The 115343-nt window shown below is 63.5% G+C and carries 102 protein-coding genes, 3 tRNA genes and 1 pseudogene (2 of these 106 cut by a window edge); 45 read left to right on the top strand and 61 right to left on the bottom strand.

Annotated features, from left to right (window positions below):
• From M2336_RS13065 to M2336_RS13050, 4 genes are all read left to right on the top strand, one after another.
• A protein-coding gene (locus tag M2336_RS13065) for a hypothetical protein (protein ID WP_264572872.1) crosses the window boundary here: on the top strand, nt 1-1456 show its 3' portion. The gene continues 350 nt to the left of window position 1, outside the view; 1456 of the gene's 1806 nt are visible here — the last part of the coding sequence; the start codon falls outside the window, past its left edge; its stop codon occupies nt 1454-1456.
• Nucleotides 1456-2385 carry a tyrosine recombinase gene (locus M2336_RS13060; RefSeq protein ID WP_264570345.1) on the top strand — a complete coding sequence of 310 codons (930 nt, stop codon included), beginning with the start codon at nt 1456-1458 and terminating at the stop codon, nt 2383-2385. The genes M2336_RS13065 and M2336_RS13060 overlap by 1 nt, the downstream gene beginning before the upstream one ends.
• Before the next feature lie 9 nt (nt 2386-2394).
• Entirely contained in the window at nt 2395-3339 is a 945-nt protein-coding gene (locus M2336_RS13055) for an acetyl-CoA carboxylase carboxyltransferase subunit alpha (RefSeq protein ID WP_264572871.1), read from the top strand.
• Nucleotides 3340-3430: 91 nt separating this feature from the next.
• Nucleotides 3431-4912: a M48 family metalloprotease gene (locus tag M2336_RS13050; RefSeq protein WP_264572870.1), complete on the top strand. Its 1482-nt coding sequence runs from the start codon at nt 3431-3433 to the stop codon at nt 4910-4912.
• Nucleotides 4913-5010: 98 nt separating this feature from the next.
• Here M2336_RS13050 and M2336_RS13045 read toward each other — a convergent pair whose 3' ends face one another.
• Together M2336_RS13045 and M2336_RS13040 are read right to left on the bottom strand one after the other, a co-directional pair.
• Nucleotides 5011-5187 (bottom strand): Flp family type IVb pilin, encoded by a 177-nt coding sequence (locus M2336_RS13045; protein ID WP_181559709.1) that lies wholly within the window; start codon nt 5185-5187, stop codon nt 5011-5013.
• A gap of 128 nt (nt 5188-5315) precedes the next feature.
• Nucleotides 5316-5486: a Flp family type IVb pilin gene (locus M2336_RS13040; RefSeq protein WP_264572869.1), complete on the bottom strand. Its 171-nt coding sequence runs from the start codon at nt 5484-5486 to the stop codon at nt 5316-5318.
• Nucleotides 5487-5577: 91 nt separating this feature from the next.
• Here M2336_RS13040 and M2336_RS13035 point away from each other — a divergent pair, with 91 nt between their 5' ends.
• A complete protein-coding gene (locus tag M2336_RS13035; RefSeq protein ID WP_264572868.1) occupies nt 5578-5988 on the top strand; it encodes a (deoxy)nucleoside triphosphate pyrophosphohydrolase in 411 nt (136 codons plus the stop codon).
• A 3-nt stretch (nt 5989-5991) separates the two neighbouring features.
• Here M2336_RS13035 and M2336_RS13030 read toward each other — a convergent pair whose 3' ends face one another.
• Nucleotides 5992-6852, bottom strand: coding sequence for a class I SAM-dependent methyltransferase (locus tag M2336_RS13030; RefSeq protein WP_264572867.1), 861 nt, complete (start codon nt 6850-6852; stop codon nt 5992-5994).
• 42 nt (nt 6853-6894) lie between these two features.
• Here M2336_RS13030 and M2336_RS13025 point away from each other — a divergent pair, with 42 nt between their 5' ends.
• From M2336_RS13025 to M2336_RS13010, 4 genes are all read left to right on the top strand, one after another.
• Complete coding sequence (locus M2336_RS13025) at nt 6895-7653, top strand: ComF family protein (protein ID WP_264572866.1); 759 nt, start codon at nt 6895-6897, stop codon at nt 7651-7653.
• A gap of 61 nt (nt 7654-7714) precedes the next feature.
• The gene (grxC, locus tag M2336_RS13020; protein ID WP_181559704.1) at nt 7715-7972 is read left to right on the top strand and encodes a glutaredoxin 3; all 258 of its coding nucleotides are present in this window, start codon (nt 7715-7717) and stop codon (nt 7970-7972) included.
• A 14-nt stretch (nt 7973-7986) separates the two neighbouring features.
• On the top strand, nt 7987-8811 hold the full coding sequence (locus M2336_RS13015; protein WP_264593048.1) for a carbon-nitrogen hydrolase family protein: 825 nt from the start codon (nt 7987-7989) through the stop codon (nt 8809-8811).
• Nucleotides 8808-9293 carry a DUF1178 family protein gene (locus tag M2336_RS13010; RefSeq protein WP_264572864.1) on the top strand — a complete coding sequence of 162 codons (486 nt, stop codon included), beginning with the start codon at nt 8808-8810 and terminating at the stop codon, nt 9291-9293. The genes M2336_RS13015 and M2336_RS13010 overlap by 4 nt, the downstream gene beginning before the upstream one ends.
• A 14-nt stretch (nt 9294-9307) precedes the next feature.
• Here M2336_RS13010 and M2336_RS13005 read toward each other — a convergent pair.
• A tRNA-Arg gene (locus M2336_RS13005) sits at nt 9308-9384 on the bottom strand.
• 177 nt (nt 9385-9561) lie between these two features.
• Between M2336_RS13005 and M2336_RS13000 the strand changes: the two genes are divergently transcribed.
• Nucleotides 9562-10380 carry a WecB/TagA/CpsF family glycosyltransferase gene (locus M2336_RS13000; RefSeq protein ID WP_264593047.1) on the top strand — a complete coding sequence of 273 codons (819 nt, stop codon included), beginning with the start codon at nt 9562-9564 and terminating at the stop codon, nt 10378-10380.
• A 225-nt stretch (nt 10381-10605) separates the two neighbouring features.
• Here M2336_RS13000 and M2336_RS12995 read toward each other — a convergent pair whose 3' ends face one another.
• The 4 genes from M2336_RS12995 to M2336_RS12980 all read right to left on the bottom strand — a co-directional run bounded on the left by M2336_RS12995 (nt 10606) and on the right by M2336_RS12980 (nt 19403).
• Entirely contained in the window at nt 10606-12186 is a 1581-nt protein-coding gene (locus M2336_RS12995) for a sulfatase (RefSeq protein ID WP_264572862.1), read from the bottom strand.
• Between the two features lie 69 nt (nt 12187-12255).
• Nucleotides 12256-14556 carry an arylsulfatase gene (locus M2336_RS12990; protein ID WP_264572861.1) on the bottom strand — a complete coding sequence of 767 codons (2301 nt, stop codon included), beginning with the start codon at nt 14554-14556 and terminating at the stop codon, nt 12256-12258.
• A 16-nt stretch (nt 14557-14572) separates the two neighbouring features.
• Nucleotides 14573-16858 (bottom strand): arylsulfatase, encoded by a 2286-nt coding sequence (locus tag M2336_RS12985; protein WP_264572860.1) that lies wholly within the window; start codon nt 16856-16858, stop codon nt 14573-14575.
• A gap of 184 nt (nt 16859-17042) precedes the next feature.
• Nucleotides 17043-19403, bottom strand: coding sequence for a TonB-dependent receptor (locus tag M2336_RS12980; RefSeq protein WP_264572859.1), 2361 nt, complete (start codon nt 19401-19403; stop codon nt 17043-17045).
• A gap of 138 nt (nt 19404-19541) precedes the next feature.
• Here M2336_RS12980 and M2336_RS12975 point away from each other — a divergent pair, with 138 nt between their 5' ends.
• Nucleotides 19542-20429 carry a LysR family transcriptional regulator gene (locus tag M2336_RS12975; RefSeq protein ID WP_264574874.1) on the top strand — a complete coding sequence of 296 codons (888 nt, stop codon included), beginning with the start codon at nt 19542-19544 and terminating at the stop codon, nt 20427-20429.
• A gap of 22 nt (nt 20430-20451) precedes the next feature.
• Here M2336_RS12975 and M2336_RS12970 read toward each other — a convergent pair whose 3' ends face one another.
• The 5 genes from M2336_RS12970 to M2336_RS12950 all read right to left on the bottom strand — a co-directional run bounded on the left by M2336_RS12970 (nt 20452) and on the right by M2336_RS12950 (nt 27373).
• On the bottom strand, nt 20452-21366 hold the full coding sequence (locus M2336_RS12970; protein WP_264572858.1) for a cation diffusion facilitator family transporter: 915 nt from the start codon (nt 21364-21366) through the stop codon (nt 20452-20454).
• Between the two features lie 205 nt (nt 21367-21571).
• On the bottom strand, nt 21572-22651 hold the full coding sequence (locus tag M2336_RS12965) for an amidohydrolase family protein (protein ID WP_264572857.1): 1080 nt from the start codon (nt 22649-22651) through the stop codon (nt 21572-21574).
• A 14-nt stretch (nt 22652-22665) separates the two neighbouring features.
• Nucleotides 22666-25791, bottom strand: a complete 3126-nt coding sequence (locus tag M2336_RS12960; RefSeq protein ID WP_264572856.1) for a TonB-dependent receptor domain-containing protein — start codon at nt 25789-25791, stop codon at nt 22666-22668.
• A gap of 56 nt (nt 25792-25847) precedes the next feature.
• Nucleotides 25848-26891, bottom strand: a complete 1044-nt coding sequence (locus M2336_RS12955; protein WP_264572855.1) for a FecR family protein — start codon at nt 26889-26891, stop codon at nt 25848-25850.
• On the bottom strand, nt 26888-27373 hold the full coding sequence (locus M2336_RS12950; RefSeq protein ID WP_264572854.1) for an RNA polymerase sigma factor: 486 nt from the start codon (nt 27371-27373) through the stop codon (nt 26888-26890). The genes M2336_RS12955 and M2336_RS12950 overlap by 4 nt, the downstream gene beginning before the upstream one ends.
• 224 nt (nt 27374-27597) lie before the next feature.
• Between M2336_RS12950 and mazG the strand changes: the two genes are divergently transcribed.
• A complete protein-coding gene (mazG, locus tag M2336_RS12945) occupies nt 27598-28362 on the top strand; it encodes a nucleoside triphosphate pyrophosphohydrolase (RefSeq protein ID WP_264572853.1) in 765 nt (254 codons plus the stop codon).
• A gap of 9 nt (nt 28363-28371) precedes the next feature.
• On the opposite strand, the gene hflX is transcribed toward mazG, so the two are convergent.
• The 7 genes from hflX to dusB all read right to left on the bottom strand — a co-directional run bounded on the left by hflX (nt 28372) and on the right by dusB (nt 37714).
• On the bottom strand, nt 28372-29700 hold the full coding sequence (hflX, locus tag M2336_RS12940; RefSeq protein WP_264572852.1) for a GTPase HflX: 1329 nt from the start codon (nt 29698-29700) through the stop codon (nt 28372-28374).
• 44 nt (nt 29701-29744) lie between these two features.
• Nucleotides 29745-30233: an RNA chaperone Hfq gene (hfq, locus tag M2336_RS12935; RefSeq protein ID WP_264570320.1), complete on the bottom strand. Its 489-nt coding sequence runs from the start codon at nt 30231-30233 to the stop codon at nt 29745-29747.
• Between the two features lie 150 nt (nt 30234-30383).
• Nucleotides 30384-31754, bottom strand: a complete 1371-nt coding sequence (locus M2336_RS12930; protein WP_264572851.1) for a sigma-54-dependent transcriptional regulator — start codon at nt 31752-31754, stop codon at nt 30384-30386.
• Between the two features lie 12 nt (nt 31755-31766).
• Nucleotides 31767-34019, bottom strand: coding sequence for an ATP-binding protein (locus M2336_RS12925; RefSeq protein WP_264572850.1), 2253 nt, complete (start codon nt 34017-34019; stop codon nt 31767-31769).
• A 98-nt stretch (nt 34020-34117) separates the two neighbouring features.
• Entirely contained in the window at nt 34118-35572 is a 1455-nt protein-coding gene (ntrC, locus tag M2336_RS12920; RefSeq protein ID WP_264572849.1) for a nitrogen regulation protein NR(I), read from the bottom strand.
• A complete protein-coding gene (locus M2336_RS12915; RefSeq protein ID WP_264572848.1) occupies nt 35569-36690 on the bottom strand; it encodes a two-component system sensor histidine kinase NtrB in 1122 nt (373 codons plus the stop codon). The genes ntrC and M2336_RS12915 overlap by 4 nt, the downstream gene beginning before the upstream one ends.
• Entirely contained in the window at nt 36680-37714 is a 1035-nt protein-coding gene (gene dusB / locus M2336_RS12910; protein WP_264572847.1) for a tRNA dihydrouridine synthase DusB, read from the bottom strand. The genes M2336_RS12915 and dusB overlap by 11 nt, the downstream gene beginning before the upstream one ends.
• An 83-nt stretch (nt 37715-37797) precedes the next feature.
• Between dusB and M2336_RS12905 the strand changes: the two genes are divergently transcribed.
• Both M2336_RS12905 and M2336_RS12900 read left to right on the top strand, forming a co-directional pair.
• A complete protein-coding gene (locus M2336_RS12905) occupies nt 37798-39006 on the top strand; it encodes a bifunctional 2-C-methyl-D-erythritol 4-phosphate cytidylyltransferase/2-C-methyl-D-erythritol 2,4-cyclodiphosphate synthase (protein ID WP_264572846.1) in 1209 nt (402 codons plus the stop codon).
• A gap of 105 nt (nt 39007-39111) precedes the next feature.
• Nucleotides 39112-39651: a CinA family protein gene (locus M2336_RS12900; protein ID WP_264572845.1), complete on the top strand. Its 540-nt coding sequence runs from the start codon at nt 39112-39114 to the stop codon at nt 39649-39651.
• Here the strand turns inward: M2336_RS12900 and M2336_RS12895 are convergent.
• Nucleotides 39597-40073, bottom strand: a complete 477-nt coding sequence (locus M2336_RS12895; RefSeq protein WP_181559680.1) for a type II toxin-antitoxin system RatA family toxin — start codon at nt 40071-40073, stop codon at nt 39597-39599. The genes M2336_RS12900 and M2336_RS12895 overlap by 55 nt on opposite strands.
• Nucleotides 40074-40079: 6 nt before the next feature.
• Complete coding sequence (gene lipA, locus M2336_RS12890) at nt 40080-41018, bottom strand: lipoyl synthase (protein ID WP_264572844.1); 939 nt, start codon at nt 41016-41018, stop codon at nt 40080-40082.
• Nucleotides 41019-41083: 65 nt separating this feature from the next.
• Here lipA and M2336_RS12885 point away from each other — a divergent pair, with 65 nt between their 5' ends.
• Together M2336_RS12885 and M2336_RS12880 are read left to right on the top strand one after the other, a co-directional pair.
• Nucleotides 41084-41725, top strand: a complete 642-nt coding sequence (locus M2336_RS12885) for a carbonic anhydrase (protein ID WP_181559678.1) — start codon at nt 41084-41086, stop codon at nt 41723-41725.
• A gap of 3 nt (nt 41726-41728) precedes the next feature.
• Entirely contained in the window at nt 41729-42112 is a 384-nt protein-coding gene (locus M2336_RS12880; protein ID WP_264572843.1) for a gamma-glutamylcyclotransferase, read from the top strand.
• Between the two features lie 244 nt (nt 42113-42356).
• On the opposite strand, the gene ettA is transcribed toward M2336_RS12880, so the two are convergent.
• Nucleotides 42357-44036 (bottom strand): energy-dependent translational throttle protein EttA, encoded by a 1680-nt coding sequence (gene ettA / locus M2336_RS12875; RefSeq protein ID WP_264593046.1) that lies wholly within the window; start codon nt 44034-44036, stop codon nt 42357-42359.
• Between the two features lie 262 nt (nt 44037-44298).
• Here ettA and M2336_RS12870 point away from each other — a divergent pair, with 262 nt between their 5' ends.
• Together M2336_RS12870 and M2336_RS12865 are read left to right on the top strand one after the other, a co-directional pair.
• Nucleotides 44299-44505: a hypothetical protein gene (locus M2336_RS12870; RefSeq protein ID WP_181559675.1), complete on the top strand. Its 207-nt coding sequence runs from the start codon at nt 44299-44301 to the stop codon at nt 44503-44505.
• Between the two features lie 228 nt (nt 44506-44733).
• A tRNA-Pro gene (locus tag M2336_RS12865) sits at nt 44734-44810 on the top strand.
• A 111-nt stretch (nt 44811-44921) separates the two neighbouring features.
• On the opposite strand, the gene M2336_RS12860 is transcribed toward M2336_RS12865, so the two are convergent.
• Together M2336_RS12860 and M2336_RS12855 are read right to left on the bottom strand one after the other, a co-directional pair.
• A tRNA-Ile gene (locus M2336_RS12860) sits at nt 44922-44997 on the bottom strand.
• Between the two features lie 107 nt (nt 44998-45104).
• A complete protein-coding gene (locus tag M2336_RS12855; protein WP_264572841.1) occupies nt 45105-46838 on the bottom strand; it encodes a histidine kinase dimerization/phospho-acceptor domain-containing protein in 1734 nt (577 codons plus the stop codon).
• A gap of 148 nt (nt 46839-46986) precedes the next feature.
• Here M2336_RS12855 and M2336_RS12850 point away from each other — a divergent pair, with 148 nt between their 5' ends.
• Nucleotides 46987-47460 carry an Lrp/AsnC family transcriptional regulator gene (locus M2336_RS12850; protein ID WP_181559673.1) on the top strand — a complete coding sequence of 158 codons (474 nt, stop codon included), beginning with the start codon at nt 46987-46989 and terminating at the stop codon, nt 47458-47460.
• Between the two features lie 103 nt (nt 47461-47563).
• On the opposite strand, the gene M2336_RS12845 is transcribed toward M2336_RS12850, so the two are convergent.
• Nucleotides 47564-48868, bottom strand: a complete 1305-nt coding sequence (locus M2336_RS12845) for a hypothetical protein (protein WP_181559672.1) — start codon at nt 48866-48868, stop codon at nt 47564-47566.
• 306 nt (nt 48869-49174) lie between these two features.
• Between M2336_RS12845 and gyrA the strand changes: the two genes are divergently transcribed.
• Nucleotides 49175-51886 (top strand): DNA gyrase subunit A, encoded by a 2712-nt coding sequence (gene gyrA, locus M2336_RS12840; protein WP_264572840.1) that lies wholly within the window; start codon nt 49175-49177, stop codon nt 51884-51886.
• A gap of 50 nt (nt 51887-51936) precedes the next feature.
• Here the strand turns inward: gyrA and alr are convergent, their stop codons facing one another.
• The 15 genes from alr to M2336_RS12765 all read right to left on the bottom strand — a co-directional run bounded on the left by alr (nt 51937) and on the right by M2336_RS12765 (nt 70457).
• Nucleotides 51937-52983: an alanine racemase gene (gene alr, locus M2336_RS12835; protein WP_264572839.1), complete on the bottom strand. Its 1047-nt coding sequence runs from the start codon at nt 52981-52983 to the stop codon at nt 51937-51939.
• A gap of 84 nt (nt 52984-53067) precedes the next feature.
• Nucleotides 53068-55755, bottom strand: coding sequence for a TonB-dependent receptor plug domain-containing protein (locus M2336_RS12830; protein WP_264572838.1), 2688 nt, complete (start codon nt 55753-55755; stop codon nt 53068-53070).
• A 375-nt stretch (nt 55756-56130) separates the two neighbouring features.
• A complete protein-coding gene (wecB, locus tag M2336_RS12825) occupies nt 56131-57321 on the bottom strand; it encodes a non-hydrolyzing UDP-N-acetylglucosamine 2-epimerase (protein WP_264572837.1) in 1191 nt (396 codons plus the stop codon).
• Between the two features lie 153 nt (nt 57322-57474).
• Complete coding sequence (locus M2336_RS12820; RefSeq protein WP_181559667.1) at nt 57475-59151, bottom strand: formate--tetrahydrofolate ligase; 1677 nt, start codon at nt 59149-59151, stop codon at nt 57475-57477.
• Nucleotides 59152-59238: 87 nt separating this feature from the next.
• Nucleotides 59239-60105 carry a methylenetetrahydrofolate reductase gene (locus M2336_RS12815; RefSeq protein ID WP_264572836.1) on the bottom strand — a complete coding sequence of 289 codons (867 nt, stop codon included), beginning with the start codon at nt 60103-60105 and terminating at the stop codon, nt 59239-59241.
• Between the two features lie 92 nt (nt 60106-60197).
• Entirely contained in the window at nt 60198-61613 is a 1416-nt protein-coding gene (gene ligM, locus M2336_RS12810) for a vanillate/3-O-methylgallate O-demethylase (RefSeq protein WP_181559665.1), read from the bottom strand.
• A gap of 345 nt (nt 61614-61958) precedes the next feature.
• Nucleotides 61959-62501: a VOC family protein gene (locus tag M2336_RS12805; RefSeq protein ID WP_264572835.1), complete on the bottom strand. Its 543-nt coding sequence runs from the start codon at nt 62499-62501 to the stop codon at nt 61959-61961.
• A 13-nt stretch (nt 62502-62514) separates the two neighbouring features.
• Nucleotides 62515-63231, bottom strand: a complete 717-nt coding sequence (locus tag M2336_RS12800) for an alpha/beta fold hydrolase (RefSeq protein WP_264572834.1) — start codon at nt 63229-63231, stop codon at nt 62515-62517.
• 18 nt (nt 63232-63249) lie between these two features.
• Entirely contained in the window at nt 63250-64263 is a 1014-nt protein-coding gene (locus tag M2336_RS12795; protein ID WP_264572833.1) for a zinc-dependent alcohol dehydrogenase family protein, read from the bottom strand.
• A 50-nt stretch (nt 64264-64313) separates the two neighbouring features.
• Nucleotides 64314-65072 carry a glutathione S-transferase family protein gene (locus M2336_RS12790; protein WP_264572832.1) on the bottom strand — a complete coding sequence of 253 codons (759 nt, stop codon included), beginning with the start codon at nt 65070-65072 and terminating at the stop codon, nt 64314-64316.
• 12 nt (nt 65073-65084) lie between these two features.
• Nucleotides 65085-65834 (bottom strand): SDR family NAD(P)-dependent oxidoreductase, encoded by a 750-nt coding sequence (locus M2336_RS12785; protein ID WP_264572831.1) that lies wholly within the window; start codon nt 65832-65834, stop codon nt 65085-65087.
• A 27-nt stretch (nt 65835-65861) separates the two neighbouring features.
• Nucleotides 65862-66329, bottom strand: a complete 468-nt coding sequence (locus M2336_RS12780; RefSeq protein ID WP_264572830.1) for a protein tyrosine phosphatase family protein — start codon at nt 66327-66329, stop codon at nt 65862-65864.
• Between the two features lie 56 nt (nt 66330-66385).
• Nucleotides 66386-67900 carry an aldehyde dehydrogenase family protein gene (locus M2336_RS12775; RefSeq protein WP_264572829.1) on the bottom strand — a complete coding sequence of 505 codons (1515 nt, stop codon included), beginning with the start codon at nt 67898-67900 and terminating at the stop codon, nt 66386-66388.
• A 268-nt stretch (nt 67901-68168) separates the two neighbouring features.
• On the bottom strand, nt 68169-69815 hold the full coding sequence (locus M2336_RS12770; RefSeq protein ID WP_264572828.1) for a GMC family oxidoreductase: 1647 nt from the start codon (nt 69813-69815) through the stop codon (nt 68169-68171).
• A 12-nt stretch (nt 69816-69827) separates the two neighbouring features.
• The gene (locus tag M2336_RS12765) at nt 69828-70457 is read right to left on the bottom strand and encodes a gluconate 2-dehydrogenase subunit 3 family protein (protein WP_264572827.1); all 630 of its coding nucleotides are present in this window, start codon (nt 70455-70457) and stop codon (nt 69828-69830) included.
• Nucleotides 70458-70640: 183 nt separating this feature from the next.
• On the opposite strand from M2336_RS12765, the gene M2336_RS12760 reads away from it, so the two are divergent.
• Nucleotides 70641-70982: a YdeI/OmpD-associated family protein gene (locus M2336_RS12760; protein WP_264572826.1), complete on the top strand. Its 342-nt coding sequence runs from the start codon at nt 70641-70643 to the stop codon at nt 70980-70982.
• Between the two features lie 54 nt (nt 70983-71036).
• On the opposite strand, the gene M2336_RS12755 is transcribed toward M2336_RS12760, so the two are convergent.
• From M2336_RS12755 to M2336_RS12720, 8 genes are all read right to left on the bottom strand, one after another.
• Nucleotides 71037-71513: a DUF892 family protein gene (locus tag M2336_RS12755; protein WP_264572825.1), complete on the bottom strand. Its 477-nt coding sequence runs from the start codon at nt 71511-71513 to the stop codon at nt 71037-71039.
• A 78-nt stretch (nt 71514-71591) separates the two neighbouring features.
• Nucleotides 71592-72371: a glutathione S-transferase family protein gene (locus M2336_RS12750; protein WP_264572824.1), complete on the bottom strand. Its 780-nt coding sequence runs from the start codon at nt 72369-72371 to the stop codon at nt 71592-71594.
• Entirely contained in the window at nt 72371-73150 is a 780-nt protein-coding gene (locus M2336_RS12745) for a glutathione S-transferase family protein (protein ID WP_264572823.1), read from the bottom strand. Before M2336_RS12745 ends, M2336_RS12750 begins: the two co-directional genes overlap by 1 nt.
• 37 nt (nt 73151-73187) lie before the next feature.
• Nucleotides 73188-73565, bottom strand: a complete 378-nt coding sequence (locus tag M2336_RS12740) for a twin-arginine translocation signal domain-containing protein (RefSeq protein ID WP_264572822.1) — start codon at nt 73563-73565, stop codon at nt 73188-73190.
• Nucleotides 73562-74014: a c-type cytochrome gene (locus M2336_RS12735; RefSeq protein WP_264570291.1), complete on the bottom strand. Its 453-nt coding sequence runs from the start codon at nt 74012-74014 to the stop codon at nt 73562-73564. Before M2336_RS12735 ends, M2336_RS12740 begins: the two co-directional genes overlap by 4 nt.
• The gene (locus M2336_RS12730; RefSeq protein WP_264572821.1) at nt 74011-75588 is read right to left on the bottom strand and encodes an FAD-binding oxidoreductase; all 1578 of its coding nucleotides are present in this window, start codon (nt 75586-75588) and stop codon (nt 74011-74013) included. The genes M2336_RS12735 and M2336_RS12730 overlap by 4 nt, the downstream gene beginning before the upstream one ends.
• Before the next feature lie 134 nt (nt 75589-75722).
• Nucleotides 75723-78047: a TonB-dependent receptor gene (locus M2336_RS12725; RefSeq protein WP_264572820.1), complete on the bottom strand. Its 2325-nt coding sequence runs from the start codon at nt 78045-78047 to the stop codon at nt 75723-75725.
• Nucleotides 78048-78422: 375 nt separating this feature from the next.
• Entirely contained in the window at nt 78423-78836 is a 414-nt protein-coding gene (locus tag M2336_RS12720; RefSeq protein ID WP_264593045.1) for a winged helix-turn-helix transcriptional regulator, read from the bottom strand.
• Between the two features lie 106 nt (nt 78837-78942).
• Here M2336_RS12720 and M2336_RS12715 point away from each other — a divergent pair, with 106 nt between their 5' ends.
• Entirely contained in the window at nt 78943-79686 is a 744-nt protein-coding gene (locus tag M2336_RS12715; protein WP_264572818.1) for an SDR family oxidoreductase, read from the top strand.
• An 81-nt stretch (nt 79687-79767) separates the two neighbouring features.
• On the opposite strand, the gene M2336_RS12710 is transcribed toward M2336_RS12715, so the two are convergent.
• From M2336_RS12710 to ligK, 4 genes are all read right to left on the bottom strand, one after another.
• Complete coding sequence (locus M2336_RS12710; protein ID WP_264572817.1) at nt 79768-81243, bottom strand: carotenoid oxygenase family protein; 1476 nt, start codon at nt 81241-81243, stop codon at nt 79768-79770.
• A gap of 58 nt (nt 81244-81301) precedes the next feature.
• Nucleotides 81302-82189, bottom strand: coding sequence for an amidohydrolase family protein (locus M2336_RS12705; RefSeq protein WP_264572816.1), 888 nt, complete (start codon nt 82187-82189; stop codon nt 81302-81304).
• A gap of 146 nt (nt 82190-82335) precedes the next feature.
• Nucleotides 82336-83388, bottom strand: coding sequence for a 4-oxalomesaconate tautomerase (locus tag M2336_RS12700; protein ID WP_264572815.1), 1053 nt, complete (start codon nt 83386-83388; stop codon nt 82336-82338).
• A 51-nt stretch (nt 83389-83439) separates the two neighbouring features.
• Nucleotides 83440-84114 carry a 4-carboxy-4-hydroxy-2-oxoadipate aldolase/oxaloacetate decarboxylase gene (ligK, locus tag M2336_RS12695; RefSeq protein WP_319801494.1) on the bottom strand — a complete coding sequence of 225 codons (675 nt, stop codon included), beginning with the start codon at nt 84112-84114 and terminating at the stop codon, nt 83440-83442.
• A 122-nt stretch (nt 84115-84236) separates the two neighbouring features.
• Between ligK and M2336_RS12690 the strand changes: the two genes are divergently transcribed.
• The 11 genes from M2336_RS12690 to M2336_RS12640 all read left to right on the top strand — a co-directional run bounded on the left by M2336_RS12690 (nt 84237) and on the right by M2336_RS12640 (nt 93766).
• On the top strand, nt 84237-85454 hold the full coding sequence (locus tag M2336_RS12690) for a LysR family transcriptional regulator (RefSeq protein ID WP_264572813.1): 1218 nt from the start codon (nt 84237-84239) through the stop codon (nt 85452-85454).
• A 17-nt stretch (nt 85455-85471) separates the two neighbouring features.
• The gene (locus tag M2336_RS12685) at nt 85472-86395 is read left to right on the top strand and encodes an NAD(P)-dependent oxidoreductase (RefSeq protein WP_264572812.1); all 924 of its coding nucleotides are present in this window, start codon (nt 85472-85474) and stop codon (nt 86393-86395) included.
• A 4-nt stretch (nt 86396-86399) separates the two neighbouring features.
• Nucleotides 86400-87425 (top strand): amidohydrolase family protein, encoded by a 1026-nt coding sequence (locus M2336_RS12680; protein WP_181559641.1) that lies wholly within the window; start codon nt 86400-86402, stop codon nt 87423-87425.
• Between the two features lie 11 nt (nt 87426-87436).
• Nucleotides 87437-87856 carry a protocatechuate 4,5-dioxygenase subunit alpha gene (ligA, locus tag M2336_RS12675; protein ID WP_181559640.1) on the top strand — a complete coding sequence of 140 codons (420 nt, stop codon included), beginning with the start codon at nt 87437-87439 and terminating at the stop codon, nt 87854-87856.
• A 2-nt stretch (nt 87857-87858) separates the two neighbouring features.
• On the top strand, nt 87859-88767 hold the full coding sequence (locus M2336_RS12670) for a class III extradiol dioxygenase subunit beta (protein ID WP_264572811.1): 909 nt from the start codon (nt 87859-87861) through the stop codon (nt 88765-88767).
• 159 nt (nt 88768-88926) lie between these two features.
• On the top strand, nt 88927-89874 hold the full coding sequence (locus M2336_RS12665; protein WP_264572810.1) for a Gfo/Idh/MocA family oxidoreductase: 948 nt from the start codon (nt 88927-88929) through the stop codon (nt 89872-89874).
• A gap of 151 nt (nt 89875-90025) precedes the next feature.
• The gene (locus tag M2336_RS12660; RefSeq protein ID WP_264572809.1) at nt 90026-90418 is read left to right on the top strand and encodes a hypothetical protein; all 393 of its coding nucleotides are present in this window, start codon (nt 90026-90028) and stop codon (nt 90416-90418) included.
• Between the two features lie 68 nt (nt 90419-90486).
• Nucleotides 90487-91512, top strand: coding sequence for an aldo/keto reductase (locus M2336_RS12655; RefSeq protein WP_264572808.1), 1026 nt, complete (start codon nt 90487-90489; stop codon nt 91510-91512).
• Entirely contained in the window at nt 91509-91952 is a 444-nt protein-coding gene (locus M2336_RS12650) for a nuclear transport factor 2 family protein (protein WP_264572807.1), read from the top strand. Before M2336_RS12655 ends, M2336_RS12650 begins: the two co-directional genes overlap by 4 nt.
• Complete coding sequence (locus M2336_RS12645; protein ID WP_264593044.1) at nt 91949-92413, top strand: acyl-CoA thioesterase; 465 nt, start codon at nt 91949-91951, stop codon at nt 92411-92413. Before M2336_RS12650 ends, M2336_RS12645 begins: the two co-directional genes overlap by 4 nt.
• A 93-nt stretch (nt 92414-92506) precedes the next feature.
• Complete coding sequence (locus M2336_RS12640) at nt 92507-93766, top strand: MFS transporter (RefSeq protein ID WP_264593043.1); 1260 nt, start codon at nt 92507-92509, stop codon at nt 93764-93766.
• A 58-nt stretch (nt 93767-93824) separates the two neighbouring features.
• Here the strand turns inward: M2336_RS12640 and M2336_RS12635 are convergent, their stop codons facing one another.
• Nucleotides 93825-94964, bottom strand: a complete 1140-nt coding sequence (locus M2336_RS12635; protein WP_264572804.1) for a cobalamin-independent methionine synthase II family protein — start codon at nt 94962-94964, stop codon at nt 93825-93827.
• 303 nt (nt 94965-95267) lie between these two features.
• Between M2336_RS12635 and M2336_RS12630 the strand changes: the two genes are divergently transcribed.
• The 8 genes from M2336_RS12630 to M2336_RS12595 all read left to right on the top strand — a co-directional run bounded on the left by M2336_RS12630 (nt 95268) and on the right by M2336_RS12595 (nt 104392).
• Entirely contained in the window at nt 95268-97844 is a 2577-nt protein-coding gene (locus M2336_RS12630; protein ID WP_264593042.1) for a TonB-dependent receptor, read from the top strand.
• Nucleotides 97845-98007: 163 nt separating this feature from the next.
• Nucleotides 98008-98418, top strand: a complete 411-nt coding sequence (locus tag M2336_RS12625) for a VOC family protein (RefSeq protein WP_264572802.1) — start codon at nt 98008-98010, stop codon at nt 98416-98418.
• A gap of 29 nt (nt 98419-98447) precedes the next feature.
• Entirely contained in the window at nt 98448-99296 is an 849-nt protein-coding gene (locus tag M2336_RS12620) for an SDR family NAD(P)-dependent oxidoreductase (protein WP_264593041.1), read from the top strand.
• 47 nt (nt 99297-99343) lie between these two features.
• Nucleotides 99344-100462, top strand: a complete 1119-nt coding sequence (locus M2336_RS12615) for an NAD(P)-dependent alcohol dehydrogenase (RefSeq protein WP_264572800.1) — start codon at nt 99344-99346, stop codon at nt 100460-100462.
• Nucleotides 100463-100695: 233 nt separating this feature from the next.
• Nucleotides 100696-102309, top strand: coding sequence for a benzoylformate decarboxylase (gene mdlC, locus M2336_RS12610; protein ID WP_264570269.1), 1614 nt, complete (start codon nt 100696-100698; stop codon nt 102307-102309).
• A gap of 56 nt (nt 102310-102365) precedes the next feature.
• Nucleotides 102366-103244 (top strand): 3-keto-5-aminohexanoate cleavage protein, encoded by an 879-nt coding sequence (locus M2336_RS12605; protein ID WP_264572799.1) that lies wholly within the window; start codon nt 102366-102368, stop codon nt 103242-103244.
• Between the two features lie 49 nt (nt 103245-103293).
• The gene (locus tag M2336_RS12600; RefSeq protein ID WP_264572798.1) at nt 103294-104043 is read left to right on the top strand and encodes an IclR family transcriptional regulator; all 750 of its coding nucleotides are present in this window, start codon (nt 103294-103296) and stop codon (nt 104041-104043) included.
• On the top strand, nt 104030-104392 hold the full coding sequence (locus tag M2336_RS12595; protein ID WP_264572797.1) for a cupin domain-containing protein: 363 nt from the start codon (nt 104030-104032) through the stop codon (nt 104390-104392). Before M2336_RS12600 ends, M2336_RS12595 begins: the two co-directional genes overlap by 14 nt.
• Nucleotides 104393-104416: 24 nt before the next feature.
• Here M2336_RS12595 and M2336_RS12590 read toward each other — a convergent pair whose 3' ends face one another.
• Entirely contained in the window at nt 104417-105145 is a 729-nt protein-coding gene (locus M2336_RS12590) for a nuclear transport factor 2 family protein (RefSeq protein ID WP_264572796.1), read from the bottom strand.
• A 73-nt stretch (nt 105146-105218) separates the two neighbouring features.
• Here M2336_RS12590 and M2336_RS12585 point away from each other — a divergent pair, with 73 nt between their 5' ends.
• The 4 genes and pseudogenes from M2336_RS12585 (at nt 105219) to M2336_RS12575 (ending at nt 108309) form a co-directional block, all read left to right on the top strand.
• Complete coding sequence (locus M2336_RS12585; RefSeq protein WP_264572795.1) at nt 105219-106142, top strand: SDR family oxidoreductase; 924 nt, start codon at nt 105219-105221, stop codon at nt 106140-106142.
• A gap of 71 nt (nt 106143-106213) precedes the next feature.
• A pseudogene (locus M2336_RS12580) lies at nt 106214-107266 on the top strand (tannase/feruloyl esterase family alpha/beta hydrolase); the annotation flags it as partial.
• A gap of 3 nt (nt 107267-107269) precedes the next feature.
• On the top strand, nt 107270-107800 hold the full coding sequence (locus M2336_RS18065) for a tannase/feruloyl esterase family alpha/beta hydrolase (RefSeq protein ID WP_413715974.1): 531 nt from the start codon (nt 107270-107272) through the stop codon (nt 107798-107800).
• Nucleotides 107797-108309 (top strand): DUF3237 domain-containing protein, encoded by a 513-nt coding sequence (locus M2336_RS12575; protein ID WP_264572793.1) that lies wholly within the window; start codon nt 107797-107799, stop codon nt 108307-108309. The genes M2336_RS18065 and M2336_RS12575 overlap by 4 nt, the downstream gene beginning before the upstream one ends.
• Nucleotides 108310-108328: 19 nt before the next feature.
• Here the strand turns inward: M2336_RS12575 and M2336_RS12570 are convergent, their stop codons facing one another.
• The 6 genes from M2336_RS12570 to M2336_RS12545 form a co-directional block, all read right to left on the bottom strand.
• On the bottom strand, nt 108329-108826 hold the full coding sequence (locus M2336_RS12570; RefSeq protein ID WP_264572792.1) for an aromatic-ring-hydroxylating dioxygenase subunit beta: 498 nt from the start codon (nt 108824-108826) through the stop codon (nt 108329-108331).
• The gene (locus M2336_RS12565) at nt 108823-110166 is read right to left on the bottom strand and encodes an aromatic ring-hydroxylating oxygenase subunit alpha (protein ID WP_264572791.1); all 1344 of its coding nucleotides are present in this window, start codon (nt 110164-110166) and stop codon (nt 108823-108825) included. Before M2336_RS12565 ends, M2336_RS12570 begins: the two co-directional genes overlap by 4 nt.
• A gap of 129 nt (nt 110167-110295) precedes the next feature.
• Nucleotides 110296-110742, bottom strand: a complete 447-nt coding sequence (locus tag M2336_RS12560) for a MarR family winged helix-turn-helix transcriptional regulator (RefSeq protein ID WP_264572790.1) — start codon at nt 110740-110742, stop codon at nt 110296-110298.
• 153 nt (nt 110743-110895) lie between these two features.
• On the bottom strand, nt 110896-112284 hold the full coding sequence (gene desA / locus M2336_RS12555) for a syringate O-demethylase (RefSeq protein ID WP_264570260.1): 1389 nt from the start codon (nt 112282-112284) through the stop codon (nt 110896-110898).
• A gap of 44 nt (nt 112285-112328) precedes the next feature.
• Nucleotides 112329-113081: an alpha/beta fold hydrolase gene (locus M2336_RS12550; protein ID WP_264572789.1), complete on the bottom strand. Its 753-nt coding sequence runs from the start codon at nt 113079-113081 to the stop codon at nt 112329-112331.
• A 194-nt stretch (nt 113082-113275) separates the two neighbouring features.
• A protein-coding gene (locus M2336_RS12545) for an acetate--CoA ligase family protein (protein ID WP_264572788.1) crosses the window boundary here: on the bottom strand, nt 113276-115343 show its 3' portion. Its footprint extends 62 nt past the window's final position; 2068 of the gene's 2130 nt are visible here — the last part of the coding sequence; its start codon lies beyond the right edge, outside the window; it ends in the stop codon at nt 113276-113278.

The raw sequence follows: 115343 nt of genomic DNA, 5'->3' as shown, positions 1-115343 counted from the left end.
CAATGGGCAGGCCCTTGCAGGCGTTATGCGCACGATGCGCGCGCCGGTCATGTCTCGCTGGGCGAGCATTTTGATGCGCCGGGCGTTGCTTTCTCAGGTCTCCACGCCGTCGGACATCGGTGGTGCGGACTGGGCCGCCGAGCGCGCATGGCTGCTGCTGCGCATGGGCGAGGCGGATAATGCGCGCCTGCTGATCCAGCAGGTCGATGCCGATCAGTATAGCCGCCGGCTCTATTCCGTGGCGATGCAGGTGCAACTTGCTACCGCTGATCCCGCCGGCTTCTGCCCGCTGCTACCGCGCGCGCGGGATATGAGCGACGAGCCGGGCTGGTTCATGGCACAGGCCATCTGCGCGTCGTTCTCGGCAGATCAGGGCACGGCGAGCGCATTGCTCAGCCAGGCGCAGCGGCGCGGCATCGCCCGCGGCATCGATTACCGGCTTGCCGAAAAGGTGGTCGGCGCCGGGCCGAACAGCCGCCGCTCGGTAAAGATTGAGTGGGATGGCGTGAGCCAACTTACGACATGGCGTTATGGCCTGGCGACCGCGACCAATGTCGCCATTCCGCCCGCGCTGTTCCAGACGGCCGGGCCGCAGGTGCTCGCCTGGCAGGCTCGCGCGGCCAATCTGTCGCCGATGGATCGTCTGGCGGGTGTCGGAGTCGCCTCACAGCTGGGCGTTTTCTCGGGCGCCGCAACATTGGGCTTCTTTGCTGCCTTGGCCGAGGACGAGTCCGCCGAGGCTGCCGCGAATGATCGCGTCGACTGGTTGCGGACGGCCTATGGCTCGGGCGATACCGGCGCGCGAATTTCCGCGATGCGCGATTTCTGGCAGGCCCAGCCGGCAGGTGGCTGGAGTGCGGGGCCGGGCGGCGTTTACTATGGCGCTTTGCCCGCTGTCGCGCGCGCGGCTGCGGCGCTGCCGGTCTACGCCGAAGCAGGCGAGGATACGCCCTGGCTGATCGCTGCCATGCTTGCGGGCGGCTATGATCGGAGCGCCGCGCGCTGGCGCAGCGTGCTCGAGGGACTGGACGGTGACGCACAGCAGCGCAGCTGGGCCCTACTGGCGACCGGCCTGCCCGATGCGGCGGTGGACCTCTCGGCAAATCGTATCGCCGCGTTTGTCGACGCCGATGAGGCAGAAGACAAGTTGCTTGGGCATAGCCTTGTCGCCGTGCTGGGTGGGCTCAATCGCCTGCCTGCTGGCGAGCGGTCGCAGCTTTTGCAGGATGCCGGGATCAACCTGTCTTCGCGGCGTCCATGGGTCCGGGCAATCGTTGCGGCGGCGGCACGCCGGGAACAGGGCACAGTAGCGCTACTGGCGGGCGTCGGGATGCAGAGCCTCAACTGGCGCAACATGACGCCCGAGCAGCTCTATTACATCATATCGAGCCTGAACGCTGTCGGTCTTGAGGCCTATGCGCGGATGATCGGCGCCGAGGCGATGGCCCGGCTCTGATGGCCGGTGCGGACGAGCGCGAGTCGATCGTCGGTTCGCGCGATGCCACGCTGATCAGCCGCTATCTCACCATGATGGCGGCCGAGCGCGGTGCCTCGCGCAACACATTGCTTGCCTATCGAACCGATCTCGAAGACGCTGCGGCGCTCTGCCAGGGGCTGGCAGATGCGGACGCGGCCCGGCTCGCTACGCTGGCTGCATCGTGGCGGGACCTCGCGACATCGACGGTCGCGCGCAAACTTTCGGCGCTACGAGGTTTCTTCGCTTTTCTGGAGGCGGAGGCGGTCCGGGCTGACAATCCCACCGCGACTCTGGCAAGGCCGAGCCTGCAGCGTCCGCTCCCCAAAATACTGTCTCATCAGGATGTCGATGCGATTTTTGCGGTGATCGCCGAACGGGTGGCGCGCGTGCCGGTCAATCCGCTCGACCTGCGGCTCGCGGCGCTGATCGAGTTGCTCTACGGATCGGGACTGCGCGCGACCGAACTGGTCTCGTTGCCCGCCAAGGCCATGGCGACCGATCGCCCCTTTCTCATCCTGCGGGGTAAGGGCGGGCGCGAGCGGCTTGTGCCGATCTCCGACCGTGCGCGCGCGGCCGTGGCCGCGTGGCGAGCGCATGTGCCGGAGGACAGTGCCTGGCTCTTCCCGTCAGGCAAATCCTATTTGAGCCGCGTGCGCCTCTTCCAGCTGGTGCGCGCTTTGGCCGCCGAGGCCGGGATCGATCCGGCGCGGGTCAGCCCGCATGTCCTGCGTCACGCCTTCGCGACCCATCTGTTGGAAGGGGGCGCAGACCTGCGCGCACTGCAGGCGATGCTGGGCCATGCCGACATCGCGACCACCCAGATTTATACCCATGTCGACGCCGCGCGACTGGTTGCGCTCGTTAATGCACGCCATCCGCTCGTTGACCTCAAGCGACGCGGCGTATAGCGCGCGAGCATGATCAGTTATCTCGACTTTGAGAAGCCGGTAGCGGCACTCCAGGCCCGGATCGACGAATTGCGCGAGACGGCGGACAATGATTCCATCGATATCGATGCGGAGGTCGAAAAGCTGCAGCAGCGCTCGACGGCGATGCTCGGGGATCTCTACGCGCGGTTGACGCCCTGGCAGAAGACGCAGGTCGCGCGCCATGCGCAGCGGCCGCACTTCCGCGATTTCGTCGAGGGCATGTGCAGCGACTTTATGCCGCTCGCCGGCGACCGCGCCTTTGCTGACGATCAGGCGATCCAGGGCGGCTTTGCGACCATCGAGGGCCGCAAGGTGATGCTGATCGGCCATGAGAAGGGCAATGATACCGCCAGCCGGGTGAAGCATAATTTCGGCATGGGCATGCCGGATGGTTATCGCAAGGCGATCCGGCTGATGCAGCTGGCCGATCGTTTTGGCCTGCCCGTGGTAACGCTGGTCGACACCTCAGGCGCCTTCCCCGGCGTGCAGGCCGAAGAGCGGGGCCAGGCGGAGGCGATCGCGCGTGCGACCGAGGCTTGCCTCACCCTCGGCGTGCCGCTGGTCGCGGCCGTGGTGGGCGAGGGCGGATCGGGCGGCGCCGTGGCGCTGGCGTCTGCCAATCGCGTGCTGATGTTCGAACATGCGATCTATTCTGTGATCTCGCCTGAGGGTTGTGCCTCCATCCTCTGGCGGACTGCCGACAAGGCGGCGGACGCGGCGCAGGCGATGCAGGTCACCGCGCAGCAGCTCGCCAGCCTGGGGGTGATCGACCGGATCGTTCCGGAGCCGATGGGCGGTGCTCATCGCGCACCCGACTCGGCCATCGGAAGCCTCAAGGGCGCAATTCTGGAAGAGCTTGGTGCCCTCGCCAGCGAAGATTCGAATGCGCTGCGCACGCAGCGAGCGCAGAAGTTTCTGGCCATGGGCGCCTGACAACGGGAACAGCCCAAGGCGATTTGCATTCCCTCAACGTCTGTCTATTTTCGGTTCGTCGCAAAATAGACCTGAATGAGAAGGGGAGGCCATGGGCCGCAAATATCTGATGCTGTGGTTGAGCGGCGCCCTCGTGGCAGGCTGCGCAACCACGCAATCGAGTGAGGCACAGCAGGGCGGTATCCGCACGGCGACCTCGATGAGCCAGTCCGAGCGCCAGCAAGGCGCCAAGGCACATCCGGAGCTTCTGGCGGAATTCGGCGGCATTTATAACGGTCCGCAGGCCACCTATGTGACCAGCGTCGGCAAGCGCATCGCCGTCCAATCGAGCCTGTCGAACCAGCAGAATGATTTCACGATCAGCCTGCTCAATTCATCGGTGAACAACGCGTTCGCGATCCCCGGCGGCTATGTCTATGTGACTCGCCAGTTGCTGGCACTCATGAATGACGAAGCCGAGCTGGCGGGCGTCCTTGGCCATGAAGTCGGCCACGTGGCAGCCCAGCACGGCCAGCGCCGCCAGAGCGCAGCCACGCGCAACTCGATCCTCGGCGTGCTGGGGCAGGTGCTGGTTGGCGCTGTCGCGGGCGATTCAGGGCTGGGCCAGCTCCTGCAACGCGGCATCGGCACGGGCACGCAATTGCTGACCCTCAAATTCTCCCGGTCGCAGGAATATGAGGCGGACGATCTTGGCATCCGCTATCTCGCGAGCGCGGGCTACGATCCCAGGGCGCTGTCATCCATGCTCGCCTCGCTGGCGGCACAGAACACGCTGGACGGGCAGGTGCGCGGTCAGGGTACGGCGGTGCCCGAATGGGCCAGCACACACCCCGATCCCGCCTCCCGCGTCCGCCGCGCGCTCACCAATGCGCAGGCGACACGCTCGACGAACACGCTGCGCAACCGCGACGTGTTCCTCAATCAGCTGGGCGGCATGATCTACGGCGACGATCCCAAGGACGGGATCGTGCAGGGCAACCAGTTCCTGCATCCGGTGATGAAGCTCAAGTTCACGGCACCCCAGGGCTTCTCGATCCAGAACGGCGCCAGCGCCGTGGCCGTGGTCGGCCAATCCGGCCAGGCGCAATTCTCGATGGCGCAGTTCAATGGCAATCTCGACGGCTACGTTCAGTCAGTCTTCAATCAGCTGGCTGGGCAAGGGCAGGCGCCGGACATTCGCGTCCAGCGCACCACCATCAACGGCCTGCCGGTCGCGTCGGGCTCGGCCAGCATGGCCAACAGCCAGGGGACACGGCTCGACGTGACGGTGGTTGCCTATCAGTTCGGCCCGTCCACGGCCTATCATTTCATCACGGTCACGCCGGCCGGCCGCGGCCTTGGATCGCTCTCCACGCTGATCAACTCCGTGACGCGCATGACGGACAAGGAGGCGGCGGCGATCAAACCGCGTCGCTTGCAACTGGTGACGGTGCGTCAGGGCGATACCGTCCAGGCACTCTCCAGCCGCATGGAGTTCGACGATTACAGGGTCGAGCGGTTCCTGGTGCTGAACGGATTGTCGTCCAACACCGCTTTGGCCGCAGGCAGTCGGGTCAAGATCGTGACCTACTGAGCGCTCGTTTGAATAAACAAAAACGGGTGGCAACCGCGAGGTCGCCACCCGTTCTTATGAGGGAGTCGTCGAAACAGCCTCAGTAAACTGATAACTCGTCAGGATGCGGCTGGCGTCTCAAGCTCGTCCGACACGTTGTTGAACGTGTTGCCGAGGCTTCCGCCAATGGCGCTCATGCCGGCGATGGCGGCGACGGCGATCAGGGCTGCGATCAGGCCATATTCGATGGCGGTCGCGCCCTTGTCGTTCTTGAACAACTTGCGAAGGGTCTTCATAGGAGGTCTCCTCAAATCCTTGGTATCAATCACACCCGGCTACTGAATGGGGTCAGCAAGCAGGCTATCGATACGGCCGATTGATTTCCAAATTCCTAACCTAGGGCCCAGTTGTAAAAAAATGGTGGTTAATGGCTGGTCACTTCGTTCGATACTTCATTCCAGGTACGGGTCGTCGATGAACCCAGGTGCGATGCGCCTGTGACGAGCGCCAGCACGATCAGCGAGAGGATCAACCCATATTCGACGGCGGTGGCGCCTTTTTGGGATACGAGAAGGCTGTGGATGAAGGCCCGCACGAGGGTTTTCCTGAAAGCAGATGTCGGTCCAACGCGGTGTAAAGCGCAAGCCGTTAACAATTTGTAGGATGATCGCCCGAGCATGACCGGAATGAACCAAAGCAAACCGCCACTGGTCGTCGTCGCCGCGGCGCTGGTGGATGCGCAAGGCCGGGTGTTCGTGCAGCAGCGCCCGCATGAAAAGGCGATGGGCGGCTTGTGGGAGTTTCCCGGCGGCAAGGTCGAGCCCGATGAAACCCCCGAAGCAGCGCTGATCCGCGAGCTGCGCGAAGAACTCACGATCGAGACCGAAACCGCCTGCCTCGCGCCAGCGAGCTTTGCGACCGGCATGATCGGCGAGCGACCACTACTCCTCTTGCTGTACGTCTGCCGCAAATGGCAGGGCATCGTTCAGCCGACAGAAGCGCCGGACAGCCGCTGGCTACACACCCACCAGCTGTTCGCGCTCGACATGCCCCCCGCCGACGCACCGCTCGCGGCAATGCTGGACGCGCTGCTCTAGCGACTAGGTCTCGGTGGCGCGGGAGGGGCGCAGAGCCTCCGCCAGCGACACCGTCGCGCTGCCGCGCCTTGCAGGGGGGGGCTGATCCGGATCGGGCGCCCAACCGCTGCCATGCAGGACCACGAAGCGTTCCCGCGTCCGCCCATCCGGGTCAGCGGCCTGCGCGAAGTGCGCAGCCGCTTGCAACAGCCCTGCGCGCGTCAGCGGCGGCGGCGGCGAGGCGAGGCACTGCGCCGCGCCCATGCCGCGGAGATCTGCCATCAGGCTGAAGATCGAGCCATAGCGCACGTCCAGACTGTCGCTATCTGCCACCGGCATGGTGAAGCCGGCACGGGCGAGCAGATCGCCGAGCGCGCGGACGTCGATCTGCGGATGAATGCGCTGGGCGGGCCGCTCCCCGTCGGCCGCCAGCAGGGACGCCTTGAGCCGCGCCAGCGACCCCGCGCCGATCATCGTCAGGAGGAGCAAACCGTCGGGCCGCAACGCGCGGCGCAGGGCAATCAGGGCGCCCGGCAGGTCGTTGATCGTATCGAGCGTGCCGCAGCACAGGATGAGGTCGAAGCGTTCCGACGGGTAGGGGAGGGCATCCTCTCGAATAATGTCGCCGCCGCAGGCCTGCGCGAACCGCGCGCCCGGATCGGCCGCCGTTACCGAGCAACCCCGGGCGGCGAGGGCATCGATCAGGCGGCGGTCCGGGCAGCCGATGACGAGTGCGTACTCGAAGGCACGCGTCACGTCATCCAGTCGTTCCAGCATGGCGTCGGCCATCGCGGCGTACAAAAAGTCATGCGCTGCGAAATTGCCAGCGGCGCGGTCGCGGCGCTGGGCCCGCAAAGCCTCGTTGAAGATCACCGGGACAGTCATGCCGGGCTTGTGCCGACTCCCGATGCATGGAACAAGCTGCTTATGGCCGTTCGGACGATTTTGCAGGCCGCACTCGCGCCCCTGCTCGATTATGCGCTGCCGCCGCGATGCCCCGGCTGCGGTGTCGTGGTCGGCGCGGTGGGGACGTTCTGCGCGGACTGTTGGCTGTCCATCGATTTTATCGGCGAGCCGATCTGCGCGACATGCGGGGTCGACCTGCCGGGTCCGCTCGGCGGGGACATGACGTGCGGGGCCTGCCTCTCCGAGCCACCGCCCTATGATCGCGCGCGCGCCGTCATGACCTATGGCGAGATCGCACGGACCGTGGCCCATCGCCTGAAATACGGGCGGCGGCTCAGCCTCGCGCGGGTCATGGCCGAGCATATGACGCGACTGGTTGCGCTGGACCAAGCCGCAGGATCAGCCGATCCACCCCTCTTCCTGCCAGTCCCGCTGCATCGCTGGCGACTCTGGTCTCGGGGGTTCAATCAGTCCGCGCTGATTGGCCGCCATATCGCCCGCCGGACCGGCGGCGTGCTGGAGCCGGAGCTTCTGCGTCGCGTGAAGGCGACGCCGCCGCTGCATATGCTGAGCCGGCGGGAGCGGCGGAAGATCGTGAAGGGCGCCTTCGCGCTTGCCCCCGGAGCAGCCGCGCGTCTGGCACACCGCCATGTGATCCTGATCGACGATATCTGGACGACCGGCGCCACCGCGAGCGCCTGCGCGCGCGTGCTGCGGGCTGCGGGCGCGCGGCGGATTGAGGTGCTGTGCTGGACGCGGGTGGGCATGGGCGAACATTGACATTCGTTTCCATGCGCACGACATCCGGTCTTGAGACTTATCACAAGGGAAACACCCACGCATGGCGCATGTCGAAATCTACACGCGAGCCTTTTGCGGATATTGCGCGCGGGCAACGGCGCTGCTGCGAGAGAAGGGCGTCGACTTTGAGGAATATGATCTGACCATGGGCGGCGAGAAGCGCGCCGAGATGATCGAGCGCGCCAATGGCCGCGCCACGTTCCCGCAAATCTTCATTGATGGCCAGCATATTGGCGGCAGCGACGATCTTATGGCGCTCGAACGGAGCGGCAAGCTCGACCCGTTGCTGAACGCCTGACCGGGGCCAACGCCGTGCGCGTCGCCATTTTGCAGATGAATGCCGGCATCGATCCGGCCCGCAATCGCGAGACACTGGTCACGGCGGTGCACGATGCAGCGGCCGGCGGCGCAGCCATGCTGTTCACGCCGGAAATGAGCGGCCTGCTCGATCAGGATCGCACCCGATCAGAAGCCGCGCTTGCGACCGAGGATGAGGATGAGACGCTCCGCGCCGTCCGTGAGGCCGCGCAGGCTTCGGGCTTGTGGGTGCATCTCGGATCGCTGGCTCTGCGCGATCCGGAAACCGGCAAACGTTTCAACCGCGGCTTTGTCATCGACGCCGCCGGCGAGATCCGCGCGCGCTATGACAAGATCCACCTGTTCGACGTTGATCTGCCGAGCGGCGAGCGCTGGCGCGAGTCCAGCGTGTACCAGAGCGGCCACGAGGCGGTTCTGGTGCAAACGCCGTGGGGCGGGATCGGCCTCACGATCTGTTACGACCTGCGCTTTCCTGACCTTTTCCGTGCGCTGAGCAATGCCGGGGCGGACATCATCTCGGTGCCCGCCGCCTTCACCGTGCCGACGGGCGAGGCGCACTGGCATGTGCTGCTGCGTGCCCGCGCCATAGAATCCGCCGCCTTCGTCATTGCGAGCGCCCAATGCGGGCTGCATGAGGATGGTCGGCGGACCTACGGGCACAGTCTGGTCATCGACCCTTGGGGCACAGTACTGCTCGATGCGGGGGAGGCGCCGGGACTGTATTTCGCGGATCTTGACCTTGATCGCATTACCGAGGTCCGCTCGAAAATCCCGGTACTGGCTCATAGAAAGTCTATTCAGGACGTTGTTTTCTCGTGATTTCCTTCGATCTTAAATGCGGCCACGATCATGTCTTCGAAGTGTGGTTCCGGTCATCCGCAGACTATGAAACCCAGCGGGGAGGGGGGCTGTTGCAGTGCCCCACCTGCGGGGATGACAGGATCGAGAAAGCGGTGATGGCCCCCGCCGTGGCGGCCAAGGGCAACCAGAAAGCATCGCCTGGCACCGATCTCGCCATGCCGGAGGGCGCGGGTGCCATTCCAGTCATGTCCGAGGCGGATGCCGAGCGGATCGGTGCGTTGATGACAGCGCTGGCCCAAGCTCAATCAGAAATGATCGGGCAATCTGAATGGGTTGGCGAACGTTTTGCGGACAAGGCCCGCGCGATGCATTATGGCGAAACGGAGAGCCGGTTGATCCATGGGACGGCCAACGCCAGGGAAACCCGCGAGATGCTGGAAGAGGGGCTGCCCGTCGCCCCCTTGCTGATCCCCATCGCCCCGCCCGATCAGGTCAACTGATCGGCGCTGGAGGGTGGTGCGCCCGACAGGATTCGAACCTGTGGCCCCCAGATTAGGAATCTGATGCTCTATCCTGCTGAGCTACGGGCGCCCACTGCCCGAGTATGACCGTGAAGCGCGCCCGTCAATGCGGGAAGCTGTCAGGACCGCGCATGAGCGCCCAACGAAGGCGGCCCTCGCAAAACCGTTATGCTCTGCGATTAACCATTTCAAACCCAATATCCATCTATAAGAGGAAACTCCCTCAGATCCCCGAATGCGGAACAGAATGACGGATATCCGGACAATCCAGCGCTCCAATGGCCAAACGTGGCGCAAAGTCAGGCTGCTGAACATCTGGCTCGATGACCTGTCAGTCGAAGAAATTGTCGCCAATCTGGATGACGATGTTCTCTTCACCGCCAATGTCGATCACCTGTATCAGCTCCAGCGCAATGCCGCCTTCCGCGAAGCCTATTCGGCCGCGACCGTCATCTCTTGCGACAGCAAATATGTGAAGGCTGGCGTGGTCTTCACTGGTCGAGGCCCGATGAAGAAAGCATGCGGCTCGGACATCGTGCCGGCATACTGGCGCCACCATGCCGACAATCCCGAGGTCACGATGTTCCTGCTCGGCGCGAAGCCGGGCGTCGCTCAGGCGGCCCAGGAGCGGATCAATCGCTTGGCCGGGCGCCAAATCGTCGTGGGCGCGCATGGTCCGTCCATGAATTTCGTCGACGACCCAGCCGAGTGCGACGCAGCGATCGACATGATCAACCGCTCAGGCGCGACATGCCTGGTGGTGGGCTTGGGGGCCCCGAAGCAGGAAATCTGGATCAGTCGCCACAAGCACCGCATGCCAGGTGTCAAGCTTTTCATGGGCGTAGGCGCCACAATTGACTACGAAGCGCAAGTCGTGAAGCGCGCGCCGGTATGGATGCGCAAGCTCGGTCTCGAATGGTTTCACCGCGTCGTATCCGACCCACGACGCTACGCCATGCGCTACGCCCGCAATCTGGAATTTTTCTGGCTGATCACGAGGGACAGGTTAGGGCGATATAACGGGGCGGGTATCGGTGGTCGTAATGATCAACCCACTGCTGGCTGACGGCATGGATTTAACATAATATATATTATCGAACTTGTGCCAAGGCAGTGGGGTTCGCTTCACGAGTCGGTACGCTCTGCCCCCACGCGCGCCGGGACGATCTGAACCGATCCGTTCCATTCCGTCATGCCCGCGTGTCGGGCGTCCGCTCGCTCCAAGCGGTTTCGGACAAGTGCGGTAACGTGCAGGACGAAATTCTGTCATCCTGCACGCCTGCCAAAATTATCAGGATCCGCCCTGACAGGATATGTTCAGTCCCTTCATGCTCCCGTCGAACAGGCTGCCGACCTCGGCTTTGGATATCGGAAACTCTTCCAGCGGGTCGTTCGCGAGGTCGTAATAAGCGCAGGAGGGATTGCCCGTTTCTGACTTGATATACAGCAGCTTATAGCGCTTGTTGCGGATGGCGACCTGCCGCTCCCTGTCTTTCAAAGGGATTGCGGTTTCGGATATGATGAAGTCTTTCTCCTCGTCACGGACGCTGTCCTTTCCGTCGAAGAGGACAGGCGCGAGAGACACCGAGTCCAGCGGAATCATGTCCCCGGCGCGATTGGGAACCTGCTCCGGCTGGGCCACATGCGCCAGATCGAGGACGGTCGAGTAGATATCGACGACGTGTGACAGCGCATCGCTGTAGCCCGGCTTGATGTCCGGCCCCAGCATCACCAGTGGCACCCGCATGCCACTTTCATAACCGGTGCCCTTGGCCCTGCCCTTCGCCGTCAGGTACATATTGTCGATGAAATCGACCGCCGGGCGGCCATACATAGGCGTGCCATTATCGCCCAGAATGATCACATAGGTGTCCGGGCTGAGCTTCTTGAGCTCTTTGAGGAATATCCCGAGGACCGTATCGGTCGAATTGACCCAGGACCGGTTCAGGGCCGGCGGGGAGCAGTTGCCGAGCTCCGTGGTGCCGAACTTTCCGCCACAAGCCTCGATCTCGGCGCGGGACTTGGCATCGAGCGTATCCGCATTCGGTACGAACGACGGCTGCGGCCCTGCCGTGATATGGACCATGTTGAACGCGAGCCAGGCGAACCACGGCTTGTCCGGCGTTTCAGCCTGGTTGCGCCTGATCCAGTTAAGCGTATCGGCGGCCCGCACGACCGGCTCGAAACTGGTCGGAGCGATGCCCGGCAGCGAGCGGACCGGCGCCGGCTCGGTTCGCCATTCCGAGTCAGGGCTGGTAGAATCCTGCACTTGATAATCATGATGCCAGTAATCGGTGATCGCTCCGTTCAGATTCCCTTCGAACAGCGCGAAACCGGCTTCCTTGGGCTTCATGCCGGGATATTGGTTAAGGCCAGCCATGTGCCATTTGCCGAACACCGCGGATGTGTAGCCGGCGGCCTGCAGATCCTCCACGAAGGAATGCTGCGTTTGCGACAGCCAATCCTCATAATCGCGCAGTCCCGTATTGTGGGCATAGAGGCCCGTGAGCATGGATGCGCGGGTCGGTGAGCAGAAAGGCTGCGCCCAGGCGTTGGTGAAAGTGCGCCCCTCCCCCGCCAGACGATCCAGCACGGGGGTGGAGGCCGGACGCCCCTTGATCGCGCGGTAATTCGGATGATTGAGCCCCGAGGGTCCGTACTGCTCCACGAGACGATCGATCATGCCAGGATACATGTCGGACACTGCGTCAACGCCCACATCGTCCAGTATGACGAGGACGATGTTCGGCGGAGCCTTGGGTGCATCATAGGTTCGCGCGACGCCCGGTTGTGCCCACAGCATCAGCGAGAGGCCCAGCACGCTTGTGGTGGCCTTGAAGGCGGCGGCGGAAGCTTTGATGAATTTTTTCACGCACTTGTTACCCTAACTTCTGCCAGGACAAGGGAGGCCGCAGCTGGCTGCCGTCTCCTCCCTCTCAGTTCACTTGGCTGATTTCTCGAAGGTGACGCGGTCGATCGCGAGTTCGGACATGGCCGGCTCGGCCATGTTCTCCAGCAGGGTGCGGACATTGTACCGGCCGATCACACCGCTGCCCCGCAGCGGGTAATAGACTGCGACGGCCTGCGACTGCACCACCTTGCCATCCACGATCATGGCGATCGTCGCGGCGCGCGGGCCGACCTTGGGTGCCGCCGTGACCGAGATGCTGACATCATGCCGCCCGACGGAGACTGGCTCGCCTTCCAGCCGCACGCGTTCGGCTTCCCGCCCGCTCGGGTTGTAGAGATAGGTGGGGCGACCATCCTGCATGATCAGGCCCCCGCCCCCGGCCTCATCGCCGATGATCACGATCGGCCCTTTCGCGTTCCGGCTCGCGGTGGTGATCGCGGCGCGCATGGTCCAGTCCATGCCGAGGGCCGGGAACGTCCCCTGCGGATAACGGGTTGGCCCCGGATAATAAGTGAACTGGTTGCGACCATCGACGAGCGAGGGCCGCTTCCCCGCCCCCACACGCCCGATCAGGTCAGCCTGGATCGGATTGACCTGATAGCGCCGTGCTGCCTCCTCAAAATCCTTCTGCAATTCGGCCAGTTTCTGGGGATGCTGAGCGGCCAGATCGCGCGACTGCGAATAGTCCTGCGTGAGGTTGTAGAGCTCCCACTTGAACGTCGACGGGTCCAGCGGGGTGGTCGAGCGGTCGAAGGGCGCGCGGGGCGGCGTAGTCGAGGCCAGCCAGCCATCCTTGTAATAGGAGCGGTTGCCCAGCATCTCGAAATATTGCGCGCGGCGTGTGGAGGGCGCGGCCGCATTGCCAAAGCTATAGACCATGCTGACGCCGTCGATCGGCTGCTGCGCGACGCCATCGACCTTCGTCGGCGGCACGACGCCGGCTGCCTCATAGATCGTCGGCGCGATATCGATCACATGGTGGAACTGGCTACGGACCTGCCCGGTCGCCTTGATGCGCTGAGGCCAGCTGATGACCAGCCCATCGCGTAGCCCGCCGAGATGCGAGGCGATCTGCTTGCCCCAGGGAAAGGGTGCGTTCTGCGCCCATGCCCAGCCGGCATTGTAGTTCGAGTAGCTATGCGGGGTTCCGTTCTGGTCCGATGTTTCGATCAGTTCCGCTTCGGTGGGCTCAATCCCGATCAGGCTCTGCAACTCCTGCACCGCGCCGCGCCGGCTATCCATGCTGGCGCCATTGTCGCCCTGCAGATAAATGATCATGGTGTTGTCGAGCTGGCCATTGGCCTCGATCTCGCGGATCACCCGGCCCAGCTGGTCATCGAAATAGGCAAGCTGCGCGGCCGCCACCTCCATCTGATGGGCATAGGTCCGCTTGGCCTCCGGACTGAGGCTGTCCCAGGCCGGCACCGCATCGGGCCGGGGCGTCAGAACCGCATTGGCCGGGATCGTGCCTGACTGCTTCTGCCGGTCGAAGATCTGCTGGCGCATGACATCCCAGCCCATGTCGAAACGCCCCTTGAAACGCGCGATCCATTCTGCCGGCGCCTGATGCGGCGAGTGCATGGTGCCGGGGGAGAGATAGACAAAGAAGGGATTGTCGGGCTTCTGGCTCCACTTCACCCGCAACCAGTCCACCAGATGGTTGGTCATGTCCTTGTCGAAAATGTAATCGCCATCCTTGGGAGGCTCGATGGCGTTGCGGTTCTCGATCAGCTCGGGGCGAAACTGGTCGCTGGCGGCAGCGTTGAAGCCGTAGAAATAGTCGAAGCCCATCCCGCTGGGCCAGCGATCGAAGGGGCCCATCGGCCCGGTTTCCCAGACCGGCGTGTTGTGGTTCTTGCCGAAGAACGCCGTGTCATAGCCATTGTCGCGCAGCACGCGCGCGATGGTCGCCGCGCTTTTGGGCATGACAGAGGTATAGCCCGGCTCATCGATGGCGACATTGGTGATCGAGCCCGACGCGACGGCATGGGCATTCCGGCCGGTGAGGAGAGCCGCGCGGGTGGGCGAGCACATCGCGGTCGTATGGAACTCATTGTACCGCAGGCCCCGCTTGGCAAGGGCGTCGAAGGTCGGCGTCGGGATCAGGCCGCCGAAGGTGCTTGCCGACCCGAAGCCTACATCGTCGGTCATGATCAGCAGCACATTCGGCGCGCCCTTGGGGGCGCTCGGTGCCTTGGGATAATAGCGCCATTCCGGCGCTTGCGTGCGATCTGCGGGCTCTTTCGCCATCGCTGTGCCGGCGTGGGCCAGGACCAGGAGCGAGAGCGCCGTCGATCCTGCGATGCGGGCGATACGGGATTTCATGGGCATGATCGGTCTTTCCTGGTTACCGGGCGTTCTTGCTGATCGTGACGGATGCGATGTCGCAGGTGCAGCGGCTTGCGACTGGCGCCACGGACGGGGTGTAGGAGAGCGGCGCCGTCCCGGCGCGCCCGATATAGGCATCGCCACGGCCGCGGAGAGCCTGGCTTACCGCCGTGGACGCGACCTCGGCGCCGTCGACCCTGAGGCGTACGGTAGTACCGCCTGCAGGGACGGGTTCGAAATCTACCGCAATCTTGTAACGCCCCGCTGGCAGCGCATCTTGGAGAGAAATCTCCACCGGCGTCCCGGCACTCCCGGGATTCACGATGAAGGTGGGGCGTCCTGCGTTCAGCACCAGCGCCATGCCGCCAAAATGGTCCCCCTGCACGTAGATCGGCCCACTGGAGCTTGGGCCCGCAGTCGATACGTCGGCGGTCACGGTCCAGCCGGCGGCGACCATTGGGAAAGCGTAGTTCGTATACCGCGTATCGCCGGGGTAGTAAGTGAAGCTGGTCCTCTGCCCGAGCAAAGACGGCCGGAACTGCGGCGCCATCCGCGTATGAAGGTCGGCATTCAGGGGGTAGACGGCGTATCGACGCGCGGCGGCGTCGAAATCCGCTTTGAGCTCTTCCAGTTTCGCGGGATGTTGGGAGGAGACATCCTCCGTCTGAGACCAGTCGCTCCGAAGGTTGTAGAGCGCCCATTTGAAATCGGCCGGCTGCGTCTTGGCTGCCCCATCCCAGGGGGCCCGTCCCGGCAGGGTCGATGCCATCCAGCCATCCTTGTAATAGGCCCGGTTGCCCAGCATCTCGAAATATTGTTCGCGATGCCGCTCTGGCGCCGCCGCATCCTTGAACGTGTAGAGAAAGCTCGTCCCATCGATCGGCTGCTGCTGGACGCCGTTCACGACGTCGGGCGCGGAAACGCCTGCGGCCTCGAAAATGGTCGGCGCGACGTCGATGACGTGGGTGAATTGCTGGCGGATCGCCCCGCCCTTCTTGATCCCCGCCGGCCAGCTCACCACCATCCCATCGCGCAGGCCGCCCAGATGCGACGCGACGCGCTTGCCCCACTGGAACGGCGCGTTGGTCGCCCAGGCCCAGCCGGCCGGATAAGTGCCGAAGGATTTGGGGCCACCATAGTCGCCCATCGCGGCAATCAGGTCTTGGTCGGTCGTCGGATTTCCCGCAATGACCCGGAGCAGGTCCGCACTGCCGCGCAGGTCTTCCTCGCTCGCGCCATTGTCGCCCTGGATGTAGACGACCATGGTATTGTCGAGCTGGCCGTTCTGCCGCAGCGTATCGAGCACGCGCCCGATCTGGAAATCGAAGAAAGCGAGCTGCGCTGCGGCCACTTCCATCTGCTTCGCGTAAGCGCGCTGAACTTCGGGGCTGACCTGATCCCACGCCGGAATCTGCTCCGGGCGCGGAGAGAGCTGAGCGTTGGCCGGAATGATGCCCTGCCGTTTCTGCCGCTCGAAGGTCTGCTGGCGCAGCACGTCCCATCCCTGATCGAACTGGCCTCTGAAGCGCGCGATCCACTCGGGCGGTGCCTGATGCGGCGCATGCGTCGAGCCAGAGGCGAAATAGGCGAAGAAGGGATGCTCCGGCCGCAGGTTATGCTGCACGTCAATCCAGTGGATCAGCTTGTCGGCAAGATCCCGATCCAGAATGTAATCGGGGTCCTCTGGCGCCCGCACCGTGTTGCGGTTCTCGATCAAGGCGGGATTGAATTGATCGGCATAGGGCGCGTTGAACCCGTAGAAATAATCGAAGCCCATGCCGTTGGGCCAATTGTCGAACGGCCCGACCGGGGTGTTCTCCCACACGGGAGTATTGTGATTTTTGCCCACGAAGCTGGTGTCATACCCGTTCATCTTGAGCACCTGGGCGATGGTCGCCGCGCTCTTCGGAATGACGGACGTATAACCGGGCGCATCGAGCGACACATCGGCAATCGATCCGCTCCCCACCGCATGATGATTGCGCCCGGTCAGCAGTGCGGCGCGGGTCGGGGAACACATCGCCGTCGTGTGGAAGGCATTGTAGCGCAGTCCGCTCTGCGCCAGGGCATCGAAGGCCGGCGTGGGGACAGGTCCGCCAAAGGTCGAGGCTGCGCCGAAGCCGACATCGTCGGTCATGATTAGCAGCACATTGGGTGCGTCCTTGGGAGCGACCGGCTCCTTGGGATAGGCCTGCCATGTTTGCGCCGGCTCATCGGCCGCGACGGCCGGCACCGGTTGCATGGTCAGGACCGGCAATGAGGCGACAAGGAGAGAGAGGCGGAGCTTGGCAGAGCGGGGCGACATTGGGGTAGTCCTCTTATTCTGGCTCACGCATTCCGCGCGCAGCGAACGCTCACTTTCCGGGCCGGCGCTTCTTCCGGATCGTGATCGTCAGACCCCATCGTGAATGTTGTTCCGCCGATCAGTTGCATCAGGAAAACCCTCATATTCCCTGCCGCCCGGCGCGTGTCCGGGCGGCAGGAACGGATCAGAACGCCCGCCTGACGGTGAGCGACCATTCACGCGGCGCGCCGGGCGTCCCGATGACGAGGCCGATCGGCAGGCGTGTCTTGTTCTGGTAGTAGAACTTGTCGGTGAGGTTGGTCACGGCGAGCGAGACCTTCCAATCCTCATCGGCGGACTGCCAGGTCAGTCGACCATTCAGCATCGTATAGGCCGGCACCAGGGAGGCCGGGTTATTGTCCGAATTGGTGTAGAAGGACGACTGATAGGCGAGATCGAGGCGCGGGGTCAGCGTGCCCGCGTTCCCGACGAGGATCTCATATTGCGCACCAGCGCTGACCTTCCACTCGGTCACGAAAGGCGCGATCGAATTGAGCGTGATTCCGGCAATCGTGGCGCCCGCCGCGCCCAGCTTCGTGAGCTGGAAATCGAGGTAGCTGACACTGCCGTCGAACGACAGGCCACGGAGCGGATTGACGGTCAGTTCCGCCTCGAACCCCTTGAACCGGGCGTCGCCGGCATTGGTGGGGGTCGCGTTTTGCGGTGTCAGGACAACCCCGTTCACAACGGTTGGCGCCGTGTTCGAGAAGATGATGTCCTTGTAATTGTTGATGAAGGCAGACGCATTCAACCGGACAGCGCGATTCAGCATATCGCTCTTGAAGCCGATTTCATAGGCTTCCAGCGATTCAGGATTGAACGGCACCACCTGCTGGATGACGAACGGCCGCGGATTGACGCCACCACCGCGGAAGCCCGTGGAATATTGCGCGAACACCATCAGATCGTCGGTCAGGCGATAATCGATATTGGCGCGATAATCCCAGCGTTTGCCGCTGTAACTGCCCACCGCACCGTCGATCAGGCGCTGTGCGGTATAGCTCACCTGGCTCGTGTTGAACGGGTTGAAGCGACGGAAGTTATAGTCCTTCTTGTCGTCGGTGTAGCGAATACCGCCGGTCAGGTTGAGGCGATCCGTGAGATGCGCCGTGACATGGGCAAAGCCGGAAACGCTGCGTGCCGGAATGGTGTCATCCGAATAGAAAACGGAAGAGGTTGCCGCCCCGGGCGCAATGATGCTGCCGCCCTCAATATAGCTGGTGGCCTTATAATAATAGCCGCCCAGCGTCCAATCCAGCAGCCCCGAAATGCTCGTGCCATTGAGGCGCAGTTCCTGGGTGAACTGGTGATGGGTATTGGTGATGTTGTTGGTGTTGATGCCATAGGGCGTCGTGTCAAAATCCGTGCCATAACGGCCGGATATGCTTTGATACGAGGTGATCGACTTCAGAGCCAGATCAGGGCCGAGCTTCCAGTCGATCGAGCCAGAGACTTCCCAAGTGCGAAGACGCGTATTAGGCTGCCACACGACCGTATTGTGGCTGCCGCCGGCATCGGTGAATGCGGGCGTCGTGTAATTCGCGTAGTTTGTGTACGATTCCGGTCCGGTGATGAAGACGTTGCGGTTGGTGATGCCGGGCGTCAGCGTCGGCGCAACCGTAATCGCGAGCAGCTTGGTTGCGCTCGGTTCTGAGTCGTCCACCAAACGGCTGGCCGCCACATTGACCTCGATGTCGTCACTGGCGACCCAGCGCAAAGCAACACGCCCGGCGGTGTACTTCGTGCCGCCTTCCTGTCCGATCACGCAATCTTTGCCCACCGCGGCAGAGGCCGTGAATACCCCGTTATTCGGGTAGACGCATCCGAAATCCAGCCGGTCGAGATACCCCTTCTTGCTGCGCGTGGCGCCCGATACACGCACGAAGAGCCGATCCGGCACGAGCGCGAAATCGCCTGCACCGCGCAAGTCGAGGCGGTCGAAGCTCCCCGTCGTGGCCTCGATGAAGCCGCCTTCGCCCGAGGGTTTCTTGGTGAAGAGCTTGACTGCCCCGCCGATGGAGTTCTTGCCCGCCAGCGTTCCCTGTGGCCCGCGCAGGATCTCCACCCGCTCGAGATCGAGCAGGTCCAGTTGAGAACCGAAGACCGTGCCATGATAGACATCGTCGACATACAGGCCCACGCCCGGCTCATAAGCGAAGTTGGTATCCGCCTGTCCGACACCGCGCACATAGATCGCCGCGCCAGGGCCGAAGGCCGAGGTCGTCGGCTTCAAGACGACGTTGGGCGCGCTGTTCGTAAGATCAGTGACGGTGTTATAGCTGCGCGACTCCATCATCGCGCTATCCATCGCGGTAATGGCGATCGGCGTGTCCTGAAGACGCTGCGAGCGGAACTGGGCGGTCACCACAATATCGCCGACGCCCCCATCGGCCTCCTGCGCGCTATTGTCGATTGTGGCTTGTCCCTGTGCCATAACAGGCGTGACGGCAGATAATGCGACAGCCACGACGCTGGCCCGTACGAGTAAAGTGCGAATCTTGGACACGATTCCTCCCCCTTATAAACATTGATCCGTCCCCTCTCGCGGGCCGGTTGATCGTCAGTTCGGAGGAAAGCGCTTGAGAAGCAATGTACCGGCGGGCTATCACCGTGATAACCAATTGGTTATCGGTGTGGTGTGGGTATGGCGACGACGAGACAGCTCGAGATTTTTCTGGCGGTGGTGGAGGCCGGCGGATTCCGCCGGGCTGCGGATAAGCTCGACATCAGCGAAGCCTCCGTCAGCAAGCAGATAAAAGCTCTGGAACGCGCGTGCGGGGCGGCCCTCTTCGACCGCGCGGCTGGAAAATCGCCGGAGCTAACCAGCGGCGGTCAGCGCACGCTGAAACTCGCGAACGAAACCCTTCAGCTTAAAAAGCAAATCCAGTCGCCGAAATTGAACGCAGGTATCGAAGAGGATCTGGAATTTATAACGAGGCCTTATTTCTTCGAAACATTCGTGAAGCCTAAAATAAAAATTATCAATGAAGCCGTTTATCCGAGCAAATTGCGGTTGACGATTCTGGAATCGACAACGGAGATCGTTAATCGTATCTCCACCAATCACAGTGCATTCTGCATCGCGAGATTATATGTGCAGCAGAATGATCAGGTGAATTTTCATTATCTCAAAAAATCTCTAGCCTCGGTCTATGTTCCTACGAACATTTATAAAATGTGCGTGGATGGAAAAATAAACATCGAAGATTTGCCTTATGTCACTCCGAGCTCCAATCACGGAGTTAACGAGATTTGCATCAAGGAAATTCAATCCCGCGAATTTAATCACAACATAATCCAGTCTCAGGTTTTTTCAGACCAGATTATTGCGGAAGCCATTGAGAGGGGCGCCAAGACGTTCCTGCTCGATCATCACGCCCGCTCTGCCGTTGAGAGTGGTGACATCGTGAAATTATCTCGTGACCAAACGACGTTCTGGATTACGTTCGTCTGCAGCAAGAAAAGCTCAGATGATATTCAAAAGAGAGTTTTGAGCTCGATCAGGAAAGTCTTTGATCAGGAGATGTTCTAAGTCGGTCGGGGGCCTCGCGTTCTCATCCGTGCCGATGCTCTTCCGCGCAGGCGAGATCGGGCGCTTCGGTCTGCACCGTCACATGGTGAATGGCGAAGCGCGATGCGATGGCCTTGGTCACGGCCATGCGGATGGCATCCGCGCGCCCCTCCCCGCTCAGGGTGACATGACAGGTACAGCTGATATCGTCGTTCGACATCGACCAGACATGGAGATCGTGGACATCGGCGACACCCGGCACGGCAGCGATAACGCGGCGGACCTCGCCCAGATCGAGCCCCTGGGGCGTGCCTTCCAGTAGGATGTTGGTGGTATCGCGCAGGAGGACCCAGGTCCGCGGCAGGACCCACAGGCCGATCGCGATCGCCACGGCCGGGTCAATCCATGTCGCCCCGGTGAGGCGAATGGCAATGGCACCCGCGATCACCCCGATTGAGCCGATCATGTCGGCCCATACCTCCAGATAAGCCCCTTTCACGTTGAGGCTCTTGTCCTTGCCGGCCGAGAGGAGTCGCATCGAGACAAGGTTCACGACCAGCCCGATCGCCGCCACGATCATCATGCCCAGGGACTGCGTCTCCTGCGGCGCGTTGAAGCGCGAGATCGCTTCGGTGAAGACGTAGATCGCGATCATGAAGAGCAGAACCGCGTTGAACGCGGCCGCCAGAATCTCGAACCTTCGATAGCCGAACGTCCGCTTGTCATCGGCGGGCCTGCGACCGATGCGGATGGCTAGCAGCGCGATCGCCAGCGCTGCCACGTCCGTCAACATGTGCGCTGCGTCGGACAGCAGGGCGAGGCTGTTGAAGACAAACGCGCCCACCACCTCCGCGACGAGATAGATCGAGGTGAGGATGAGAGCCAGGACCAGCATCCGGGCGCTGGCCCCGGCGGTATGATCATGGGCGTGCCCACCACCGTGATGATCATGCGCCATGTGGGACTCCTTCCATCGCCAGCTTGTAGGCATTCTCTGCCTACGCCATCCGTGCGCCGTAGCGCGCGTATAATGTCGACAGAACGAACAAGCTCAGCAAGGTTGCCGATATGGCGCCGCCAGGCCGGCCCGCCTCAACCCAAAAGAAACAGGCCGCACCAACCCAATGGTGCGGCCTGCGCTGTTTTGCTTTCGCCGCGGTGGCTCAGATCTTGAAAAGCTGCTGCGCGTTGGTGCCCAGGATCTTGTCCCGCTGCACGGGCGGCAGCGCGCTGACCCTTGCCTTCACGCCGACCATGTCCTGGATGGAGAAGGGATAGTCCGAGCCGTAGAGCACCCGGTCCTCGCCGACTTGCTTCACAAGAAATTCGAGCGTGGGCTGGTCGTAGACGATCGCGTCATACCAGAATTTGCGGAAGTAGGCGCTCGGCGGCTTGTTGACGAGCCGGCGGCTGGTGGTGTTCTCCCACATCTTGTCCATCCGTGCGATGAGGTAGGGCAGCGTGCCGCCGCCGTGGCAGGCGATCAGCTTCAACCCTTCGAACTTGTCCATGAAGCCTGTGAGGATGAAGCGCGCATACACCAGCGCAGTGTCGCTGGTGAAGCCGATGGTGTTGGCGAGGCCGAAAGATTCCACGCCCCACTTCTTGATGTCGACCATCGGCACCGTCGGGTGAATGAACGCCGGCAGGCCGGATTCCTCCACCGCCTTCCAGACCGGATGGAAATGCTCATTGTCCGGCAGCATGCCGACCATGTTGGTGATCAGGCAGAGGCCAGCGGCTCCCATGCCGCGCACGCGCGCGAGTTCCTCGATGGCGGCATCGGGATATTGCCAGGGTAGCGAGGCCATCCATTTGATGCGGCCGGGATATTTCTTCTCCGCCGCCGCGAAGTCGTCATTCACCTCGCGCGCGGTCTGGATCGCAACCTCGCGCGTGCTCCAGAACACATTCGGCGCCGTAAGGCTGATGATCGCGATATCGACCCCGGCCTTGTCCATGGCGGCGATGCGCATGTCGAGGTCGGTCATATCCGGCGCCAGCCGCACGATCGGCGCGCCACGATAGGAGATTGTTTCGTCCGGCGTCGTGGCGAGGAGACGAGTGTCTTCATCCGGGTGCTTGCGCAGCATTTCCACCCAGCGCGGGGTGAAATTGTGGGTGTGAACGTCGATGACAGGCACTTTCGCGCCGCCGCGTCGCTGTGCGCCGGCGCTGCTGGCCATAGCAGCAAGGCCGAGGCCCGCCGCGCCGGTCAGAATATCTCTGCGTTCCAGGGTCATCTCTTTCTCTCCTCTTAAAATTTCAGACGCACGCCGGCGCGGTAGCTGCGGCCGGTCTGGTCAAAGAAAACAGGGTTGGTCACCGAGTTGCCCGGCGCGATGGGCGGGTCCGTATCAAACAGATTATTGATCGCGGCATAGATCTGCATCGTGGAATCCCCTGCCCCACCGATGGTGTAGCGCAGCGAGAGATTGAAGGTCAGCATGTCGTCCACGACATTATTGTCGATGCTGTTGGCCAAGGTGTTGCTGTAATTGGGATCATCCGGCCCGATCAGGCTGGCATCATAGCTGCCCTTGGGAATGTAGTGCCCCTGCACCGTGGCACCGAACGGTCCCTTCTCGAAGGTGAAGGTCCCATCCAGCGTATATTTAGGCACGCCGATCGGGCCGCCGACCTGACGCCCGGTCTGCCCGGCGCGGTCCAGAGAGCCCGTCGCATCCACCTGGATCAGATCGAACACGCGGGTCGCCAGCAGGTTGATGGCGATGCGGTTATCGGCCCCGAAGCGCTTCGAGAAATCCAGCTCGAAGTCGATGCCGCGCGTCTTGATCTGGTTGACGTTGAGATACTGGTCCACCACGTCCGTGATCAGGCCGCTGGGGCCGGTGTCGCGCGTGATCAGCGCGCAGTAGCTGGCCCCGCCCGCGTTACAGCGATCCGTGATCACCTGCGCGCCGACGAGGTCGATCGCGTCGCGGATCTTGATATCGTAATAATCCGCGGAGAAGCGCAGCCCCGGGATCATCCGCGGCTGAAGCACGACGCCGGCGGTGGTGGTATCCGCAATTTCCGGCCGCAGCGACTGGTTGCCGCCGCGGAACACGCGTGCAAGCACCTGACTGCTGTTCGAGATGTCGAAGATGGAGCCCTGCGAGGCCACCAGCGGCGTATAGAGTTCGGCGGCATTGGGCGCGCGGATGTCGCGCGACCGTGTGCCACGGAAGCGCACGCCCTCGACCGGCTCATATATGCCACCGAGCTTCCACGTCGTCACAGAGCCGCTGGTGCTGTAATTCGTGCGGCGGATCGCCCCGTTGAACTCGAGCAGTTCTATGCCGGGCATGTCGCGGAGCAGCGGAACGACGGTTTCCGCATAGCCTTCCACGATGTTGATCGTTTCCGGCCCGAAGGACGAGGCGTTTGCGATGTAAAAGCCGTTAGTCAGCGAGATCGGGTCTGCCGTGCCGCTCACACGCTCGCTGCGATACTCGCCGCCCACCGCGATGGAGACGGGGCCGGAGCCGAAGTCGAACAGATCGCCCCGCAGGTTGGCGGCGACCACATGTTGCTGAAAGCGCGTGCGCTGCTCGGAGGTGCCGAAGCTGTAGGCGCGCGCCGCCTCCGAGAAGCGATACTGCCCGAACAGATTGAGCGGCTGACAGCCCGTCGCGGCGGCGCGGACCGCAGCATTGGGGCTGAGGGTCGCACGGCATACGATATTGCCATTGTCCACCCCGGTGCGGAACCGGCCTTCGTCCACGGCATCCAGCGCCCGCGTGAAGTTGGCGGTGATGCGGTTGTTCTCGACGATCTGGCTCGCGTCAGTCTGGCCGAATTGATAATAGGCGTCCGCCTTCCACCCATTGCCAAGATCGGCATCGAAACCGCCGACGATGCGAAAGGTCTTGGTGACATTGTCGCCAACGGCCACGCCAAGATCCTGCCCGACGCGCCCGAAGGTGAGCGTCTGCGCGCCAAGCGTGGTCATCTGGTTGACGATCGAGCGCGGCAGATAGGGGTTGTCGCGATTGATGGTCAGATTGGTGTCGCGGGTCTGCGCGCCCGGCGTGATGACGCGCACCCGGCCATAGGACACATCGATGAACGGCGTCACCGCGCCCAGCTCATATTCGGTGCGTCCGTAGAGGGCATAGCGCTCCACAGGCACTTTCAGAACGCCAGCGGACCGGAAGGCGTTCTGCCCTTCCCCGCTCCCGCCCTGCATGAACAGCGTCGCATACTGGCCGCGCACGAATGGAACGGGGTTGCCTGCATCGTCGAACTGGATCGTCGCGAGCGCGGTCGGGGCGTTGATCTTGCCCGCATAGGTCTGCGTCGCCGTATGGACGTTCGGGCTGATGATCCGCGCTGCTTGACCGTTGGTCCGGTAGGCGGTGTTGGTCAGAACCTGCCATTCCTGCGCACACAGATCGTAGCTGTAGCAGCCGCCCATGCCGCGATTATTGTTGTACTCGCCGCCGATGATGACGTGGCCGCGTCCACCGGCAAAGCTGGTGCCTGCTGCGGCGGCGATCAGCTGATCGCTATCCTCGCCTCGCTCGGAGATGCCAGCCTGCACATTGACCCGGAAGCCCTGCATCTTCTTGTCGAGAATGAAGTTCACGACGCCGGCGACGGCATCCGAGCCATAGGCCGCCGAGGCGCCGCCCGTCACCAGCTCGACGCGATTGATGAGGATGCCGGGAATTAGATTGGTGTCGACAGCGCCGGCAATCGTGCTGGGCACGAACCGGCGCCCGTCGACCAGAACCAGCGAGCGCTGCGCGCCCAAGCCGCGAAGATCGACTGTGCGGGCGCCACCGGCGCCAATGGTCACGCCGGACGTGGTTGGCGAAGTGGTGGCGCGAAAGGCGGGAAGCTGGGCAAGCGCCTCGCCAACGCTGGCCGCCGAGGTATTCGCCAGACGCTCGCTACCGAGCTGCGTGACAGGCGTCGGCGCGGTGAAGCCGGATCGGGCGATCCGTGAGCCGGTGACCACAATCGCATCGCCCTCTTCGGCCTCCGGCGCCGGCTCAGCCTGAGCCATGGCTTGCGGCGCAGGCGCGGCGGGCGCTGGTGCGGCCATAGCGGCGGCAGGTCGCGGCTCCATGCGCACGACGGTGAAGCCGCTGCCGCGCTCCAGCGGCTGCAGCGGTGCGCTTCCCAACAGCCGGGCGAGCGCTTCCTTGGGTTCATACTGCCCCTTGATGGGGACCGACGGGCCATAGCCTGTGGACGAGGCCGAGAAGACGATCGACGTGCCGCTTTGCAGCCCGAACGTCCGCAGGGCTGATGGCAGAGGCTGCGATGGAATATCGAAATCGACCGGCTTGGCCTGCGCCGCCGAAGCGACCAGCGCGGTCGCCGCCGCGCCGAGCATCAAGGCGCCGCGCGTGTTGAAACCAGACATGAACATGAAAATCCCCTCACCTGTTTTTAGACTTCTCTACCTGATGAGGCGGTTCGCGCGATTTACCTCAGTCGTGCGTTCAGATTTCTTTCACGGGCGATGTCCAGCAACCGATATTCCCCGTCGGAAACCCGCGTCCATCGGGCCACGCCCATGGCATCGATGGCAGAAAGAAATGTCGATACGTCTCCGGCGCGGAGCACGGCGCTCATCCGCCGCTCGGCAATGGCGGGCGTGCCGATGAGGATTTTGGCCGGGAGATAGCGATTCATCTCGGCCACGATGTCGCCGAGCCGGGCTTCGTCGAAAATCAGGACACCCTCCCGCCAGCGCGAAACATTGCGCAGATCGACCGGGGCGAGTGTCCAATTGCCGTCCCCTGCGACGAGGCGGTAGCCGGGGCGCATGAAGACGGTCGACGCCGTGTCCGACTTTGTCTTGAGGCCCTGCACGACGACATGGCCCTCCATGAGCGTCAGCTCGACGGTCCGCTCGACGAGATTGACGTCGAACTGGGTGCCGAGCGCCTTGATCCGCTGACCACCGGCCATCACGACGAAGGGCCGCTCGCGATCTTTCGCCACCGCAAAGTTGGCGCGGCCGCTCAGCAACTCGATGCGCCGGGTCGTCTCGCCCATGCTCGCCTTGAGCGCGCTGCTCGCATCGAGGAAGACCTTGCTGCCATCGGGCAGGACGATCGCCGACGTCTTGCCCTCCGGCGTTTCGTAATAGGCTGTGACGACGGACGCTCGCTGCTCGCTGCTGGTGGGCAGCAGATCGAGCGCAACGACGGCCGTCACGGCACCAGTGAGCAGCAGGCCGAGAGCCGCCGCGATGGCGAGCCGGCGTTTGCCCCGCGGCGCCTGGCGCGCCTCCTCGCGCAAAGCCATGATTTCGGGATGGGAGCGGAGGCGGTCTAGTTCGAGAAACTGGGCAACCAACGCGTCATAGTCGCGCCGGTTCTCGTCACGTTCGGCAAGCCAGCGCTCGAACTGGCGAACCTCTTGCGGAGGCAATGTGCCTGAGCGCACACGGGCGACCCATCCGGGGGCATCCACGGGCGTCGGCCGGTCGGCGGGTCGCACGAGGCGAGGCAGAAACTTCATTCCGTCCCCCTGGCATTGTCGTGCAATGCTTTCAAAGCCTGCATGATGTGCTTTTCGACGGCGCTTGCCGAGATGCCCAGATGCGCCGCGATCCGGGCGTAGGTCATCTCCTCGAAGCGATGAAGAACGAACACCTGCTGAGTGCGCGGAGGCAGCGTGCGGATCACCTCCAGAGCAGCGGTGAGGCTTTGCTGCCCGATCAGGATGCGTTCTGGCGAGAAGGGATCGATCTGATCCGGCACCTCTTCGTCAGCATAGCGCAACTGGGCATTTTTGTGGTGCCGCCGCGCCAGCACATGGGAGGCGATGGTGAAGAGATAGCCCTGCACATTCTCGATTTCCGCGCTTTTCTGGCGGCTGTGCAGATTGGCCAGGACTTCCTGCACGAGATCCTCGACCTCGCCGATGGGCACCCGTTTGCTGAAATAGCGATGCAAAGCGCGCCGGTGCAGCGACACGCGTTCGTCATCCAAAACAGGCACGGATTTATCCTGCACCTATGCCATCTCCGTGAGAGGTCCGTTTGTTCTGTTTTCTATGAGCGTCGTTACCCGGAATTCCTCAGCGCATTCATAAAAAAAGAAAATTCAGTTTCTCTTTTTGGGTGACTCCGAGCCCGATGGGGAGCTTAGTCCGGTCGGTGCTGGAGTTTGGACATCGACCTGTCTACCGTCTTGCGAGCTTTCCTATCGTGACGGAACCTTCATTGAGCAACACACCCGCAGACATCGCACCGCTTCAGGACATCATGGCGCGGCTTCGCAATCCGGATGATGGCTGCCCGTGGGATGTCGCCCAGACCTTCGCCACCATCGCGCCTTACACGATCGAGGAGGCCTATGAGGTCGCCGACGCCATCGAGTCCGGCGATATGGCGGCGCTCAAGGATGAGCTGGGCGATCTGCTGTTCCAAGTCGTGTTTCACAGCCAGATGGCTTCGGAGCAACAGGCCTTCGATCTTTCCGATGTGATCTCCGCGATTTGCGAGAAGATGTTGCGGCGCCATCCGCATGTTTTTGCAGCGCCCGGGTCGGTCTCGCCCGGTTGGGACGAGATCAAGGCCGCAGAGCGCGCCGGCAAGCCCTCGGATGATCGCTCGGCCTTGTCAGGGGTTGCCCTCTCCCTGCCCGCGCTCTCGCGGGCGGAGAAAATTCAGAACCGTGCCGCGCGCGTCGGGTTTGATTGGGATGACATCGCAGATGTGCGCGCCAAGGTGCGGGAAGAGCTGGAGGAGGTCGAACAGGCTACCGATCAGGCAGAGTTAGAGGACGAGATCGGCGACCTGTTGTTTGCGGTTGTCAATCTCGCGCGGCATCATCATGTCGATCCCGAGACGGCGCTCCGCCGGGCGAGCGGGAAGTTCGAGCGGCGGTTCCGCGCCATGGAAGCCGATGCGGGCGAGGCATTTCCCGGTTTGTCTCTGGATGAGAAGGAAGCGCTCTGGCAGAAGGTCAAGCGCGCCGAGCGTTGAGGGCGAGCCTCAGGCGATCAGTCCGGCCTGGTCGCCGTGCAGGCGCACGAAGCGATCATAATCGGCCGGCTCCATCCGCACAGAGACGTGGATGGTGACTTCGCCCCCATCGGCCTCTGCCGTTTCGGACAGCACTTCGCCATGGGCATGAAGCCAGGCAAGCGCCGCGCCTTCACGTCCGCTCAGATCGAACTCGTAGCGCCGGTGGCTCTTGCCGAGGATATCGGAAAGGCGCCGACGTAGCGCCTCGATCCCCTCGCCCGTCAGCGCGGAAACAAGGGCGACATCGGGCTCATGCTCGGCCCGGTTGCGGATCGCGGCCTGATGGTCGGGATCGTCGATAAGATCGACCTTGTTCCAGACTTCCAGCACCGGCACGGCGCTGTCCGCAGGCGCCTCGTCATCCTCCCCGGCGACGGCCCCCAGATCGGCCAGCACGTCCAGCACATCGGCTTTCTGCGCGTCGCTGTCGGGATGCGCGATATCACGCACATGGAGGATGAGATCGGCGGATAGTACCTCTTCGAGCGTTGCGCGAAAGGCCGCGACCAGTTGGTGCGGCAGGTCCGACACGAAGCCCACCGTATCCGAGAGAATGGCCTTGTCGATGCCCGGGAGGCTGATTTGCCGCATCGTGGGATCGAGCGTGGCGAACAGCATGTCCTGCGCGACCACAGCCGATCCGGTCAGGCGATTGAACAGGGTCGATTTGCCAGCATTGGTATAGCCGGCGAGCGCGATCACCGGCCAGGGCGCGCGCTGGCGCCGGGCGCGATGAAGCCCGCGGGTCCGCGTAACCTGCTCAAGCTCGCGCCGGATGCGGGCCATGCGATCGCGGATCATCCGCCTGTCGGCTTCGATCTGCGTTTCGCCGGGGCCGCCAAGAAAGCCAAAGCCGCCGCGCTGCCGCTCCAGGTGGGTCCAGCTGCGCACAAGCCGGCCGGCCTGATAATCGAGATGGGCCAGCTCGACCTGCAGGCGCCCCTCGGCCGTGGCGGCGCGCTCGCCGAAAATCTCCAAGATAAGGCCGGTGCGGTCGATGACCTTGGCGGCGCAATTCTTCTCAAGATTGCTCTGCTGCACGGGTGTCAGATTATTATCGACGACGATGAGCTCGGCCTGCTCACGCGCGGCCAGCGCGGCGATCTCTTCCACCTGCCCGGAGCCGAACAGCGTGGCCGGGCGGGACTGCCGCACGCGGAACGCCGCGGTCCCGCACACGTCCAGTCCGATGGCGAGCGCGAGTCCTTTGGCTTCCTCCAGCCGGGCCGAGACGTCCCGCCGCTGGCGTCGCCCGAGATCGGCGTGGACCACGATGGCCCGCGTCCCACGCGTCACTTCTTCCTGATCGAGATGAAAACTAATGGGTCATCCCCATCTGTTCAGTCCTCATCTTCATCATTTTCGCCCGAGAGATCGAGCGGATGGGTGGGCTGAACGGTCGAGATGGCATGCTTGTAGACGAGCTGCACGAGACCATCGCGCTGGAGCAACATGCAGAACAGGTCGTAAGCCGCGATCTCGCCCTGAAGCATCACGCCGTTGACCAGAAACATGGTTACCGGGTCACCGGACTTATGGACCGCCGACAGGAAAATTTCCTGCAAAAGCTTCGGCTTGCGCTCATTTGATGAGAAGGCGGATTCAATCTTGGCGAGATCCATCGGATGCGCAGGCATGACCGTGGAAATGGCGTGCTTGTAGACCAGTTGGGTTTGACCGTCGCGCCGAAGCAGGACCGAGAAATTATCAAACCAGGTGACGATGCCCTGAAGCTTGACGCCCTTGACCAGAAACATGGTCACCGGGGTCTTGCTCTTGCGAAGACTGTTGAGAAATATGTCCTGTAAGTTATTGAGTTTTTCGGCCATTTTCTACTCCATTATTGGCGGCTCGCTGTCCGCGTCGCGCTCTGTCAAAGCGTCGATATGCCCCATGAGTGGGGTGACTGGTGCAAGCTATGTGATTCCCAGGGAGAAATCCAGCCCCGGCTTGTTGCGCTGCACAAAGGTTCTTAGTGCTCAACTATCGCGTTCATCTCCCAAGCCAAGCGACTTCAGCTTGCGGTGCAGGGCCGAGCGCTCCATGCCAATAAACGCAGCGGTCCGCGAAATGTTGCCGGAGAAGCGCTTGATCTGGATGCGCAGATACTCCCGCTCGAAATTCTCGCGCGCTTCCCGCAGCGGCGCCCCCATGATCGCGGTGGACATGGCGCTGTCGTCGCCGCCGCCAGTGGCCTCCGCCGGCAGCATCTCCAGCTCGATGACGCCGCCCGAATTCATCGGCGCCAGAATGACGGTGCGCTCCACGACATTGCGGAGCTGGCGGACATTGCCCGGCCAATCAGCCGATTGCAGGGCGGCCATCGCATTGGGCGCCATGTTGGGAGAGGCCATGCCGCGCTCAGCGGCAAAGCGTGCTAGATAATGCTCGACCAGCCCGGGAATGTCGTCCCGCCGTTCTGCCAGAGGTGGCAGGGTAAGCGGCACGACATTGAGCCGGTAATAGAGATCTTCACGGAACCGCCGCGCGGCAATCTCTTCCTTGAGGTCGCGCGCCGTGGACGAGATGACCCGGATGTCGACTTTCACCTGCCGCTGGCCGCCGATGCGCGTAAAGCTTTGGTCGGTCAGCACCCGCAGGATCTTGCCCTGCGTGGTGAGGGGCATGTCCGCGATTTCGTCGAGGAACAATGTGCCGCCATGGGCCTGCTCCAGCAGGCCGGGCCGGATCACCCCGTCTGAACCCTCCACGCCGAACAGCGCTTCTTCGGCGCGCTCCGGCTCGATCCGCGCCGCCGTGACGATCACGAACGGACCGCTCGCCCGCGTCGACCAGTTGTGGAGCATCCGCGCCGCCACTTCCTTGCCGACGCCGGCCGGTCCGGTAATCAGCACCCGGCTGCCGGTGCCGGCGACCTTCTTGATCGTCGCACGCACCGTGTTGATGGCATTGCTGGTGCCGGTCAGTTCCTCTTCCTGTCCGAAGCGCGCGCGCAGCACCTGATTTTCCCGGCGCAGGCGCTCGGTTTCCGTCGCCCGGTTGACGATGTGAAGAAGCTGGTCGGATTCAAACGGCTTCTCGATGAAATCGACCGCCCCGCGCCGGATCGCCGCGACGGCCGTATCGATATTGCCATGGCCCGAGATCATCAGCACCGGAATGCTGGGGTCTCGCTCCTTGATGATGTCGAGCAGTTCGAGGCCATCCAGTTTTGACCCCTGCAGCCACACGTCCAGCAACACCAGCGATGGGCGCCGCGCGGCAAGCGCTTCCAACGTCTCGTCACTATTGGCCGCCAGGCGCGTCTCGAACCCCTCATCCTCGAGGACACCCGCGACCAGTTCCCGGATATCGGCTTCGTCATCGACGATCAGAACATCAAGCGCCATTCAACGTCTCTTTCATATTGTCTCGGCCCTCTCGTCGCCCTCGGCGAGGCGCGACAGCCGTTCCACGTCGAAGCGGAGAGTCACGACTGTGCCTCCGCTTTCGGCATCGCCGAAGGTGATGGAGCCGAAATGTTCCTCGACGATCTTCTTCACGATCGCGAGCCCGAGGCCGGTGCCCTTGGCGCGCGTCGTCATATAGGGTTCGATGATCCGCTCGCGCTGCTCGGGCAGGCCGATGCCGTCGTCGGTCACGGAGATGGCGAGCTGCCCTTCCTCACGCAGCACGAGCATCGTCACATGGCCATGCGGGGCATTGGCGGGCGGTTGATCGCCTTCCCCCTTCGGCGTGTCGGCAAGATGCCGCTGCTCGATGGCCTCGACCGCGTTCTTGACGATATTGGTCAGCGCCTGGCCGATCTGCCGGCGGTCGCAGACCAAGGCCGGATCGGCTTCCTCGCTATCGAAGGTGAAAGTAATCTCGGGGTGCGCGACCTCATGCAGGAACATCGCATGGCGGGCGATGTCGATCACCGCTTCCTCCCGGAAGACGGGCTTGGGCATGCGCGCGAAGGAGGTGAACTCATCGACGATACGGCGCAGATCGCCGACCTGCCGCACGATCGTTTCGGTCAGGCGGCGGAAGGTGCTGGGATCGGACTCGATCTCCTTGCCGTAGCGACGCTGCAGCCGCTCTGCGGCGAGCTGGATCGGGGTCAGCGGATTCTTGATTTCATGGGCGATCCGGCGGGCGACATCCGACCAGGCGGCGCGGCGCTGGTCGAGCAGTTGCTCGGTTATATCATCGAAGGTCAGCACCTGATTGCCGTCCTCGACGACCACCCGAACCGCGAGCGTGCGCACCTCGCCCCGCGCACGGATCTGGATGATGTCGGCGCCGGTGCCGGCCTCCATCAGCGCTGCCAGCTCCTCGGACACATCGGCAAGCCGTTGGCCGACCGCCTGTTCGCCAGGGCGCACGAGCAGACCCGCTGCCGAGCTGTTCAGGATCTGGATGGTGCCATCGCGGTCGACGGAGACCACGCCCGCGCTGACACCCGACAGCACGGCCTCGATGAGCGCCCGCCGATCTGCTAGCTGATTATTGGCCGAGACGAGCGCGCCGGTCTGCGCCTCCAACCGCTGGGTCATTCGGTTGAACGCGCTTGCCAGTGTGCCCAGTTCGTCGCGAGAATGAGAGTCAGTGACCCGCGCCGACAGATCGCCTGCCGTCACACGCCGCGCGGCATCCACCAACTCTCCCACCGGTCGGACGAGTCGATCCGCTACGGCCAGCGCGATCCACACTGCCGTGCCGACCAGCATCAATGTGCCGATGAACAAAGCGATGTTGAAGCGCAGCTGTAGCTGCCGCGAGCGCGCGGCAAACTCGTCATAATCGGCGAGCACGGCCTGGGCGCGCTCCATCTCGCTGAAAGCGGAGACGGCCGAATCGCGGGTGGCGTAGAGGAATGTGTTGGACTCGGGATAGAGCAGCACAAAGGCTTCGATCTGGTTGGGCTTGGCCTGCACCACGACGGGCTGGCCATTGCGCAAATCGCGGATGATCTCCGGCGTCAGCATATCCGTGGCCGTCTGCCGTTCCGGATCGACCGTGGCTGCCGTCCGCGCGACGCCGTCCTTGCCGATCTCGATGATCGCCGAGCGGTTCAGTTTCCGCGTGACCACCTGATAGATATAACCCTCCGCGAAGGACGGGCTGGAAATGCTTGATTGGGAGAGATAATTGCGCAGGTCTCCCGCCATCGTCACGGTCTCGTCGCTCAACTCCTTGAGGTTGGACTGATAATAGCCGCGAGCAAGATCGGAGGCGTTCTGGAGCATGCCGCGCGCATCAGCTGAGAACCAGAACTGCACGCCATATTGGAAGAGCAGCGAGGCAAAGATCACCACCAGCAGCAGCGGCAGACTCGCGATCACCGAGAACAGGGCGACGAGGCGGACGTGCAGACGCCCATTGCCGCCCACGAGGCTGCGATTGGCGCGCCGCCGGGCGATCCTCTGGCCGAGCAGAACGAGCAGCAGAATGGCCGGCAGAAGATTGAGGACCAGCAGCAGCGCCACCACGGCGGCGCTGAGCAATGTGTCATCATCCTGGGGACGCGTGAGCAACCACCAGGTGAACCCCGCCGTGGCGACAAAGACCCCCGCTGTGAGCGGAACAGCCAGACGACTGAGCCGCTGCCAGATGCGCAACGGCCGCGACGGATCGCTCACATTGTCCAGCACGGTCGATCTTTGATCCATCGTGGCACCGATACAACATCGGCGTGGCGGAGCAAACACGCTTAACACGCGACGGTGGAAGTTACGGCGCTGGCCGGCCCCGGTCTATCGCACCGCAATCAGCGATGGCGCAGCGGCATGGTGGGGTCGATATCATAGTGATTGAGCTTCTTTCGCAAGGTGTTGCGATTGAGCCCCAGTGTGGCCGCTGCCCGGATTTGATTGCCATCCATTGCGGCAAGCACTTCGCTCAAGAGCACAGGTTCGATGACGTCGAGCAGCCGGTCGTAAAGCTCGCAGGGGCTGGCATTGCCGCCGACCGCGAGGTGATCCCGCGCCCAGCGCCGCGCCGCTTCCGCCAGATCGGCGGCGCTGCTGTCGGCCGGGTCGCCCACGCTGTCCTGCACGCGCAGCACCTGCCGGACATGCTGGACCTGAATTTCCTGATCGCGCGTGAGCACGGTCAGGCGCTTCATCAGGTTCTGGAGTTCGCGCACATTGCCAGGCCAGTCATAGCGCTCGAGCAGCGCGGCGGCCTGCTCGGAGAGCAGCTTGCTCGGCAACCCCTCGAAGACAGCTTGATCAAGAAAATGCCGCGCGAGGATCGCGACATCACCTGTCCGCTCACGCAGCGCCGGCAGGCGAATCGGCACGACGTTGAGGCGATAGAACAGGTCTTCGCGAAACCGGCCTTCGCTAATCAGGGTTGGCAGATCCTGATTGGTCGCGGCGATGATGCGCACGTTGACCCGCACCGGCCTTGTCCCGCCCACCGTCGTGATTTCGCCGGACTGGAGCACCCGCAGCAGCCGCGTCTGCGCGTCCATCGGCATGTCGCCGATTTCGTCCAGAAACAGCGTGCCGCGCTCGGCCTGCTCGAACCGGCCCGCCGTTCGCGCGAAGGCGCCCGTAAACGCGCCCTTTTCGTATCCGAACAGCTCGGCCTCGATCAGCTCGCGGGGAATAGCGGCCATGTTGATCGCCACGAACGGTTCATTGCGGCGCGGCCCCAGGCTGTGGATCGCCTCGGCCACCAGTTCCTTGCCGGTCCCGGATTCGCCCAGAACCAGAATGTTGAGATCATTGCCCACCACCCGCGCGATCGTGCGATAGACCTCCTGCATCTGCGGCGAGCGCCCGATAAGGGGCAGGCCGTCGTCCGTGCCCTCACCAGCCGACGGTTCCGCCAGCTTGCCCTTGGCCCGAACGCTGAGTGCTTCCGCCACCGCGCGGCTAAGCTCATTCAGATCGAACGGCTTTGGCAGATATTCAAATGCACCCTGCCCTGTGGCGCGTACGGCCGTGTTGAGCGTGTTCTGCGCCGAGAGAATGATGACCTTGAGGTCAGGCTCGGAAGCCAGAATATTGCCGACATCATCGAGACCATCGCCGTCCGGCAGGATCACGTCGGTAATCAGCACATCGGGCGTGAAGCTCGCCAGCGCCTCATGGCGGTCGGCTATCGAGCCAGCGGTGCGGATGATGTGGCCTTGCCGCTTGAGCGCCTCGCTGACGACCATGCAGATCGCCGGATCGTCATCGACCACCAGAACCTTGCCAGTCAGGCGCGTCATAGGCTCCCTCCCATCGGCAGCAGAACTCGGAAGATCGACCGCCCGGCAACCTTGTCGCGCTCATATTGCACAAGGCCGTTCATATCGCGCACCAGCTTGTCGACCAGCGCGAGACCGAGGCCTTGCCCGCTTCGCTTGTTGGAAATGAAGGGGTTGAACAGTACGTCACGGATATTGTCCGGCACGCCGGGGCCATTGTCGATCACCTGAATCTCGATCTGCAGCGGTGCGGCGCCCTTACCGCGCGCGCCCATCACCGACAGGCCATGGCGATAGGCCGTCGCAACCTGAACCGCGCCATCCGCCATGCCGTCCACGGCCTCTACCGCATTCTTGACCAGGTTGAGCATGATCTGGACCAGCGCGTCGCCATTCACCTGTGCGAACGGGAGGGACGGGTCATAGGTGCGGGTGATCGTGCAATTGCGGGCGAACCCGGCGCACGCCAACTCCACCGCCCGGTCAAGCAGCGGATAGATATTCTCCGGTCGGCATTCGAGCGGCTGATTGCTGGTGAAATGCTGCATCCGGTCGATCAGGGCGGCGATCCTGTCCACCTCGTCGCAGATCAGCTTGGTGAGCGGCCGGGTTGCCTCCCCGGCATCGCCCTCCAGCAATTGCGCCGCGCCGCGAATGCCCGAAAGCGGGTTCTTGATCTCATGGGCGAGCATCGCTGCCGCGCCGGTCGCCGAGCGCACGCCCATGGATGTGCGCCGCGTGCCGAGTGCCTGCGACTGGCCATGGACATGCAGGGCGACGATCCGCCAGCGATCGTCCTCCAGTAGCGGATGAATGAGAATATCCATCTCCAGCGCTTCATTCCGCCCGGCATGGACCTGAATATCATAGGCAGACAGCGGCTTGTCCGTCATCCAGATCGCCGCATCGACGCGTGGATCGGCGATGCGCAGCACCCGCCCGATGGCGCTGCCGACCAGCGCCGAGCGTGCCATGTTGAGCAGCGTTTCCGCGCGCGCATTGGCCGTGACGATCCGACCGTCCGGATCGATCATCAATGTCGCGACGGGATGCGCGGAGACGATTTCGGCAGCGGCAGGCAGGGATCGGGTCGGTGCATTCGCATCCGCCCCAGCCCTGAAATCGGCCTCAGGCTGCATTCCTGGCCTGTTCCGGTTCCTGATCGAGCCGTTCAGGGTGCGTCACGAACGGCGTGTAGAAGCGCTCCAGCATATCGAGCACGGTCGCCGCATCCGGCACCTGATTGACCATGTTGCGGAACTCGGCCGAGCCGGGCAGGCCCTTGGTGTACCAGCCGAGATGCTTGCGGGCCATATTGACGCCGGTCGTCTCACCATAGTGATCCAGCATCGCGTGATAATGCTCGACGATCACGGCATATTGCTCGGCAATGTCAGGGTTCTCAACGGTCCGGCCGCTCACCAGACCCTGCATGACCTGCCCGAGAAGCCACGGCCTGCCATAGGCGCCGCGCCCGATCATCACGCCATCGGCGCCGCTTTGCGCCAGCGCTGTGCGCGCGTCGTCGAGCGAGCAGATGTCGCCATTCACGATCACGGGTAACCTCACCGCATCCTTGACGCGGCGCACGAACGCCCAGTCCGCGCTGCCCTTGTACATCTGGTTGCGGGTCCGCCCGTGAACCGTAATCAGCTTGGCGCCCAAATCCTCGGCGATGCGTGCCAGCTCGGGTGCGTTCAGGCTGTCATGGCACCAGCCCATTCGCATCTTCACGGTCACAGGCACATCGACCGCCTTCACGGTCGCCTCGATCAGTCGGGCAGCGAGCGGCAGGTCGCGCATCAGCGCCGAGCCGGCATCGCCATTCACCACCTTCTTGACCGGGCAACCCATGTTGATGTCGATGATGGCCGCGCCTCGATCGGCATTGAGCTTGGCTGCCTCAGCCATTTCAGCGGGCTGGCAGCCGGCGAGCTGAAGCGACACCGGTTCCTCGACCGGGTGCCAGGCGGCCTTCTGCAGCGATTGCCGCGTCTCGCGGATCATCGCCGGTGAGGCGATCATTTCTGTGACGTTGAGGCCCGATCCATAGCGCCGCACGAGCGTGCGGAACGGCATGTCAGTCACGCCCGTCATGGGCGCAAGAACGACCGGTGTCTCGATCCGCACGGGACCGATCTGGATGGGTTTGAGCAGCGTCATGACCGGAATGTTGCCTAAAAAACAGGCAGCCCTTACCGCGAATGACGCTGGCGGGCAAGCAAGCCGTGCGCTAAGCGCGCCCCATGCCCGATCAAGCCCCTCGCGCAGGCCTGTCAGCCGCGATTTTGCTCGCTGCCGGTGCCGGCTTGCGCACCGGTCACGAGACACCCAAACAGTTGCGAACGCTCGCCGGCAAGCCGGTTGTGGCCCATGCGCTGGATGCGTTGCGCGCCCATCCCGGCGTTGGCCCTGTGGCGCTCGTCGTGCCGCCAGGCAGCGAGGATGCGATGCGCAGCCTGCTCGGCCCCCGCGCGGAAGGTCTGATGATCGTTGCAGGTGGCAGCAGCCGGCGCCTCTCCGTTCTCGCCGGTCTTGAGGCGTTGGCCGGCAGCGAGCCCGGTGCAGCCCATGTGCTCGTTCATGACAGCGCCCGACCGCTGCTTCCGGTTGCCGTCATCGACCGAGTGCTCGGCGCACTCGCCGATGGCGCGCGATGCGTGGTTCCGGTACTCCCCGTGGTCGACACGCTGGTGCGCTCCGGTGGCGACGAGGCCGGCCAGGTGGTCGACCGGTCGGTCCTCGCGCGCGTGCAGACCCCGCAGGGCTTCGATTTTGCCGCGCTCATGGCCGCCCATCAGCAGTGGACGGGCCCCGAAGAACCGACCGACGACGCGCAGATGCTGCGGCGCGTCGGCATCGACGTGGCATTGGTGCCGGGCGACAGCGCGCTTGAGAAGATCACGGGACCGGGCGATCATGAACGGATGGAGCGACTATTGACGGTCGGCATGAGCACGCGCGTGGGTATGGGTTTCGATGTGCATCGCCTCGTGGAAGGCGAAGATCTTTGGCTGTGCGGCGTGCAGATTCCCCACAGTCATGGCCTCTCCGGCCATAGCGATGCCGACGTGGCGATCCACGCGCTGGTCGATGCGATGCTCGGCGCGTTGGCCGAGGGGGATATCGGGAGCCATTTCCCACCCAGCGACCCGCAATGGAAGGGCGCGGCTTCGGATCGGTTCCTGGCCTTCGCCTGCGATCGCGTGTCGGCGCGCGGGGGGCGGATCGATCATGTTGACGTGACGATCATCTGCGAGGCACCCAAGATCGGGCCGCATCGCGGAGCCATGCTCGCCCGTCTCGCGGCGATCATGGCGCTGCCGGAAGGCAGGATCAGCGTGAAGGCGACCACCACCGAGCGGCTCGGGCTGACCGGCCGCGGCGAGGGCATCGCGGCGCAGGCCGTGGTGACTCTGCGCGTGCCGGATGATGACGTTGAACCCGCATCGTGACGCGGCCTCAAGGCAACCAAATGCCAGTCGCCGCCGTTCCCGTTCGTCGAGGTCATCGTTAATGCCGTTGGCTTTTCAACCCGATGCGATCATGCGTGGACGATCATGAGTGAGTCGACCCTGAACAATGCCGATGGCGTGCTGCCTGCCGAACTTGTCGTGCTGGCCCGTCGCGTTATCGCGGAAAATCGCGCCATTGGCCGCACCGTTGCGGTCGCGGAGAGCTGCACCGGGGGGCTGGTTGCTGCCGCATTGACCGAAATTCCCGGATCGTCCGCCGTGTTCGAGGCAGGCTTCGTCACCTATTCGAACGCGCAGAAGGTCAAATTGCTCGGCGTCAGCGAAGATGTGATCGATGCCTTCGGGGCGGTCTCGATCGCCACCGCCTGGGCGATGGCGCATGGCGCCCTCAACCGGACGGGCGCCGATGTCGCCGTCTCGATCACCGGCGTGGCCGGTCCCGATGGGGGAACGGAGTTGAAGCCGGTCGGGACGGTCGTGTTCGCCCGCGCGGAAAAAGGCATGCAGGATGCCGATGCCGTCGCCGACTTGCGGAAATTCGAGGATGAAGGCCGCGCGAAAGTGCGGCTTCAGGCGGCGCTATGTGCGCTCGAACTGCTGCTGCCCGAGGCATCGGCGCCGTAAAGGGCCGCCGCCCGCTCTTCAAAAGCGCCGATCATCTTGCGCAGCGCCCGGTCGAACACCTGGCCGGCCAACATCTCGAACATGCGGCTCTTGAACGCGAAATCGACTTCGAAGTCGATCAGCACCCCGCCCTCCCCATCCGGCCGGAAACGCCAGTCGTTGGAGAGATGGCGCAACGGCCCGTCGACATAATCCACATGCACATGATGCGGCCGCTCCTTCACGACGCGCGAGGTGAAGGTCTCGCGCAGCCCCTTGAAGCCGACCACCATGTCCGCCAGCATCTCCGTGTCGCTGTTCGAGCGGACCCGCATGGCGCTGACCCACGGCAGGAACTCCGGATAGGACGCGACGTCAGCCACCAGATCGAACATCTGTTCCGGCGAGTAAGGCAGATGGCGGGTTTCGTTATGCTTGGGCATGGGCGTTCAGAGGCTGCTTTTCATCGCGGCTTTGGCGAGCGCAGTTTCGCGCGCGGCCCGCATCTGGGCGAAGTCATCGCCGGCATGATAGCTTGAGCGGGTGAGCGGGCTGGAAGCGACCTGCAGGAAGCCCTTAGCCCGCGCGATAGCGGCATAAGCCTTGAACGCCTGCGGGGTCACGAACTCCGCCACGGCGGCGTGCTTGGGCGTCGGGCGCAGATACTGGCCCATGGTCAGGAAATCGATATCCGCCGAGCGCATGTCGTCCATCACCTGATGGACCTCGAGGCGCTGTTCGCCGAGGCCCAGCATGATGCCGGACTTGGTGAAAATGGAGGGATCGAGCCGCTTCACCGTCTCCAGCAGCCGCAGCGAGGCATAGTAGCGCGCGCCCGGGCGGATCGTGGGATACAGCCGGGGCACGGTCTCCAGATTGTGATTATAGACATCCGGCCGCGCCGCGACGATGGCCTCCACGGCGGCCTCATGCTTGTTGCGGAAATCCGGCGTCAGAATTTCGATCGTCGTTTCCGGCGTCGTGCGGCGCAACGCCTCTATCACCTTCACGAACTGGCCCGCCCCGCCATCGGCCAGATCATCGCGGTCCACCGACGTCACGACGATGTGCTCAAGACCCATTTCGGCGCAGGCATCGGCCAGATTCTGCGGCTCCCGCGGATCGACGGGCCGGGGCATCCCTGTCTTCACATTGCAGAAAGCGCACGCCCGGGTGCAGGTGTCGCCCAGGATCATCACCGTGGCGTGCTTCTTGGTCCAGCACTCGCCGATATTCGGGCAGGCCGCCTCTTCGCAGACCGTCGCCAGCCCCTTGTCCCGCATCAGCTTGCGTGTGGCTTCGTAACCGGCGCTGACCGGCGCCTTGACGCGGATCCAGTCGGGCTTGCGCGGGCGGAAGCCTGCGGGATCGGACGAGAGATCGTTCATGCCGCCCAGATAGCGACCGCAAAGCCCGCTTGCCAGCCCCCACGATCATCGGCAAAGAAATTGCCATGGTACAGTTTTCAGACATGCTCGAAGGATATCGCCGGTTTCGCGGTCAGGACTGGTCTGAACAGCGCACGCGCTGGGCGGAACTGAGCGAGGGCCAGAGCCCGCGCGTGATGGTGATCGCCTGTTCGGATAGCCGCGTCGATCCGACCCAGATTTTCGACACCAGTCCCGGGGAAATCTTCGTCGTCCGCAACGTGGCGGCGCTGGTGCCGCCGTTCGAAACCAATCCCGGGCGGCACGGCGTGTCTGCTGCCGTCGAGTTCGCCGTGCAGTTCCTCGGCGTGGGGGAAATTCTTGTGATGGGCCATGGCATGTGCGGCGGCTGCAACGCGGCGCTCACCCGTGCCATGCACGATGCGGCGCCCGGCGAGGGCGGGTTCATCGCGAACTGGATATCCCTGCTCGATGACGCGCGGGCCGAGGTCGTCGCGACGCATGGCAGCGACCATGGCGGCGCGGCAGGCCGGGCGATGGAACTGGCCGCCGTCAAGGTCAGCCTCGCCAATCTGCGCACCTTCCCGTGGATCGCGGAAAAGGAAGCCAGCGGCGCGCTGGCGCTCCGAGGCGCATTCTTCGCCATATCGGATGGCGTCCTGCACGTGCTCGATGAGCAGAGCGGCGACTTCGCTCCGTTCGAATAGGCGATGGACACAGAAGTCGCTTTCTTCGTCTACGGACTATTGATGACAGGCGGACCGGGCTTCGCTGCGCTCGGCATGGAGGGCGGCGTGCGCCGGCTCGGGCCGGACCGGGTGGTCGGCCGGCTCTATCATCTGGGTGATTATCCCGGCCTGGTAACGGGCGAGTCCGGCGTGGTGCATGGCGAACTGATCGGCATCCGCGATCCACTGCTGCTCGAGAAGATGGATGTCTACGAGTTGTACGATCCCGATAAGCCCGGCGCGTCAGAGTATCGCCGCATCGAGGTTGACCTGCTGGATAGTGGGCGCCGGGTCTGGACCTATGAGTATAATCGCAGCGTCGAGGGTTTGCCGGTGATCGCCACCGGCCAGTGGCGCAACGCGTAGTCTGGCGTCACGCCGACATCCAGCGCTCTCGCCAAATTGGGTCGATCCGCGCCCAGTCGGCGAACGCTCGTGAAGCGGCCGGTCCAAATCGCCAGCACCGTGGCGACCCCTTGTCCGTCAAAAGCAATCCGCCGGAGCACCAGACCGGGTCCGATTCTGCAGTGAGGGGCAGCCGAGCGGCCTGACGGGAGCGGCGATGAGTCTCTGACCCACCGAGCTCCCTGCCCCTCCCTGCAAGCCTCCGCTAGCGGGTCAGCTTCTTGTAAGCGAGTCGCGTCGGCCGATCCGCCGCGTCGCCCATGCGGCGGCGCTTGTCTTCCTCATAGGCCTCGAAATTGCCTTCGAACCATTCGACATGGCTGTTCCCCTCGAAAGCGAGGATGTGAGTCGCCAGGCGGTCGAGGAAGAAGCGATCGTGGCTGATGACCACAGCGCAGCCGGCGAAGTTCTCGAGCGCGTCTTCCAGCGCGCGCAGCGTCTCGACGTCGAGATCGTTGGTCGGTTCGTCGAGCAGGAGGACGTTGCCACCCTCCTTGAGCATCTTGGCCATGTGGACGCGGTTGCGCTCACCGCCCGAGAGCTGACCAACTTTCTTCTGCTGGTCCGGCCCCTTGAAGTTGAAGGCGCCGACATAGGCGCGCGTCTGCAACTCATGCTTGCCGATGGTCATCAGATCATGGCCGCCGGAGATTTCTTCCCAGACGTTATGATTCGGATCGAGCGCATCGCGGCTCTGGTCGACATAGCCCAGGCGCACGGTCGGCCCGACCTCGATGCTGCCCGAATCGGGCTGTTCCTGCCCGGTGATGAGCCGGAACAGCGTAGATTTACCCGCGCCGTTCGGGCCGATCACGCCGACAATGCCGCCCGGCGGCAGCGTGAAGGAGAGATCATCGAACAGCAGCTTGTCGCCATAGGATTTGGTGAGGTTCTTGGCCTCGATCACCTTGCCGCCAAGGCGCTCGGGTGTCTGGATGACGATCTGGGCCTTGCCCGGCGCGCGATTCTCCTGCTTCTCGATCAACTCATCGAACGCCCGGATACGCGCCTTGCTCTTGGTCTGGCGCGCCTTGGGCGACTGCCGGATCCACTCCAGCTCTTCTTTGATCGCCTTCTGCCGACCGGCATCCTCGCGCTCTTCCTGCGCCATGCGCTTAGCCTTGGCGTCCAGCCAGCTCGAATAATTGCCCTCGAACGGGATGCCCCGGCCGCGATCCAGCTCCAGAACCCAGCCGACGACATTGTCCAGGAAGTAGCGGTCGTGGGTGACGAGAATCACGTTGCCGGTGTAGTTGATCAGGTGTTGCTCCAGCCACTGGACGCTCTCGGCATCGAGGTGGTTGGTCGGCTCGTCGAGCAGCAGGATGTCCGGCTTTTCCAGAAGCAGGCGGCACAGGGCGATACGGCGCTTCTCACCGCCCGAGAGATTGTCGACGCTCCAGTCGCCCGGCGGGCAGCGCAGCGCCTCCATGGCGATCTCAAGCTGGTTGTCGAGCGTCCAGCCGTCGACCGCGTCGATCTTCTCCTGAAGCTCGCCCATCTCCGTCATCAGCGCATCGAAATCGCAATCTTCCGGCGGATCGCCCATGATCGCGCTGATCTCGTTGAACCGGTCGACCAGATCGGCGACAGGCCGCACGCCGTCCTTCACATTTTCGATCACCGTCTTGTCGGGATCGAGCTGCGGCTCCTGCGGCAGATAGCCGACGCGAATCCCCTCGGCGGCCCAAGCCTCGCCGGTATAATCATTGTCGATGCCGGCCATCACCTTCATCAGCGTCGATTTACCGGCGCCGTTTACGCCGATGATCGCGATCTTCGTTCCCGGCAGGAACTGAAGGTGGATGTTATTGAAAAGCGGCTTGTTTGCGCCGGGGAAGGTCTTGGTGAGACCCTTCATGACAAAGCTGTACTGGACGGCCATTGGGAAACGGTCCTCTTGAGCGGAATGGAGTGTCTTTGAATTGGCGCCCGGTTAGCTTACGGCGGGTCCATTGGCAAATCCCGGCTTGTGCCGCTCCCGCACTCTCCGCCTCCCCGCTGTAAAAGTGCTGTCCCACGCGAAAAACCGTTCCTTATTGCCAAGCACTTTGGTTGATAAGGCTATTGATTTCCCTGCGGCATGCGTTAATTGGGCCGCTCGTGCCCTTTGCTGTGCACGACCTTTGCTATGGGAGCCTAATAATATGAAGAAGTTTGCTGTGGCCGGCGCCGCGATCGCGCTCATGAGCCTTGCAGCGTGCGGCGAGAAGCCGGCTGCTGAGACCAACAACGTCTCCAACGAGCTGGTTGTGAACGAGCTGGACGCCGCTGCCAACGCTGCTGACAATGCTGCGAACGCGATGGACAACCTCGCCAACGTCTCGAACAACGCGGCGAACGCAGCAGAGTAATCTGCGACTGCGCTTCTGCGCATTGTTCAAGGGCGGCGTCGATCATCGGCGCCGCCTTTACATTTGGTGGTACGGTCACCGGCAATGCCGTTTGGATCGTGCCCGCCAGTTACAGGCACCGGTGATCCTTTTGCGATCATCGCCGCCTCGCCACCGGACACATCCGGGATCGGCGCGGCCTTTGTGCTTGCATCAAGGGCAAAGCGAAAGCTAAGGCCCGCCCTGGATCGGGGAGTAGCGCAGCCTGGTAGCGCATCTGCTTTGGGAGCAGAGGGTCGCAGGTTCGAATCCTGTCTCCCCGACCATTTTTTCCTTATTTTCCGAATGTCATAACCCGCGCGGCCATGATTGGGCCGGGCGGTCGCTCCGTCTCTGGCGAGGAGCGCAAGGCGCAGCAACGTCGGCTCTTCGATGGATGGTGGGCCCGGCAGGACTCGAACCCGCAACCTAGCCGTTATGAGCGGCCAGCTCTAACCATTGAGCTACAGGCCCCATTCTCCACCGCAGCGCATGGCGCCGGCTCTGGGCGCGTTAGCTTGCGGCGATCCTGCTTGGCAAGTCTTGATGCATGGTGGCGAGCGGAGCGAACAGGCGTCGGATCAGCCGTTATGGCCCTGCTCGCGATAGGCCTCGGGCGCGGTCGGCAGCACGATGCCGAAGGCCTGTGCCGTGATAGCGAACTCCCCACCGAGATGGCGGACGATTCCGCGCACCAGTTTGAGGGTGAACGCAAGGCCGAGCGGCGGCGTGTCGCCATAGAGGCGCTGCTCGACCACATAACCCTGTTCGAGAAAGGCGCGCGCCTCGATGCCGCGCAAGGCCGTCGGGCGACTCATCGTCAAGCTCACGGAGGCGCGCTCCGGCGCCGGACAGACGCACAGGACAAGCTGTTCCCCCGCAGCCAAGCCGGCATGGCCGATGCGGATCAGGTGATTCAACATGCGTTCGATCTGGTTGCGATCGCCATGCACAAGGCTGGAGCCGCTCTCGACCGAGAGATTGACGGCCTGGCCAAAGCCGGCGGCGTCCACCACCCTATGCAGGGCAGCGGTCAGATCGACATCATCCTGCTGGGCCGAGAGGTCTCCCCGCTCCAGTCGGCTTGCCGCGTCGAGATCGTCGAAGGTCGTCAGCAATGCCCGTGCATCCGCCAGGATGGCCCGGGCGATGTCGCGATAGACCTCAGGGACCGGGCCCAGGATCTGCGCTTCTATCATTTCGCCATAGCCCTGAACGGCGTTCAACGGCGTGCGCAGCTCATGGATCAGTTGCCGCGTGCTGGTGGCAGAGAGCGTGGCGCCCTCGTCGCTCGCCTGCATTTCAATGGGGCGAACCGGCGCCTCGAACCGCCGCTCGCGCCTGGCAATGCCGGTATAGCCCCGGAAGCGACCGCTCTGCCGGTCAAAATGCGGTTCGCCGGAGATGCGCCATTCGCCCGCCAGCGCACCGTCCTGCAAGGTCAGGCGGCTATTCTCGAACGCGGCGCGGTGCCGAAATGCCCCAAGCGTGGCGCCATCCACCCCATGGCTGACATCCACGCCCGGCGTCGCAATGCTGAGGCCAATGATCGCCTCGGGAAATGCGCCGTCGGTCAGGCGGACGAGGCCCGAGGCATCGGTCTCGAACTGAAAGCTGTCCACATCGGGCTCCGGCGTGTCCTGGACCCGAGACTCTGGCTGGACTGCATCCGGCAGAGGGTCAGCGGCGCCGGCCGCCTTGAACGGGTTCGCCTTCTTGAACCGCTCGATCTGCGCAACGAGACGGCCGATCTGGCTTGCCTCGTCTGTGCTGCCCGATCGATCAAGCTCGTCGGTCCCAGCGACCCGGTCCGCACTCAACGTCTCTGCTTCCGCCTCCCGAATCTCGGCGGCCGGCAGCGACAGATCGACTTCGCCGAAGCGCCGCAACGCAGCCATTGCGGCTTCCGGCAGATCCGGACGGCGACGCAGAACACTGCGGGCCAGCGGGCCCAGATGGGGTATCATCGCGGCCCAGTCTTCGCCGGTCAGGCGGACAGATTTCATCATCGCCACGACAACCGAAGGATGATCGCCCGCCAGCCACTGCACCAGCGTGGGGGAGCGGAGTCTGGACCCAAGTTCCACGACGGATGCGATGCGGCCTTCCAAGCTCACCTTCGGCCGGGCTTCCTGCAGGATGGTCAGGATGGTCAGGATGGTGTGGGCCTCGTCCGGCGAAAGCTTCTGGGTTTTCGCGCCGGAGACATCATATTGGGCAAGCAGATCCATGCACTGGCGCCAGCGCGTCACGGCGGCACCTGTGCCCTCGCCGCCATTGGCCAGCACCGTCCGCAGAAGATCGTTGAAACGCATTCAGTTGGCCCCTGTAACGGAACCGCGTGTACTGATGGTAAACCGACCCGCCTAGCGTTAAAAAATGGGACGTTGCATTGTGGGACAATTACGTTGCAGCGACATTATATGTCTGCAAGAACATCTACCGTGAAAGGAAATGTCCCCTATGCCCGGTAGTTCGCTGGATGAGACCGACGTCAAATTGCTCGACCTGCTTCAGGAGGATGGCCGCCTGACCAATGTCGAGCTGGCACGGCGCGTCGGCCTGACCGCCCCGCCCTGCCTGCGCCGGGTGAAAAGCCTGGAGGATCGCGGCTTCATCGCCTCCTATCACGCCCATCTCGATCCGGTCGCCTTGGGCTACACGACGACGGTGTTCGCCATGGTCAGCTTGAAAAGTCAGGCGGAAGAGGATTTGCAGGCGTTCGAGGCCCATGTCGCGGCGCTGCCGGAAGTCCGCGAATGCCACATGCTGAACGGCGAGATCGATTTCATCCTCAAGGTGGTGGCGCAGGATCTGCGCAGCTTCCAACAGTTCCTCACCTCGCAGCTCACCCAAGCGCCCAATGTCGCCAGCGTGAAGACGTCGCTGACGATCCGCACGTCCAAGAACCTGCCAGGCGTTCCGGTCGGCCGCTGAGCCCGGGCGTGGCTGAGGGCTGAGGCAGTCCGTCCAACGCCCAGCAAAAATGCCGGCGACAGAGCCGCCGGCATTTTAACTTTTTCGATCCACCCGCAGAGGTTCAGGCGTTGGGGCTGTTCAGCCACACCGTCCAGAGGTCGGCCGTCCGCTTGCGCACGCCGGTGCCGCTGACCTTGCCGAATGCCTCCAGAGCACCGGCCTTGTCGCCCGACCGAGCGAGCGCGATGCCGAGGCGTGTGTTCACCTCGTCCGCGTCCACGCCACCCTTCTGCAGCGCGAGGCGATACAGGGTGACGGCCTTGGCATTGTCGCCATAGCTCATGAAGGCGCTGGCGGTGTTGGCGGCGGGCTTGCCGGTGGCGGCAGACGCGGCGCTCTTCTCCGAGGTTGCAAGCGATGCGCGATCCTGCGTGATCCCGCTGGTCGCGACCTGATAGAGGTCGGACAGCGTGGTGCCGCTCAGAACGCCGCTGGAGCGACCCTGATCGATCACTGCCTTGACCTCGCCGGGCAGGCCGAGGCGATTGGCCGCCTCTGCATATTCATTGTAGTTATAGGCGCTCTTGAGCGACTTGGTGGCCGCCATCAGACGCATGATGTCGATGCTCTCGTCGCGGGTCGCATTGGGATATTCGTCCTGCAACATCCGCAGAACCAGCGCCCAGTTGTCCGGCGTGCCGCTGACCGGCAGTGCCAGCTTGGTCCAGTCGGAGAGCGTGGGCGACTTGGCGAACACCGCCATGCTCAGGCCCTTGTTGTACCAGCTCGCATCGACAGGCTGGCCCGATGCCTTCTGCAGTTCGATCGCGCGCTTGAGGTGCGGCAGGCCCTGCTCCACCTTCGCCTTGCCGGCATCGGTGAACTGGTTGTTGACGATCTGGTCCTGCGCCTCGTTGAAATAGGTGTTGGCGATCAGCACGTCGGGCGTGGGGCCGCCGTAACCGCCGTCGATGGCCGACTGGAAGTGGGTGCGGGCCTGATCATATTGCTTGGCGTTGAAGGCGAACTGGCCGACGAAATAGTGGAACTTCGCCACTTCGGTCGCCGGCGTCATGCCGGAGTCGATCATCGCTTCCAGAGCCTGGCGCTGGATGGCCTCATCCTTCTGGTTGATGCCGACCTGCAGCAGCAGGCTGCCGAAGAAGTAGCGATCGTCGGGCTTCGTCGCCGTGGACTGGATCTCGTCCAGTTTCGCCTTGGCGCCCGCAAAATCCTGCTTCTTCACCAGCTCCTGGGCTTCGACCGCTCCCTTCTGGAAGCCGCGGCTCAGCGAAATCTTGGGTGCCGAACTCTGTTCGGCCTGCTTGCCATCCCGGCTCTGCGCCGATGCGGGAGCCGTTGCGAAGGCGCCCGCCGCAAACGCGGCCAGGGTGATCGTAAGAGCAGTGGTATTGAACAGACGCATCAAATATTCCTCCAGAACTAAGATCTCGGCCCCCAAGTCGCGGATCCCGCTGACTTCATGGCCCTGCACTGCAGGATCACGCGTGAACGGGAATTGAATGTCGCTATAACCGCGGTTCCGGAGCTTGTCATGAGGGCGCGACGCCGGTTGGCACGGGAAATCCGCAAGCCGTCGCGCTCCCGCCCCCATTCGGCTTCGACCGGTTCGAGACAGCGTGCAATTTTGCCCTTTTCTCTGGCCTTTTCTGCAGTCGCGGGCTAGTCACACCGCTTCGAGTTCCCACCACGTAATCATAAGAGAAAACGCTTGAGCGACGAGACAATCCTCGCCGAACCCTCGGATATCAGCCCGATCAACATCGTCGATGAGATGAAGTCGAGCTATCTCGACTACGCCATGTCGGTGATCGTGTCCCGCGCGCTGCCGGATGTGCGCGACGGGCTGAAGCCCGTGCATCGCCGCATCCTGTTCGGCGCCCACGAAATGGGCTTCACTTATAACAAGCCCTACCGCAAATCGGCCCGTATCGTCGGCGACGTGATGGGTAAATATCACCCGCACGGTGACAGCTCGATCTACGACGCATTGGCGCGCATGACGCAGGACTGGTCGATGCGCGTGCCGCTCATCGACGGCCAGGGCAACTTCGGCTCGATGGACCCGGATTCGCCGGCGGCCATGCGCTACACCGAGGCGCGCCTCGCCAAGGTCGCCAATGCGCTGCTCGACGATCTCGACAAGAACACGGTCGATTTCCTGCCGAACTATGATGGCAGCGAGAGCGAGCCGCAGGTGCTTCCTGCCCGCTTCCCCAACCTGCTGGTCAACGGTGCCGGCGGCATCGCGGTCGGCATGGCCACCAATATTCCGCCGCACAATCTCGGCGAAGTGCTGCGCGCCTGCAAGGCGTACATGGATAACGGGGCGATCTCTGCCGAGGAGCTGATGGAAATCGTGCCGGGCCCGGACTTCCCGACCGGCGCGCTCATCCTCGGCCAGTCCGGTGCCCGCTCGGCCTACACGACCGGGCGCGGATCGATCATCATGCGCTCGCGCCATGTGATCGAGACCCTGCGCGGGGATCGTCAGCAGATCGTCCTCACCGAAATTCCGTTCCAGGTCGGCAAGGCCGGCCTCGTCGAAAAGATCGCCGAGGCCGCCAAGGACAAGCGGATCGAGGGCATCTCGGACATTCGCGATGAATCCAATCGCGAGGGCGTTCGCGTCGTCATCGAGCTGAAGCGCGATGCCACGGCGGATGTGGTGCTCAATCAGCTGTGGCGGCACACGCCCGCCCAGTCGAGCTTCCCGGCCAATATGCTCGCCATCCGTGGTGGGCGGCCCGAACTGCTGACGCTACGCGACATCATCGAGGCGTTCGTGCGCTTCCGTGAGGAAGTGATCACCCGCCGGACCAAGTTCGAGCTGGCCAAGGCGCGGGATCGCGCCCACATCTTGCTCGGCCTCGTCATCGCGGTCAGCAATCTCGATGAAGTCGTGCGCATGATCCGCGGGGCCAGCAGCCCGGCGGCGGCCCGCGAGGCGCTGCTGGCGCGCGCTTGGCCGATCGGGGACATCGCGCCCTATCTCAAGCTGGTCGAGGCCGCGGATGATGAGCCCTCGGGCAGCGTCTATCATCTGTCGGACGCGCAGGTTCGCGCTATTCTCGATCTGCGCCTGCACCGGCTGACGGCGCTTGGCCGCGACGAGATCGGCAATGAGCTCAAGGGGCTGGCCGATGCGATTGCTGGCTATCTCGAGATCCTCGCCAGCCGCGTTCGCCTGTTCGAGGTGATGCGCGCAGAGTTCGACGCGATCGAAGCTGAATTCGCCACGCCGCGCCGCTCCACCCTCGCCCCCGCTGCCGACGGCATCGAGGATGAGGATTTGATCGAGCGCGAAGACATGGTCGTGACCGTGACCATGTCCGGTTACATCAAGCGCACGCCGCTCGATACCTTCCGCGCCCAGAACCGCGGCGGCAAGGGCCGCGCCGGCATGGCGACGAAGGAAGAGGATGTCGTCACCGAGCTGTTCGTGACCTCCACGCACACGCCGGTGCTGTTCTTCTCGACGCTGGGCAAGGTCTACCGCCTCAAGGTCTGGCGCTTGCCGGAAGGCGGGCCGGCCACACGCGGACGTCCGATGGTCAACCTGCTGCCTCTGGCGGAGGGCGAGACCATCCAGACGGTGCTGCCGCTGCCGGAAGACGAGAATGAATGGGCGCAGCTCCATGTCATGTTCGCCACCGCCAAGGGCAGCGTACGCCGCAACGGCATGGATGCCTTCACCAACATCCCCTCGAACGGCAAGATCGCCATGAAGTTCGAGGGTGAGGACGCCGACGACCGCCTGATCGGCGTCGCGCTGCTCACCGAGGAGGATGACGTGCTGCTGGCCTCCCGCCAGGGGAAGGCGATCCGCTTCCGCGGCGATGATGTGCGCGAGTTCCAGAGCCGCAACTCCACCGGTGTGCGCGGCATGACGCTGAAGGAAGGCGACGAGGTCATCTCGCTCTCCGTGCTCCAGCGCGCCGGCATCCAGGACATGGAAGAGCGCGAGGAATATCTGCGCTTCGCTCCATGGAAGGGCGAGAAGGAGGGCGAGCCGAAGATGGCCGCCGACCGTTTCGAGGCCCTGCGCGCCCGCGAGCAGTTCATCCTAACCGTCTGCGCCAATGGCTATGGCAAGCTCTCCTCGGCCTTCGAGTATCGCCGCACCGGACGTGGTGGCCAGGGCATCACCAACATCGACAATATCGAGCGCAACGGTCCGGTTGTGGCGAGCTTCCCGGCGACCCGCGAGCATCAGCTCATGCTGGTGACCGATCAGGCCAAGCTCATTCGCATGGGGCTCAGCAGCCTGCGCGTGATCGGCCGTGGTTCTGCGGGCGTGCGCCTGTTCGACGTGGCGCAGAACGAGCATGTCGTGAGTGCCGCGCGGATTGAGGAAAGCACGGACGAGGTCGAGGCGGACATGCCGGCGACCGAGGGCGAGGCATCCGACACCGCAGAGTGAAGAACAGGCCCGTCAGCGTTGCCTTGAGCGCGCTGGCGGGCGGTTCATGATCAGACCCAGCGCCGCTCGAACCGCTGGCCCAGTCCGGTCAACAACTCATATTGAGACAGACCGGTGTGCGCTGAGGCGGTGGGCAGATCATAGTCCACCTCCAGCCAGGCCCCTTCCTCCAGATCCGGTGCCGCGCTGACATCGACGGCGATCAGATCCATGGAGACGCGCCCCAGCAGCGGCAGCCGCTCTCCGCCATGGAGCATCGCCCCTCCCCCGGCAAAAGCGCGCAGATAGCCGTCTGCGTAGCCAAGATTGACGATCGCCGTCTCGACGGGCGCCTTCGCGGTGAAGGTCGCGCCATAGCCCACTGTTTCGCCAGCTTCGACCCGGCGCCGCTGGAGGATCTGCGCATGAGGACGCACGACCGGGCGGATATGGCCGGCCGCAGTTGGCGTCGGCAGGCCGCCATAGAGCGCGAGCCCGGGCCTGGTCAGATCGAAAGCGTAATCGCTCCCAAGCAAAATGCCTGCGCTGTTGGCCAGGCTGTAGCGCCGCGCCGGCACCTGCTGCCGCACGGCCTCGAAGCGCGCGCGCTGCACCGCGTTCAGATCGGACATTTCATCGGCGCAGGCAAGGTGGCTGCAGAGTGTCTCGATCTCCAGCCCGTCCAGCACGCCAGCGCCAAGTTCATCGGGGCGTAGGCCCAGCCTGTTCATGCCGGTATCGATCATGACATCGCACGGGCCGCCGCCTGCAGCTTTCCATCGGGCGACTTGCGCGGCGCTGTTTAGCACCGGTCTTGCCGGTGCTGTCAGCGCAAAAGCCAAATCTTCCGCGCGCACCCCGTGCAACACACTGAGCGATGCGCCTTCCAGCAATGGTAGCACAGCCGCAGCTTCCTGCCATGTCGCGACGAAAAAATCCCGGCACCCGGCGGCCAGCAGATGCTGAAGAACCTCGGTCGCGCCCAGGCCGTAGCCATTGGCCTTAAGGGCTGCCCCGCAGGCTGCCGCCCCACTCTGCCCTGCCAGCCAGCGCCAATTGGCGATCAGCGCGTCACGATCCAGATGCAGGGCCAGCGGCGATGAGGGACAGTCGATCATGTCGGCGGGGTAGCGCGCTCGCCCCTGCCCGTCGAGAGCAATCCGGCCACCCGCGCCCTACTGGAGGGCGCGGGTGACATCGGGTCAGAATGCCTTGCGGACCGTCAGCGAGACAAACCGGCCGAGTGGGTTCGCCACAGTCGAGTCATAGACCTGATTGTTGGCGATCGCCGCGAAGGGTGGCGCGGCGTCGAACAGATTGAGCGCACTCAGCGAGAAGGACAGGCCGCTCAGCACGCCATCCGCCTTGGGCACGTCGTAGGTCAGCGTCAGATCGACCGTCGTGTAGGAGTCGACGGACTGCGATGGCGCGATGGTGCCCACCGTGTTGGTGTAGGCATTGGTATAGTTCACGAACATCGTGGCGCCGAAATTGTCGCCCCGCCACCCGAGATTGGCGCGGCCCCGGAACCGCAGCGGGAAGTTGGCGAGGTTCAGCCGGTCCACTGTCGGTGAGGTCGGGCCGGTCGCCCGTCCATAGCCGAGCAGATAAGTGCCGGAGACGCCGATATTGGCCGATCCGCCGCCCAGATCGAATGCATAGTTGGCCATGAAATCCAGCCCGTCCATCTTGATGCGGCCAACATTGTTGCGGCGGGCATCGACAATGGCATCGACATCCGAGGCTGCAATGATCGCCGGCGGCGCCCAGGGCAGATTGTAGATCGCGTTCACCTGCGCGACGGTCGGGTTGAAGGTCACGAACGGCGCGTAGGCCGGGTCGGTGAAGACCTGCACGCTGAAGACCGGCGCGGTCTCGATGACGTCCTTATAATCGATGTTGAAGTAGTCCAGTGACGCGGTGAAGCCGCTGTTCGGCGGGGTGAACTTCACGCCAACCGACCAGGTCGTGGCCTTCTCCGGCTTGAGATCGGCATTGCCGCCGACATATTCGATCACATTGCCGAACGGGCCGAAATTGGGGATCGAAAACACCGTCGCCGTGCTGGCGGGATTAGTATCGGACAGGGTGGGCGCCCGGAACGAGGTGCCGTAGCTGGCATGAGCCGAGACGCCCGGCACCGGATCGTAGCGGATGCCGAACTTCGGATTGGTCGTGCCGCCGACGTCGCTATAGTGATCATAGCGGCCGGCAATGTTGAGTTCGAGCCGATCAATGCCCGGCATGGCATTGGCCGCACCGACCAGCGGCACGTTCACCTCCGCAAAGGCCGACCAGACGTCGCGAGAGCTGGCCGTATCGCCAAAGAGGTTGATCTGCGAGAGCGATGGCCCGTTGATATTCTCGGCAGCGGTGTTGCGGTAATAATCATGGTGGAACTCGCCGCCCACCGCCATGCGCACCGCGCCGCCGCCGATGTTGAACAGCGCACCGTCCGTCTTCACGTTGACGAGATCGACCGTGTAGAGGCCGGTCACATCGAAGAAGGCGACGAGCTTCTCGATCTGGTCGCGGCTGTTCTGCCCGGTCCCGTAGACGTTCAGGGCCGTCGCGGGGTTGGAATCAGCCAGCGCGGCGGAGAGCAAAGCGGTGTTCAGGAAACCGTCCGTCTTGGCGCCGCCTTCCGTGGCGCCATGGGAGCCGTAGATGGAAAGCTGCCAATTGCCATCCAGCGAATAGTCGAACCCGGTCGCCAGCTGGTAGGAGCTTTCGTAGATGTTGCCCTGGATCGGCCCATATTCGTTAAAGGCATATTCGACGATCTGCGAGGTCTGCCCGGGCGCGAACTCGATGAAATAGGGATTGCTGCTCGGAACAGGCGTCGCGGCGCCCAGCGTCAGAGACCCCGCGCGCTGGTTCAGGGTCCGTTTGGAATAGAATCCGCTGGCCCACATTTTGAGCGCAGGCGTCAGTTCCTGATCGAGACGGCCAATGACGCTCCAGCGTTTGAGCTGCGGCAGAAGATCATTGTTCACATAGCTTTGCTGGAAGTTGGGCGTGGTCGAGAGGTCGGCGGGCGTCAGATTTTCACCGCTGCTGCCCGGGAGACCATAACGGGTAAAGGTCGCCGGATCGATCACATTGCCCGGCGAGCTGGTGAAGGCGCAGTTGTTCAATCCGCCAAAGGCACGCTGATCGCACTGGAACAGATCGGCGCGATCTTCCTGGCGCAGGCGGCTGTGGTAATAATAGTCGCCGGCAATCATCACCGAGCCGGTGTTCCACTTCTTGCCGAGGATGGCATTGCCCTGCCACTCGTCGTAACCATCAGCGAAGCCATAACGCGCGCTGGCCTCCAGTCCGTCGAAGTTGCGGCGCAGGATCAGGTTAGCGACGCCCGCGACAGCATCCGAGCCGTAAGTGGCCGAAGCGCCATCCGCCACGATGTCGATCCGTTCGAGCGCAATGGCCGGGATCACCGAGGCATCGAAGAGCTGACCGGCGACGCCACCCGGAGGCGCGCGGCGTCCATCGAGCAGGGTCAGCGTCGCCTGCGTGCCGAGGCCGCGCAGGTTGACGCCATTGGCGCGGGTGCTGTTGAGCGTCGCGCTGTTGACGTTGGTGCCCAGCGTGGCTTCGCCCGGCCCCAAGGCGGACACCTGCGGAATGGTCTTGAGGATATCCGATGTAGTGGCCAGCCCCGTGTCGCGGATTTCCTGCTGACCGACTGCAATCACCGATGAACCTACCGGCGCAACGCCGCGCAGCTGGGTGCCGGTCACCACGATGTCGGCGGTGTTCGCGGCATCATCGTCGGACTGACTGGTCTGCGTGGTGCCCGTCTGAGCGCTGACACTCTGCGACGCAACAAGTGCAGCGAACGACACGAAGCCAAGCGCAGATGCGCGCCGGAAGCCATTTTTGGCCATGATCCTCCCCAATATGACAGCGCGATCGGCCCTACTGTCGATCGTCGATATCGACTTACGAAAATGAATACACTTTGTCTAAACATTTTTGCAATCGATTGCTCCGACAAATACAACTGCTTTAGATTGTGTGGGATTCTGCTGGTCGGTCGTTGGGTGACCCGCTTCTTCCCGCTGGCTGAGCTAAGGTGAGCGAATCGCGTTGCGTCGAAGGGAGATGCCGGTGATCCTCATTGACCCAGCATTGGCGAGCCCGTAGAAATCGCAGATAAGCGAGATTCAGCATTCGCCCGACTTCCACGATCACTCCCATGCCATCGACCCCGCCAGGTTATCCGCCCGATCGCAGGCAAGATCATGATGCCAAGCCGCGCTCTATGGCGCGCTGGGCACGTGGGAAACCGATTGCAAGTTTGCGAGACTGGGCGCCACCATCCATCGCGTTGCGGCTTCCTCTGCCAGCACTGCCGCGATGCGTGCGGCGGCTTGGCCATCCCCGAAAGGACTATGGGCATGGGCCATGGCGGCATAGGCCTGCGGGTCGTCCAGCAACCGCGCGACTTCAGCGACTATGCGATCAGGGACGGTGCCGATGAGACGGGCGGTGCCTGCCTCGATGCCCTCTGGCCGTTCGGTCGTCTCGCGCATGACCAGCACCGGTTTGCCGAAGCTGGGCGCTTCTTCCTGGATGCCGCCACTATCCGTCAACACCAGGGAGGCTGCATCCAACAGGCCTACAAATCCTGGATAATCCAGCGGCTCAATCAGCGCGACATTCTCCAGGCCGGAAAGCGCGGGCTCCAGCGTTGCGCGGACCTGTGGATTGGGGTGGACCGGCCAGATGATGGCCACATCGTCGCGCTGGGCGAGGGTGCGGATGGCGGCGGCAATGTTCGAGAGCCCCTGCCCCAGATTCTCCCGCCTGTGGCTGGTGACGATAACGATCCGGCGCCCTGAAAAGTGCCGCAGCACGGGGGCGATCGAGCCCGCCAAAAAAGGCTGCTCCCGCAGCCTGCCCTGAGTCGCGAGCAAGGCATCCACCACCGTGTTGCCCGTAACGATAATCCGCCCTTGCGTATGCTCGGCTTCCAGCGCTGCCGCTGCCCCCGGCGTCGGGGCGAAATGCAGATTGGCCGCGCAGGCGATGATGCGGCGATTCACCTCTTCGGGCCATGGGTTATAGATATCGCCACTGCGCAAGCCCGCCTCGACATGCCCGACCGGAATGCGGCGGTAATAAGCCGCGAGGGCGGCCATCATTGCGGTCTTGGTATCGCCGTGGACCAGCACCCTGTCGGGCCGTTCGGCGTCGAACACGGCGCCCAAGGCGAGGATGAGCCGCGCCGTCAACGTATCGAGCGTCTGATCCGGCGCCATGATGTCGAGATCGAAGTCCGGCACAATCCCGGCGAGGTCGAGAACCTGGTCGAGCAAGGCCCGATGCTGTGCGGAAACGCAGACCTTCGTCTCGATCTGCGGTAGAGATTTCAGCGCATCATAGACAGGAAACATCTTGATGGCTTCGGGCCTCGTGCCGAAAACCAGCATCACTTTATAGCGCACCATCGTTCGCTTGCCCCCCACAGACAAGTCTCATTTAACCGATGGTTAATGCGTGGCAAACATTTGTTAACCGGAAAAGAAAATGGCCCGCCAGCAACGCCGACGGGCCAATCTCTCAAAATAGGAGGCCGTGCGCCTCCCCTCTGTCTTAATTGATCAGAACAGACCTTCGATCTGACCCTTGTCGTCCAGACGGATGAAGTCCGCCGACGGTGTCTTGGGCAGGCCGGGCATGCGCATGATGTCGCCGCACACCGCGACGATGAACTCGGCGCCTGCCGACAGGATCACGTCGCGCACCGGCACGACATGGTTGGTCGGCGCACCACGCAGGCTCGGGTCGGTCGAGAAGCTGTACTGCGTCTTGGCCATGCAGACCGGCAGATGGCCATAGCCATCGGCTTCCCAGCCCTTGAGCTTGTTGCGCACGCTGCTGTCGGCCGTCACTTCGCTGGCGCGGTAGATGCGCTTAGCGATCGTGTCGATCTTGTCGAACAGCGAGAGGCCGTCCTCGTAGATCGGTGCGAAGTTGGACGAACCGCCCTCGGCCAAGGCGACAACCTTGCGGGCCAACTCTTCGGTGCCCTTGGAGCCATTGGCCCAGTGGCTGCACTCCACCGCCTCGGCGCCAGCGGCTTCCGCGATCTCCTGAACGACAGCCATTTCCTCGGCCGTGTCGGTGACGAACTGGTTGATCGCCACGACCACGGGCACGCCGAACTGACGGACGTTCTCGATGTGACGGGCAAGATTGACGCCGCCCTTGCGCACCGCGTCCGGGTTCGCCGTGCCAAGATCGGCCTTGTCGACGCCGCCGTGCATCTTGAGCGCGCGGATAGTGGCCACGATGACGGCCGCGGAGGGCTTCAGGCCGGCCTTGCGGCACTTGATGTCGAAGAATTTCTCGGCGCCAAGGTCAGCACCAAAGCCGGCTTCGGTCACCACATAGTCGGCGATCTTGAGCGCCGTCTTGGTGGCGAGCACCGAGTTGCAGCCATGCGCGATGTTCGCGAACGGACCGCCGTGGATCAGCACGGGGTTGTTCTCGAGCGTCTGCACGATGTTGGGCTGCAGCGCGTCCTTGAGCAGGACGGTCATCGCGCCCGAGGCGTTCAGCTCGCGGGCCAGCACGGCCTTGCGGTCGCGCGTGTAGCCGGCGTGGATGTTGCCGAGGCGACGCTCCAGATCCTTGAGGTCCGAAGCGAGGCAGAGGATCGCCATGACTTCTGACGCCACGGTGATGTCGAAGCCATCCTCGCGGGGGTAGCCGTTGGACACGCCACCGAGCGAGTTCACGATCGAACGCAGAGCGCGGTCGTTCATGTCGAGCACGCGACGCCACGCGATACGACGGGGGTCGAGGCCGAGCTTGTTGCCCCAGTAGATGTGGTTGTCGATCAGCGCTGCGAGCAGGTTGTTCGCAGAGGTGATGGCATGGAAGTCGCCGGTGAAGTGGAGGTTGATGTCCTCCATCGGCACGACCTGCGCATAACCACCGCCGGCAGCACCGCCCTTGACGCCGAAGCACGGGCCGAGCGACGGCTCACGCAGCGCCGCGACCGTCTTCTTGCCGATGGCGTTCAGGCCGTCAGCAAGGCCGACCGTCGTCGTGGTCTTGCCCTCGCCGGCCGGCGTCGGGTTGATCGCGGTGACGAGGATGAGCTTGCCATCCTGATTGCCCTGCACGCTGTTGATGAAGTCCCAGGACAGCTTAGCCTTATACGGGCCGTAGTTCAGCAGCGCGTCCTGCGGGATGCCGACCTTTGCGCCGACCTCGGCGATGTTCTGCATCTTCGCTTCGCGTGCGATTTCGATGTCGGAGCCTTGAGCCATGATTCTCCTAGCCTTTCCATGATACGGCCCGGAACGGGCCGACCGTCTTTGTCCGGAATTAATTGAGCGGCAACGGACGCGAGCGCGTCAGATACCCTGCTTGCCCTTGAAGTTCACGATCCACTCGTTGGTCTTCACCAGACCGCCGAACGGATAGAAATGGAGGTGGAACTTGCCATGTTCCTCGCCCAGCGCGGGGACGAGATCGGCGATCACCGGATCGGGACCGGCGCTGCCGATCAGGCTGGTTATCGAGAGGCCGTACTTCTTGACGACCTTGGCGGAGGTGCCGACGCCGCAGCGCGCGGCGAAGCGGAGCAGCGTCTTGATCGAGGCCGGGCCGGCAAGGCCGATGCGCACGGGGCCGTCAATGCCCTCGGCGCGGATCTGCTTGAGCCAATCGAGCACCGGATCGGCATCGAAACCGAACTGGGTCATGATCGAATAGTCGATCCCCTGCTCCTTGAGCGAGGCGACCTTGTCATGCATCGCCTTGACGAGCTTTTCGTTGGTGATGTCCGGGTGACCTTCGGGATAGCCGGAAATGCCGACATGCTGGATGCCATATTCCTTGAGCGTGCCCGAGGAGATCACGGCCAGCGCGTCGTCATAGGGGCCGAGCGGTTCGGAAGGATCGCCGGCGATCACGAACACATGCTTGAGGTCGATCTGTGCGGCGAGCATGTCGAGGAAGCGGTTGAGGTCTTCCTTCACCAGCAGGCGCCGTGCGGAAATGTGCGGAACCGGCTTGAAACCGAGGTCCTGAATGGCCCGAGCCGCGCGGACGCGATCCTCGAACTCGGCACCCGGCAAAAAGGTGCAGGAAATGAGCGTACCCTGCGGGATCATGTGCGCGGCATTCTGCAGCGCTTCCACGTCCTTGGGCGTGATTTCGAGCGAGTAGTCTTCAAACAGCCGCGCCAGTGCGGTCTTGTCCAGGGTTGCCGTAGCCATGAAAAGTCCTCGCCTCGATTGGGGCTTATAGTGTCTTCGGAAGGTCGTCGGGGCGGCCACCCCCGAGGATGGCCGCCCGCAACGGGTCAGGATCAGGCGTCGACGCGAGCGCTGCGCCAGCCGCCTTCGTACGTCTCGCGCGCGGTCACCGAATAGGGAACCGGGCTCACGACGGCACGAACAGCGATCTGCTTGTGCGGCTCGACGGTGGACTTGCGCGTGCCGCCATTTTCCTCGCCCCACAGGACCGTCAGCTCGGTGCCGACGGGGATCTCGTGGTCGATCGTCGCGAGCGAAAGCGCGCGCTTCTCGTTGTACGAGTAGCCGGTGAACATCGAGATGCCGACCGTGTTGCCAGCGGCGTCGAGGACGGCGTCGGCATTGGTGTTGGCATAGTTGGCCAGCGGCAGGTCGAAGAACTTGTAGTGCGAGTCGGCGTCGGCATCGAACAGCGAACCATAGATCTTCGCCATGTCGTCGCCGTTCCAGGCCAGCGTGACCTTCTTGCGCTGCGTCGAAGCGTCGAGGGCTTCGAGCGCTTCGCGGCCGATGAAGTCGTGGTCGAACTTCACGAACGGACCGTAACCGATCTCATAAGGATTGGTGTAGTAATCCTCGATGTTGTTCGAGACGAACGAACCGCCGATCGCGCCGGTGGCTTCGTAGCTCTTGGCCGGCAGCCACTCACGATAGGCCTTCAGCTTCTCGCCGGTGTAGATGGCCGGCAGCGGGCTCGGGATCCAGCCGGATTCCAGCGTGTTCGAGGGATAAGCGCGCGAACCGACCTGCACCAGGCCAAGATCCTTGCCAGCCTCGACGATGGCGCCGCGGATGTCTTCCATCTCTTCGTACGGACCCCAGATTTCGAGACCCGGCGCGCCGGCCATGCCGTGACGGAGCGTGCGCACCGAGCGGCCAGCGATGTTCATGGTGGACATGTTGAAGAAGCGGAGCTGCTCGAGCTTGCCGCCATGCAGCTTCTCGATCACGTCCCAGGCGTTCGGCCCCTGGATCTGGAAGCGCCAGTAGCTGCGGTTGACGGGCTTGCCCATCGGACGCGAAGGCGAGCGGTCGTCATAGACGATCTCGACGTCGTAGCCGCCGGTCTCGGCGTGGTACTGCAGCCAGTTGGCAGCCGGCGCACGGCCGACATAGCAGAACACTTCGGGCTCTTCCCAGAAGATGATGCCGTCGCCGATGACGTGGCCATAAGGCGTCACGGGCACATACTGCTTGGCCTTGTTGACTTCCCAGCCCTTGGGCGAGTTGATCATCGTGTCGGTCAGGAGTTTGAGCGCGTCCTTGCCCTTGATGAACAGGTTGACCATGTGGTGCGACTGATCGAACAGCACGGCAGCGTTGCGCCAAGCCCACTGCTCGGAGCGCCAGTTGGAGAATTCCGGAGCAACGACCGGATACACATAGGCGCCGATCTGGCTATTGCGCAGCATTTCCACCGGATTGCCGGCGGCGTTGAGCACTTGCTCAAGATTGGTAGGGTTGGACATCAGAGAGCCTCTCCATTTGGATCGCGAGAAACAAGGGTCTGCGTTCGACGAGAAAGTCGAATCGATGGACGGGCGGAACATACGAAATTTTGTATGTTACACAAACGAAAAATTGGAAGGCCGCCCAGACCCTCGGGCGCAGAAATTAGCGAATTGATAGGGATTTATCACCTCGCAACGGCGTCAAAAAATTGCACGTTCATGCTGCACCAGCGAACCAGTTTCGGGCCCCGTCTGAGGCCGTTCCAGCAGATCGCGGGTTCATGCCGTTTCCACGGCGGGCGGTATCAGGCGCAGCGATGTTGCTGCGCAATATGATTGAGGCCGCACGGGGCCTAAACCGGCTCACAGGAAGGGCCGGATGGGGTCGCGGCCGTCCCAATCCTGCGTCTGCTCCCAGAAGGCGGTGAAGCCTGCATCCATGCCAGCCGTCGCAGGAATCAGCTCGACAAAGCCCGGCGCGCCCGGCCCGCCCTCGAAGAACGCGACAGAGCCACCGGTCGGAACGGGCGCCCGCTGGACCAATGTTTCCCCACGGGCAACCCGGCGCGCCACCTCGTCCTCGATGTCCTCGCGCGCGACGCCAAAGTGATGGAAGCCATAGCCCACTCGATCGATGGTCTCCTTGTAGACCGATGGATGGTCGTCCAAAGGCTGGATCAGCTCGATATTGGTCGAGCCGGCAAAGCTCATCGCAATGGCGCTGCTGCTCTTGCAGGTCTCGCCGCGATAGACATGATCCGGCCCCCCGAAGCTCGGCAGGACGAACCAGGGCCCGACGCCCGTGCGCTCGATCCACCAGTCGATCGCCTGATGGATGTCGCGGACCACATAGGCCATCTGGCAGATGGTGCCGATGTCGCCGCCGAAGCCAAATTTCTTGGTCATCCGTCTCTCCTCTTCATTCTTGTTCTGCGATGGTCGCCAAAGCACCCGCGAGGGTTTCCGGCATGGAAATGAACGGGCTGTGGTCGCTCTGGAGCGTGGTCACGCTGCGGGAAGGCAGCACCGCCTGCATCGCGCGTTGCACGTCCAATGAAAAGGTCCGGTCCTGAGCGCATTCGATGTAATGGCGCGGTACGCGGCCAAAGCGAGCCGCAGTGAGGCGCAGCGCGGTCCCGAATGGCCTCACCGGTTCGTCAATGAGCTGCACGACCGACTGCCGCTGGTCCTCAGGACTGCACAGCTGGTAGAAGAATTCCGCCGCTGCCGATGGATCGAACCGCAAGCCAAGGCCTGCATGGACGGGGCTGAGCGCGGCGCCGAAACGGCCCGTCTCCATCGAGCGCCCGATCACGTCATACAGGCTTTGCCCATCGGGGATGAGCGCGCCGCTGATATAGACCAGCGCCGCGAACGCCTCCGGCGCCAGCTCGGCGGCCTGGCTGGCGATGACGCCGCCGCGGCTATGGGCGCACAGGATCACCGGCTCAGCCTGGCGGCGGGCCTCCCCGATGATAAACTGCGCCCAGCCCTCCAACGAGACCTGCGCCATGGCGCGCGCATCGCCACCGGCACCCGGCAAGTCGGGCGCAAGCATGCTGTGTCCGGCCCGCTCCAGCGGCGCGCGCAGACGCTCGAAGCACGACCCGCTATGCCAGGCCCCGGGTATGAACATGAAGCGCGCCACGCGATCTCAACGAACGTCGATCACCACCTTGCTGAAATGTTCCGAACCGCTGCCATGCGCAAAGGCCGCCTTGGCATCCTCGAACGCATAACGGGCGCCGATGACCGGCTTAATCCCGTTGACGTCAATTGCCGCAGCCAGTCGCCGTGCCATGCCGCGCGAGCCGACGAAAATGCCCCGCAGCGTGCCGCCGACGAACATCAGGCCCGACGGGTTAGGCCCGCCAATGGGATTGAGCACGCCGATGAGCGCAACCTCACCATTGTGGCGCAGTGCGGCCATGCTTTGCTGCACCGTGCCAGCACCGCCCACCTCCACCACCTTGTCGACGCCGCCCATCGTGGTGGAGACATGCTGACCCCAGTCCTCGATCTCGCTATAGTTGATGAGATGATCGGCACCCAGCGCCTTAGCGCGCTGCAGCTTGGCGTCGCTGGAGGAGGTAATGATGACCTCGCAGCCCGCTGCCTTGGCGAGTTGCAAGGCGAGGATCGAAACCCCGCCGGTGCCCAGCAGCAACACACGCTCGCCGGGTTTGACCGGCCGTGGACCTTCAAACAGGGCGTTCCAGGCCGTCACACCGGCGCAGGGCAGGCAGGCAGCCTCGGCGTAGCTGAGCGACTTGGCAACGGGAACCACGCCCTGCTCCGGCAGAACGACCACTTCGGCGAGCATCCCGTCAGCGCCGGCCGCGCCGAGCGCGAGGCCAGCCGCCGGATTGGGCGGGCCATCGTCCCAGCTCTGGAAGAAGGTGCCGGCTACCCGGTCGCCAGGCTTGAACTGCGTCACGCCCGCACCCACGGCAATGACTTCGCCCGCCCCATCAGACAAGGGAATGGTGGGGTTGGGCACCGGACCGCCGAGATAGCGCCCGAGCACCACCGCCTGATCGCGATAGTTGAGCGAACAGGCATGAACCCGGATCGCCACCTGGCCGGGGCCGGGCGCGGGCTGATCGCGCTCGACCAGATGAAGATCGTCGATCGAGGTGGCCCCCGCCGCCAGTTGCCATGCACGCATAGTCAAACTCCTTCACTCATCTCAATTCACTGTGTCGCCGGCTACAGCGCCTAGCGGTCGCCAGACCATGTCCGCAGGCCCGGCGCGGTGCGGTCTTCGCTGGCCAGCGCCTCGGCGACGGCCGGGCGCGCCTTCACCCGCTCGCGCCAATCGACGATCCGCGGATAGTTGGTCGTAACATCCAGCTCCGGGAACATCCGCTCTACCATCGCGCCGCAATGGCTGAAGAAATTGATGTCCGCCGTCGTGTACATCTCGCCGGCCAGCCAGGGCGTCTTACCAAGCTGGGCCTCGATCTTGCGCAGTGCATAGATGATCTTATCGCTCGCGTTGGCGAGGTCCGTCTCGGAAAAGCCAGAGCGCGCGGTCGCCCATTTCTTGCGCTGATCGGGGAGCGGAATATGCTCGAGCAGCTTCTCGAACTCGCCATTCTCGATGTTGCGCGCGATCACGCCGACGAGCCGGTGCCAGCCATGCATGGAGACATAGTTCATGACATGCTCGTCCACAAACTTGTTCCAGTAGCGCACCTTGGTCTTGCCGAGCGGATCGTAGGGCATCAGCGGGACTTCGGGAAAGACGTCTTCCAGATACTCGTTGATGACGGTCGTGTGGGTGATCACGGCGCCATTATGGACCAGCACCGGCACCTGCCCTTCCGGGTTGATCGCCTTGAACCAGTCCGAATGCTGCTCGAACTTGTGGAGATCGACGTAGATCGACTCATAAGCCAGCCCCTTCTCCTTCAAGGGGATCATCGACTTGAGGGAATTGGCCAGTGGCTCGGCGTGGTAATATTTGAGCGTCATCCTGAGGGTTCCTTAAACTTCGAGCGTATCGAGCACGCCGCCATCGACTGCCCAGTTCTGCGCCGTCACATGACTGGCAGCCGGTGAAAGGAGGAAGCAGGCGACCTCCGCCAGTTCATCGGCGCTGCCCATCCGGCGCTGGGGCACGCGCTGATTGATGCGCGCGGCTTGCTCGGGCGGGATCAGGTCAAAGGCCGGCGTTTCGATGAAGCCGGGGACGATGCAGTTGCACCGCACACCCCGCGGCGCCAGTTCGACGGCGATGGCGCGCGAGAGCCCAAGCACGCCATGTTTGGATGCGACATAGGCCGGGTTCATCGCCATGCCGCGCTTGCTGGCCATCGATCCGGTGACGAGGATGCTGCCCTCGCCCGCTTCCACCATTCCCGGCGCGAGCGCCTGGATCGCCCAGAAGACGCTGGTGAGGTTGACACGGATCACCTCGTCGAACAGCTCGGGCGAATAGGCCAGCGCCGGCGCGAAGTTGCCCGCGAGCCCGGCATTGGCGAACAACCCATAAGCCGGCCCGAAATGCGCCACGGCGTCCGCCAGCGCGCCTTCGAGCGCGGCTTTGTCACCAACATCGGCGGCAAAGGCAGCGGCATGATCGCCAATGGCCCGTGCCTGATCGGCGAGCGCGTCCTTGCGCCGCGCGAGCATGGAGACCCTCGCGCCACGGGCGGCGAGCATCCGCGCCGTCGCCAGTCCTATACCGCTGGATGCGCCCGTGACGATCACATGCCGCCCCGCAAAGTCTGTCATGGCCTCTCTCCTCTCCCTGCGCACCGTCTAGCGCGGCGCGATGATCTCGATCCACGGCCCAAGGTCCGGGCTGCTCCCGGACGTCGCCATGTCGGCAGGATCCCATATCTGCGTCATCAGTGCCCGCGCTTGTTCCTCGGCGATGCCGAGCGCATCCCGGCGGTAGCGATACACGAACGCCGAGACCCGCCAGTTCATGATGCAGTGGATGTGCACCGGCGCGTCATCGGCTTCCAGCGCTGCGACGAAGGCCCGATAATGCGCCTCGGTCGGCGCCTCGAACGGGATGGGGATATGCGTGTAACGCAGCCCTGCCTCGGCAATCTCTGCAGCCGCATTCGGCAACGCATCCGGGTGACTGCCCAGCGCCAGATTGATGACATGGCCCACGCCGATCGTGGCGAGGCGCGCCGGATCGCCCGGTTGAAGGCGGCCGGATGTGGTGATCCGCGTATCCACGCGCAGAAAGTTCCGGATATCGTCCGGGTCCGCCATATCCCTCGACCGATCTCGCCCCCTCCCCGGCTGAGGAGGGGGCGCTCATTTGTGGATCAAAGGGCGATGATCACCGATTTCAGCTCGGTATAGGCCTCGACGCCCTGCCGACCCTGCTCGCGACCAAGGCCGCTCTCCTTGAAGCCGCCGAACGGCAGCGCGGGATCGATCATCGAGTGGCAATTGCCCCAGATCGTACCGGCCTTCAGCTTCGCGGCCAGCTTGTGCATGGCCGAGAGATCCTTGGTCCAGATGCCCGCCGCAAGGCCAAAGCTCGTATCGTTGGCCTGCCGCGCGACTTCGTCCAGATCGTCGAAGCGTTGGGCCACCACGACCGGGCCGAAGATCTCCTCGCGCACCACCCGCATGTCGGGCTTCACATCCACGAGCACGGTCGGATTGACGTAATAGCCGCCCTCGCTGGCCGGCGTGTCACCACCGACGGCCACCGACGCGCCCGCCTTCTTGCCGTCCTCGATATAGCCCATCACCCGCTGCATCTGCTCGTCGCTGACCAGCGGCCCCATATGCGCATCGGGGTCGAGGCTGGCGCGCGGCTGCCAGAATGCGGAGGCTTCGACGAAACTCTCCAGCACGCTGTCGAACACGCTCTTGTGCGCGTACAGCCGCGAGCCGGCGACGCAGACCTGGCCGGAATTGAAGAAGATCGCCTGCGCCGTGCCGGGGCCGACCACCTTGGGGTCGACATCGGGCAGCACGATGACCGGGGACTTGCCGCCCAGTTCCAGCGTCACGCGCTTGAGGCTGTCGGTCGCGGTGCGGTTGATGATCTTGCCGACTTCCGTCGACCCGGTGAACGCGACCTTGTCGACATCGGGGTGCCGCACGAGGCGGTCGCCGGCGGTGTGGCCATTACCGGTGATGATGTTCACCACGCCGGCCGGGATGCCGGCCTCGGCGATGAAGTCCGCAAGGCGCAGCGCGGTAAGCGAGGTCTGCTCGGCCGGCTTGAGCACCACCGTGCAACCGGCGGCCAGGGCCGGGCTGATCTTCAGCACCGCCATCAGCAGCGGGAAGTTCCACGGCACGATCTGCGCAGCGACGCCGATCGGCTCACGGCGGACATAGCTGTGGAAGGCACCGCGCGGCGCGGACATGGGCTCGATCATCTCGCCACCCAGCTTGGTTGCCCAGCCCGCCATATAATGCATCATGCCGATGGCACCGGGCACGTCGATGGCACCGGCCATGCCCTTGGGCTTGCCATTGTCGATGGCTTCCAGCTCGGCCAGTTCATCCGCATGGGCGCCGAGAATATCGGCGAGCTTGCGCATCATCGTCTCGCGGACGATGGGCGGCAGGTCGGACCAGCGGCCATCGTCGAACGCGCGGCGGGCGGCTGCCACGGCCCGATCGACGTCGGCATCGCTCGCATCGACAAAGCGGCTGATTTCCTTGCCGGAGCTGGGATCGATCACGCCCAGCGTCTCACCGCCGGTGGAATCCACCCACTGCCCGTCAATGAACAGCTGCGGCTTGCGGGCGAGCGCCTTCTTGGCCGCTTCCGAATAGGGGAATTGCTCGAGCTTCACGTTGCTCATCTGGTTCATTCATCCAGCTCCTCTGTGAACCCGGCTCAGCGTGCCGGGCATATCATCTGCCCAGAGCGCTCCGACGCTTCTTGGCGGCGAAGGAACGCGCATGACCCAAATCATCGATCTCGACGACAGGTTTAGGACAAAGTCATGATGAGAGTCGATGGGGTGATTGCGGGAGGCTGGCGATAACCGTAATCGCCGCCATTCATGCCGGGCGAACGCATCTAATAGGTCAACTCAGGGCCGTCTGATTGGTGTCAGACGGCCCCTGTGGCTGCGATCAGATCTGATTGGTCCGCGCGAACCGGGCGATATGTTCAGCCGCGCGGAAGGCCAGGGCCTCGATCGTCTGCGTGGGCTGACCGCGCCCGGACGTCACCATGCTCGACCCATCGCACAGGAACAGGTTCCGCACGTCATGGGTCCGGTGATATTTGTCGATGACCGACGTCTCCGGGTTGTTCCCCATGCGGCAGGTGCCGAGCAGGTGGACGCCGCCGCGCCCTTCGCCCACTTCACTGCGGACGACCTGCGTCGCGCCGGCGGCATCCATGATCTCCACCGCCCGATCGGCCTGCCAGTTCGCATGCTTGGTGTCGTCAGGGTGATCCTTGTACGTCACCCGGATCGCCGGAATGCCCCACTCGTCCTTGAGTTCGGGATCGATGTCGACGCGGTTGGTCTCCTGCGCCAGCGACGTGCCGTGGCCCGAGCAATTCATCCAATAGGTGTAGGATTCGAGATATTCCTTGAATCCCGGCCCCCATGTCGGCGTGCCCTTGGGGACGCTCTGCCCCCAGGTGAGAGGGCCGCCCGAGCGCGCGTCGAACCCGCCGCCACCGTAGAAACCGCGCTTCTCGTCGGCGTCATAGAAATCGTGCAAGATGCGGGTGACGTTCGCACCCTTATATTCGTTGAGCGGCTGCTCGAACCGGGCCATCGCCCCGCCGCCCTTGTTGCACATCAGATAGCGACCGACCTTGCCGCTGGAATTGGCCAGCCCATCCGGGAAGGCATTGGTCGCGGAGTTGAGCAGCAGCCGCGGCGTCTCCGCACCATTGGCGCACACGACCACGGCGCGGGCATTCTGGAACTGCTCCTTGCGATCCTTGTCGAAATAATGGACGCCGGTGGCGCGCCCGGCATCGTTCATGCCGATGCGGAACACGTAGCTCTCCGAGCGGATCTCGCAATTGCCTGTCGCCTCGGCCTCGGGGATCACCGTCCAGACCGACGAGGACTTGGCCATCACCTCGCAGCCAAAGCCGCCGCACAGACCGCATTGCGCGCAAGGCGGCCGATCCTTGTAGATCACGGAATTGATCGCCAGCGGCGCCGGGAACGGATGCAGGCCGAGCTTGCGCGCCCCGCGCTCGAACAGCACGCCGGAGGATTTCACCGGCAGCGGCGGCATGGGATAAGGCTTGCTGCGCGGTGGATCGAACGGGCTAGCTCCCGCGAGGCCGGACACGCCGACCTCCCATTCCACCATCGTATAATAAGGTTCGAGTTCGGCATAGGTGATCGGCCAGTCGACCAGATCGGCGCCGGGAATGGAGCCCCACCGGCTGCCTTCGATAAAATCGATCTCGTGCAGTCGCCAGAAATTGGCGTTGAAATGCGCGCTGCTGCCGCCGACCACGCGCGCATAGGTCAGCGCATTACGATCCATGCGCTGCGCCGGCTTGCTCGGGTCGCTGCGGAAGGTTTGCGGATTGGCTGTCGGGCTGTTGGTGATGCCGGACATGTGCCGATATTTCAGCTCGTCATGCTCGAACTCATAGGCTTCCAGGCGCGGCCCCTGCTCCATCACCACGACGCTGTTGCCGGCGCGCGCCAGTTCCCGCGCCATGATGCCGCCCGAAGCGCCCGAGCCGACAACGATGAAATCGACTGTTTCGCTGGTCTTGTATGTCTTGCGATCCATGGGGCGCCTCCGTCAGGCCATGTAGGGCTTGGTGCCGGGATAAGGCTCGAACCCCGGATAATCCTTGTCGTAATAGCCGAAGGGCGGCTCCCAATAATGGCTGTCGATCACGCCGATCAGCTTGGTACCAACCCCCTCGAAATTGCCGCCATATTTGGGCATGGCGATGAGGCCCAGGACCGTGAGCCGCCGCACCGCCAGGAAGAAGGGCGTCTTATCAACCTCTTTGAGCCAGGCGATCTGCTGGGCGTCCGGCGCGGCAGAGAACGGCGCCTGCGTTCCATATTTCGCGGCATAGCCAGCGTTGAACTCGGTCAGACCGGCCTTGAAGGACGGCCATTGCTCAGCAAAGAAACTGCCCATCGCATTGTCGATGAAGTAGACGATATGCGCATCGCGCGCGCCCGGCATGGCGCCGCCCGGCACGATCTGGTTGGCGATCGCATCAACATTGGCCGCTTCCGCAGGGCTCAGCGTCGTAAAGCTCGTATGCCCCTCGCCCGCTCCTGCGCTGCCATGACCATGCCCGACATGCTCTGCGGCGGATGCGATCTGTGGCCAGTTCAAGGTCACCCAGGCCGCGCTGGCCAGATTGCCGACGGCAGCGAGAAACTGGCGGCGTGAGGGGGAAGTCTGGGTCATAAGGCACTCCGAAACCGGCCGGAAAGTGCCATGATTGAGCGCTGCGAGGGGCTCGGAGGGAATACGTCAAACTACGCATTGCGAGGTCGCGCCGGGCTAGCGCAAATGCGCGTCCGCCCCACGCAGCCAGCGCTTCCCGTCCTTCCCATTGAATTGTCCGGTCATCGCGGGCACCATGCGTCCATGGGTAATTTGGTAGGCAAGACGGCAGACGCATTTCCGCATGGCACCGTCCATCGGGCCGCAGACGATCTTCGGCACGCGCTGACCGCAGATGCCGACCTGCTCGCTCTCTGGGAGAAGCTGACTCCGCTCGGCCGGAACGAATTCATCTGCTGGGTGGAGGACGCTAAACAGGCGAAGACCCGCGAAAGACGGATCCAGCGAACCTGCGAGGAACTGCGCGAGGGCAAGAAGCGGCCCTGCTGTTGGGCCGGGTGCATTCACCGGACGGACAAGGCCCCCGGGCGATGGCAGCAGGCGGTGCTCATCGATGGCAAGACCGGCAAATCGCCTCCCGCCTAGGCCCGCGCCATCGGCGTCTTTAGCCTCTGCTAGCTGGTCAGATGAAAGGAACGGTCAGCCGGCGGCTCGCGTCACATCGAGCAGCAGCGTGCGGAATTGCTCATCGCTAGCGTGGGCATGCGTGCGCATCGCGGTCAGAGCCTCCTGCGCACGATCATGGGATAGCCTGTTCGCAACGGCGATGGCGGTCTCCAGGGAGACGGCATCGGCCGCCACGGCTTTTCGCACGGCGCCAATAATGGCGATGTCGCGTAACGCCCCCTGCGGGATCGTCTCGGTATCGCGGTGGGCATCCTTGACGATGCCGCCCATCCAGAGGTTCTCAGCGGGATCGTCGATCGGCTCGAGCGCGTTGATCGCACGCGCCTGATCCCCCCAGCTGCGCGCCAAGGCATCGACAAGCTGGGAAACCGGCAGGCCGACGGCAGCAGCGATTGAGGGCAAAGCCTCGGCGGCGAGAACCCGTCCCGCATACAGGTCTTCCAGACAGACGGTCAGCAAGCTGGTCAGGTCGCGAGCTTGGGTGCTCATGCTGCTCCTCTCCGATGATACAGCGGCGCGACAGGCGCCGCCGATCATCCAACGAGAGAGCGCGGTGGACGTTCCGCCCTAGCCCCAGCGATTGATTTCCGGGCCGGGCGCAAAGGCGTGAGCCGGCTGCGGGCTGCGTGCCTGCGCGAGCGCCCGCTGCACGCTGGGCCGCGCCTCTACGCGCGCAAGCCACGCCGCAAGGCGCGGCTTGTCGGTGAAGGCATCGGAAAGCAGATCACGCATCGGCGCCACCCAGGCGTAGCTTTCCAGATCGGCGATGGAGAAGCTGCCCATGAGCCAGTCGCGCGCCTCAAGGCGACCCTCGATCTTCTGCGTGGCCTCCCGGACCCGCGCCTCGCTGGCAGCACGATGCTCGGCCGAGAGCTGGCCGCTGCGCGTCTCGCGCCAACGCTCGGCCAGATCCTGCGAGGCAATGGGGGCGATCAGCGCATCGAAGCGCGCGTCATCGAGCGCAGCCAAGCGCGGTGTCGTCCACGCCAAGTTGGCCAGGGCCGCCGCGCCGGGCGCGACGCGCTCGATCATCCAGCGACACCAGGCCATCATTTCCCACCGGGCATAGGGATCAGTGGGGCGCAGGCCACAACCGGGCGCGGCGTCATCCAGATAGCAGGCGATGAACACGCTATCGCACAGCGCGTGCCCGTCGACGACGAGCACGGGACCTTCCCCTTCGACGCTGTAATCCACCTCGAAAGCGCGCGGCACAGTCCCGCCATGGCGCTCGGCCATGCCGAGGTCGATAGGGCGAAGCTCCGCGTTCAGACCGCTCTCGAACAGCGCGGCGAGCACCGTGAGCGAGGGGCCGGTCGGCTCGCCATGATACAGGGTCATCGCCATCACGCTGCCTCCTCGATCAAGGGAATGATGCGCTCGGCAAAACGGGGCACGCGGCTATAGGCCCAGGTCTCCCGCACCGCAGGGCGCCGCGCAATGGCGCGCAGCCAGCGCATGATGTTGGGGGTTTTTGCGTCGTTCACGTCATCGGGCTGCATGGAGGGGAGCCCGTAAGCCGAATTGAAGCAATTGATATCCGCCAGCGAGTATTGATCCGAGCCGAGATGCTCGCGCTGCCCCAGCGCCTCCTCCAGCTTGGTGATGCCCAGCTTCACCCGCCGCGTCGACTCTGCCAGTTCCGCCTCGCTGAACAAGCCGTAGATCGCCTTGCGCCAGGCAGTGCGGCGCTCCGGCAAGGGAATGCGGTCGATCGCTGCCTTGAGTTCTTCCGGGTCGCGCGCCCGGACTTGCGGGCCGATGAAGATGCTCCAGCCGATCATGCTGAACGACGGGCAAAGCCACTGGTCGAGATATTTCATCCACCAGCGCACACGCCAGCGATCGACCGGGTCTTCAGGCATCATCGAGGGGCCGGGAAAGGCCTCCTCCACATATTCCATCATGGCTGTCGATTCATTGAGCAGCCGGCCGCCATGGGTCATCGCCGGGATCGTCCCCATCGGGTTGATCGCCAGATAGTCCGGCTTGTGCTGATCGAACGAGAGCAGGTCGAGATAATGGCTATTGAACGCCACACCTTTCTCGATGAGGGTGAGCATGGGTTTGCCCGAATTGGCGTTGGGCTCCCAATGGTACAAAGTGACGTCGTTGCTGCTGCTCATCGTAACGCGGGCCGCTGCCCTCTCCTCTCGATCAATTTCAGGCCATCGTCCAGGCGATGAGTTCATGGGTCGCGTCGCGCCGTTCAGAGCGCAGACGCAGCCCGCGATCCTCAAGCCAGGTCCGGGCGGCGACATAGTCATTCCAGCCGGTCAGACCCGCTACCGGACCAGACATCGCACCGCTGCGACGGATCGCGCGGACGCCGGCCCAGTTACGGCTATGCTCTCCGGCAAGATCGATCTGCTGCACGCCGAAGAACTGCCCGGCGAAAGACCGACTTGCGGCTCTGCGGCTGTCATAGACGACAATGCGGGCTGCCTTCTCCGGGCCAGCGACGGCCCGGGCGCCGAATAAGCCGACAGCCCCTGCCACCGCCGCGCCGCCCAGCAATTGCCGCCGCGAGACGCCGCTCATTTGCCCTTCCCCAGATAGGCCGCCACGGCTTCCAGCTCGGAATCGGTGATGTCCACGCGCGTCTGGCGGGGCATCGCGCCCTTGCCCATGCGCACAACCGCCTTCACATAATCGGCGGTCAGATCGTCCCGGTTGGCGATCAGGCCCATGGCGGGCGGGTTGCCCATCATCACCTGCTGCTTGGTGATCAGATTTGTGCCCATCCCCCAATCGAAATGGCAGGCGCCGCACCGATTGGAGAACAGGGCTTCACCGCTATTGGCATTATGCTGCCGGTCCCCTGGCGCCATCTGCGCCCGCATGCCGTAAGCGGAGGGTGGCGGCGGGCCGCCTGCCGGAGCACCGCCGGGCTGGGCAGCCCGCGCATCCCTTGTCCCCAGATCATAGGTCGTCATCAGCACGCCGACCGCCATCAGCGTCATGAGGCTCGTTACCTGCCCTATCCTCATGCCAGTGCCTTTCCACGCTGGTCGGCATAGGCGCTGGGCCAGATGCCGTTCTTGCCGGGGGAGAGAATGCCGTTCGGGTCGAGCGTGTTTTTCACCTGCTCGGTCATCCGCCGCATGGCGTGGTTGTTGAACCCGAAGGTATCGGAGATCGCGTCCATCCAGCCGAGATGGGTGCGATATTCGGCATAGCCATGGGCGGCAGCGTCGGCGATCAGGGCGTTGAACAGCGTCTTGATCGTCTCGACCTGCTTGTCGTTGTCGCGGTCGTACATGAGCATGTTCACATTGTTGCAGAACCGCCCGCCAATGGTGAAGCTGGCGTAGAAATCCACATCATGATCGTTGATGATCTTGCGGCTGCGGCGCATCTGGTCGAGCACATGCTTGCCGGTGGCCGGGACAACCGGCGAGAAGCCCATATGGGCACTGCGCCCGCCGACCCAATCGCCCATCTGCAGCGGAACGGCCGAAGGTACGCCGAGCGTCAGGTCCATCACATTGGTCGGATCGCCCTTGCGCCACCAGCGCTCGCCGATCGGCGTCTTTAGGTGCGGCGCGAAAGCCGCCTTCACGACAGCCGCCTTGGCCTTCGTCACCGATTCCTCGCCATAGAGGCGCAACTGCATGTTCCAGTAGCTCAGCTTGTGCTCCTTGAGCAGCTCCTGCACGCGCCAGTCAGGAATGGCGCCGGGCTTGTCCCAGAAGTCCTTGCGTTGCCCCAGGATCGTCATCTTGCCGAGCCAACTCGGAATGAAGATCGACTGATCGATGATCCGGTTCAGCCGCAGGGGCGTGAGCGTATCGATCACCCAGCCGATGTCTTCCGCCTGCGGGATTTCAAGGTTCAGCTCTACGGAGGTTTCCGGCTCGGGCATCAGCCACATGCCGGCCTTGGTCACGACCCCCAGATTGGACTGGGTGAACATCTGGTCCCAGCTCGGGCCGTAGCTAAACGGGAAAAGATGCGCGGCCTTGTTGTTCTCCATCGCGCCAAGGCCCGTGCGCACCACATCGCCACTGGCGAGCACGACTTCCATACCGCACAGGTTGCTCGCGTGGACGCCATAAGGCGTGTAGCCGATGCCATGATCAAGCGCGTTGCCAAGCACCGAGCCCCAGCCATTGCCGGGAACGGACATCATCAGCGGCAGCTTCTCGCGCTGGATATGCTCATAGAGATCGATGAAGCCGACGCCCGGCTCGATGACGCAATAGCCCAGCTCCGGATCGACCTCGAGAATGCGGTTCATTCGCCCGAGATCCAGCACCATACAGCCCGGCATCCGCGGCGCTGCCGTGCCATAACCAAGGTTCTTGCCGCGCGCGACAGTCCACAGGGGGAGCTTGTGCTCATTGGCGATGCGCACGACCGCCTGCACTTCCTCGACCGTGCTCGGGGCTACCGCGCCCGATGCGGTCCAGAGCGTCTCGGGCCCCGGCGCGTAAATATCCGCATAGGCGTCGCGATCTTCATCGCTGGTCATCACCCAGCCCGCACCGACCGCAGCCTGCAACGCCTTGACGGCGGCATCGAAGCGTTGCGGTGACATTCCGGGCGGCAAAACTAGCTTCATGCGCTCACCTCTCCTTGCGGGCCTGTGCGGCCTCTCGCTCTTTCGACTATTGCTATTGTGGGATCATGGGGCGGTCAAAGGAAATGAGGGCGACCACGCGGCCGCCCTCCTCAAGTTTATCTCGCCCTAGGGCCTCAGAAATCCTTCTTGATCGACACGCGCCATTCGCGCGGCGCGCCGACATTGGCATAGGCCGTGCCCGCGAAGCCGTAGACCGCGTCAAACCGCGACGTGTAGTAATATTCGTCGAAGAGATTGGTGACTTCGAACGACACGGCGAGGTCGCGATCCCGATTACGCCAGGTCAGCCGGGTGCTGCCAAGGACGTAGGAGGGAAAATATTCGAAGTCCGGATTGACCGCATTCAGCGTTCTGCTGGCCAACTGCCGGCCGCGATAGGCAACGTCCAGCCGCGGCGTAATCGAGCCTGCCCCGCCCATGTCGATCTCATACTGAATGCCTGCGCTCCACTGTGTTTCGGGCGAAACGATGGGGCTGCCGGCGGTGATCGTGCTGCCGACGGCGGGCGAGATCGACTTGTACTCCGAGCCGATGAGGCTCAGCGACGCGTCGATCATCAGATTGTCGACCGGGGTTGCCGAAACCTCGGCTTCAAAGCCCCACATCTTGCCGTCGCCGGCATTGGCGATGACTGCGCAGGGCCCGCCGCCATAAGCCGAACAGTCGGAAAGCGGCAGCTGGATCGCCTTATAGTCGTTGTAGAAGCCCGCGAGGTTCACGCGCAGACGACGGTCGAGTAAGTCCGTCTTCAGGCCGATTTCGTAGGCTGTGACGGTCTCCGGCCCGAACGTGCCTTGGGTCGCGTGCGTCGGCAGGAACGGGCGCGCGGTGACGCCGCCACCCTTGAAGCCCGTGCCCACGGTTCCATAGAGCAACACTTCCGGCGAGAAGCGGTAATCCACGGACAGGCGCCAGTCGACGCGGCTCCCGTCATACACGGCCTTCAGGTTATTGAGAGCCGAGAGACCGAACGGATCGGGGAAGAGCGGCGCGGTATTGTCAAGGTTCCGCCGGATGAACGTATAGTCCTTGTGCTCCTCAGTGTAGCGGATACCGCCCGTGATCGTCATGCCATCAACCGGGCGAACGATCGCGGTGCCGAATACGGCCTTGCTGTCCGCATTGATCGGATCGTTGCCGAGGAACTGGAGCGGCACGCCGGGGATGATGTAGCGGATATCCTGAATGGTGAAGTAGGTGCTGCGCTGGTCGGAGTAATAGCCGCCAACGGTCAGATCGGCCATGTCGCCAAGCTTGGCGTTGACGCGCAGCTCCTGGCTCACGAACCAGAAATCGAGATCGTTGAAGCCGCCAGCGGCCCGCGTCAGCGTCGGCGTGAAATCATCGTCCGTGCCCCAGCGGTTATTGTAGGAGCGATAGGCCGTGATCGACTGGACCTGAAGATTGTCGGTCACATCCCAATCGATATGGCCGGACACGCCCCAGCCACGGAACTTGTTCCGATTGCCCGTATTCCAGTTGCCGGCTTGACCGCCCGCCGGCAGCCCCCAGCTTGCATAGGTGCACCAGGGCCCGCACAGGAAGTTCGAGGCGTCGCCCTGCGCCACGATCGGCACTTCGGCAGCGCTGGGGCGATCGGAATACTGATAGTCGCCGATAATCTGGATATCGAGCTTCTCGCCTGCATAACGCAACGCGCCGCGCACGCCGGAATAGTTAATGCCGCCCAGATCCTCGACCACGCAGTCGGTGTTGGTCGGCACGGCCGGCAGGATGCCCTCGGGATTGCCGGGATTGGCGCAGCCATAATCGATCTGCTGGACATAACCGCGCTGGCTCTTATGGACGCCGGAAACGCGGGCGAAGAGCATATCCGTAATCGGGAAATTCGCCCCGGCCCGTACTTCCACGCGGTTGCGCGAGCCGTAGCTCACTTCGGCAAAACCGCTCGGATCGGCTTCCGGTTTCTTCGAGAACAGTTTGATCGCGCCGCCAATCGAATTGCGACCCGTGAGCGTTCCCTGCGGCCCGCGCAGCACTTCCACGCGCTCCAGATCGAGCAGGTCGAAATTGGCACCGGTAAGGGTGGGATAATAGACATCATCAACATAAAGCCCCACGCCCGGCTCATAGGCCGGGTTGAAATCGAACTGCCCGATGCCGCGGATGGAGGCGCCCATGGAATCGCCAAACGCGCCACCCATGGGGGTGAGGGTCACGCTAGGCGCCTGCCGGGCGACCGCGGCGATGTCATCCTGATTGCGCGCTTCAAGTAGCGCCGCATCCACCGCTGTGATCGCCAGTGGCGTATCCTGCAGGCGCTGAGACCGAAATTGTGCAGTAACAATGATATCGGGGGTGCTGTCGGCCTGCGGGGCGGCATCTTGCTGCGCGATAGCGGGCGTCGTCGCCGCGATGGCCATCACCATAACCGAACCGGCGCACAGCAATGGGCGGATTCTGGACTTCCTGTTCATCACATCTTCTCCTCACCTGTGCGGCTCGATGCAGCCTCACATTGCGCGGGTCTTTGCGACCTCTCGCAGAGCATACAGGAGCCGTTTTTTAGGCTCGTTGATATAGGCAGGAATTCCGGACAGGATCAACTTAAAGGAGACGGCGGCGGCGCGACGGCCGAACTTTTGGTCCCGGCGTGGGACTTATGCATCAGCGCGCTTGTTCAAGAGCGCAGGAACATGTCTGGTTGTGCATCTTTGAAGCACGGAGAAGGCGATCTCACGCCGCGATGGAGGCGGAGGCCGGCTAAGACCCCAACTTGAATGCGTGATTCGTTGCCGCTTCGTTCGTGAAAACAGAATGCGGCGAGTTAGCGGTCGCCCTGCCCGGCTCACTTAACGAGTGCGTGCCTCATCAAATCTCAGGCGAGCGGCGTCGATGGCCTGCAGATGATCTTCCGCCCAGGTCCACACGCCACAAAATGCTTCGCCCAGACTGGCCCCCAGCTCCGACAGCCGGTAATCCACATGGGGCGGCACGACCGGATGCACCGTGCGGTGGACCAGACCGTTGCGCTCCATCTGCCGCAGGGTCTGCGTAAGCATCTTCTGGCTGATGCCGGGCATTTTTTCGAAGATCCGTGTGAAGCGCTGTTCGCCATGATCGTGCAGCACTTCAATCAGCAGCATGGTCCATTTGTCCGCGACCTGGCCGATAAGGTCATTGACCAGCGCTTCCACGCGGGGATCGATCTGGTCGTAGCGATCCGGGCTAGCTGGCACACTTGGGCGCTTTGCTTGAGTTGTCATTCACACTCTCTTTCCGGTGAGTATCAATCTTTCCGGTGCCTTCTTTCGTTCTGAAAGCTAGGACTTAAATGAGCAGCCGTCCACCAGCAGAATTGGAGCAAACGGCATGAAGACCACGGGCAACACCATTCTCATCACCGGCGGCGGCTCCGGTATTGGCCGCGCGTTGGCGCGCCATTTCCACGAGCTCGGCAACACGGTGATCGTCGCGGGGCGGACAGCAGCGACATTAGCTGAAACCATCGAGGGTCGCGCGGGCATGCACATGCTCACAGTTGATGCGAGCGATCCGGCAAGCATCGAAGCATTCGCGGCCGAAGCGATCGCCCGCTTTCCGGCGATCAACATCCTGTTCAACAATGCCGGCATTATGCAGCGCGAGGATCTCGCGCGCCGCGGCGACACGACTGTGGCGGAGCAGACCTTCATCACCAATGTGCTGGGGCCGATCCGCCTGACCAATGCCTTGATTGAGCATCTGATGGCGCAGGAAGACGCCGCGATCATCAACACGACCTCCGGCCTCGCCTTCGTGCCGCTGATCGGCACGCCGAGCTACAGCGCGAGCAAGGCGGCCTTGCACAGCTGGACGGTCTCCCTGCGGGAACAGCTGCGCGGCAAGGTCGAGGTGATCGAGCTGGCCCCACCAGCCGTGCGCACCGAGCTAACCCCGGGACAATCCACGCGGGAAAACTATATGCCGCTCAATGATTATGCTGCGGAAGTGATGGCGCTCTTTCAGCAAGTGCCCACGCCCGAGGAAATTCTCGTCGAGAATGTCCGCTTCCTTCGCTCGGCGGAGCGCGAGGGACGGTTTGCCGAGACTGTGCGGATGATCAGCACGCTTTGATCGCCAAGGTGGTATGACGAAACATCACCGCCGTCCAAGGGGGCAGGCTCTAACACCTGCGCCCTTGGGCGTGCGAAAGGATCAGGCCGCTTTCGCCGCCTGATAGGCCGCCATCGGCACCCACCAGCCATGGACCTGCGGCCGCATCCGGGTGGGCACGGGCACCTTGGCGACTGGCCCGGCCGGAAGATCCCCCGCGTTCCAGATCCACACCGCGTGCTCGAACTGGTCCGGCGCGGTCTCATGATCGACGACGCCGACCAGCCAGCCTTCATGACCGGGCTCGCTCGATGGCACATGCACGGTCTCGCTCATTCCATGCGCCGGCGGCAGATTATAGCCGACGATTGCGCCGGTTTCGAAATCCTTCCGGAGGAGCGCGGTGAACATGGCGCCGACGACGCCGCCCATCAGCGGCGGCCCCATGGGCTGCGGGTTCATGCTGCAATACCAGCCCCGCTTGTACGGGCGCCCCTGATCGGCATCGGCAATGCGCGGCATGTCTCCCGGAGGCCCGAGCGGCGTGACCTCCACGCCATCGCCGTCGCCTTTCATATCGACCGTCCAGCGCTGAAAGCCGCCGCCCAGCTCCCAAGGCTGTACATCGATACCGCTGTCCGCGCGGATATGCGGGAAGGCGATCGTATCGGTGATGTGGTGATCGATATGGACCTTGCCGTCCGGCGTCTCAAAGGCGTTCATCATGTGGAAGCTGGAGGCGCCCTTCGGTCCCTTGAACCAGCGGATCTCGGACACATCGCCATAACGCGGCATCACCCCGATGTGATATTCCAGATCTTGCTGGTGAACCCAGTGCGCACCCTTGGCTTTCACGCGCTCCAGGTCGGCGGTGGTGGGCTGCAGCGGGAAGATGGCGTAGTTCTCGGTGATCACGAAGTCATGGACAAGGCTGCAGAACGGCGCCTCGAACGACTGTTCCCTGATGAGCTTGCCGTCCTTGTCGGTCCACCAATAAGCGATGGTCTTTGAGCAGAGGCCATCCGCCTCATAGCCGTAGACGAACATCTCCTTGGTCTCGGGATCGATGCGGACATGGGCCGTCATCGTCTGCGACTTGAGCGCGCCCCCGAAATCATAGGCGCCGATGGTCTCCAGCGTGTGCGGATCGACTTGATGACCCGGCCCATCCTCCTTGGTCATGATGAGCTTGCCCGCATGCCAGACCGGCGTGGTGTTGGAGACAGTCCCCTCCACGCCCTCAGCCGACGCGTCATTGGTGAAGGGATTGCGATAGCGGCCGAACAGACGCTTGCCGGCCGCGTTCTCGGCCTTCCAGCGCGGGGTCTGGACATATTTGATGTCATAATCGACCGTCCCGTCCTCATTGAAGAGGATGCGGCTGATCATGCCATCATCCGAGAGCGCCGTATCGGGCTGGAAGAAAGGCTCGAACTGCGGATCGGGCACCGCCCGGAAGAAAGCGCCGCGCACATCCGCCGGAATGATGCCCTCTGATGCCGTGAGGCCCTTGAGCGAAACTTCCTGACGGACTGGCGTGTTGAGGCCCATATAGTCCGGCGTTGCGGGAAACGGCATTCTTCTCTCCAGTCAGCTTGCGGTTTCGGGCCTGTTTGGTCTCTCGTTGTCGAACTGGCTATGACCCAGCGCGAAGTTCTTCAGGCCAGTATAGACGCATCGGGTTGGTCACCAGCATCTTGCGCTGCAACGCTTCCGTTGGCGCGATGCGCGGAATCATGTCCACAAGCAGGCCGTCGTCAGGGATGGCATCCTGCATGTTGGGGTGCGGCCAATCGGTGCCCCATATGACCCGATCCTGATAATCGGCGACCAGCGGCGCGACGGCATTGGCAAAGTCATCCCAAGGCGCACCGGCGGGATCGAGCCGGTCCGGGCAGGTCGCCTTGAACCAGATGTCATCGCGACTATCGAGCAGGTTGCGGAAGGCCTTCATGTCAGCACCGTCCGGTCCCTGGCGCACATCGGGCCGGCCCATATGGTCGATGACCAGCGGCACCGGGATCGCATCCATGAACGGGCGCAGTTCTTCGAGAATGTCCGCCTCGAAATAGATGACCACATGCCAGCCCTCCGGCAGTCGGCTCGCGACCTCGAGAAACTTGTCCTTGGGGGCATCGTCCACGAGGCGCTTGAGGAAGTTGAAGCGGATGCCGCGCATGCCGCCGGCGTGCAGCGCCTCAAGCTCGGCCTCGCTGATCGCGGGATCGACCACGGCGACACCGCGCGCCTTCCCGTCAGAAACGGCAATGCCGTTCAAGGTCGCAGCATTGTCGGTGCCGTGGCAGCTCGCCTGGACGATGACGTTGCGGGAAAAGCCCAGATGATCGCGCAGGGCAAAGAGCATGTCCGGGCCTGCATCCTGCGGCAGATATTTAGCCTTCGCGCTGAACGGGAACTGCGCCATCGGCCCGAACACATGGCAATGCGCATCCACGGCGCCCAGCGGCGGCGTGTAGGCGGGCTTGCTCGGGTTGCTATGCCAGGAAAGGATGCGGTCGGTCATCTCGTTGGTTCCGTTCGGGCTGGGCCTGTCGAAGCCCGGTTCTCACTTTCCGTTCGATTGTTCCAGATGAAACAGCCCTTTGACAAGTTCAGGGCGAACGGACTTGTTCTGAGGTGCAGGGAGCCTGCCATGGACGCAGGGGATGTTCAGCCGAACACCACCCCGTCCATCAGCTTGCGGGCGGTGCGCAACATGCCGGCTTCCACCGGCTGTCCGTCAGCGTCCACGGTCACGACGCATTCGGTGACGCCGGTCGGATGCTCGACCCCTAGCGTCTTTGTCGCGCCCTCGGGCACCTTGGCGACGGAGGCGGCGGGAGAGCCTTCGATAAGGCATGCCGTCGCCACGCTCACCGCGCCCAGCACGCCGATGGAGGCATGGACACGATGCGGGATGAGCGAACGCACGGTAACGGCCCCACCCTCGCGCGGCGGCGCCACCAGCATCATCTTGGGGACGGACTTTTCGGTTACGTCGCCGAGGTTCATCATCTCACCGACCTTGAGGCGGATAGCCTCGACCTTCGCCTTCATTTCCGCATTGGCGTCAAGCGTGTCGCGATCCTCATAGCCGGTCACGCCGACGTCGCTGGCAAGCATGACGACGCAGGGCATCCCATTGTCGATCATCGTCACCTTGATGCCATTGATCTCGTCGACGCCATTGCCCGTCGGCAGCAGGGCGCCGCAGGATGAGCCAGCGGTATCGCGGAACAACAGCGGAATGGGCGCCGATGTACCCGGCACGCCACTGATCGAGGCGTTACCATCATAGCGAACCTGGCCGCCGGGCGTCTGCACCGTGGCGACGGCGACCTGGCCGGTATTCTCCATGAAGATGGCGACGCGGGTTTCATCGCCGGTTGGCTGCACGAGACCGCGCTCAATGGCGAACGGACCGATGCCCGCGAGGATATTGCCGCAATTCTGCGCGTCGGTGACAATCGCCTGATCGACGAACACCTGCAGGAAGAGATAATCGACATCGACGCCTTCGCGGCTCGATTTCCTGACAACGCCAACCTTGCTGGTCAGCGGATCGGCGCCACCCATGCCGTCGATCTGGCGCGGGTCTGGCGAGCCCATGACGCGCAGCAGGAAGGCATCGCGGGCGGCGGTATCCGTGGGCAGATCGTCCGCCAGGAAATAGCCGCCCTTAGAGGTGCCGCCACGCATCCACATGCAGGTAATGCCGTCCATCACAGCCTCCTGCTCGAAGCGAACGGAGATGCGTTCCGAGGCGGACGTGCCTCACACATATTTCAGGCCTTCCTTCTCCAGACGCTCACGCATCTTGTACATGTCGAGGCCCAGCACGCCGGAGGCCAGCTTCTCGCGCTTCTCGCCTTCATTGGCTTCCCGCGCGCGGGCCGCTTCCAGCACCTTGGCGGCGTTGGCGCGGGGGACGACGCACACGCCGTCATCATCAGCGACAATCACATCGCCGGGATTGACCAGCGCATTGGCGCAGACGACTGGGATGTTGACGCTGCCCAGCGTGTTCTTGACCGTGCCCTGCGCGTAGACCGCCTTGGACCAGACCGGGAAGTTCATCTCGGTAAGATCGCGCACATCGCGAACGCCGGCATCGATGATCAGGCCGCGACAGCCGCGCGCCTGCGCCGAGGTCGCCAACAGATCGCCGAAATAGCCATCCTCGCAGGGGCTGGTCGGCGCCAGCAGCAGCACGTCGCCGGCCTTCAACTGCTCGATGGCGACATGCACCATCCAGTTGTCGCCCGGAGGCGCGCTGATCGTCACTGCACTGCCCGCGATCCGCGCACCGGCGTAAATCGGCCGCATGTAGCTCGCCAGCAAACCCGTGCGTCCCTGCGCCTCATGAACCGTCGCAACACCGCACGCCGCCAGACCGTCAATCACCTCAGGATCAGCACGCTCGATATTCTGTACGACCACACCCATGATTGCTCCTCTCGATCAACATTAACTGGCAACAGCCTTGCTCCCGTATAGAATAGGGGAACGGCGTCCGGTCAATCCACCCCGAACTTTGCGCAGATCATAAGCATCTGCTAAGTCTGGCCCTCATGGCATCGGGCCTCTCACCCTTTTCGTTCAATCTGCGCCACCTCGCCGCCGTTGCGGCAGTAACGCACAAGGGAAGCGTGTCCGCCGCCGCGAGCACGCTCCATCTGACCCAGCCTGCTGTGACCCAAGCCATTGCTCGCGTGGAAAGCATCATGGACGTGCAGCTATTCGAGCGGCGCACGGACGGCATGACGCCCCTCCCTCCTGCGATGGCGCTGGCTGAGCGCGTTGAGCAAGCGGCCGAAATGATCGGCTCGCGGCGGGTGACCATGGCGCAATTGCGGGCTTTCCTCGCCGTCGCGGATAGCGGAAGCTATGCGGCTGCAGCGGCGCAGAGCGGCCTCTCGCAGCCGACCCTGCATCGCGCCATTGGCGATCTGTCGCTGATCCTCCGGCGGTCGCTCGTCGAGCGGCGCGGACGGGGGATCGCGCTGACCGACGCGGGCCGGCGCACCGCCCGCAATTTCCGCCTCGCCCGGACAGAGCTGGAAGCAGGCCTCGACGAAGCCTTGGGCCAATCCGGCGGCGTGCCCGCGCGGATCACCATCGGGGCGATGCCGCTCTCCCGCGCTCGGGTGCTACCGCGCGCGCTGGCAAGGTTCAACACCGCATTTCCGGCCATAGAGATCGTGATCGTCGAAGGATCGCATGGCGAACTGGCGGAATCCCTGCGCGACGGCAGCATAGACATGATGGTCGGCGCCATGCGCGATCCGCCGCCCGGCCCGGACCTCACGCAGCGCCCCCTGTTCGAGGATGAGGTGATTATCATCGCGCGGGCCGGTCATCCCGAGGCCGGTTCGGCACGGGATCGCCCGTTGAGCGATCTCGCGCGCTATGCCTGGATCTTGCCGTCGCCCGGCGCGCCCCTGCGGGCGCGCTTCGACGAGATGTTCCGCACGGCCGGACTTGCCCCACCGCCCGTTCCGATCGAATGCGGGTCGGTGATGATGATCCGCGAAATCCTGATGCAAACCGACTTTCTGACCCTGCTCTCGCCCGATCAGGTCTCGGTCGAGCAGGAGGCGGGCTGGCTCGTCTCGCTTGGCGCCCCGCCCGGGGGCTTCTCTCGCGCGGTCGCGCTCACCACCCGGGCGCAGTGGCGACCGGCCCCGGCACAAGCTGCCTTCATTGCCGAGCTGGACCGGGCCGCGACGGAACCATTCGCTTCTGCTTATGGCACGGAGCGGGAACAAATTTGCGATTCCGCTCGATAGGCGGCACAGCGTCGATCATGAGCGGGAGAATTGCCCTTATCGGCTTTGGGGAAGCGGGCCGGACCTTCGCCGGTGCCGCCGGATGGCGCAGCGACGCGCGCGCATTCGACCTCAAGGCAATCGAACCGCAGACGGCCGGCCCGATCCGCGCCGCTTACACCGAAACGGGCGTCACGGGCTGCGAGTCCCTGTCGGACGCGCTAGCCGGCGCGGAAATGATCCTGAGTCTCGTCACCGCCGATCAGACCGAGGCGGCAGCGTCCGCAGCCGCGCGGCACCTGTCCCCCGGCACGTTGTTCTTCGACATGAATTCCGTGTCGCCGGGCGCCAAGCAGCGCAATGCTGCGGCGATCGAGCAGGCTGGCGGCCATTATGTTGATGTAGCGGTCATGTCGCCCGTGCAGCCCGCCGCGATGACTGTGCCGCTGCTGATCAGCGGCCCGCACGCTGCGCAGGGCGAAGCGGCGCTGCGCGCGATCGGCTTCAGCAAGGTTGCGATTGCGGGCGATCAGGTCGGCGCCGCCAGCGCGACGAAGATGGTTCGTTCTGTCATGATCAAGGGCATCGAGGCGCTGACGGCGGAGATGATCCTCGCGGCCCGTCGTGCGGGCGTGACCGAGAATGTGCTGGCCTCACTCGGCGGAGACTGGCCCGAAAAGATCGATTATAATCTCGACCGGATGCTGGCGCACGGCACACGGCGCGCCGCCGAGATGGACGAGGTGGTCGTGACGCTTACCGAGCTGGGCATCGAACCGGCCATGACACGCGGGACAGTGACACGCCAGCGGGCGATGGGCGCCTTGCTCGGTTCGGTCGAGATGCCGCAGGGGCTTGAGGCAAAGCTGGCCTTTCTGGATGCCATGCATCCCGAAATGATCGCGAAGCCCGTGTCCGCTGGGCAGCCCAAAATGACAGAAACAGAAAAGTCTGGAAGGTGACGGAATGACGATGATCATCGACTGCCATGGCCACTATACCGTGCTGCCCAAGGCGCATGACGAGTGGCGCGAGCAGCAGAAGGCGGCCTTCAAAAATGGCACGCCCTGCCCGCCCTATCCCGAGATTTCTGACGACGACATTCGCGAGACCATCGAGCAGAACCAGTTGCGCCTCATCAAGGAGCGCGGCGCGGACATGACGATCTTCTCGCCGCGCGCCTCGGCCATGGCGCCGCATGTCGGCGATCAGTCGGTGGCAGTGCCTTGGGCGCAGGCATGCAACAACCTCATTGCGCGCGTCGTCGATCTCTACCCCGAGACATTCGCTGGCGTGTGCATGTTGCCGCAGTCGCCAGAGGCGGACATGACCAGTTCGATCGCCGAGCTGGACCGCTGCGTCAATGAGCTGGGCTTCATCGGCTGCAACCTGAACCCGGATGCGAGCGGCGGCCACTTCAAGCAGCCGCCGCTGACTGACAAATTCTGGTATCCCTTCTACGAGAAGATGGTCGAACTGGACGTCCCGGCGATGATCCACGTCTCGGGCAGCTGCAATCCCGCGATGCACGCGACGGGCGCCTATTATCTGGCGGCCGATACGATCGCCTTCATGCAGCTTCTGCAGGGCAATCTGTTCGCCGACTTCCCGACGCTGCGCTTCATCATCCCGCATGGCGGCGGCGCAGTGCCTTATCACTGGGGCCGGTTCCGCGGACTTGCGGACATGCTCAAGCAACCCAGCCTTGATACGCTGCTCATGAACAACGTGTTCTTCGACACCTGCGTGTATCACCAGCCCGGCATCAACCTGCTGGCCGACGTGATCGACAACAAGAACATCCTGTTCGGCAGCGAGATGGTCGGTGCCGTGCGTGGGATCGACCCGACCACAGGTCATTATTTCGACGATACGAAGCGCTATATCGATGCGCTCGACATTTCTGACGAGGAGCGTCACGCGATTTTTGAGGGCAATACCCGCCGCGTCTTCCCGCGTCTCGACGCCAAGCTGAACGCCCGCGGGCTCTAAGAGAGGATATCATGACCGAGAAGAAAGAAAGAATCGACGTTCACGCTTATCTTGCCGAGTTTGACGACATTCCCGGCACCCGCGTGTTCACGGCCCAGCGCGCGCGCCGGGGCTACAATCTCAATCAGTTCGCGATGAGCCTGATGAAGGCCGAGAATCGCGAGCGGTTCAAGGCGGACGAGAGCGCCTATCTCGACGAGTGGAACCTGACACCCGCCGCCAAGGCGGCCGTGCTGGCCCGCGACTACAATGCCATGATCGACGAGGGCGGGAATGTTTACTTCCTCTCCAAGCTCTTCTCGACCGATGGCAAGAGCTTCCAATTCGCTGCCGGATCGATGACCGGCATGACGCAGGAAGAATATGCACAGATGATGATCGACGGTGGTCGTTCGCCTGAGGGCGTGCGCTCGATCAAGGGAGGATTTTGATCATGGCACGCGTTACCACAGGCATTACGTCCAGCCACATTCCCGCGCTCGGCGCGGCGATGCAGACCAAGACCAGCGACAACGATTATTGGGGTCCGGTCTTCAAGGGCTATGAGCCGATCCGGGAGTGGATCAAGCAGCCGGGCAACACCCCCGACGTTGTGATCCTGGTCTATAACGACCACGCCTCGGCGTTCGACATGAACATCATCCCGACCTTTGCGATCGGATGCGCCGAAAGCTTCAAGCCGGCTGATGAAGGCTGGGGCCCGCGCCCCGTGCCCGACGTGAAGGGCCATCCCGATCTCGCCTGGCACATCGCCCAGAGCCTGATCCTGGACGAGTTCGACATGACCATCATGAACCAGATGGACGTCGACCATGGCTGCACCGTGCCGCTCTCGATGATCTTCGGCGAGCCGGACGAGTGGCCGTGCAAGGTCATTCCCTTCCCGGTCAACGTGGTCACCTATCCGCCGCCGTCGGGCAAGCGCTGCTTCAGCCTGGGCGATAGCATCCGCGCCGCGGTCGAGAGCTTCCCGGAAGACCTCAACGTCCACGTCTGGGGCACCGGCGGCATGAGCCACCAGCTTCAGGGGCCGCGCGCTGGCCTGATCAACAAGGAGTTCGACCTGAACTTCATCGACAAGCTGATCAGCGATCCCGCAGAGCTCAGCAAGATGCCGCACATCCAATATCTGCGCGAAAGCGGGTCGGAAGGCATCGAGCTGGTCATGTGGCTCATCATGCGCGGCGCGCTGCCGGAGAAGGTGCGTGACCTCTACACCTTCTACCACATCCCGGCCTCCAACACTGCGCTCGGCGCGATGATCCTGCAACCGGAAGAAACGGCCGGAGCGCCGCTGGAACCGCGCAAGGTGATGAGCGGTCACAGCATGGCGAAGGCCTAACACGCGCAAAGGCCCCTCCTCTTCAGAGGAGGGGTTGGGGTGGTGCTGGCCATCACCCCATTTGAAGTGACTTGGGGGGCATTGAGCCCCCTCGCCTCTCACCCACCCCTTGCCCCTCCCTTGAAAGGGAGGGGTTAGCTGGAGAAAGGACTCCCCCTCATGAGAATCGCACTCGCAGGCGCCGGCGCATTCGGCGAAAAGCATCTCGACGGCCTCAAGAACATCGATGGTGTGGAGATCGTCTCGATCATCAGCCGTCGTGCCGATCAGGCCGCCGAAGTCGCCGCCAAATATGGCGCGAAGCACAGCGGCACGGAACTGGACGAGGCGCTCGCGCGCGATGACGTCGACGCGGTGATCCTCTGCACGCCCACGCAGATGCACGCCCAGCAGGCCATTGCCTGCATGAAGGCCGGCAAGCATGTGCAGGTGGAAATCCCCCTGTCGGACAGCTGGGCCGACGCCCAGGCGGTCATCGACACGCAGAAGGAAACCGGACTCGTCTGCATGGTCGGCCACACCCGCCGCTTCAACCCGAGCCACCAGTATATCCATAACAAGATTACGGCGGGCGAACTCGCGATCCAGCAGATGGACGTGCAGACCTATTTCTTCCGCCGCAAGAACATGAATGCCAAGGGCGAGGCTCGCTCCTGGACGGACCATCTGCTGTGGCACCACGCCGCGCACACGGTCGACCTGTTCGCCTATCAGGCCGGCAAGATCGTGCAGGCCAATGCCGTGCAAGGCCCGATGCACCCGGAGCTGGGCATCGCGATGGACATGTCCATCCAGCTCAAGAGCGAGAGCGGCGCGATCTGCACCCTCTCCCTCTCGTTCAACAATGATGGGCCGCTCGGCACCTTCTTCCGCTACATCTGCGACAATGGCACCTGGATCGCGCGCTATGACGATCTGGTGACCGGCAAGGAAGAGCCGGTGGACCTGAGCGGCGTTGCCGTCTCCAGCAACGGCATCGAGCTGCAGGACCGCGAGTTCATCGCCGCGATCCGCGATGGCCGCGAGCCGAACAGCTCGGTCGCACAGGTGCTCGATTGCTATCGCGTGCTCGGCGAGCTGGAAGTCCAGCTCAACAAGGCCGGCTGATAAAGACTGGCGGTGTGTAGCCTGTTCGCGGCTGCACACCGCCTCATTTCCGGCGACGCTCAATCATCGGCGTCATGCCCGTAGGCATTTCTCAAGCTTTGCCATTTAAGGCGCCGCTCTACCGTCAGACCATAGGCGGCGGGAGAGGTGCATGTCAGTGGCGACCGGGTTAAGTTCAGATCTCGCGGACATGCTGCGCGCGTTTTCTGCCACCGAGACTGAAATCGTGCAGTTGGGCACGATCGCGCAAGCAGCGCGGATGCATGAACTACTCCAGCTTCGCCGGAAGTTCGTCGAGCAATTCGGATTGATGAATGCCGCACTCCAGAGCGAACCCATCCTGCTCGCCTCGCCAGCTCTAATGACGCAAGCCATGCGCCTGCTGGCGGCTTTCCGCTCACGCAATGCCATCAATCAGGCGGACTGGCCGGTCATCCGTGTCCGGGACGATCCCATCGCCTATCGCGATGCGTCCCAGCATGTGAAGGATGCGTCCCGGGACTTCTGGGACTGGATCGAAACCGCCCTCGACTTTCGGCGATAGGCACGCAATCCTCGCCAAAAGCGCCGCGAGGATTGATTTTTAATGCCCGGGGCGACACAAGCCGGGCCATGACTTCGCCATCGACACCCCTCCCCACCCGCCGCATCGCGGACATGGCCGTCTCCGCCATCAGTCTGGGCTGCATGAACCTCTCTCACGCTTATGACGCCCCGCCGAGCGAGGAGGAAGGCGCGCGCCTGCTCAATCATGCGCTCGACATCGGCGTGACGCATCTCGACAGCGCAGCGCTGTATGGCGGTGGCAAGAATGAGGGCCTGATCGCCCGCGCTGTCGGCCATCGCCGCAAGGATTATGTGCTGTCGAGCAAGTGCGTGCTCGATCTGATCGACGGCGAGCGTGTGCTCGACGGGCGACCGGAGACGATCACCGGATCGCTGGAACGCTCGCTCCAGCGGCTCAATACCGATTTTATCGATCTCTATTACATGCACCGGCTCGACCGGAACGTTCCGATCGAAGACTCGATGGGCGCTTTGGTGCGGGCGAAGGAAGCCGGGAAGATCGGCGCCATTGGCCTGTCCGAAATGTCCGCAGCGAGCATCCGCCGCGCCCATGCCGTGCATCCCGTCGCTGCCATTCAGTCCGAATATTCGCCCTGGGTGCGCAATCCGGAAGTCGCTGTGCTGGACGCCTGCCGGGAACTCGGCATCGCCTTCGTCGCCTTCTCGCCGGTCGCGCGCGGCATGCTCGCCGGCGCCATCAGCAGCATCGATTTCAAGGCCGGCGACATCCGCATCCCGATGCCGCGCTTTCAGGAACCCAATTTCGGCCACAATCTCAAGCTTGCCGAGCGCTTCAATGCGGTTGCGGCCGATCTCGGCATCACGCCTGCCCAGCTCAGCCTAGCCTGGGTGCTGGCGCGGGCGCCGCAGATCATCGCGATCCCCGGCACGCGCTCCATCGCGCATCTTGAGGAGAATGTGAAAGCGGCCTCCATCAACCTCGCACCGGAATCCATCGCGGCCGTGGACGCGATCTTCGCGCCTGGCGCCGTTGCCGGCGCGCGTTATCCCGCACCGGTGCAGAAGCAGATCGATACCGAATTGCTGCCCGAAGAGGCGGACGCGGCATGAGCGTGACACTGGACGACGCGATGCGGCGGGCGATCGAATGGGACTGCACCACGCTCATCAATCGCTACACGCTGCTCAACGATGCGGCTGACTGGGACGCCGTCGCGGCCCTCTACACCGAGGATGGCCAGATGGCCCGGCCAAGCGCACCGGATCAGCCGATAAAGGGACGTGAGGCTATTCTCGCGACCTTCAAGAGCCGGCCGGTCCGTGCGGCGCGCCATGTGGTTTCCAACGTGGTCGTGGACGTCGTAAGCGAGACCGAAGCGACGGCGCTGTCGGTCATCGTGCTGTATCAGGGCGTCGCGAGCGAAACCGGCGGGCTGCCCGTGCGCGATCCCAAGGGGCCGCTGATCGGTACCTATGCGGACCGCCTGCGCAAGACACCGGAGGGATGGCGCTTTGCAGAACGGCGCGGCGGTCTGGATTTCGCGGCATGACCGGCGTCCCTGCATCCCAGCCGGATGACTTCCAGGCGTTCCTCTCCCGACCCTATCGCATCGAATGGGGCCATTGCGACCCGGCGGGCATCGTCTATGCGCCGCGCTTCCTCGAGATGTTCGGCGAGAGCACGATCATGCTGTTCGAGAAGGCGCTTGGCGTGCGCAAGCGGGACATGCTGAAAACCCAGGGCGTAGTCGGCTTTCCGATGGTCGATGTGTCGGCCAAGTTCCAGCGCCCCGCCGCCTATGGCGATGATGTGGTGCTGGAGGTGGAAGCGCCCGATTTCGGCAATTCCAGCTTCACCATTCGGCATCGCCTGCTCAAGGACGGGCATGTCTGCGTGAGCGGTACGGAAAAGAGGGTGTGGACCGTGCGGGACAGCGAGCGCCCGGGCGGGATGCGCGCGGAGCGCGTGCCCGATGACATTCGGGCCCGGTTCGCTCTGCCCGGAGCGTAAGGCTGCCCAACTATCGAGGGCGCACCGCCATTCGATAGAGGGCTATTCATTTGCCAAAGCCTGCGCCATGATACCCTCATAACAAGAGGACTCATGGAGGGGCTTATGGTGATGGGGGATGCGGGCACGCCGCGTCTGCGCAGCGGCGGCTATCAGGCATGGCTGGTCGGACTGCTCAGCCTGAATTTCGGCATCGTCTTTTTCGATCGGCAGGCGCTCAACGTGCTGATGCCGTTCGTCCAGCCCGAGCTCGGCTTGTCCAACGCTCAGATCGGCCTGCTCGCGGGCGGCCTCTCCTTCACTTGGGCCATTGCCGCCTTCGCCATCGGCCGCCTGTCGGACACGATCGGCAATCGCAAGCTGCTGCTCGTCGGCGCGACGCTCGGCTTCTCGCTCTGCTGCTTTCTCAGCGGCATGGCGACAAGCTTCCTCTTCATGCTGTGCGCACGGATGCTGATGGGCGCGGCGGAGGGCGGCGTGATGCCGATCAGCCATGCCATGGTCGCCAGCGAAGTCGATCCGCGCCGTCGCGGCCTTGCGCAGGGGATTGCCCAGAATTTCGGGTCCAATCTGCTGGGATCGTTTCTTGCGCCGGTCTTGCTCGTGTGGTTCGGCCTGGAATTCGGATGGCGCAACGCCTTTTTCCTCGCGTCCATTCCCGGCATCATCTGTGCCCTGCTGATCTGGTTCACGCTGGAGGAGCCCGCAGCGCCGGCACGGCCACAGGTACAGGATGGCCAAGCCCAAGGTGTCCTCAGTGTGTTGCGCACCCGCAATGTGCTGGTCTGCGTGCTGCTGGGCGTGCTGATGGTCAGCTATTTCGTCATCTGCCTGACCTTCCTGCCGATCTACCTCACCAGCGTCAGAAGCTACACCCCGACGGAAATGAGCTGGCTGATCGCAACCCTGGGCATTTCCGCGACTATCGGCAGCTTCGCGATCTCGGGCCTGTCGGACTGGATCGGGCGGCGGCCCGTCATGATCGCCATGCCTCTGCTCGGCATCATCCTGCCGCTGGGCGCTCTCTACTGGAGCGGGTCGATCTGGGGGCTGGTCCCGATCTTCTTCTTTGGCTGGGGCCTGAACGGGATCTTCCCATTGTTCATGGCCACCGTGCCGTCGGAAAGCGTCGATCCGCGCCAAGCCGCGACGGCGCTGGGTCTCACCATGGGATCGGCGGAAATCCTCGGCGGGGTCTTCGCGCCTTCGCTGACCGGTGTAGCGGCGGACGCGACCAGCTTGGCCGCGCCCTTGTGGATCATGGTAGTGCTGGCGATCCTCGGCGGGATCGTGGCGATTTTCCTCACCGAAACCGCCCCCTCGCAACGCGCCAGGATGGCGGCCGCGTCCTGACAGGATCCGATGCCGGGCCACGCATCTGGAAAGCGCGGTCCGGCATGGAGCTTTTAAATCAGGCCGGCACGCTCGCGAGGCGCCTGGCTGCAATATCGGCGCCTTCCCGCAGGGCCTGCAGCTTCTTCCACGTGACGGCGGGATCGATCTTGCCGTAGCCGGCAAAGGTGCCGAAGCCGCAATCCGTGCTGCCGATCACGCGCTCAGCGCCGACAATGCCCGCAAAGCGCTCGATCCGCTGGGCGACCAGTTCCGGATGCTCGACATAGTTCGAGCAGCTATCGATCAGGCCCGGGGCCAGCACGAGATCGTCGGGCAGCTTCGCATCCCGCCACACGGTCCACTCATGCTCGTGGCGCGGATTGGCCGATTCAAACAGCACGACGCCGGGGCGGGCCCGCAGGATCGTCGGCAGCACCTTGGCGAGATCGATGTCGCAATCATGTGGGCCTTCATAATTGCCCCAGCAGATGTGCATCCGCAGCCGGTCGCGGGGGAGTCCTTCGGTGGCGGCATTCAGCGCCTCGACATTGGCCTCGGCAATCTTCACGAACTCTGCGTCGCTCACGTCCTGATAGCCGGTGTGGCGGGACATGGCGAGGTCGGGGCAATCGAGCTGCAGGTCGAAGCCCGCATCGATGATCGCCTGATATTCAGGGCGCATGGCCGTCACCAGATCCGCGAGATAGGCCTCGTGGCTGGGATAATAGGCATTGGGCTGGAAGGCCGTGATCAGGCCGGGGGACGCGGCATTCATGAAGCCGCGTGCGCCCTTGCCCTGCGCCTTGAGCGCCTGATCGAACCGACGAATGTCGTCATGGCAGGGCTGCAGGTTCTTGAGCTTCACCGGTGCGATGCACGAGGCGCGGGTGAATTCCTGATCGCCCATGATCGCGGCGAGCTTCTTGCGCAGCTCCGGCAAGGGCGCGAGGTCGAGCGCCGGCTTGCGATCGGTGTGGCCGCCAAAGCCCTCCAGACGCTCGATGATATAGGTTGAGTAACCGACCTTTCCGAGTTCGCCATCGGACACGATGCTGACTCCGGCCTCGACCTGCTTGGCAACGGCATCGTCGATGGCCTGCTGCACAACCGTCTCGAACTGCGCGGCGTCATAAGGCTCGCCATGATCCTTCGCGAGCAGCAAGGGAACAAGCTCCGGCCCGCGCGGCAGACTTCCGACATGTGTCGTTGCGATCACAGTACTCAACCCTTTCTTCAATTCAACGCTATGCCGCCGCCCCTCGCACGACCGATGCAATCAGGCAAGCCCGAGAGAGGTCGGGCCAAAAACGCAAGGCTTACCGCCATTTGCGGAGACGGCCATTGTTGACAATATCCAATGATGTCTCAGCATCACCCGGGCAACCGCCCGGCCCGCCGCTGTTCACACTATTGCACATATTGCTGCTCCCAAACCCTCATGTTATGCCGCCGCCACGCCGTTGCATGTCCGCTACGAGACATGAAAATCAGCAACGGCAACATGGAGAGGAGATTGCCCATGCGCAGATTTTGCGCGCGATCCGTTGCGTCCTATGCCCTGGCCTGTGCGCTAGCCGCCCCGGTTTATGCCCAGAGCGGCGAACAGCCCAAAAGTGCCCAGAATACGGACGTTACCGGCGATATCATCGTCACTGCCCAGTTCCGTGAGACACGGCTTCAGGATACGCCGATCGCCATCACCGCGGTCAACGCCGCCCTGCTGGAACAGCGCGGGCAGACCAGCATTGCCGACATCGCCAACCAGTCACCCAACGTGACCTTGCGGCCACAACCGCAAAATGGCGGCGCCGGCCTCATCGCCTTCATCCGCGGCGTGGGGCAGACCGACTTCAACTATGCCCTCGACCCCGGCGTGGGCGTCTATATTGATGATGTCTACATTCCGACCCTCTCCAGCTCGCTGCTGGACCTCATGGATCTGGACCGGGTCGAGATCCTTCGCGGCCCGCAGGGGACGCTGGCGGGCAAGAACTCCATCGGCGGCGCCATCAAGCTGTTCAGTGCCAAGCCCGATGGCTCTGGCGGCGGCACGCTTGAGGCCACCTACGGGTCCTACAACCGCCTCGATCTGCGCGGCATGGCCGACTTCGCTGTGACGGACAATCTGTTCGTCCGCCTGTCTGGCGCCGCGAAGAGCCGCGATGGCTACCTCAAACTTCTGGATTATGGCGCGACCCACCCCGGCTCGAACGTGCCGGCCAGCAACAACCGGGGCGCCGACCCCGTTGTCGGGACGCAGGGCGGCCAATCCTATGTCGCCGGGCGCATCGCGCTGCGCTGGCTGCCGTCCGATGCGCTCGAAGTGAACCTGTCCGGGGACTATACGTCGGATAAGTCGGAGCCGGCGCCAACCGTGCTGATCGCGGCCGGTCTGCCGGGGCCGACCTCGACCAACCCCAATCCGTTCAACCCGGCCATCCCCAACCCCGGTACGAATGCCAATGGCGGTGCCTGGCTGCCGGGCAAGAATGGCAGCCCCGTGCCGGTAGGCTGCGCCTTCGTGCCTTATGGGGCCTATGGCTGCGATTCATTGGCCAGCTCGGCATATGGCGGTGACCGCCGCTTCATCGGCTACGCCAATTTCGTGGATGGAATGCTGCCCACGTCCCAGTCCCCCTACAAGCCCTACACGGCCTTGCAGAACCAGGACTTCAAGGGCTGGGGCATTCACGGGAATGTGACGTGGACGCTGAGCGACAGCCTCAATGTCGTATGGATTTCCTCCTATCGCGAATATCAGTCGAACTTCGGGCAGGATCAGGACGCGACCCCTGTTCCCGTCGCGCAACTGGATAACCAGCTCGACCATCACGCCTGGAGCCAGGAACTGCGCTTGAACGGCAAGGTCGGCACGTTCGCCGACTTCACCCTCGGCGGCTTCTACTTCGATCAGAAGGGCACCTACTCCGCCCGTGTCGACCTGAACTATGCCGGCATCGACTTCCTGCATGGTCCCGACACCACGCCGTCCACTTCCAAAGCGCTTTTCGCCAATGGCGTGATCCGGCCGTTGGAAGGATGGAGCATCTCGGGCGGTCTGCGCTACACGCGTGATGAAAAGACCTACACCTACTTCCGCCGCAACCCGGACGGCACGGTGCCGTTCGGTAACTGGACGCCGGCGCAATTGCCGTCCCTCCCGATCTGCGAGTTCTTCCAGGGCGCACCGACCGCAGGACCGACCGGCATTGGCAATACGCCCAACTGCCTGCTTTCTGGCCTCTACAACGTCAGCGACAGCTTCAAGGGCGATCGCTGGGATTGGCGGATTTCCACCGACTTCCGATTCTCGCCGGAACTGCTTGTTTATGGCTCGGTTGCTACAGGCTTCAAGGGCGGCGGGGTCAATCCCCGACCGTTCTTCGGGCCCTCGGCGGGTTCGTGCACAGCACCGGGCTATGTCGCTCCGGCACCCTGCAACCAGCTCGGCAGCTTCAACCCGGAAACGCTCACCACCTATGAGCTGGGATTCAAGTCCGACCTGTTCGATCGGCGCGTGCGGCTGAACGGCGCGGTGTTCCTGAACAAATATAATGACATGATCCTCACGCTCTCGGCGTGCCCATCCGTGCCCTGCCTCAAGCCCACCAACGTCGGCAAGGCGGACGTCAAGGGCTTCGAGCTGGAAACGACCATTCATCCGTTCGCGGGCTTCACCGTCGATGGGAGCCTTAGCTACATCAACTTCCAGTATAAGGAAGTCGGCACGTCCGGCATCTCACTGGATGCGGTGACGCCTTACACGCCGGAATGGACCTACAGCTTCGGCCTGCAATATGATCATGAGATCACGCCCGGCACGGTGAGCGTGCGGTTCGATGGCTCCTATCAGTCCGATGTCTTCACCGAGACATCCAACTCTGAGTGGAGCCGGGTGGAGGGCAACTTCCTCGCCAATGGCCGCCTGTCTTTCACCACGACGGACAAGGACTGGCGCATCTCGCTGGAAGTGCAGAACATGTTCAACAAATATTACTTCCTGACCAAGAGCGATGTCAGCGCGTCGCTTGGCGTCGTAACGGGCGTGCCTGCGCCATTGCGGACCTGGGCGGTCTCCGTGCGCCGCAGTTTCTGACCGCCTCGTCAAGCCAATGTATCGGGAGTGGCGCGCCGTCGCCTCTCCCGATCTTATTGTGCGCACAATCGCCGCACAAAAAGGTCGGAAGCGGTTGCGCCGCAGATACTTTGGACACTATCAATAAGCCGACCGCCTGCCTTCCCACGAACAGGACTCATACATGCTCATCAAACGGCTCGACCACGTCAACATCCGCACCCGTGACCTGCCGCCGGTGGTGGCGTTCTACCGCGACATTCTGCTGCTTGAGGAGCGCGATCCACCGTCCAATCTGGACCGGACGATGGTGCGATGGATGTACGATCACAAGGACGATCCGATCGTTCATATCAGCACGCCCGGCGCGCTGTCCGAACATGGGGTTTACGACAATATCACCGGGACGACGGGCGGCCTCGATCATGTCGCGTTCCAGTGCGTCGGCCTTGGCCCGCTGGTCGAGCGGCTTGAGGTCCACGGCGTGCCCTGGCGGGAGAATCGGGTCGAGGTGATCAAGATGACACAGGTCTTCCTGCATGATCCCACGGGCGTGCAGATCGAACTGAACGTGTTCGACGAAGACCCGGCCTGAACGCGCCTGACCAGAGAGGACCGCACAGAATGACCGACGCTGGCACGGGACAGCCGCCCAAGGCACTTGAGCAGTTCGACATCGCGGGGCGCAGCGCGCTCGTGACAGGCGCTGCCTCCGGCATCGGCCTCGCTTATGCCGAGGCGATGGCGGAAGCCGGCGCACGGGTCACGCTGACGGATGTCGATGGCGCCTCCGCCGAGCGGGAAGCAGCCCGCCTGCGGGCGCAAGGCTATGAGGTGCGCGCCGACGAGCTCGATGTCTCCGACCGCGCCCGCACCACGCAGGTCTTCGATGCACATGAGGCTGCTTATGGCGGACTGGACATCGCCTTTGCCAATGCCGGGCTTGGGATCGGCCCCGGCTTCTGGAAGCCAGAAGGCGGCCGCGACCCGCAGGGCCAGATCGACACCTACGATCCGGCCATCTGGGACCGGATCATCGCGATCAACCTGACCGGCGCCTACAACACGATGCGCGATGCGGCGCGGCTGATGAAGAAGAGCGGCAATGGCGGCTCGATCATCGCCACCTCGTCCAATGCGGCCGTGATCTGCGAGCCGATTGTGCCGATGCCCTATATGCCGTCCAAGGCCGGGGTCAGCCACATGGTCCGCCACCTCGCGCTGGAGCTGGGGGCCTATCAGATCCGCGTCAACGCCATCTTGCCCGGACCTTTCGTCACCAACATCGCGGATGGATCGCTCAAGGATCCCGTGGTCCGCAAGGCGTGGGACGACGCGACCTTGATGGGGCGGATCGCCGAGACCTATCAGATCAAGCCGCTGGCATTGTTCCTTGCCTCCGACGCATCGAGCTATGTAACCGGAGCGCAGATGATGATCGATGGCGGCATGTCGCTCGGCCGGCTCGGCTGAGCAATATCGCGCTGCCTCAAGCCAAGACCAGAACAGGAGTGACACGCATGACCACATCCGCACAGGCCGCCATCTGCAAGGGCGGCGAAGCGCCGTTCGCTATCGAAGCCGTGACGCTGGACGAGCCCCGCGCTGACGAGGTGTTGGTGCGCATCCACGCCTGCGGCATCTGCCACACCGATATGGCCGCACGCGATGGGCAGCTCCCGACCCCGCTCCCCATGGTGCTGGGCCATGAAGGGGCCGGCGTGGTCGAGAAGGTCGGGTCCGAGGTGACGCATGTAAAGCCGGGCGACCGGGTGCTGATGAGCTTCAACAGCTGCGGCACCTGCCCGAGCTGTGAAGTCGACAAGCCCACTTATTGCTACAATTTCGTGCCCGAGAACTGGATCGGCACCAGGCCGGACGGCAGCCACACGCTGCATCGCGATGGCGAGGGCGTGAATGCGAATTTCTTCGGCCAATCATCTTTCGCCACCCACGCCATCGGCCATGCTCGCAACGTCGTGAAGGTGCCCGAAAGCGCCGCGCATGTACCGCTCTCGACCCTCGCGCCGCTCGGCTGCGGTTTCATGACCGGCGCCGGTGCCGTGCTGCGCAGCATGAAGGTGCGCGCCGGCATGCCCATCGCCGTCTTCGGCACGGGCGCTGTCGGCCTCGGCGCGATCATGGCCGCCAAGATCGCGGGCGCGAACCCGATTATTGCCGTCGACATCCACGACAACCGCCTGGCACTGGCCCGCGAACTGGGCGCGACGCACACGATCAACGGCAAAACCAGCAATGCGGAGGAGGAAATCCGCAAACTCTGCCCGCAGGGTCTGGGCTATGCGTTCGATACGACGGGTCTGAAGGCGATCATCGAGAGCGCCGCCGGACTGATTGCGCCGCTTGGCATCGTCGGCATCGTCGGTGCATCCGACCCCGCCGCCAATCTGACACTCAACGAGTCAGCCTTCATGGGTGGCGGCAAGCGGCTGATGGGCATCCTGGGTGGCGATTCCGATCTGTTCGGCTTTCTGCCCGAATTGATCGACCATCATCTTGCGGGTCGTTTCCCGCACGATCGGCTGATCAAGACGTTCCCCTTCGCGCAGATCGATGAAGCCTTCCATGCCGGCGAGAGCGGCGCGGTGGTGAAGCCCGTCCTTGTGATGGACGCCTGACCGGTAGCCTGATCCTCGACAAGCCGCGCCCGTTCTCCTTCGGGTGCGGCTTGGATCGGCCCTGCGCGGCGACGAGCTAGCCTTGCCGCTTCCATCTTTTGCTGAACATGTTAATTACTTTGCGTGGGCTGACGGCCCGGCCGCAGGCGCGATTATGCGTTCGCGTATGTGATAATTTCATATATAGAGAGAATGACAATGACGGCAGCAACAAACATGATGGGAGCAGCGGCATGACGGCGCGGGGTCTGGCAGTCGAGAAGCCCAAGGCAGTCGAAGGGCCAACGGTGCGTGATGCCGTGATGAGCCTGCTGCGCGATCTTGGCATGACGACATTGTTCGGCAATCCCGGCTCGACTGAGCTGCCGTTGTTCCGCGACATGCCACAGGATTTCCAATATGTCCTGGGCCTGCAGGAAAGCGTCGTCGTCGGTATGGCGGACGGCTTCGCGCAAATGAGCGGCAATGCTGCGTTTGTTAACCTGCATTCCTCTGCCGGCACGGGCCATGCGCTTGGCAACATCTTCACCGCGTTCCGTAACCAGACGCCGCTGGTGATCACCGCAGGGCAGCAGGCCCGCAGCATCTTCCCCTACGACCCGTTCCTCTATGCCGAGCGCGCCACGGAGTTTCCGCAACCCTTCGTCAAATGGACCTGCGAGCCGGCGCGCGCCGAGGATGTGCCGTTGGCCATCCTGCGCGCTTATCATATGGCGATGCAGGCGCCGCGCGGTCCGGTGTTCGTCTCGGTGCCCATCGACGATTGGGATCGCGCCTGCCAGCCGATCAGCACCTCGACTGTCTCTCAGGAATCGATGGCGTCCCCTGCCCTCATCGGTGCCGCCGCGGACGCACTGAACGCCGCGAAATCGCCGGTGATAGTCGCCGGCGCTGGCGTCGGCCGCGAGAATGCGCGCGCCGCGCTCCATGCCCTGGCGACAGCGCATCAGGCGCCGGTGTGGGTCGCGCCAATGGCTGCCCGCGCCGTGTTCCCGGAAGACGATGTCCTGTTCGCAGGCTTCCTCCCAGCTTCGCGTGAAGCCATTGTGGACGCACTGGATGGCCATGATCTCGTGTTGGTGCTGGGGGCGCCGGTCTTTACTTATCATGTCGAGGGCTTCGGCCCCTATGTGCCCAAGGGCGCGCAGATCATACAGATTGTCGATGATCCAGCCACGGCAGCCCGCACGCCGGTCGGCACCGCTATCGTCGGCAATGTCGCGGATGCGATTGCGCGCCTGTATGCTGCATCCAATGCTGCACCCCGGAAGGCGCCCGCACCTCCCGCGAGCCATGCCGCCGAAAGCCCCGATGGCGCCGCCATTTTCGAGCCCTATCTGATGCAGCGCCTTGATGCCCTGCGTCCCAAGGGCATCATTATCAGCGAGGAAGCGCCGAGCACGCGCGGACCGCTGCACGATCATTTCCCGATCCGGCTCGAGGATGAGTTCATGGCCACCGCCAGCGGCGGGCTGGGCTTTGCGCTACCTGCGGCAGTCGGCGCGGCCCTTGCGCAGCCGAACCGCACGGTGCTGTGCCTGCTGGGCGACGGGTCGTCCATGTATTCGATCCAGGGTCTCTGGACGGCGGGCGACCTCAAGCTCGACGTGCGCTTCCTCATCGTCAACAATGGCGGTTATGCCGCGCTCGATCAGTTCGGTGCGCTGTTCGACATCGAGGTGGTGGGCAGCAAGCTTCCGGGCATCGATTTCGTGAAGCTCGGTGAGAGCATGGGCGTGCCCGGCGCGCGCGTTTCCGACCCTGCAGCGCTGGACGATGCGATCCGGGATCTGTTTGCCGGCAGCGGCCCCCGCTTGCTGGAAGTCATGGTGGAACGGGCGCGCTGAGGCTTATGCTGCGCGCAGCATGAGCAGCGAGCGCCGGTGTCCGATAGGAGAAAAAGATGAGCAAGACATTCATTACCTGCGCGATCACCGGCGCATCGCCGATGCCCAAACATCCCAACTTTCCCTTCCGTCCCGAGCATGTGGCGCAGGAAGCGCTGGACGCGGCAGAGGCCGGCGCGTCGATCATCCATGTTCACGTCCGCAATGGCGAGGATGGCACGCCGAGCCAGGAGATGGACGATTATCGCAAGGTGGTGAGCCTCATCCGGGAAAAGAACACGGACGTGATCCTCAACGTCACGACCGGCCCGGGCTGCATGTGGTTCCCCAAGAGCGCCGACGAGCCGGCGATGCCGGACCTCGAAAAGACCCTGATGTTCACCGCGGAGCGGCGCATCGAGCACATCCTCGACCTCAAGCCCGACATGTGCACGCTCGATATCTGCACCATGAACCTGTGGGGCGGCATTGCCATGAATCTGGAGATGATCGTCGGCAAGATGGGTACCATGTTGCAGGATGCCGGCGTGCTGACCGAGATCGAATGCTTCGAGGCCGGCGATTTCGTCTTCGCGGACGATCTGATGGCCAAGGGCCTAATTCCCAAAAATGCACCCTTCACCTTCGTACTCGGCACCAAATATGGTCTGCCCGCGACGCCGGAGGCGATGATGTATTCCAAGAACCAGATCCCGCGCGGCGCGCCCTTCACCGGCTTTGGCATTTCCCGCCACAGCTTCCCCATGGCGGCGCAGTCTGTGCTGCTCGGCGGGCACATGCGCGTTGGCTTCGAGGATACGATCTACCTGCGCAAGGGCGTGCTGGCGCAGAGCAATGCCGATCTGGTGCGGCAGGGCGTCGAGATTCTCGAGAAGATCGGCGGTGAGCTTGCCACGCCGGGTGAGACCCGGCAGATGCTCGGGCTTAAGCAGTGAGGCGGGCACAATAGGGCAGGCCCGCCGACGGCTATTGGGGGATCGCGGCATGGAAGCGAAGGCGGAGTCCTCGTCGGTCAAATCGGCCACGCGGACGCTCGACATTCTGGAATATGTCGTCAGCAGTGGCCGGCCGGTCAGTGCTGCCGAGATTGCGCTCTCCTTGGCGATTCCCGTCAGCAGCCTCTCCTATCTGCTCGGGACGCTGGTCGAACGGGGCTATCTGCTGCGCAGCGGCCGGCTCCATTCGCCCGGGCCGGCGCTCGCCCGTCTCAACCCGGCACCGGAAGCCATCCCGCTCAAGGACCGGGTCTACCCGGTGCTGCGATCGGTCTCGCGGCAACTCAACGAGACCGTCTCCTTCTTCGTCCGCCATGGCGAGAATATGGAGGCGATTGCAGGAGAAGTGGCGCCGCAAGCGCTGCGCTATACCATTGAGGTTGGCCGCCTCGTCCCGCTCCATGCCTTTGCCGCCGGCAAAGCCATTCTGGCCGCGCTCGATCCGCAGGAGTTGGACGCCTATTTCGCGGCGGCGAGTCGCGCGGCGTTCACCCCGCAGACACGCACTGCCGAGGCAGAGCTGCGCCGCGAACTGGCACAGATCGCGCAAACCGGTATTGCGCGCACTGCCGAAGAGTTTACCCCCGGCATCATCGGTATCGGCCATGCCGTGCATGTGGGCGGGAGCCTGGTCGGTGCGATCAGCGCCGCCATCCCGGTCGCGCGGGCTACGCCGGAGCTTGAGCAGCGCGCGGCCGTCCTGCTCACCCAGGCGGCCCAGGCGCTTGGCGGAGACTGAAGGCAAAGCGCAGGGGGTTATCAACCTCCTCGCGCCACTTCCCGATGCCAGCGTCGAGGAAATCTTCGACCTGATCCTCGAAAAGGCAGGCGCCCGGATCGAGCGGATCGTGTCGCAGGGGCAAGTGACACCCAAGGTCGCGCCATACGATCAGCCGCATGACGAGTGGGTGCTGCTGCTGGCCGGCGGCGCCCGGCTCTGGCTGGAGGATCGGGGCGAGTGCGCGCTCTCGCCCGGCGACGCGATGCTTATCCCTGCTCACGTCCGTCATCGCGTCGTCTGGACGCAGGCAGCACCGCCGACCGTCTGGCTGGCGGTGCATTTCGCGCAGGATCGCCCGGCAGAGTGAACCGCCGGGCGAAGCGGGGCGGGATCAGTTACCCCGCGGCTGCTTGGTCATCATCGGCGTGAAATTCTCGATGATGAAGGCGCGGCCGAGCACCGGATGCGCAAAACTCATCGGCACTTCGTAGCGGTGCGGCCAGGTCTGCCGCACTTCCTTCTCGGGCAGGATGCGGTCGGGGCCGTTGAGATCTTCCGGATAAGGCTTTTGCGCCGGCTGCAGGTGCGCGGTGGTGTGCGCCCAGCCCTTCTCATAGTCGCCCTGCCACTGCATCATATAGTCGAGGCGCTTGATCTTCCAGACGCCGTCTTCCTTGACATAGTCATTCTCGTAGATGCCGGACTCCCAGAATTGCTGCGGCACCCCTTCAGGCTTTTCGTGCAGCGCGTCATCATGCCAGCCACCCGCGAGAATGCCGCGGAAGCGCCCCTTGGCAGTCTGGCCATCCTCGGCAATGGTGATGACATCCTGCAACTGGAAATGGTCGAGCAGCAGGCCATGGACCGGGCCGCGCCGCCCGCCGGTGAAGAGGTTCTGGAACCATGTTCCATAAAGGCGCATCACGCCCTCATATCCGACATATTCGCCGGAGAGGAAGACAACCACGCCCTCCTTGGCAAAGAGACCCGCAACCTCCTCGGGGCGGTTATAGTCAATATAATAGCCATAGGCCCATTGGAGCCGACGGATCGCGTTGATATCCTCGAGTTCCTGAACCTTCTTTTCCAGCTTGGCCAGGCGCGATTCCACCTCAGACATTATCGACTCCTCTCACTTTGACTGTATGTTTTGCTAACAAAGCACAAATAGCCGGCGAGAGGAAAGAGTCATCATGAGCAGCACGGATTGGTCCGGAAAAGTCGCGTTCATCACGGGCGCGGGCACCGGAATCGGCTTCGGGATTGCGCGGGCTTTCAGCAATGCCGGCATGCGCCTCGCCCTCTCCTACCGCAATGAAGAGCAGCGGGCGCGCTGCACCCAATGGTTCGAGGAGCGCGGGCGGGAGGCGCCGCTCTGGATCAAGCTGGACGTGACCGACCGGGCAGCGTTCCAACAGGCTGCGGACCAAGTGGTCGAGCATTTCGGCGCCTGCCATGTGCTGGTGAACAATGCCGGCGTCTCCGTCTTCGGCCCCACCGATGAAGCCAGCTTTGCCGACTATGACTGGATCATGGGCGTCAACTTTGGCGGAGTGGTGAACGGCATCGTGTCCTTCCTGCCCAAGATCAAGGCGAGCGGCGAAGGCGGCCATGTGGTCAACGTCGCGAGCATGGCGGCCTATCTCTCCGGGCCGCAAGCCGGGATCTATACCGCCAGCAAATTTGCCGTGCGCGGCCTGACGGAGTGCCTGCGCTATAATCTGGTGCCCTATGGCATTGGCGTCTCGCTGGTCTGCCCGGCGCTGGTCGCGACGGATGCGGCGCTCTCCGCGCTCAAGCGCCCGGCCGAATTTTGGGGCAGCGGTTTCGCACCGGTGGACGAGGCGGAAATCCGCCAGTTCGCGACCGCTTTCGAGAATGGCATGGACCCGCTGGAGGCCGGTGAGAAGATTTTTGCCGGCATGGTCGAGAACCGGGGCCTGATCTTCACCCACCCCGAATTTGCGGAAGACTTCAAGGACATCTACGAAACCAGCCTCGCCGCCCTGCCGGATGAAGTCGCGCCGCCGGAGCGCCTTGAGGTCGAGCGGATGCGCCGGGCCGCTAACAAGGCCGCGCTGGAAGGCGCAAAGATCGGCTTGAGCGACCTGACCTGACCGGAACCTGCCGAGCGCCTTGCGTACGCGACGGCGACGATCCAATAAGACGCAAAGACAGGGGAGAATATATGAACGGCAAATCCATCGCCTCTCTGGCCGCCTTGCTGGCCGGCGCCGCCCTTGCGCCGACGCCTGCAGCCGCACAGGACGCGGCCCAGCGCTGTGCGGCCCTCACCAGTCAGAATTTCGGGGCCGAGGTGAAGATCACCAGCGCCATGCTGGTACCGGCCGGTCCCTCCAAGGCCCCGCCGCCCCCGGGCGAGCCGCCCGCGACGCTAGTGCTTCCTGAACATTGCCGCGTGGATGGCGTCATCAACCAGCGCACGGGCGCCGGTGGCAAGACCTATGGCATCGGCTTCGCCCTTGCGCTGCCGAAGGATTGGAGCGGTCGCTTCCTCCTGATGGGCGGCGGCGGACTGAATGGCAGCATTCGCGAGCCGATCGGTCCGGTCGCGGCCGGCAACCGCCCTGCCCTCTCCCGCGGCTTTGCGGTGCTCAGCCATGACAGCGGCCACAAGGGCGCGGTGTTCGACAACGCTTTCATGATCGATCAGCGCGCCACGCTCGACTTTGCGGAGAGTTCGGTGCGCACCGTCACGCTCGCCGGCAAGGCGATCGCACAGGGCTTCTACGGCAAATCGGCCACGCGCAGCTACATGACCGGATGCTCGACCGGCGGTCGGGAGGGCATGCTCGCCGCACAGCGTTATCCCGAGTTGTTCGATGGAATTGTGGTCGGCGCGCCGGCCATGCGGACCGGCAACTCAAATCTCGGCATGAGCTATGCGCAGGTGATGTTCAACCAGGCCGCGCCCAAGGATGACAAGGGCACGCCCCTGATCGACCGGACCTTCTCGCCGACGGATCGCCAACTCATCCTCAAGGGGCTGCTCAACCAGTGCGACGGTCTCGATGGCCTGAAGGACGGGATGATCGAGAATGTCGGCCAATGCCGCTTCCAGCCTGCCCGGCTGCAATGCACCGGCGCGAAGGCGGATTCGTGCCTGAGCAAGGCGCAGGTCGAGGCCCTTGAGCGCGCCTTTGCCGGGCCGCGCGACAAATCCGGTTACCCGCTTTATGCGCCGGTGCCCTTTGATACCGGCATCGTCGACACGTCCGGCCCGGTGTCCGGCTACATCACCACCGGCGCGCCGGGCGTGTTCGGCCCGCCGCTGCGCGACCTCACGATCGATCTCGATGCCCGCATCAACGAGGTGCGCAACAACGCCCAGCAGCGGCTCACCGACACATCCTATTGGACCAACCTCAACACCTTCCTCGACAAGGGCAGCAAGATCCTCTTCTTCCACGGCGTGAGCGATCCCTGGTTCTCGGCCTGGGATACGTGGGATTACTGGCTGCGCGCGTCCGAAACGAATGACGAAGCCTGGGACAAGGCGAGCCGCTTCTACATGGTGCCGGGCATGGCCCATTGCGGCGGCGGCAATGCCTTCGACCAGTTCGATCTGCTCGGCGCCGTGGTGGACTGGGTCGAGCAAGGCAAGGCGCCAGAAGGCGTGACTGCGAGCCGGCGCGATGGATCGGCCAGTCGTCCGCTCTGCCCGTTCCCGGGATATGCGCGCTATACCGGCGGCGATGCCACGAAGGCCAGCAGCTTCACCTGCACCCAACCTGACGTGGAGGAAAAGCCATGAGCCGCGGCCTCGGTGCAGTCGCGCTGATATCCGCGTTGGCGCTCCCGGCTCATGCCGCCGACGCTGACCCCAGCAAGCCCAGCCTGGAGTTCGCCTTTGAAGAGGTGGTCACGCTCTCGCCGGCCATGCCGGCCGGGAAGACGCCCTATGGCGAGCGCCTGATCATTCCGATCACCGGCGGGACGTTTGAGGGGCCGGGCATCAAGGGTACGATCATCCCTGGCGGATGGGACTGGCAGTTGCGGCGCAGCGATGGCTGCACGGACATCAAGGCCGATTACATGATCCGCACCGATGATGGCGTGATCATCAACGTCGTCAACAAGGGCACGCTGTGCGGGCCGGACAAGGACGGCAGGCCTCGGCCGGGGCGCACCCACCCGGTGTTCGAGGCACCGCTCGGCAAATATGAGTGGCTGGGGCAGAGCGCGTTTCTTGGCACACTGGAGCCGGTGATGGCGGACGGCAAGGTGAGCGCCGTCCGCATCCGCTTCTACCGGGCGATGTAAGCGGGCGCCTTCCGGGCGGTCAGATGCCGTAGATGTCCAGCATGGTCGGCACCCGGTCGTTCAGCAGGCGGATGACCTTGCGGGAGATTTTCCACGCGCCGTCCTCGTGTCGCAGCTCATGCTCGTATCGGCCGAAATAGGCGTGCGAGCGATTGCTGCGCACGTCGTGCACATTCACGATGAAGGTCGAATTGACGCGCGCCAGCCCCTCGCCCGCCGGCTCGGCGATGACATTGCCAATCATGTGGGACACACGCGGCATGACAGCAGACGCCACCGAAAAGCCCGAGCGGATGCGCTGGATCCGGTCCGCCAGGTTGCGGCGACCGCGATAGTAGATCAGCGAGAGTTCAGCCTCAGGGTCTTCGGTCTGCGTGCCGTCGTCGCGCCAGGCGGGCATCCAGAACACGCAATCCTTGGTGAACAGCTCAAGCCAGGCCTCGAGATCGAGACGGTCGAGCAGCAGCGCCTCGCGATAAAGCAGTTGCGCGGCGTCGGCGTGGCTCAGCTGGCTCATGCGATCACCTCCGCCATGCGCTGCGCCCAGGCGCGATAGTAGCTCGCGAACAGGCTTTCGTCGCACAGCTGCGCATCCGCGACGACGTTGCGCGCGGGCTTGAGGTCGATCATGTCGGCATACATGTTCCCGCCCTCTTTCGAGGCGGTCAGACCGCGCGCGTGGCCTTGCAGCCAGGGACGGTCCTGCTCAGCCATGCCCAGCTGGGCCTCCTCATAGCAGACGGTGTCGTCCGGTGTTGCCATGCCGGTCGGATTGAAGAAATCCTCATATTGCCGGATGCGGAATGTCCGCGCCTGCGCACTCTCCCCGCGCGGCGCGATGCACCAGGTCTGCATCTCGGTGAGGCCGGCAGCCAATGGGCGGATGACGCGCATCTGGCTCGACGCATTTTCGGCGATCTGCAGGTTGGGGAAAATGGTCAGGTTGCGCATGTTGAACATCCAGTTGCGCTTGGCCTCGCCGTGATCGCGGGCGAGCTGTTCGGCTCGCTCAAACTCTGGAATGGCCGAGGAGACGGGCATGATGCCCCAGTTGAGCACATGGCCATGATCGAAGCTCATCGTGCCGCCGCTGGTGCCGCTGGCTTCCTCCTGCCAGAAATCGGAGGCCCCCAGCGAGGACTGCACGACATCTTCGGCCTGCTCCTTGGCGCGCTGATCGAGAATGCGGATGTAGCTCGGGTGGGTGGAGGTGAAGTGATACTGGTCCGAGCAGTTTTCGAGCTGCATCTTCCAGTTCGCAGCATAAGTGAAGGTGACGCGGCCGGGGACCAGCTCCACGCCTTCCGGGCTCTTGTCGACCACCAGATCCAGCAACTTGCGGGCCTCGCCAAGATGCTCGTCTAGGCTGGGCACTTCGGCATTCAGGCTGGCGAACAGGAAGCCGCGATACTCGCCGAACTTTGCAACGGGTGCCAGATCGTGGTTCTCATCGTCGAACCCGGCGCCATAGCAGCCGCTCTTCTGCCACTTGATGTTCTTGTTCGCGCCGGCGCTGTCGAACGTCCAGCTGTGATAGGGGCAAACGTGCCGGCGCGCATTGCCACACAGCTTCTGGATGAGGCGCACGCCCTTGTGCGGACACGCATTGACGAAACAGTGCAGCACCCCTTCGCCATCACGACTGACAATGATAGGTACTCGTCCGATGAAGCCGGTGAAATAATCATGGGGATTCTCGGCTTGCGTGGCGAGCCCGATGAACACCCACCCGCCTTCGAAGATGTGCTTCATCTCCAGATCGAACAGATCGGGGTCGCGGAACAGGGCGCGGTTGACGCGGAACACGCCGTCTTCCGGGCGGTCGTCGATCAGGTCGCGAAGCGCAAAGCCGGTCATCGTTCACTCATCTCCCAAGGATCATGCTGGTCGCGCGACAAGATCCTGGAACACCATCGCGCGCATCATGCGAAATCACTTAACATGATAAGCATATCGTCGCAACTGCCGCAAGAGGGATGTGTGGGCTCACTCCTCATCGATTGCTGCGCACAATGCGCGCAACTCAGCGGCGAGGTCATCAAGGCGGGTCGCGCCGAACCGGGTGGAATAGACCCGCATCATCGCCGCGACATGGGCGGAAACCGCTGTCACGATCTGCGCGCCGGCCGGCGAGAGCGCGATGGTGGAGCGCCTGCGATCATCGAGATCGGCTGTGCGCACGATCAGCGCACGCGCTTCCAGTTCGCGCAAGATGCGCGTGACGCTCGGCGCGTGGAGCAGCGCGACTTCGGCTAGGTCGGTTGCATCGGTGGTGCCCCGGTCGTTGATCACCCGCAGCACGCGCCACTGCGGCTCGGTGATGTCGAAGTCGCGCAACTTGGTGCGCATCGGGGCGATCACCGCTTCCTTGGCGCTCAACAGGATCGCAGCCAGCGATTGCTCGAATGGCGGGAGTTTCTCGTCTTCGACCATCTTTGCCCCTTTCGCGCACTGCCTGCCCTGCCCGCCGCGTCATTCCACGGCCGGCGCTCGCGCAAAACTCATCGCTATTCACTGAGCCGTCGTCCAGCCCATAAAAAACGGGGCCGCCTTTCGGCAGCCCCGCCCTTAAGCTCTTGAGACCGATCAGGCCTTCTTGGTGCGCCAGCTGTCAGCATAGCCGGTGCGGGCGACGGCCGAGTAAGGCACCGGCGCAACGATCGCCTTGATCTCGGTCTGCTCGTGCGGCTCGACGGTCGGCTTGGAGGTGCCGCCATTGGGCTCGCCCCACAGCAGGGAGACTTCCGTGCCAGGCTTGGCGTACTTCGGGTCGATCATGGCGAGCGTGAGCATCTTGCCCTCGTTCGACGAGTAACCCACCCAGGTGGAGACGCCGATGTGCTTGCCGTCGACCATCACCGAGTCATAGGGGTGCATCGAGTAGACTGCGCTCGGGAACTCGAAATACTTCGCGCGGCCGGACTCGGCGAAGTAGCTGCTCATCACGCGCAGCATGTCCTCGTCGTCGAGCGCCAGCGTCACCTTTTCCAGATGCGGCTCGTTCGCCATCTTCTCAAGGGCTTCCTTGCCGATGAAGTCATGGTCGAACTTGACGATGATGCCATAGCCGACATCCCACGGCGTCAGGCCGTAGCCCTCAAGCGTCTCGGGCACGAACGAACCGCCCGCGGAGCACTTGGCGCCATAGCTGTTCTCGCCGGCCCACTTGCGGAAGTCCGCAGAGCCTTCGCCGAACAGATAGCCCGGGAACGGGGATGGGATCCAGCCCGACTCCAGCGTGTTCGACGAGTAAGCGCGACCGCCGACAAGGGCGAGGTCGTGCTTCTTGCCGGCGGCGACGAGCGCGCTGTGCACCGCTTCGTAATCGGCCCAGGGACCATAAAGCTCATAGCCCGGCTGACCGGCCATGCCGTGACGCAGGGCGCCAACAGTCTTGCCGGCGATCTGGACGTCCGCCATGTTGAAGAACTTGAGGTCCGGCGCAGCCTGGCCCATCGCGTCCGTCAGGATCGCCATGGCGTTGGGGCCCTGCAGCTGGAAGCGATAGTGGCGACGCTTGCCGTCCGTGCGCAGCGCGGTGCGCTCGTCGCGGGTCAGCGTGACGTTCCACTTGCCGGTGGAGGCGTGGAACTCGGCCCACTCGATGGCCGGCGCGCGGCCGACGAGATTGAACTGGTTCTCGGCGAGGTAGAACAGGATCACGTCGCCAATGACATAACCCTCAGGCGTCACCGGGACCCACTGCTTGGCCTTGCCGGGCTTGAAGTTCTTGAAGCTGTTGATGCCGAGATAGTTGAGGAACTCGAAAGCGTCGGGGCCTTCGACCATCAGCTCGACCATGTGGTAGCTCTGGTTGAACAGCACGGCCGTCTTGGCCCATGCGCGCTGCTCGTTGCGCCAGTTCGAATATTCCGCCGGCACGCCCGGATAGACGTTGGGACCGGTCTGCTGGTTGCGCAGGAAGTCGACGGCATTGCCGGCGCCATCCAGCACGTCTTGAAGATTCTTCGCCATGATACTCTCCTTCGGACTGAAGTTGGAAACGCAGTTATAATTGGTCAGGGGTTCGCGGTTGCCGCAGCCTCTTGCTGCGCGACCCGGTCGAGCCAGGTGCGCAACAGGGCGGACATCGCATCGGGCTGTTCGACCGGGAGCATATGCCCTGAATCCGGGATCACAGCATAAGTCGCGCCCGCAATTGCTGCAGCAATTCGCTCATGCTGCACCGGCGGCGCCCAGGCGTCGTGCGCGCCGGTTGCGACCAAGGCAGGGCAATGAATTTGCGGCAACAGGCTCTCGACTTCCGGGCGTGCCAGCAGGGCGCGAATCTGCCGCTCGAACATGTCGATGCCGGCATCGCTGCACATCTGCCAGAGCATGTCCATCAACTGCGGCTTGAGCCGGTTGCGCTCCCACACCATCGGCGGGAGCCAAGAATCGATCAGGGCGTCCATGCCCTCTTCCACGCCGCGGTTAAGCAGCGCGAAGCGACCGTCCGCCTCGTTAGGCTTGGGCAAATGAACGCCGGTACTGATGAGGCCGATGCCGGCAAGCCGCTCGGGCACCTTGCGGAAGATTTCGAGCGCGACCCGGCCGCCCATTGAATGGCCGACAACAGCAAAGCGCGAGGGGGCTGACTTGATCACCTGATCGGCCATGGCGGTGAGGCTGTCCGCCTCGCCATATCCATCCACGGCTGTGATCGGCATGATCTGCCCCAAGGCGGCGACCTGCGGCGCCCAGATGCGCGCATCGCAAATGAGGCCCGGCAACAATAAGACCGGCACTGCCAGAGAGGGCGAGTCGTTCATCGCTTCCAATCGTTCGTATATACGAAAACTTCATCTACCCGAAAACGTGGCGCAAGGCCAGACCAATTCGGAGTTGAGACTGCAATTTTGCTGCACGTCAGGAATGCACAGGCACCCAATGCGAGCAACCCTCCCACGCCGGGCGCGGGAGGGTCTACTATGGTGTCCTTGCGGGACGAATGGACCTGCTGGTGTCAGTCAACCAGCATCAGCGCGTCGAGAGCGACCACGCCCTGACCCTTGGGATAGACGACCACCGGATTGAGATCGAGCTCCTGAATGCGCGGCTCGCCGCGCAGCAGGCGACCAATACCGCCGATCAGATCGGCCACCGCGTCAACGTCCAGTGCGGGCGCACCGCGATAGCCATTGAGCAACGCAGCCTGCTTGAGCTTGCCCAGCTCCGCCACGATGGCCGCCTTGGTCATGTCCGGCGAGAGCAGGCGTACATCCTGCAGGATTTCCGCCGTCACGCCGCCGAAACCGGCGAGGATCACCGGACCCCATTGCGGATCATTCTTGGCGCCGACGATCAGTTCCATACCGCGCGCGCCCATTGCCTCGATCAGCACGCCATCGAGAATGATGGATGCGTCATAGCGCTTCACGTCCGCGAACATCTTGTCCCACGCCGCGCGGATCGCATCGGCGCCGACCAGATTGAGCGCCACGCCGCCGGCATCGCTCTTGTGGCTGAGCGCGGCAGCCTGCGCCTTCATGACCACTGGCCCGCCAATGGCGTCGGCCGCAGCAATCGCTTCGTCTACGGTCGCGGCAAACTGACCCTTGGGGAAGGGAATGCCGAGCGGCGCAAGCAGAGCCTTGGCCTTATATTCCGGCACGACGCCCTTCTCGCTGGCCAGCGCAGGCACGCTTGCCGGCGCTGCGTCCGTCTTGGTCGCATCGCGCTGACCAGCGGCCGAGAGCCGCTTGATGGCGCGCAATGCCCGCTCGGTGGTCGGGAAATAGGGGATGCCCTCGACGCGAAGCTGCTCGATCCAGTCGGCCGGCACATGCGCGCCCTCATCCACGCCGCCGAAGATCACCGGCTTGGTCGCCTTGAGCTCACGGACGGCCTTGAGGAACGGCGGCAGCTTGATGCCGATCGTCGCCGGATTGGTCTGGATGATCCCGGCGAAGATGGTGCCGACGCGATCATCCTCGAACAGCGCCGCGAGGGTGCGGTAATACATGTCGGGATCGACAAGCCCCTGTGCGGTCAGATCGAGCGGATTGCTAACCGGGACGAACTCGGGCAGCGCCGCGCGCAAAGCAGGCGCATTGTTGTCATCGAGGGTCGGCAGCGCCAGCTCCAGCTCTTCGGCGAGGTCCAGCGTCAGCGCCTTGAGCGCACCGGATTCGCCAAGCACGGCGGTACCGCCACTCGGCAGCGCCGGGCAACGCGCCGCGATCTCGGTGATGTCGCCCAGCTCTTCCAGCGTCTCGGCGACGACGACCCCTGCCCGCTCCACCTTGGCGCGCATGAGCTTGTAGTCGCCAGCCATCGCGCCGGTGTGCGTGGCAGCGGACTCGCGCGCCGCGCTGCTCTTGCCCGGGTGCAGCAAGGCAACGAGCTTGCCGGCGGCACGGGCCTTGTCCATCAGTGCCAGGAAGCGGGCGGGATCGCGGAACTGCTCGACGATCATCGCGATGATGCGCGTCTTCTCGTCGGCGATCATGAACTCGACATAATCCTCGACGCCGCTGCCGGCCTCATTGCCGGTGGAGACCGAGTAAGTGAGGTCGAGCGTGCGGCTCTCCAGCATCACCGCGAGCACGGCCGCCATGGCGCCGCTCTGCGAGACGATTCCGACGCCACCCGGGCTGGGCGCCTTGATGTCGGTATCGATGAAGGTGAGCGGAATGCGGTCCAGATAGTTCACCGAACCCAGGCAATTCGGCCCCTCGACCACGAGGCCGGCCTCGCGCGCAATGCGCCCGATTTCCTGCTGGTCGGCCATGCCCTGCTCGCCGCCCTCGGCGAAGCCTGCCGCAAAGATGATGGCGGCGCCGGCCTTGCGCGCGGCAAGCTGGCGCATCGTATCGAGCACGGCGACGCGGGGAATGGCGAGGATCGCGCAATCCACGCCCTCGGGCAGCGCCTCGACGCTGGGCACCGCAGGGCGACCGCTGATCGTTTCACGCTTGGGATTGACGAGATGGATGTCACCGGAAAAGTCGTTCCGAACGAGATTGGCCAGAACGCTGGCACCGAGCGAACCCGGCGTCTCGGATGCCCCGACGATCGCAATGGACCGCGGA

Source organism: Sphingobium sp. B1D7B (assembly GCF_025961965.1).
GTDB lineage: Bacteria > Pseudomonadota > Alphaproteobacteria > Sphingomonadales > Sphingomonadaceae > Sphingobium.
Note: the sequence above shows the minus strand (reverse complement) of the source record. Positions and strands in the feature narration are given on the sequence as shown.

What these genes read in the sequence shown, in the direction of transcription:
- M2336_RS12640 (WP_264593043.1), top strand. Translation starts at nt 92,507, where the DNA reads ATGGAGGGGCTTATGGTGATGGGGGATGCGGGCACGCCGCGTCTGCGC.
- M2336_RS12715 (WP_264572818.1), top strand. Translation starts at nt 78,943, where the DNA reads ATGAAGACCACGGGCAACACCATTCTCATCACCGGCGGCGGCTCCGGT.
- M2336_RS12820 (WP_181559667.1), bottom strand. Translation starts at nt 59,151, where the DNA reads ATGGCTCAAGGCTCCGACATCGAAATCGCACGCGAAGCGAAGATGCAG.
- M2336_RS12855 (WP_264572841.1), bottom strand. Translation starts at nt 46,838, where the DNA reads ATGCGTTTCAACGATCTTCTGCGGACGGTGCTGGCCAATGGCGGCGAG.
- M2336_RS12785 (WP_264572831.1), bottom strand. Translation starts at nt 65,834, where the DNA reads ATGACAGACTTTGCGGGGCGGCATGTGATCGTCACGGGCGCATCCAGC.
- dusB (WP_264572847.1), bottom strand. Translation starts at nt 37,714, where the DNA reads ATGACGCTGCTCAAACCCATCCAGATCGGTCCCGTGCGGATCGAGACA.
- M2336_RS12630 (WP_264593042.1), top strand. Translation starts at nt 95,268, where the DNA reads ATGCGCAGATTTTGCGCGCGATCCGTTGCGTCCTATGCCCTGGCCTGT.
- M2336_RS12740 (WP_264572822.1), bottom strand. Translation starts at nt 73,565, where the DNA reads ATGAGCGGCGTCTCGCGGCGGCAATTGCTGGGCGGCGCGGCGGTGGCA.
- M2336_RS12685 (WP_264572812.1), top strand. Translation starts at nt 85,472, where the DNA reads ATGAGCGGGAGAATTGCCCTTATCGGCTTTGGGGAAGCGGGCCGGACC.
- M2336_RS12590 (WP_264572796.1), bottom strand. Translation starts at nt 105,145, where the DNA reads ATGTCTGAGGTGGAATCGCGCCTGGCCAAGCTGGAAAAGAAGGTTCAG.
- M2336_RS12925 (WP_264572850.1), bottom strand. Translation starts at nt 34,019, where the DNA reads ATGGATCAAAGATCGACCGTGCTGGACAATGTGAGCGATCCGTCGCGG.
- M2336_RS12805 (WP_264572835.1), bottom strand. Translation starts at nt 62,501, where the DNA reads ATGACCAAGAAATTTGGCTTCGGCGGCGACATCGGCACCATCTGCCAG.
- M2336_RS12845 (WP_181559672.1), bottom strand. Translation starts at nt 48,868, where the DNA reads ATGCGTCTGTTCAATACCACTGCTCTTACGATCACCCTGGCCGCGTTT.
- M2336_RS12850 (WP_181559673.1), top strand. Translation starts at nt 46,987, where the DNA reads ATGCCCGGTAGTTCGCTGGATGAGACCGACGTCAAATTGCTCGACCTG.
- wecB (WP_264572837.1), bottom strand. Translation starts at nt 57,321, where the DNA reads ATGGTGCGCTATAAAGTGATGCTGGTTTTCGGCACGAGGCCCGAAGCC.
- M2336_RS13000 (WP_264593047.1), top strand. Translation starts at nt 9,562, where the DNA reads ATGACGGATATCCGGACAATCCAGCGCTCCAATGGCCAAACGTGGCGC.
- M2336_RS12645 (WP_264593044.1), top strand. Translation starts at nt 91,949, where the DNA reads ATGACCGGCGTCCCTGCATCCCAGCCGGATGACTTCCAGGCGTTCCTC.
- M2336_RS12990 (WP_264572861.1), bottom strand. Translation starts at nt 14,556, where the DNA reads ATGCCCATGAAATCCCGTATCGCCCGCATCGCAGGATCGACGGCGCTC.
- M2336_RS12970 (WP_264572858.1), bottom strand. Translation starts at nt 21,366, where the DNA reads ATGGCGCATGATCATCACGGTGGTGGGCACGCCCATGATCATACCGCC.
- M2336_RS12755 (WP_264572825.1), bottom strand. Translation starts at nt 71,513, where the DNA reads ATGAGCACCCAAGCTCGCGACCTGACCAGCTTGCTGACCGTCTGTCTG.
- M2336_RS12680 (WP_181559641.1), top strand. Translation starts at nt 86,400, where the DNA reads ATGACGATGATCATCGACTGCCATGGCCACTATACCGTGCTGCCCAAG.
- M2336_RS12710 (WP_264572817.1), bottom strand. Translation starts at nt 81,243, where the DNA reads ATGCCGTTTCCCGCAACGCCGGACTATATGGGCCTCAACACGCCAGTC.
- M2336_RS12565 (WP_264572791.1), bottom strand. Translation starts at nt 110,166, where the DNA reads ATGACCGGCTTTGCGCTTCGCGACCTGATCGACGACCGCCCGGAAGAC.
- M2336_RS12720 (WP_264593045.1), bottom strand. Translation starts at nt 78,836, where the DNA reads ATGACAACTCAAGCAAAGCGCCCAAGTGTGCCAGCTAGCCCGGATCGC.
- M2336_RS12660 (WP_264572809.1), top strand. Translation starts at nt 90,026, where the DNA reads ATGTCAGTGGCGACCGGGTTAAGTTCAGATCTCGCGGACATGCTGCGC.
- M2336_RS12600 (WP_264572798.1), top strand. Translation starts at nt 103,294, where the DNA reads ATGGAAGCGAAGGCGGAGTCCTCGTCGGTCAAATCGGCCACGCGGACG.
- M2336_RS13030 (WP_264572867.1), bottom strand. Translation starts at nt 6,852, where the DNA reads ATGACTGTCCCGGTGATCTTCAACGAGGCTTTGCGGGCCCAGCGCCGC.
- M2336_RS12730 (WP_264572821.1), bottom strand. Translation starts at nt 75,588, where the DNA reads ATGAAGCTAGTTTTGCCGCCCGGAATGTCACCGCAACGCTTCGATGCC.
- M2336_RS12765 (WP_264572827.1), bottom strand. Translation starts at nt 70,457, where the DNA reads ATGACCCAGACTTCCCCCTCACGCCGCCAGTTTCTCGCTGCCGTCGGC.
- M2336_RS12880 (WP_264572843.1), top strand. Translation starts at nt 41,729, where the DNA reads ATGGACACAGAAGTCGCTTTCTTCGTCTACGGACTATTGATGACAGGC.
- M2336_RS13060 (WP_264570345.1), top strand. Translation starts at nt 1,456, where the DNA reads ATGGCCGGTGCGGACGAGCGCGAGTCGATCGTCGGTTCGCGCGATGCC.
- M2336_RS13050 (WP_264572870.1), top strand. Translation starts at nt 3,431, where the DNA reads ATGGGCCGCAAATATCTGATGCTGTGGTTGAGCGGCGCCCTCGTGGCA.
- M2336_RS12625 (WP_264572802.1), top strand. Translation starts at nt 98,008, where the DNA reads ATGCTCATCAAACGGCTCGACCACGTCAACATCCGCACCCGTGACCTG.
- M2336_RS12690 (WP_264572813.1), top strand. Translation starts at nt 84,237, where the DNA reads ATGGCATCGGGCCTCTCACCCTTTTCGTTCAATCTGCGCCACCTCGCC.
- M2336_RS12800 (WP_264572834.1), bottom strand. Translation starts at nt 63,231, where the DNA reads ATGTTCATACCCGGGGCCTGGCATAGCGGGTCGTGCTTCGAGCGTCTG.
- M2336_RS12620 (WP_264593041.1), top strand. Translation starts at nt 98,448, where the DNA reads ATGACCGACGCTGGCACGGGACAGCCGCCCAAGGCACTTGAGCAGTTC.
- M2336_RS12795 (WP_264572833.1), bottom strand. Translation starts at nt 64,263, where the DNA reads ATGCGTGCATGGCAACTGGCGGCGGGGGCCACCTCGATCGACGATCTT.
- M2336_RS12650 (WP_264572807.1), top strand. Translation starts at nt 91,509, where the DNA reads ATGAGCGTGACACTGGACGACGCGATGCGGCGGGCGATCGAATGGGAC.
- M2336_RS13035 (WP_264572868.1), top strand. Translation starts at nt 5,578, where the DNA reads ATGAACCAAAGCAAACCGCCACTGGTCGTCGTCGCCGCGGCGCTGGTG.
- M2336_RS12900 (WP_264572845.1), top strand. Translation starts at nt 39,112, where the DNA reads ATGAGTGAGTCGACCCTGAACAATGCCGATGGCGTGCTGCCTGCCGAA.
- M2336_RS12570 (WP_264572792.1), bottom strand. Translation starts at nt 108,826, where the DNA reads ATGAGCCAGCTGAGCCACGCCGACGCCGCGCAACTGCTTTATCGCGAG.
- M2336_RS12550 (WP_264572789.1), bottom strand. Translation starts at nt 113,081, where the DNA reads ATGAACGACTCGCCCTCTCTGGCAGTGCCGGTCTTATTGTTGCCGGGC.
- M2336_RS12915 (WP_264572848.1), bottom strand. Translation starts at nt 36,690, where the DNA reads ATGCAGCCTGAGGCCGATTTCAGGGCTGGGGCGGATGCGAATGCACCG.
- M2336_RS12655 (WP_264572808.1), top strand. Translation starts at nt 90,487, where the DNA reads ATGACTTCGCCATCGACACCCCTCCCCACCCGCCGCATCGCGGACATG.
- grxC (WP_181559704.1), top strand. Translation starts at nt 7,715, where the DNA reads ATGGCGCATGTCGAAATCTACACGCGAGCCTTTTGCGGATATTGCGCG.
- M2336_RS12725 (WP_264572820.1), bottom strand. Translation starts at nt 78,047, where the DNA reads ATGAACAGGAAGTCCAGAATCCGCCCATTGCTGTGCGCCGGTTCGGTT.
- alr (WP_264572839.1), bottom strand. Translation starts at nt 52,983, where the DNA reads ATGATCGACTGTCCCTCATCGCCGCTGGCCCTGCATCTGGATCGTGAC.
- M2336_RS12780 (WP_264572830.1), bottom strand. Translation starts at nt 66,329, where the DNA reads ATGGCGGACCCGGACGATATCCGGAACTTTCTGCGCGTGGATACGCGG.
- M2336_RS12770 (WP_264572828.1), bottom strand. Translation starts at nt 69,815, where the DNA reads ATGGATCGCAAGACATACAAGACCAGCGAAACAGTCGATTTCATCGTT.
- M2336_RS12615 (WP_264572800.1), top strand. Translation starts at nt 99,344, where the DNA reads ATGACCACATCCGCACAGGCCGCCATCTGCAAGGGCGGCGAAGCGCCG.
- M2336_RS12700 (WP_264572815.1), bottom strand. Translation starts at nt 83,388, where the DNA reads ATGGACGGCATTACCTGCATGTGGATGCGTGGCGGCACCTCTAAGGGC.
- desA (WP_264570260.1), bottom strand. Translation starts at nt 112,284, where the DNA reads ATGGCGAAGAATCTTCAAGACGTGCTGGATGGCGCCGGCAATGCCGTC.
- M2336_RS12760 (WP_264572826.1), top strand. Translation starts at nt 70,641, where the DNA reads ATGGGTAATTTGGTAGGCAAGACGGCAGACGCATTTCCGCATGGCACC.
- M2336_RS12705 (WP_264572816.1), bottom strand. Translation starts at nt 82,189, where the DNA reads ATGACCGACCGCATCCTTTCCTGGCATAGCAACCCGAGCAAGCCCGCC.
- M2336_RS12870 (WP_181559675.1), top strand. Translation starts at nt 44,299, where the DNA reads ATGAAGAAGTTTGCTGTGGCCGGCGCCGCGATCGCGCTCATGAGCCTT.
- M2336_RS12790 (WP_264572832.1), bottom strand. Translation starts at nt 65,072, where the DNA reads ATGACGCTCAAATATTACCACGCCGAGCCACTGGCCAATTCCCTCAAG.
- M2336_RS12665 (WP_264572810.1), top strand. Translation starts at nt 88,927, where the DNA reads ATGAGAATCGCACTCGCAGGCGCCGGCGCATTCGGCGAAAAGCATCTC.
- M2336_RS12930 (WP_264572851.1), bottom strand. Translation starts at nt 31,754, where the DNA reads ATGGCGCTTGATGTTCTGATCGTCGATGACGAAGCCGATATCCGGGAA.
- M2336_RS12955 (WP_264572855.1), bottom strand. Translation starts at nt 26,891, where the DNA reads ATGAAGTTTCTGCCTCGCCTCGTGCGACCCGCCGACCGGCCGACGCCC.
- ntrC (WP_264572849.1), bottom strand. Translation starts at nt 35,572, where the DNA reads ATGACGCGCCTGACTGGCAAGGTTCTGGTGGTCGATGACGATCCGGCG.
- M2336_RS12575 (WP_264572793.1), top strand. Translation starts at nt 107,797, where the DNA reads ATGAGCCGCGGCCTCGGTGCAGTCGCGCTGATATCCGCGTTGGCGCTC.
- M2336_RS12815 (WP_264572836.1), bottom strand. Translation starts at nt 60,105, where the DNA reads ATGGCTACGGCAACCCTGGACAAGACCGCACTGGCGCGGCTGTTTGAA.
- M2336_RS12585 (WP_264572795.1), top strand. Translation starts at nt 105,219, where the DNA reads ATGAGCAGCACGGATTGGTCCGGAAAAGTCGCGTTCATCACGGGCGCG.
- M2336_RS12745 (WP_264572823.1), bottom strand. Translation starts at nt 73,150, where the DNA reads ATGAGCAGCAGCAACGACGTCACTTTGTACCATTGGGAGCCCAACGCC.
- ligM (WP_181559665.1), bottom strand. Translation starts at nt 61,613, where the DNA reads ATGTCCAACCCTACCAATCTTGAGCAAGTGCTCAACGCCGCCGGCAAT.
- mdlC (WP_264570269.1), top strand. Translation starts at nt 100,696, where the DNA reads ATGACGGCGCGGGGTCTGGCAGTCGAGAAGCCCAAGGCAGTCGAAGGG.
- M2336_RS13045 (WP_181559709.1), bottom strand. Translation starts at nt 5,187, where the DNA reads ATGAAGACCCTTCGCAAGTTGTTCAAGAACGACAAGGGCGCGACCGCC.
- hfq (WP_264570320.1), bottom strand. Translation starts at nt 30,233, where the DNA reads ATGGCCGAAAAACTCAATAACTTACAGGACATATTTCTCAACAGTCTT.
- M2336_RS12895 (WP_181559680.1), bottom strand. Translation starts at nt 40,073, where the DNA reads ATGCCCAAGCATAACGAAACCCGCCATCTGCCTTACTCGCCGGAACAG.
- M2336_RS12965 (WP_264572857.1), bottom strand. Translation starts at nt 22,651, where the DNA reads ATGACCCTGGAACGCAGAGATATTCTGACCGGCGCGGCGGGCCTCGGC.
- M2336_RS12735 (WP_264570291.1), bottom strand. Translation starts at nt 74,014, where the DNA reads ATGAGGATAGGGCAGGTAACGAGCCTCATGACGCTGATGGCGGTCGGC.
- ettA (WP_264593046.1), bottom strand. Translation starts at nt 44,036, where the DNA reads ATGGCCGTCCAGTACAGCTTTGTCATGAAGGGTCTCACCAAGACCTTC.
- M2336_RS12750 (WP_264572824.1), bottom strand. Translation starts at nt 72,371, where the DNA reads ATGGCGATGACCCTGTATCATGGCGAGCCGACCGGCCCCTCGCTCACG.
- M2336_RS12975 (WP_264574874.1), top strand. Translation starts at nt 19,542, where the DNA reads ATGGCGACGACGAGACAGCTCGAGATTTTTCTGGCGGTGGTGGAGGCC.
- M2336_RS12670 (WP_264572811.1), top strand. Translation starts at nt 87,859, where the DNA reads ATGGCACGCGTTACCACAGGCATTACGTCCAGCCACATTCCCGCGCTC.
- M2336_RS12560 (WP_264572790.1), bottom strand. Translation starts at nt 110,742, where the DNA reads ATGGTCGAAGACGAGAAACTCCCGCCATTCGAGCAATCGCTGGCTGCG.
- ligA (WP_181559640.1), top strand. Translation starts at nt 87,437, where the DNA reads ATGACCGAGAAGAAAGAAAGAATCGACGTTCACGCTTATCTTGCCGAG.
- M2336_RS12960 (WP_264572856.1), bottom strand. Translation starts at nt 25,791, where the DNA reads ATGTTCATGTCTGGTTTCAACACGCGCGGCGCCTTGATGCTCGGCGCG.
- M2336_RS12985 (WP_264572860.1), bottom strand. Translation starts at nt 16,858, where the DNA reads ATGTCGCCCCGCTCTGCCAAGCTCCGCCTCTCTCTCCTTGTCGCCTCA.
- M2336_RS13025 (WP_264572866.1), top strand. Translation starts at nt 6,895, where the DNA reads ATGGCCGTTCGGACGATTTTGCAGGCCGCACTCGCGCCCCTGCTCGAT.
- M2336_RS12830 (WP_264572838.1), bottom strand. Translation starts at nt 55,755, where the DNA reads ATGGCCAAAAATGGCTTCCGGCGCGCATCTGCGCTTGGCTTCGTGTCG.
- M2336_RS12885 (WP_181559678.1), top strand. Translation starts at nt 41,084, where the DNA reads ATGGTACAGTTTTCAGACATGCTCGAAGGATATCGCCGGTTTCGCGGT.
- lipA (WP_264572844.1), bottom strand. Translation starts at nt 41,018, where the DNA reads ATGAACGATCTCTCGTCCGATCCCGCAGGCTTCCGCCCGCGCAAGCCC.
- M2336_RS13055 (WP_264572871.1), top strand. Translation starts at nt 2,395, where the DNA reads ATGATCAGTTATCTCGACTTTGAGAAGCCGGTAGCGGCACTCCAGGCC.
- M2336_RS12605 (WP_264572799.1), top strand. Translation starts at nt 102,366, where the DNA reads ATGAGCAAGACATTCATTACCTGCGCGATCACCGGCGCATCGCCGATG.
- M2336_RS12775 (WP_264572829.1), bottom strand. Translation starts at nt 67,900, where the DNA reads ATGAACCAGATGAGCAACGTGAAGCTCGAGCAATTCCCCTATTCGGAA.
- M2336_RS12905 (WP_264572846.1), top strand. Translation starts at nt 37,798, where the DNA reads ATGCCCGATCAAGCCCCTCGCGCAGGCCTGTCAGCCGCGATTTTGCTC.